Below are 114,515 nucleotides of genomic sequence, written 5' to 3'. Positions count from 1 at the left end.
CGAGAGGGTTCGGTCACCCTGCGCCACCGCCTGCTGCGCGCCGACGGTACCGTCGGGCGTGCGGCGTTCGTCGTCACCTACATTCGAGGCACGGGCCGACAACCCGACTATCTCGGAGCCGTCGGTGCCGAAATCACCGAATGGTTCGACCTCGAGGACGATCTGCATCGACAGGCCCGACACGATCCGCTGACCGGTCTGCCCAACCGCCGATACCTTCTCGAACAGATCACCTCCATGAGCACCGCGAACGCGAGCGAAACCGACCGGGTCGGAATATGTTTCGCCGATATCGACCACTTCAAGGACATCAACGACCGCTACGGTCACGACACCGGCGACAAGGTCCTCACCGCTGTCGCCTCCGGCCTGCGTGACCTCGAACGGGAATTCGACTGCTTCATCGCACGACTCGGTGGTGACGAATTCGTCGCGCTCATCGCGCCTCCCGCCGACACCGACCGGGTCGGCCTCATCGCACACCGCCTGTCGTCGGTCGTCTCGATTCCGATCACCGTCAACGATCACCGATTGAACGTCTCGGTCAGCATCGGTGCGGCAGTGACGCCGGTCGCCGGAGTCACCGCCGAAACCTTGCTCCGCACCGCGGATTCCAGTCTGCACGAAGCGAAAGCACGCGGCGGGGGGCGGTGGATCGTCCACACTCCTTCGACCAGTTCCCGATAGCCTCGGACCCGCCTGCACCCTTCCGACCCGACGTGTCAGGCCGGCACGCGGTCGGCGACGATGAACTGCTCCACGAATTCGGCTGCTCGGCGGTCGAATGCGGCGTACTGGGCGGTGCGCTCGGCGCCCGCGCTGGCCTCGTCGAGGAGGAAATTGCCCGCGGCGTCGAGGCGCTGACGGCGTTCCTCGGCGTCGGGGAGTATCCCGACCGAAGAATGGGCGAAGCCGCAGTAGTAGGCCAGGCCCGCGTTGAGCTGGGTTTCGAGGGCGGCCCGCATATCCGGCAGTGCCGGATCGTCGCCCGCGATTCCGCCCAGACCCAGCCACAGGATTCGTTTTCCTGCGAGGCGAGGTTTGCTGCGGCCGTAGGCGAATCCGTAATTCCACACCCGATCGATCCAGCCCTTGAGGATGGCGGGAACGCTCAGCCAGTAGACCGGGAATACGGTGACGATCACATCGGCGGCGAGGATGCGCCGCATATGGTCTTGCACTTCGTCGGAATACGGCTTCTCGCGGTTTCCCCAGTCCGGCTGGTCCTCCACGGTCATGCGCGGATCGAATCCCTCCGCCTGGAGATCGAGGAGGTCGATTCGGTAGCCCGCCGCCTCGAGTTGCGCGGTCGTCCGGCGGGCGGTGTGCGCGGTGAGCGAATCGGAGCGGTGATGGGCGACGACGACCAGAGCGGTACGACCGTGGTTCTCACTACCGTTGTGCTGCAAGGTATTTCTCCTGACTGGCGGTGGCGTCTGACTTTGCGATGTGTCCAGTACACCCTTGTTCGCGTGGACGATCCATAGGAGAAACACTTCAATAGATAGGATTTCGTCTACACTGCGTGGCATGGATCCGGTGAGTTCGCTCCTGAACGGAATTCGAGCGGAAGGCTCGGCCGTCAGTCACGCCGTACTGAAAGCGCCGTGGACCATCCGCTTCGCCGACCGCGCCCCACTGACCATGGTCACGGTGCTGCACGGCGGCGGCGTGCTGGTGTTGGCCAACGGCACCCAGCGGCCGGTCGAGCCCGGTGACACCGCGATCGTGCGCGGCCCGGAACCCTTCCACCTCGCCGATCACCCGGATTCGCTGAACCGCCCCCACATCGAATACGAAATCGCTTGCTTCACAGCCGATCCCGAATGCGTCGCCGAGGAACTCTCCGGAATCCACTGGGGAACGAATTCGGCCGAGGCCACCGCGCTGATCGTGGGCGCCTACCGAACCTCGGGCCGTCGTCCCGATCGCCTACTGCGCGCCCTGCCCCCGGTACTCGTCATCCGCGAGGACGTCGACACCTGCGACTGGCTGGAGAAAGCGGCCGTCGATTCCGCCACCAACGCCGCCGGTTCACAGGCACTCATGGACCGTCTCCTCGACTGGGCGCTGGTCTGCACCCTGCGCACCTGGTTCGCCCACGCGGGCTCCGCCGCCCCGACCTGGTACCGCGGCATGGCCGATCCCGTGGTCGCTCCCGCGCTCGAAGCCATCCACGGCACCCCGTCCCGGAGTTGGACCGTGGCCTCCCTCGCCGCCCAGGCCGGAGTTTCGCGCGCCCTCTTCGCCAAACGCTTCGCCCAACTCATGGGACGCCCGCCGCTGAGCTACCTCACCGAATACCGCATGGACGAGGCCGAAGACCTCCTGACCGCCTCCGACCTCACCGTCGCCCAGGTGGCCAAGGCCGTCGGCTACGCCGACTCCTTCGGCTTCAGTGCCGCTTTCAAGCGCTACAGAGGTATGAGCCCCAGCGCCTTTCGTGCCGCGGCCTGAGTCTCGGCGAGTCGCAACCGGCAGCCTCGATCTGCTCTCAGGGTCGCGAACAGCCTGACCGGATCACCCCTTCACCGAGGCAGTTGACCTACCCGATCACTCGATCAGGGTTCGATGTGTCGGAGGAGCCACCACCTCGCGGCCGGGTGAACGCCGCGACCAATTTCTGCCAGCGTTGCCTTCTCTCACAGCACACACTCGACAACATGACTCCCCGCGCAGACACGACCTTCATTTCGGGCAACGAGCGGTGTGCCGCCTGGTGGTATCCCGCCGACGACACGATCGAGCCCGGCCCCGTGATCGTCATGGCACACGGCCTCTCGGGAACCCGCCGCGACCGGCTCGGAGCGTTCGCCGAACGTTTCGCCGACGCGGGATTCGCCGCGCTGGTGTTCGACCACCGCGGATTCGGCGACAGCGAAGGCGAACCCGACCTGTTCGTGCCCGCCCGCCAGCTCGAAGACTGGCGCGCCGCGATCGCGTACGCCCGTGCACGCCCCGAAGTCGACACGCGCCGAGTCGTCACTTTCGGCTCGTCGATGGGCGGCGGCAACGCACTGGCCGCCGCGGCCGAAGACCTCCGCATCGCCGCCGCGATCAGCCAGGTGCCGTTCCTCGACATCCTCTCGCAGGCCTACCGCGGGCCACTGTCGGTGCGACTGCGCACACTACTGACGGCGGCCCGAGGGGGCTATCTGCCCGCAGTCGGACAACCCGACCAACCCGCGTTCATCAACGCGCCCGACAGCGAACACGGCTGGCGCCACGTCGTCGCGATCGGCGAGGACTCCCGCTGGCGCAACCGCGTCAGCGCCCGCTGGCTACTCGGCCGACCATTCCGACCCGCTCGTGACGCGCGCACCCTGCACTGCCCGTGGCTGGTGTGCGTCGGCGAACAGGACCGAGTCGCCGCACCCGGCCCAGCCATCCGCGCCGCCCGCAGCGCGCCACACGCGGAACTACGCCTCTACCCCGGCGTCGACCACTTCGACATCTACGACGGCCCCGCACACGAAGCGTTCGTCACCGACCAGATCGCCTTCCTCCACCGCCACGTGGGCGCGGCACAACCGGCGAGGCGGTGAAGGTGACTCCACCCTCGATTTCACCGAGCGCGCCCGCTCGACCCATCTCCTGTGTGAACCCTCGATACTCGGGCACCACCTGAGAGACTGCCACCATGTCATCCGTTATCGCGCTACCCCGGCTTCTCCGCATCGGCGGCGGCTGCTCCGCCGACTTGGCAGAGGTCCTCTCGGACGCGGAGCTGTCGCGTCCGTTGATCATCACCGACCCCTACCTCGCCGCACAGTCGTTCCTCGACCGCATAGTGTCCCGACTCGACGAGGCGGGGATCCGAGCAGAGGTCTTCTCCGATGTGCGACCGGACCCCACCACGGACTCCGTCGACAAAGCCGTCCAGGTGTTCCGCGGCGGCGAGTTCGACTGCGTGGTCGGTATCGGCGGCGGCAGCCCGATGGATACCGCCAAGGCCGTGGCATTGCTGGGATCACGCGGCGGCACCATGGGGGACTACAAGGCTCCGATCCTGACCGACACCCCGACGCTCCCGCTCATCGCGATACCGACTACCGCCGGATCGGGCTCGGAATGCACCCGATTCACCATCATCACCGACAGCGCCACCAACGAGAAGATGCTCTGCGCGGGACTGGCATTCCTGCCGACCATCGCCCTGGTCGACTACGAACTGACCATGCAGATGCCCGCACGACTCACCGCCGACACCGGAGTCGACGCACTCGTGCACGCCGTCGAGGCCTTCGTCAGCCGAAAGTCCAATCCGTTCACCGACGACCTCGCGCTGACCGCTATGCGCACACTGTTCACGAATCTGAGAACCGTGTACGAGGACCCGTCGAATGCCTCGGCCCGAGCGCAGATGATGCTCGCCTCCACCCAGGCGGGGATCGCGTTCTCCAACTCCAGCGTCGCACTGGTGCACGGAATGAGCCGTCCCCTCGGCGCGCATTTCACCGTGGCACACGGGCTCTCCAACTCGATGCTGATGCCCGACATCACCGCGTTCTCGGTCGACGCCGCGCCCGCGCGCTACGCCACCTGCGCACGCACGCTCGGAATCGCCACCGATGGCCTGTCCGACTCCGAGGCCGCCGCGCGACTCGTCACAGGTCTGCGAGACCTCAACATCGATCTCGAGGTTCCTGGACCACGGCAATACGGAATCTCCCAGAGTTCGTGGCGGGAGAAGGTCGCCATCATGGCGCGCCAAGCCAAAGCTTCGGGATCACCCGACAACAACCCCCGAATCGCGTCCGTATCCGAGATCGAGGAGCTCTACGAGTCGCTGTGGAGGTAGCTCCCGAGCTCGGCCGCCCCTGCCTGCGGCGGCGGCCAGCGGACCGCTGCGGAGCGGTGATCCAGGGCTCCTCTGCCAAGGCCACCGGCCCTGATATCCATGCCCGCCGGTGCAGCGTTCGGGGACCAGCGACGCCCGACTGCTCGCCACCACCCCAACGGGGCAACACCGTTGTCGGACGCCGCTGGGATCGGACTCGCGTCAGGACTCCGCGACGGTCGCGGTGTCGCTCGACTCGTCCGCGACCACGATGTCGGTCTCGGCCTTCGGTGCCGGACGTGCGGCGAGGAACTCGTCCACGATGCGGACATGGTCGCTGTGGGTGGTTCGGGCGGCACCGACCAGCCGCCCGTACGCCACCGGGCCGACCAGCTGCGCGACCGCGGCGGGGACGTTGTCGTCGCCGAGCACCGCGCGGCCTTCTTCGGTCGCGAACAGTTCCTCGAACGGCTGACGGTAGTAGTGGTTCAATCCCATGCGGAACATGGCGGCCTTGGTCATCGCTTCACTGGCCTCGGCCGGGGCGCCGGCGGCGAACCAGGTCAGGGCGACCTTGCTCAACGGCGCTGTTTGGATGACCACCGCCTGCCTGTCGACGAGCTCGATCAGCTTGTCGCGCAACGTCCCTTCGCCGGGCGCGGTCACGGTCGGCAGGAGCACGCGGTACATCGCGGCTGTCCCCGCCACGACGCCCTTGCCGAGATACTTGTACATGGTGGTCTTCGCGGCCGTCTTCTGCTGGCCGTAGGTGTAGACGGCAAGCGGTTTGAGACCACCCGACTTGATCAGTGTCGCCACCGCGCGCAGTTGCTCCGCCCGAGTCGGCGGCGTCGGCGGCGCCTGCGGCGTGTCCTCGGTGGTCCCAGTCGTCATCGGGGTCCTTCCTCCAGAAAATATGCTGTAACTGCCTCAGCGGGAACGCTTCTGCCGATCTTACTGTCGTCTTCTCCGATGCCACCGGCGCGCCGGTGTGCCGCGGTTGTCAACGGCATCGACGTCAGCGGGCGTGCGGTGGAAAAACGCAAGGTCGGTGCTGCGTGGATGGGCGGCACTGTCTCCTGGTCATGCAGCAGGCCCACTTCTCAAGCGGTCGACTACCCGTTTCGCTGCTCGGAGTCGAGTCGTGGCCAGTGGTCTATCGCGGACAGGGCGCCGGGGGTGTTCTGCGTCTGAACCGTCCCGACGCTCGGCAGCGGGCCGGCACCGCCGAGCTCTGTGTGCGCTTCGTTCGCGAAGGCTTCGGCGAAGTTCACGGAGGGGTTCAATCTGCGGGCTTCAGCGAGCCAGCCGCTGGCTTGGCGCACCACATCGGCACGGATCAGGGATAGCTCGGGCGGTAGCAAGAGGCTGCCGTATTCGGAAGCGACGATCAATGCGGAGCCGAGGTGCTGGAGGCAGCGAGCAGTGCCGTGATCGTCGACGAGAGCCCGGTAGCCGGTCAGTGCCCGGTGCCAGTCGCGCAGTGCTCGGCCCCGCTCGCCACGCGACCACCACAGCGCGCCGAGGATTTCGTGTGTGTGAGCACGACCGCCGAGGTCTCGGCCGGTTCGGGTCAGCGATTCGGCCAGGTTCAGGCGGTCCTCGGCGGCATCGAGGCGGCCTTGGTGCAGATGCACGATCGCGAGATTGTTCAGGGCGCACACCTGGGCCGCGATGTCGGCTCGTGGCAGCAACCACCAGGCCGCCTCGAGTCGGATCTCGCAGGCCGCCAGTTCCGTCGGGCTCGCCGACACCGTGACCAGGCGACGTAGGGCCACGTGGTGCTCCCAACGGGCCGACAGACTCGTCGAGAGTCCCCGGGGTCGATATACCGACGGCGGATCGTCGAGCCCGTCCGCACGCAGTTGGATCAGTTCTTTGTGCAACGGGAGATTTTTCAAGACCCCCATGTCGGCCATACGGGCCGCGAGCTCGAATTCTTCTGGCGACCAGAGTGTTCGGGAGTACCAGACGTCGAGCGCATCGGAGGTCCTGGCCAACTCGGTCGCCGCCGCGATCGAAATGCGTTCTGCCGAAAGTGAGTTCGCGCAACCCAGCAAGAGGGCACGCAGGTAGGGCTCTTCGGCTTCGAACCACAGGCGTGCTCCCGCGGCGGAGTCCGTGGATTCGAGGGCGATCGCCCAACGGGACGCACGGTCGGCGTAGTAGCCGACCAGCGCGGCCAGAGCCGCCTGCCACCCTGGATCGGCTTCCGCAGATCCGGTGAGTGGTGTCCGCGGAACTTTGCGTAGGCAATACCGATCCGCACCCAGATGTTCCATGATCCCCAACAGTTGGAGGTCCACCAGGAGCAGTGACGCGGTGCGGCGCTCCGGTGACGACTGCGTCGGCAACCGATCGGGCGCCTCCAGGATCGCGGTCAGCACGACTGCTGGAACGCCAACTGCGCGAGAACTTTCCGGAACGCGGCCAGCTCCGACCCGCTCCGGGACACTCCGATCCGCACCGCGCCGGGGTTGCCGAGCAGGATATTCGGAGCGCATGCCGCCGCCAGCGGCATGACCAGCCCCGCCCGCAGCACTGATCTTCGCGTCCCCATGTACCCCCAGCCGTCGCCCTGTGACGGTCGGCCCCGATTATTCCATCGATGACCCGGTACCGGCCCGCGATTCCGGAAGAGTTCGGGGCCGGTTCATGTTTGCCGGACGCAGTGATCGCCGAGCGAAAGCGTTCGGCGAGTTCACGTGCGGACCCGTAGTCGCTCGATCGGCCTGCCCCCGTCCTGCCTGATCGGAGCCTTGACGGTGAAGCCACGTCGACCACCCACTTGCGTCTACGTATATGTCTACTTATAGTTAGTACACAGATCGTACGTATACATCTACTTATACTAAGCCCACACCCGATCGATCCACACGGAATGTCCACGTCGACCCGAGGCACGAGATGGGCCACACCCCAGGCTGATTCGACTCGGATCCGAGTTGCGACAACCACGCAGGAGATGCTTGCGCGAGATACTACTCAGTGTAACTATGTACCAGTAGTCATTAATACTTAGTAGCTGGAAGGAGTGCTCATGAGCAAGCAGGAGACGGAGATGCTCAAGGGAACGCTGGAAGGGATCGTGCTGGCGATCCTGTCCGACCGCCCCGCGTACGGCTATGAGATCACCGCATGGCTGCGCGAGCAGGGCTTCTCCGATATCGCCGAGGGCACCATCTACGCCCTGCTGATCAGAGTCGAGAAGCGGGGCCTGGTGGACGTGCAGAAGGTCGCCTCGGAGAAGGGTCCTCCACGAAAGGTGTTCTCCCTCAACGCTGCTGGACGGCAATATCTCGACGAGTTCTGGAGGACCTGGAGCTTCCTCACCGAACGGCTCGAACAGCTCCGCGACAAAGGAGACAAATAACCATGGACATCTCGAAGCTCACCTCGAAAGTGATCGGTGACCTCGGCGAGAAGAAGCGGTGGCGGCAGTACAGGGCGCGCACGAAACAGCTGCCCGAGACCTACCGCACCGCGGTCGACGCGTTCGAGCGGTACCTGATGTTCGCCGGAGCGGGTGGTGGGGTCGCCATGTTCGAAGACCTCGCCGATCTGTTCGAGCAGAGCGCCGCGGACGCGACCCCGATACACGATGTGGTCGGCGAGGATCCGGTGGAATTCATCGAGACGTTCGCGCGCAACTACCGAGAAGAGTCCTGGATGAACCGGGAACGGGCACGGCTCGTCAGAGCCATCGAGCACGTCGGTGACAACGGAAAAGAAGAGCAGGGCCTTCGATGACCACACAGCACGCACCGGCGATTCACGTCCGAGGACTGAAGAAGTCCTTCGACGACCTGGATGTACTGCGCGGGGTGGACTTCGACGTCGCCCGTGGCAGCATCTTCGCACTGCTCGGCTCCAACGGGGCAGGCAAGACCACCATCGTGAAAATCCTGTCCACCCTGGCCAGGGCCGACGCGGGAATCGCCACCGTCAACGAGTTCGACGTCGCCACCCAACCGGGCAACGTACGCGAATCCATCAGCCTCACCGGACAGTTCGCCGCGGTCGACGAAATTCTCAGCGGCCGCGAGAATCTGGTGCTGATCGCGAAACTTCGCCACTTGAAGGGCGCGGACACCATCGCCGACGACCTGCTCGAACGGTTCTCGTTGACCGACGCCGACACACGGAAGGTTTCGACCTATTCCGGAGGCATGCGACGTCGCCTCGACATCGCCATGAGCCTCATCGGCAACCCACCGGTCATCTTCCTCGACGAGCCGACAACCGGGCTCGACCCCCAGGCGCGCATCGAAGTATGGCGGGCGATCAAGGAACTCGCCGAACACGGCACCACGGTACTGCTCACCACCCAATACCTCGACGAGGCCGAACAACTCGCCGACCGGATCGCGATCCTGCACCGGGGCCGGATCATCGTCAACGGCACCCTCACCGAACTCAAAGCACTCCTGCCGCCCGCGAAAATCGAATACGTCGAGAAGCAGCCCAGCCTCGAAGATGTCTTCTTCGCCCTCGTCGGCGACGAAAACGGTGTCCCCTCCCATGACCGCGGTACGGCGGCCACGAGCAAGGAACAACAATGACCACCTACTTCTTCGCCGACACCGGCCTGCTGCTCGGACGATCCCTGCGCCACATCACCCGTAGCGTCGACACCATCATCACGACCACGATCCTGCCGATCGCGTTCATGCTGTTGTTCGTCTACGTCTTCGGTGGCGCGATCGACTCGGGATCGGACTCCTACGTGCAATACCTGCTGCCCGGCATATTGCTCATCACTATCGCCTCGGGCATCTCCTACACCGCGTTCCGGCTCTTCCTCGACATGAAGAGTGGCATCTTCGAACGATTCCAGTCCATGCCGATCGCGCGGTCCTCGGTGCTGTGGGCACACGTGTTGACCTCGCTGGTCGCCAATCTGATCTCGCTCGTGGTCGTCGTGTTGGTCGCCCTGGTCATGGGCTTCCGCTCCGGTGCGGGAATACTCGCCTGGCTCGTGGTTCTGGGCATCCTGCTCCTGTTCACCCTCGCATTGACCTGGGTGGCGGTCATCCCGGGACTGACCGCCAAGACCGTGGACGGGGCAAGCGCATTCTCCTACCCGCTGATCTTCCTGCCTTTCATCAGTTCGGCCTTCGTCCCGACCGACACCATGCCCGGTCCGCTGCGTGCCTTCGCCGAAAACCAGCCGGTCACCTCCATCATCAACGCCATCCGCGACCTGTTCACCCAGCAACCCGTCGGCACCGACATCTGGATCGCATTGGCCTGGTGTGTCGGCATCCTCGTCCTCGCCTACCTCTTCGCCATGGCCACCTACCGCCGCAAGATCTCCTGAAACCTCCGTTCGGGTCGAGTCCCGACTCAGGGCGGCAGACGTCGTACGATCAGACACCGAAGACGTGCTCGCGACCGGGAACCTGCGGTCGCGAGCACGTTCCGGTGTTCGCGGAGGGCTTGTCGCGCCGCACAGGCTCCCGACGTCGCTCTCCGCCGTCACATGGGTAGTCAGTGGCCGATGTCGCGGCGCAGCAGGTCGTCGATGGTTTCGCGGCGCAGCAGTTCGCGGCATCGACCACCGCCGACCGCGATGATCGGTGGCCTGCCGACGCTGTTGTAGGTGGACGCCAGGCTGTGGTGGTAGGCGCCGGTGCACGGGACTGCCAGAACCTCGCCCGGGCGCAGGTCGACCGGAAGGCGTACGTCGGCGGCGACGATGTCACCCGCTTCGCAGAACCGGCCCGCGACCGTCGCGGTCATCTGAGCACAATCCGGGTGCCGATTCGCCACGACCACGCTGTAGCGCGCACCGTAGAGGGCCACGCGCGCGTTGTCGCCCATACCGCCGTCCACGGTGACATACGTCCGGCCGCCCTCGACATGTTTCACCGACAGCACGCGATACAGGGTCACACCGGCGCGGGCCACGATCGCTCGGCCCGGCTCGAGTGCGATCCTCGGGCGCGGAAACCGATGACGGGCGCACGCGGAGTCGAGCGCGTCGTCGATGACATCGGCGAGTTCGGCGAGATTCATCTCCGCGTCCCCGCCCCGGTAGGCGACCGCGTGTCCACCGCCCAGATCGAGTTCGGTCAGGATGACGTCGTGCTCGCGCCGCACCATCGCCATCTCGGCGATCATCCGCCGCACCGCCTCGCCGTAGTGGTCGGGATCGTGGATCTGCGAGCCGAGATGGCAGTGGAAGCCGATCAGATCCAGTTCGGGCCTGCGCAGCACCCGCTCGACAGCCTCGGTGGCGGCGTCGCTTGCGATCGGGAACCCGAATTTCTGATCCGTGACACCGGTTCTCACCGCGGGATGCCCGTGCACGTCGATTCCGGGCGACAGGCGGATCAGCACCTTCTGCGTACCGTTCACCATGGCCGAGAGCATGGTGATCTCGGCGAGCGAGTCGAGCACGATCCGCCCGACGCCCGCCCGTACCGCAACCTCGAGTTCGTCGAAGGACTTTCCGTTGCCGTGCAGCACGATCCGTCCCGGCTCGATTCCCGCGGCGAGCGCGATGGCCAGTTCGCCCGCCGAGCACACCTCGACCGAAAGTCCTTCCTGACCGACCCATTTCGCGACGGCACGGATCATCATGGCCTTACCCGCGTAGATGATCTCGGCGTCGGGGAACACCCTGCGGTAGGCGCGGCAGCGTTGTCTGACCTCGTCTTCGTCGATGACATAGGTCGGTGTCGCGTACTGATCGGCGATATCGGCCAGCGCGACCCCGCCCACGGTGACGCGGCCCGCGTCGTCGTAGTGCGTCTCACGCGGCCACACCGCCGAGTCCAGGCGCGAGGGCATTCCCGACCGCAGCGACGGGAAGATTTCGAGCAACGTCACGGTGTCTCCTGATAGCGTCCCCACTGTTCGTCAGGCGGGGTCGATATCAGGCATACGCCGGGTGGTACAGGCCGGGACGGTCGCTGACACATCCCTGACCGGTACGGATCCGTTCTTGACGGAATATTGGCGTCGTGGCGCACGCATTCGTTCAGCGTCACGCGGAGTCCGTTCGTTCGATGCGAGTCCACACGCAGGTCCGGACCAGCCATCCGAGTGCGGGCGGTCAGTTCGCCGACAATGCCTCGCGCAGAACCGTGTCGAAGCCGATGGTCTCGCGGCCGATCAACGTCGCCAATGTCGGGTCGGCGGCGGCGAATTCACCGGCTCGACCGGCGGCGAAGATGTCCACCATCATGTCGGCCTGCTCGGCCGGGACGCCGTAGCTCACCATCTGCTGACGGAACTCCTCGTCGGAGACGGTCACGCGTCGGATGGTTCGGCCTGTGAGCTCACCGGCGATCGCGGCGATCTCCTCGAAGTCGATGGCCCGCGCGGCTGTCAGCGGCGGTGTGGGGCCGTCGAATCGGCCTTCGTCGGCGAGGATGGCGGCGGCCGCGGCGGCGAGGTCTGCGTGTGCGGTCCAGCTCACCGCGCCGTCGGCGGGGAGCACGAGTTGTCCGGTCTCGGCGGCCTGTCCGAAGAACCGCATCGCGCTGTCGGCGTAGAACCCGTTGCGCAGCGAGGTGAACGGCACGCCGCAGGTCCGCAGCATGTGTTCGTCGGCGGCGTGATCGCGGCAGGCTTCGAAGCGCGAGGCCGGGGCGGCACCCATATGGCTGGTGTAGAGGATGCGGTGTGTGCCTGCCGCGACGGCACCGTCGATGGCGGCCCGGTGCTGCCGCATGGCTTCTGCGCCGAGCCTGTCGACCGAGACGATGAGCACTTGCGTGGCGCCTTCGAAAGCGTGGGCCAGGCTGTCGGGGTCGGCGAAGTTCCCCTGTCGCACCCGCACGCCGCGGTCGGCCAGATCCTGGGCTTTACGTACGTCGCGGACGCTGATGCCCACCTGGTCGGCCGGTACCCGCGTCAGCAGGTTCTCGACAATTCGACGGCCGAGTAGCCCGGTGGCTCCGGTCACGATGATCATGCAGCCCTCGCTTGATTCCATTGGAAACGAATTTTCGATAACAACGATACCACCGATGGAAACAGTCAGGCGTTATCGTTGATTCATGAGATCGCCCACGCCGAGAGGCAAGCCCACGACCGCCGTCGAACCCGACGGCGTCGCTTCGGGGCGCGAACAGCATCGGCAGCGCGTCATCGAAGCTGCCGCCGAGCTGTTGGAACGCGGGGGTCGTGACGCGGTGACCACCCGTGCGGTGGCAGAAGCGGCGGGGTTGCAACCACCGGCGATCTACCGGCTCTTCGGCGACAAGGACGGGTTACTGGAAGCGGTGGCGCAGTTCGGTTTCGCGAAGTTCGTCGCGAGCAAAAAGGTCGATCCCGACCCGGCCGACCCCATCGACGACCTGCGGGCCGGTTGGGACCTGGCGGTGGAGTTCGGACTGTCCAACCCCGCGCTCTACACCCTCATGTACAGCGAACCCGCCGGACGCGAGTCGTCCGCGTTCCGGGCCGGATTGGAGATCCTGCGCGGACGGGTCCGCCGGCTCGCCGCGGGTGGCTGGTTACGTGTCGACGAGCAACTCGCGGCCGGGATCATTCACGCCACCGGTCGGGGCGCGGTCCTCACGTGGTTGTCCCTGCCGGAGCCCGAGCGGATTCCGGCTCTGCTCACGGCTCTGCGCGAGGCCATGGTCACGGCCGTCACCAACGAGCGCCCGGCCGTGCGGGACACCGGACCGGCGGGCGCGGCCCGCGCCCTGCGCGCCACCCTCCCCGAGGAAACGACACTCACCGGCGCCGAGCAGCAACTTCTCCGGGAGTGGCTGGACCGGCTCGCAGCCGACCACGTCACATAGCCCCACATCGCACCGGCCAACCGACCTCCCCCGACGGCGCCATCTCGCCGGACCACAAGACACCCGAAATGATCCGAGCGGCAACATATCCCGACGGCCGGTGACGGCGGAGCTCAGGATTCATCGATTTCGAGCGCCCCTGCCGGGCACGCCGCCACGGCCTCACGCACCGCCGCGTGATCGCGTTCCGCTCGCGCGGCGAGCACACGCACCCTGCCGTCGTCCTCGTCCTGATCGAAGACCTCCGGCGCGATGAGCGCGCACATGCCCGCCCCGATACAGCGGTCCCGATTCGCGGCGATACGCATCGGTGTCAACTCCTCGTCCAGGTGACCGGCAGTTCGTGGACGCCGTAGATATTCATGTCGGTCCTGAGCTTGACCTGGTCGGCGGGGATGGCGAGTTCGAGGGTCGGGAAGCGGGCCTAACGATCCACAACCCGAACACTTTAACCGTCGAAGGGCTAGCGATCCCGATCGTCCCTGTAGGTGCCCGGCAGGTGTCCACCCGGCGGCTAGCTGACGGATAGCAGCCGAAGCTGGATGTCGAACGCCGTGCCCCGGACTGCGGTCCGGGGGCACGGCGTGTGTTCGCAGTCCGTAGCCTTGGAACATGGACCTTGGGGAACGGCTCCAAGCCGTTCGGAAGCGGCGCGGACTGACACAGCGAGAGCTTGCTGAGTCCTCGGGTGTGTCCCTTTCCCTGATTCGCAAGATCGAGCAGGGCGAACGCGATGACACCCGCGTGGACACCTTGCGCCGGTTCGCTGTCGCGCTCGGTTGCCCGGTAACGGCCCTACTTGGTCCCGGCCCCTATTCAACGCCGTCCAGTGAGAACGGCGGAGGCGAACTCTGGACGCCGACTCACGACGCCCTGGCGTCGATGCTGGACGCCCCAGCCGCCGAGCCGGTAGCAGTGCGCAGCATGGAAGCGGCGCTGGCGCACGCCACGAAGCTGTACCACGACAACGAATACGAACGCCTGGCCCGCATCCTGCCACGACTCATTCGTGACGCCGGTTCATCCCCGCCTCTATTGCGTTCGCGCACATTGCAATTGGTCGGATCGCTGATGGTTCAGACCCGCCAGCCGGAGCCAGCGCGGATCGCGCTGAACCAGTCCCTGACCGACGCCGAATCGACCGGCAACGTCCTGGATGCAGCGTCGGCCGTGATCACGCTGTGCTGGTTATTGATCGTGGAACGGCAATTCGAGACGGTACGCACTCTCGTCTCCGAGTGGGCCGACCGGGTGGAACCTCGGCTGTCCCAGGCGACGACGCGCGAACTGTCGACATGGGGGTGGTTGTTGCTTCGCGGGTCGGCGGCGGCGGTGCGCGACAACCGGCCCGACGAAGCAGACGAGATGATGAGACTGGCTGCCGCAGGGGCCGTGGCGCTTCGGCCCGAATCTGGCCCCTATCACCAGTATTGGACGACATTCGACCCGGCCACTGTGGCTATGAAGCGGGTCGAGAACGCCGTGGTGGACGACCGGCCCGACGTCGCGCTACGCCTGGCTCGCGATATCCCCCAGGACCAGCGCCCGACGTCGGACAACCGGAACCGGCACCTGATCGACGTGGCGTCGGCTCACGTCGCCCTACGTCGGTATGACGCCGCTTTCGACGTACTGGCGGGCCTGTCACGTGATGCGCGGCCGTGGCTGGTCGAACAGCGCTCGGTCCGTGATCTGCTGGGCCTTATCATCTCCAAGCGCCGCACGCTCACCCTGGAAATGCGCGAACTGGCCGACTTGGTACAGCTCGAATACTAACGGCCACAGCCGGTATCGGTTGTGGCACTTCCCCGGCCCCGCCCGGAAAGTGCCATTGTCGGCAGCCGGTTCCCGCTGTGACGCTGGGAACCGGCACCCCCGCCGGGTTTATCCCCATTCGGCCCCGGCGCGGGGTTGCCTTCCAAGCAATCGAACCGCGTAGGGGTGTGAAGATGGTGGGGTTTTCCTGGCTCAATCCAGAAACGGACGGTAGCGGCGCCTCATCGCCCGCTGTCGCGGAGCGAACGGTCGCCGGGGCGCGGGCCGCACTTCGCATAGGGTCGGAGCGAACGACGCAGGATGACGATTACACCCACCTCGCGTGCCTGCGCGGCAACCCGGACGACGAACGGTTGATAGGTTCGGCGGCCAGCCTCAAGCAGGAAGAGCCGCCACCGCCGACGTGGGGCGACGAGGCGCGCAGGTGGTTGGACTGGTACACCCGCCACGTCCCCACGGCCGAAGAGTTTGCGCAACTGCTGGGCCGTCTGACCTCGGAAGGGTTGTTGACCAGCATCGAATCCGCCTCCTACGTCAGGAGGTCGCCCGCGGATTCGGTCGCCGAGCTCACCGCCCGTGTCCACGCTATCGATGACATCGCCCACGCCCAGCAGCAATCGGACCGCTCGTGAGCGTCGATACTCCGAGTACACGCTGTGAGTACTACCGGCGTGTCTGTCACCTACCCGCGCACGTCGATCCCACCACCGGATGTATCAGAGTCCGCGCCGGACTTGTCTGGGCGGTCCAGCTACCCGCCGAACTCGCGCAGATAGTGAAGATGGATCTCGATCGCTGCCAGCACGGAGGCGGGCCGGTCATCTCTCACCCTCGCCAAGCGCAGTGGACATTCCTTACCCGTTCCGACATCCCTGCCCGGATCGCCGTCCGTGACCTGCCACTATGGCGCGACCAGGTCAAGATCCTCCGCGACGGTGCGGACATCATGTTGCCCTCGCCATCGGATCGAGGACCTTTCTACCGGGCATGGATCACTCCCGCACACAGCGCGTTCCGGCCCTCCGGGTTGGCGGTACTCGACTCCATACGGGTATGCCTGACCGCCCGTGAACGCACCGACACCAACGCCCATACTCGCCTCTACGCCTGACACCCCCCGGCAGACTCCCGCACCCCGACCGCTCGGTGACACCGCGCCGCTCACCGACCCATTGTCAATGGCGTGCGGGCAGGAGAACCCCGGGGCTGGCAAACCCGCATTCCGGTGTCGTCGCAGTGCCCGCGCAGGCACCGGAGACCACCCCGGGGTTCCCACCCTCAATACTCGAAGTAAGGAGCGAACACTATTGCCTAGCAACGCAATCGGATTGATCAATCTGGAGCACAGCCCCGCCGATCCTGCCGCCCACCTACTCATCACCACGTTGGTGCGCCACCACGGATTCACCCTCACCCACACTCTCACCGTCGACGCCCACACCTACATGCCCACCGCGTTGATCGTGGCAACCGCTCACAAGCACCACGCGGCCATCATCGTGGCCCCCACCCTCGCCCACTTCGGCCCCAGCCCCAAAGCCCTCGCCCTGACCTGCACCCTGATCGTCCCCACCCTCACCATCCCCGCCGCAGGCAGCTGGAACCCCCACCACTGACAACGCCTCCGCGCCGGAATTCCCCGTCCGCAGCGGCACTGCCCCTACGCTGTGCATCGCGTACACGACCGGACAGGACGGAGCACCAGATGACCGACGAACAACTCGACCTGGGATTCGAGGTCGAACAGACCGCGTGGGGCAAATGGGTCGACCCCGACCGCCACGCCGCACAAGTCCAAAAGTTCATGGAACACACAGGGCTGCAACAGCTTCCATTGCAACCCTGGCCCGAGGACTCGCCGGAGGTGAAACGACTGGATCCTGTCATCGCCGAACTGTTCCCCGATCTGGCGACCGCGATGGCACCCGAGAACGCCGACATCGCAGACGCGTTCATCTGCTTCATGGGCGAATGCTTCATCCGATATGCCGGAGCCGAATGGATCGAATTCGAATGGTTCGGCCGCGAGAAGTCTTTTTACGACCACGTGAACCCGGCTCTGCGTTTCGATACCGACGACGAGGACGAGGAGACCGTTTGGGGTTTGATGCGAAGCATGATCGACTACCACCCCGAAGTATATGACGGCATGTTCTCCAAAATGGCCGCGATATTTCGAGAGTATGCCACCTATCACGAGGACAAGCGCCGAGAGGACGCTTCCATGTGATATAAGCCTCCAGATTTGCAACGGGGGGAATTCTTGCCGGATGGATACGACAGAGACCGCGACAAATTCGACAGCAACCAGCGGGGAAGGATTTTCGAGAACGGAACCGCGCGCTTCTTTCGCGACAGCGAAAACGGCTACGCTCAAGAATCCAGCACATACAGGTCAGATATCGGAAAGATCAAGTTCGACAAAGTAAAGCAACGCGACGGCCTCACCTACACCATCGAAGAAAAGTCGGGAAGGATCGAGGGACAAAAGGACCGGAGGCAACTGGAAGTCGTCAGAGAACTAATCGAGTCCGGTAAAGTTCACAAACACATCCTGCGCTCCGTCGAAGGTGAGTCGATATCGCCTGATATTCGAGAATTGGTCATCGGTCTAGTGGGCCGTATTTGAAGTTCTTCGGCGGTCAGCCTTCGCCAGGATCTGCTCGGCGGTCTTGGTCCAGACGAAGGGCTTCGCTCGCGGGTTCCAGCCGTTGATGAACTCGCGGATCTTGGTAGTCAGCTCGCGGACGTTGCGGAAGGTCCCGCGGTGGATGGCTTGGCGTTCGATGATGCCGAACCAGACTTCGACCAGGTTCATCCACGACGCCGAGGTCGGGGTGAAATGCACTCGGATACGCGGGTTCTCGGCGAGCCAGGCCCGGACCTCAGCCTTCTTGTGGGCGGCGTAGTTGTCCATCACCAGGTGCAGCTCACCGGCCGGATAGGCGCGGGCCACGTGACGCAGGAAAGCAAGAAACTCCTGGTGGCGGTGCCTGGGTTTACACACCCCGGTGACCTTGCCTGTAGCGATCTCCAGCGCCGCGAACAGGGTCGTGGTGCCGTTGCGGACGTAGTCGTGGGTTTGCCGTTGCGGGATCCCGATCTGCATCGGCAACGTCGGCGCAGTCCGGTCCAGGGCTTGGATCTGGGATTTCTCGTCGACGCAGAGCACGATCGCGTTCTCTGGCGGGTTCATGTAGAGCCCGACGATGTCGGTGACCTTGCCGGCGAGTTCTGGATCGGTGGAGAACTTGAACGTCTCGGCTCGCCACGGTTGGACCCCGTACTCGCTCCACACCTTCGACACGGTCCCGTGCGCGATACCCAGATGGTCGGCCAGAAGACGCGAACTCCAGTGCGTGACACCGTATTTGCGCGGAGGTGGGGTCAACGTGGTGGTGATCAGTTTGTCCCGGTCCAGAGTCCGTGGCCGTCCTGACCGGTGCTCGTCGTGCAACCCGTCGATCCCATGGGTCTGGTAGCGGGACCGCCAGTTGATCACGGTCTGGCGCGAGATATCGAACCGGCGAGCGATCTCGGCATGGGCCACACCATCGGCGGCCAGAGTGATGATCCGGGCTCGTAGGACGAGTCCGGACTTCATCGTCGTCGACCGGATCCAGGCTTGCAGGATCTCTCGGTCACCATCACGCAACACCAGCGGGGCAGCTCGCACCAGCCGATTCAACCAGATCGAGTACTGCCCAACAACTTCGAAATCGACCCACTAGCCCGCGATTTCCCCGACCGGTTCACCCACCACGTGATCTCCCGCGCCGACGCCCGCGAAATCTGGGCACAGGGACTGCAATCGGAGCGCGGGCAGCAACTCGAGCTACCCCAGGTTCGACAGCTCGCACGCGAACACAAGACCCAGCAGCAGGCCCGCACCAACGCCCCCGAACGTGGACCCGAGACCGGCCGTGACACCAGAGCCCACGTCAACGAACCACGCGCCCCGGAACGAGCACCGGAAACTGTTAGTACACAGTCTATTCCGAGTGTCGAGCGGGAACGTGTCGAACAACTGCGCACGCTGGCAATGGCCGCAGCGCTCGAACGCGGCAGAGACCTCGACACCGCCCGCCAGGCCGTTCGCGACGCCATCACCGCCCAGGCACTCGAAGTCGCTGCCTCCCGCGCGCAGGGCCGCGAACTCGACCCCGAACAGTTACGCGAGGCCCACACCGCGTTGAGCGCGGGACTCGAACAGATCCGCGAACGCGAACGCCAGAACACACGCAACATGTTGACCGCCGCAGGAACCAGCCCCGAACAGATCGCAAGTCTTGCCCCCATCCTCGAGCACAACCGCGAGGCCCGCCGCGAGGAAACCGTCCGCCAACTCGACAACATCGGCAAAGAAGTCCAACGCCACGAATGGATACAAGAACTCACCCCCCACAACGAACGCGCCCAGCAACGCGGACTCGAGCACGTGCGAGAAGTCCAAGCCAAAGCCGCCGTCCGCACCCCCGAACACGACGCACGCGTCCAATCCGCCGAACGCGAAGCCCGGCAACTGATGATCGACCCCGACCAGGCAGCCCAACTCGACCTCGAGAAATACCGGGCCGTCCGATACGGACGTTCACTCGGATACGACCACGAAGCCAGAGCGCACGTCTACCAACGCGCTGGTAGGCCACCGGTCGAGGTCGAGCACGACGCCCGCGAAAGGGATCTGGCGATCCTGACCAACAACGTTCTACGAGGACTCACCGTCGAACAGATCACCGTCGCACGCCTCGCCGAACTCGGGCACGCGTTCCCCGTCGAGGAAGCCGCCCGAGCACGATCCATCGAACCCCCGTCGGAAATCCTTGCCAGGGACCACGAACGCGGCCAGGAACGCGGCCTCTACCGCGACCGATGAACCCGCGTCCGATCGCCTCGACGCCCGCCAGCCCTCTGGCAACAGGGTCAGGGAAATCGGCGGGACACGCTCGAAGGACCGGGTGTCGGCCATCACGGCGCGGATCGCGTCGTAGCCGGTGACGAGCCAGCCCTGGTGACCGTCGGGAAACAGCAGGGAGCTGACCGGGTACGCCTCGCGCAGTCGGGTGATCGCGCTGGGCGGGTCGAAGGGGCCCGCGTCGCGGTCCATGGGCAGGCTCTGCGGGACGGGAACCGTTCGGCTCATCGTATTTTCCTTTCGTGGCGGTTGTGGTGGCAACACTCGCCGACGGCGCTGACACGGGACTGTCAGCGTGCTGACACCGACCGAGTCCGGTGGCCGCGACGTGTGCGCCCCGGTCAGCGGCGCAGGCCCGTTGATCGCCCGTGGCAAGATCGGCCGAGTGCAGATCGGGATTCTTGGACCATTCGAGGTACGCACGGACGACGGCGCTCTCGCCGACGTGCCGGGCGCGCGGCTGCGAGGGCTGTTGGTCGCCCTCGCGCTCGAACCGGGTCACGCGGTCCCGAGAACGACGCTGATCGACTGGATCTGGGGTGAGAGCCCGCCCGCCGAGGCGGCGAACGCCCTGCACCGTCTGGTGTCCCGGCTGCGTAAGGTGCTCCCGGAGGGTTCGGTGGAGGGTCGGACCGACGGCTATCGACTGCGGGTGGAGCCGGACGCGGTCGACGCCGTGCGGTTCGAACGCCTTGTCGCCCAAGTCCGCACCGCCGAAGGCACCCACGGGGTAGGACGGCTGCGCGAGGCGCTCGCGCTCTGGCGCGGGGCAGCGATGCAGGATGTCGGTCTCCAGGACAGTGCGGCGTTCGACGCGGTCGTCACCCGCCTCGAGGGGCTGCGGTTGACGGCGATGGAGGATCGGTTCGACATCGAGATCGGCCTCGGTCACGGCGGAGATCTGGTCACCGAACTGACCGACGTGGTGGCGGCGAATCCGGTGCGGGAACGGCTGGTCGCCGCGTTGATGCGCGCTCTCGTCGCGACCGGACGCGATACCGACGCGCTGCTGGTCTACGAGCGCACGCGCGAAACCCTGTCCGAGGAGCTGGGTGTCGACCCGGCGCCGGAGCTCGCCGCACTGCACCTCGCGCTGCTGCGAGGTGAGCTGGGACGGCGTGAGGAGAACCGCGAGACCAACCTACGGGCCGAGCTGACCAGTTTCGTCGGCAAGGACGCCGATATCGCCGCGGTCCGCGAACTCGTCGCCGAACATCGGCTCACCACCCTGATCGGGCCGGGCGGATCGGGAAAGACCAGACTGTCCACCGAAACCGCCCGCACGCTGGTCGGTGACCTGCCCGACGGGGTCTGGCTGGTCGAACTGGCGGCCCTGGGCCCCGGCGGTGACGTAGCCCAGGCGACGCTGGCCGCGCTCAAACTGCGCGACGCGCTGCTCGGCGAGGCGCCGGACGCGGAGCCGACCGATCGGGTGATCGCCGCGCTGCGAGAGCGGACGATGGTGCTGATCCTGGACAATTGCGAGCACGTCATCGAGTCGGCGGCGACGTTCGCCCATCGGGTGCTCGGCGAGTGCAGGCGGCTGCGGATCCTCGCGACGAGCCGGGAACCGCTCGGCATCACCGGCGAGGCACTGTGGCCGGTCGCACCGTTGGTCCTGCCCGCGGACGGCGCCGACCTCGCCGAGATCGAAGCCGCTCCGGCCATCCGGCTGCTCCTCGACCGTGCTCGCGCGGTGCGCAAGGACCTCACGACCGATGCCGACACCCTGTCGATGCTGGCGCGGGTCTGCCGGGCACTGGACGGGATGCCGCTGGCGATCGAACTCGCCGCGGCCAGGTTGCGCACGATGTCCCTCGACCAGCTCGCCCACCGGCTCGACGACCGGTTCCGCCTGCTCACCGGCGGCAGTCGGGCCGCGCTGCCACGGCACCGCACATTGCGCGCGGTGGTCGACTGGAGCTGGGAGCTGCTGTCCGACGCCGAACGGACGGTACTGCGCAGACTTTCGGTCTTCGCGGGTGGCGCGAGTCTGGAAGCCGCCGAGTCGGTCTGCGCGGACGACGGCGTCGACTCCGCCGACGTGCTCGAGTTGCTGACCGCGTTGACCGAGAAGTCACTGGTGCTCACCGAAGGTGATCGGGCACCGCGCTACCGGATGCTCGGCACCATCAAGGAGTACGCCGAACAGCGACTGGCGGAGGCGGCGGAATCGGACCGGACGCGCCGCGCGCATCTGGCGTATTTCACCGAACTCGCCGAGATCGCGGAACCACGACTACGCCGCGCCGAGCAGCTGGAATGGCTCGCGACACTCGAGGCCGAGCACGACAATATCGCCACCGCCATGCGCGGTGCGCTCGCGGCGGGCGAGGCGGACGGCGCCATGCGGCTCGCCGCCGCCGCGGGCTGGTACTGGTGGCTCGGCGGACACAAGGCCGAAGGCAACGAGCTGATCATGGCGGCGGTCGACCTGCCCGGCGATGTCGCCGACGAGATCCGGGCCGTGGTGTACGGGCTCGTCGTGCAGTTCGTGGCCTCCGGTCGGGAGAGTGACCAGTACCGGGCACAGGACTGGATTCGCAAGGCCCACGAACTCAGCCAGCGGGTCGAGAGTCGCCATCCGGCACCGAGATTCGCCGTCCCACTCGAACGCATGTTGCACGGGCCCGACGCGTTCGTGCCCGCGTGGGAGTCGATGCTGGGCGACGAGGATCCCTGGGTGCGGGCGGTCGCGCGGCTGCAACTGGGCAAGGTGCGGATCGAACTCGGCCACGGCAGCCGCGACGCCGACGCCTGTCTCGAGACGGCGTTGGCCGAATTCCGCGCGATCGGCGACCGGTGGGGTATTTCGTTCGCCCTCACCGAGCTGGCGAATCGGATCGCCGTGCGGGGCGACTTCGCCGGTGCGTGCGCGTACTACGAACAAGCGGTCGCGGTCGTCACCGAAGTCGGGGCCATCGAGGATGTCGTGGTCATCCGGTCGCGGCAGGCCCAATTATATTGGCTGACAGGCGATGTGAAGGCGAGCGCGGCGGCGATGGCCGAGGCGCAGCGTCACGCCGAACGCGTCGCATGGCCGACCGTGCTGGCCGAACTCGCGCTGGCGAAGGCCGAACTCGCGCGCTGGAGCGGTCACGCCGAGCAGGCACGCGGACAACTCGATATCGCCACCGCGATGCTCGGCGACGACGCCGAGCGGGCGATCATCCGCGCGGTGACCCGGGATCTGCTCGGCTACCTCGCCGAGGATCTCGACGCCGCCCGCGCACACCGGGTCGCGGCCTTCCAGGCGGCGTCCGAGGCGGGCCACGCACCGCTGATCGCTCAGATACTGGTCGGGATCGCCGATCTGGCGCTGCGCGAACAGCACCACGAGCAGGCCGCACGACTGCTCGTGGCCGCCGCGGGTGTGCGCGGGCTGGCGGATCGTTCGCAACCGGATCTGGCCAGAATCGAACAGCAGACGCGAGATCGCCTCGGTGAAACACGGTTCACCGAGGCGACTGCCGAAGGAGCACGGGCGAGCTGGCACGACCTGGCCGCGGTCACGCTCGCTTCGTGAATGTGGAACGCGCCCAGAAGTATCCGACGATCGCGATACCCAGGCACCAGGCGATGGCGGTGATCGCGTCGCCGGTGTCGGGCGCGCCGTCCAGCAATCCGCGCAGGGTTTCGATGATCGGCGTGAAGGGCTGGTATTCCGCGAACTGCCGCAGGCCGGGCCCCATCTTGTCGGCCGGGACGATCGCGCTGCTGAAGAACGGCAACATGACCAGCGGCACGGAGGCGAGTCCCGCCGTCTCCGGCGATTTCGCCGCCAAACCCAAAGCGACCGTGAGCCATCCGGTCGCGAAACCGAGCAGCACGACCAGGCCGACGACGCCGAGCCAGTCGAGTACACTCGCCGAGGGACCGAACCCCAGGAGGAAGGCCACTCCGAGGAGGGCTGCGATGGCGACGATGTTGGTCAGCACGCTGGCGACGACATGGCCGGTCAACACCGCGCCGCGCGAGACGTCCATGACCTTGAACCGGTTGATGATGCCGGTCGTCATATCGGAGTTCACCGCCGTGGCCGTGGCTCCGAGCCCGTAGCAGACGGCCAACAGGATCAATCCCGGTGTCGCGTAGTCGATGTAGTCGACGCCGACGTCGAACGCGTCGCCGAACATGTACACGAACATCAGCATGATGATGATCGGCATGAGGACCGCGTTGAACACCGACGTCGGGTTCCTGGCGATATGGGTGAAGTTGCGGCGCAACATGACGATCGAAGGGGATTTGGCGTTCATTTCGCGACTACCTCCGCGGCTTTGCCCGTCAGGGCGAGGAAGACGTCATCGAGGTCGGGTGTGTGCACGGAGAACTCTTCGGCGGCGAGTCCGTATTCGTCGAGCCGGTCCAGCAGCGCGCGCAGCGATGCGGTCCCGCCGTCGCTGGGAATCCGCAGGGTCAGTACCTCGTCGTCCCGCGTGGCGCCGGGGAACAGTCGCGCGGCACCGTCGAGCCGGGAGGTGTCGGTGAACCGGAGCCGGACATGGGTTCCCGGGATCTGTCGTTTGAGTTCGGCCGGGGTGCCCTGGGCGACCAGGCGGCCCTGGTCGAGTACCGCGATCCGGTCGGCGAGCTGATCGGCTTCCTCGAGGTATTGGGTGGTGAGGAAGATGGTGACGCCGCCGGCGACCAGGTCACCGACGATCGACCACATGGTGCGCCTGCTGCGCGGGTCGAGTCCCGTCGTCGGCTCGTCCAGGAAGACGATCCGCGGGTTCCCGACGAGTGTCATCGCCAGGTCGAGTTTGCGGCGCATACCCCCGGAATAGGTCGACGTAGGTTTGGTCGCCGCCTCTGTCAGGTCGAAACGTTCCAGCAGCTCGGTGACGGTCTGCTTGCCCACCTTGGTGGAAAGCCCGTGGAGGTCAACCATCAATCGCAGGTTCTCCTGCCCCGTCAACAGTTCGTCCACGGCCGCGAACTGACCGGTGACTCCGATCGCCGCGCGCACCGCCCTCGCCTCGGTGGCGATGTCGTGGCCCGCGACGCGTAACGACCCGCCGTCTGCCTTCGTCAAGGTGCTCAACACGTTCACCGTAGTCGTCTTCCCCGCGCCGTTCGGACCCAGCAGGGAGAAGATCGTGCCCTCGGGAACAGCCAGATCGATGCCGTCGAGCACGACCTTGTCCCCGTATTTCTTCCGCAGTCCGGAAACCGCGATCGCTGAATCACTCATGACACAAACCATCGGCGCACGCCCTGACACCGGCCTGTCACAGCGCTGACCGGGTGACATACCGGCTCGGATGTCGTGTCAGACCGCTGTCAGGGTCGTGACAGGGCCGGCGCCGAAAGTAGTTGCCATGACGAAGAACAACACGTCCTCCAGCGACTCGGGATGGACCGGCATGGTCCAGGTCGACGACACCGCCCTGGCGGTCACCGACACCGGCGGTCCCGGTATCCCCGTCGTCTACCTCAACGGCCAGTTCGCCACCCAGGGATACTGGCGCAAAGTCATCGCCGACCTCGGCCCCGATTTCCGCCACATCACCTTCGACGAGCGGGCCCGCGGCAAATCGCGCACATCCGCCGACTACTCCTTCGCCACCTGCCTGCGCGACATCGACACCGTCCTCGCCGCCCGGGGAGTGGAACGACCGCTGTTGGTCGGCTGGTCCTACGGGGCGTACCTCGCCGCCCACTGGACCAGCCGCAATCCCGATCGCACCCGTGGCGCGGTCCTGGTCGACGGCGCGTTCCCCTACGACTGGCTCGACGACGCCATGGAGAAACGCATCCGCACACTGTTCCGCAGGATGGGCTGGTTCCTTCCGCTACTGCGCCCCACCGGCCTGACCCCGCATGACCGCCGCGCAACAGGCCGACAGCAATATCGAGATCGGCGTCATCTCCCGCGAACGCGAACTCGGCCCCGTCCTGAACAACATCACCGTCCCGACCCGCTACGTGGTCGCTTCGGGCACCTCGTTCGGTAGCCGCGGCGACGAACAGGAGAAGATCCGCACCAGCCTCGACGCCGTCACCGCCCGCAACCCCCACATCCGCGTCAGCGCCAAGGTCGCCAGCAACCACGGCGCACTGCTGCGCAAGGACTTCCGCGCCATCACCGACGCCGTCCGCGAAACCGTCACCGCCGGGGCCCCGCAGGACGCGCAGCACCGATAACCGCTCACCTCCCCACCGTCCGAACATCTTCCAGCACCACCGATTACAAGGAGCACCCACCATGTCCATCACCCTCACCGACCAGGACAAGACCACCCTGCGTACCGCCGCCTACGGCGCCGTCTCCCTGCTCGCCGCCGCAGGTGCGAAACCGCACAGGATCGCCACCAACGGCACCGTCGCCCTGACCTCGGCGACCGGACCGATCGGGCACGTGCTCGCCGAGAAGTCGGGCAGGATCGAACTCGGTGGCAAGACCGTGGCCGAACTCGCCGACCACGTACTGCCCGCCCTCACCGCGGCCATGAACCTGCTCCGCGAACAGGCCCCCGCCGAAGCCGACAACTTCCGCAGCACCGTCCTCGTCGCCATCGAAGCCGCCGCAGTCCATCAGACCCAACCCAGCCCGACCATGACCGAGATGACCCGCAAGATCACCGCGGCCCTCGAAGCCGCGTGATCGAACGGGCCCACCGTACGACCACAGCCGTGTCACGGGTTCCGGACCCGTGACACGGCTTGTGGTGGGTCGGGCCCGACTTGCTCGCGCCCCGGAAGACAGGGGATTCAGGACGGCGGCGTGAATTGGCTCGCTGTGAATGTCGCGCCCTGCGGGTCACGGATGAAGGCGTCCCCGGTCCATTCGCTGTCGCTGGTAGCGAGCACGGTTCCGCCCAGTCGGTCTGCGGCGGCGGCGGTTTCGTCGCGGTCGGCCACGGTGAACGCGACATGCCAATGCGGCGTCTGGTCGGGTGGGAGCGGCACCACCCAGCCGATCGCGTCGGCGAAGCCCGGCGGCACCATGTCGCCGGTTTGGCGTTCGTAGATATTCGGATCGACGGTCGCTGCCAGATGATCTCCGTACCCGGGGCGACGGATCATCGTCGAGAAGCCGAGATCATCGATGGACCAGCCGAAAACCTCGGTGTAGAAGGCATGCGACGCGGCTGTGTCGGCCGTGTGGAGGTTGCTGAAATTCCACGCGCCGGGAGTGTTGGTGATCTGCGCTCCCAGCCGACGTGCGGCCTGCCACAGTCGAAACTCGACGCCGACCGGATCCACGCACACGACGGAAATTCCACCCTCACCCGCCGGAGTCGGCGGCACGCGGATACTCCCACCGGCGTCCACCACGCGCCCGGCAACCGCCTGCGCGTCGTCGACGGCGACATAGGTGTTCCACGTCGCCGGGGCAGGCCGTTCTGCCCCCGGATCAGCCGGACCTCCGATCCCGGCGACGTCCTTGCCATCCAACTGTGCGATGACATATCGCCACGGCGCCGTCGGCGGGGTCGCGTCGGCGAAGGTCCAGCCGAACAGTCCGCCGTAGAACCCTTTCACGACCTCGACATCGCCGCAGTCCACATCGATCCACGACGTCACACCCGCGGGATAGGTCCGCGCCTCAACCATCTGTGACTCCCTTCGGTCTCGGCTCACGACCCTAGACCCGGGCACCGACACGGTAGGCCGATCCACGCCGTGGGCTACGTGCGATCACCCGGCCAGGCCGTGGTCGCGCAGGATTTCCTCGAGCGCGAGTTTGTCGTGGCTCCCGCCCTCGGGCAGACGCTTCAGAACGAGCATGCACGGCATCCCGAACTCTCCTCCGGGAAATTTCTTGATCCTGGTCGAGCCGACACACACCGACCAGGCGGGGGCCTCGCCGCGCGGCAACTCGTCGCCGGTCTCGGCGTCGAAGACTCGTGTCGATCTGGTCAGGATCACTCCGGCACCGAGTTTGGCGCCGGTGCGGACACGGGCGCTCTCGACGACCATCGACCGCGAGCCGATGAACGCGTCGTCCTCGATGATCACCGGGGCGGCATTGGGTGGTTCCAGCACTCCCCCGATGCCCGCGCCGCCTGCCAGGTGGACATTGCGCCCGATCTGCGCGCCGGACCCGACGGTCGCCCACGTATCGACCATCGAGCCTGCCGCCACATACCCGCCGACATTGACGAACGACGGCATCAGCACCACCCCCGGAGCCAGATAGCTGCCCCATCGGGCGATCGCGCCCGGCACCACCCGCACGCCGTCGAACCGCTGCTTCAACGGCATCCGGTCCCGATACCTGAACTCGCCGACACTGGCCTCGACAATGTCGAATACCTTGAACGACAACAGGATCGCCCGCTTGGCGCGCACGTCGACGAGCACGTCGTCGGTATCGGGGTCGACCTGCGCGACACGGGCTTCTCCTCGATCCAACAGCTCGAGCGCCGCGACGACGGTGGCGTGGGCGTCCTGATCGGCCGGGCCGAGTTGTACGCGGCGCTCCCACAAGCGGTCGATGTCGGTCGGCAGGGGGCTGTTCACCAAGGTCATGACCGCAGCTTATCGATCCGGAGACCCCGGCACGCGCTTCCACCGGCGGGCCGGCTCCTCCCACCCTGAGCTGCTTCACCACACGATTGCGTCCAAATATCCGACGCCACAACGTATTCGTTCCATCTTTCGCGAGACGGTGCCACCGATGCAACCGGACGCTACCGTCGGTCGGTGATGAACCGATCGAGCGAATCCGCGGTACGACCGTGGCCACCACTTCGCCCGGGTGACACCGTTCGCCTCGTTTCCCCCGCCGGCTTCCCCGAAGAACCCGGCGCGATCGACGCGCTGCCGGAACACTGCACGGGGCGTCGCGGTGCCTCTGGGACCGTTCGAAATGCCGCTACCGACTCGGCCGGTAGGGTACCGGGCTCGCACGCACCCCAACGACCCCGGAGAACATTTTCCTGAGAATCCCCTCGCGGACCGGTCGAAACGGAATCCGCTTCGACCCGAGTTTCGGAACGGAATGACGAATGAAACTACTCACCCTCGGCCCTGCGCTGTCTACGCGCGTCGTTGTCTTCGCCGCTGGAGCCGGTGGCGATCCCGGCCGGCACCTGCCATTACTGGAGGCGCTGGCGGACAACGGATGTCGTGTCGTCGCGCCATGTTTCCGACGGTTCGACACCCCGCGACCGTCCACCGTCGAGTTGGTCTCCCGCCTGCGTGATCTCATCGAGGCCCTCGAGCGTGAGGCGTCCCCCGAGGCCGAGGTCACGGCGATCGGTCACTCGATCGGAGGATGGGCTGCGCTGTGTCTGGCAGGGGCGACACCCTACGGGCCGATCGTCACCATCGACGCCGGACTGAAGGCATTCGCCACCGACGGCCCCGCCCCACGACCGGCAACCGCCCCCTTCAGCGATTCGACGTACGCCTTCTTCGGCGACGAGCACGGCGCGATCACCCGACCACCCGGCACCGAGGTGCGCTTGGCAGATCGGATCGAACTGGTGACGCCGCACTGCGACCCCACCGTCGACCGATACGACGACTACCACGTCGTGCACGGCGACACGGTCGTGGCGATCATCCCGATCGACGCCGCGCGAGCGAGCCGATAACTCGGACGATCCAGGTCTCGAACTCGACGTCTCGCCGTGCGGCACGAATAATGTTGGCGGCGAACATATGTGGGCTCTCCAACGGGATGAAATGCCCCGCATTCTCGAGGTGGTGAATCCGCAGGTCGGCGAAATATTCGGTCAGCCGATCGGCCCAACTGCCAGGGAACAACACATCGTCGGACGGCCAGAGCACGGTGGCGGGTACGGCCAGACGCTCGTCCGTGGTGGGCGCGCGTTCGGCGGCGAGACGGGCCACTCCCCCCGCACCGACCCGGTACCACGCCACCGAGGCACTGAACGCGCCCGGCGGGGAGTACATCGAGACAAGGTGGTCGAGGTGGTGATCGGTGAGGGCGAAGTCGGGGCCGGACCACTGCGACCAGAAGTGCCGCAGAAAGGCACGCACGGCATCGGGTTTGCCGTCGATGAGTTCGTCGGCGAGTGCGAGTTGGTTGAACGACACGTACCAGAACTGCTGTTGGGCTTCGGGTGACAGGATCCGTGCGCCGATACCGGGCAATGGCGGCGTCAACACAAGTTCCCGGATCAGATCCGGACGCAGGCGCGCCACCGCGACCGCGATCCGGCTGCCGATGTCGTGTCCGCCCAGCACCGGCCGGTCCAAGCGCAGTTCCTCGATGAGTCCGATCACGCTGCGTGCTTGCGCCTCGGCGCTGTAATTGGTCGAAGGGTCCCCGGGGTGCTTGTCGGATTCACCGAAACCACGGAGGTCCGGCACGACGACATCCAGCGTGTTCAACAGCGGGACCACGTCGCGGTATTCGGTCCTGTCGCTGGGCCAACCGTGCAGCAGAACCACCGGCACACCGGTCCCGAACCGGTCATATGCCAGGCGGAACCCATCGACCGCGCCCGACCGCTCGACACGCTGACCACGTGGGCGCAACGACACCCCGACCCCCATATCCGCGAGCGGAAGCTACGACGCCCGGAGAACGACGATAACACCAGCAAGATCGGGAAAAAGACCAGGCTCAGAACCCTTTGGCCTGGCACCAGAGCGACGACGTGATCGAGGTCCCCGGGCCGAAATTCCACGACCACGCGCTCACCGGCCCGCCGACGACCGTACACCCGATCGGGCAAGGAAACGACCCGGCGTTCTCCGTCGCGCGACGAACTCCACGGTCAGGCAGTACACCGGTTTGCTGTCGGAATCCCTTTTCTCGTCGACCGACACGATGACACCACGCGCCCGGTGCCCCCGCATCCACAGCGACACCCGCTCCCACGTCTCACGAACGCCGTGGAACGCGATGTAGATCATCGCCATCCCGAACCCGAACATGAACACCACGCTCAGGCCCTTCCAAAACAGTTGCACGTCAACAGACTACGTATGCCAGATCGCATCTCCCGCCGATAGACAGCACCGATCACCGGGCGGTGGTCGGCGGATCGTCTGCTACGGCGACGGCGTCGTGAATGCGACACCGAGTCCAGCGCGCACTCTGCGGATCGGTCGTGTCCGCCATTGGTCACGCGGTCATTCTTCCACATTTCAGTTGACAAGCCGTCCGACCAAAGTCACTCTTTCATAAGTCGCCCTGTCTTATGAAATGGAGCCCCTCTATGAGCCACCTGACCACTCGGCGAGCCGTGTACGGCTTGCACGCGCTGTGGCCGACCGGGCTGGTCCTCGCGCTGATCAATGCCCAGGTTCCGCAGGTGACCACGCCCGTATTCGCGGTGCTCGCCGGGACCTATGTCGCACTCGCCACGACGGCGATCAAGTGTGTCGCCGTCTCCGGCCGGATCGCGGCGGTGAACTGGGTGGCGGCCTCCGTCACCCTTTTCGCGATCGCGGGCTTCACCGGTGAACCCACGGCGCAGCAGCCTTCATCGATGCTGATCAACACCGCGATGTTGTCCGCCGTATCGCTCGCTGTCCTGGTCGGGGCGGTCGGGCCGCTCGGGCGATTCCGTCGATCCGACCGGATGACGGTGGCGGTACCCGCCGTGTTCGTGCTGGGAATCGCGACGGGCGGATTCCTCGCACCGTCGAGCGTCGTGCCCACGATCGGAGCGGGGTCATGACCACCGTCGACCATCGAGACCCGGATATGTCGAGCCGCACGGTGTTGCGCGGTCCGGCCACGGATCCGGTGGTGCGGGCGAAGATCCTCGGCGTGCTGGCGGTCTCCCTGCTCGACCACGGGACCATCGACGACTTCGCGACGATCATCGCGCCCCAGGCCGTCAACCGGCCGGGCGACTACGCACCCCCGGCGTGCCGGGCCACCGGCCCGGGCGCGGTGTATGCGACCTCGATGTGGTTGCGTCGCACCTTCAGTGATCTGAAGTGGACGATCCGGGCATTGTCGGCCGACGAATCCAGGGTCGTGGTGCGCGCCGACATGACCGGGCGGCACACCAGCGACCTCGTTCTGCACGGAGACGACGGCCTGCCCTGTCGGACATTGCGCGCCAGTAATCTGCGGTTCACCGTCACACGAACGTATCGACTTCGGATCTCGGACGCCCGAATCATCGAGCGCAGTGTCGATTTCGGCGAGCTCGGCCCCGAGTAACAAGACGACACCGCCGATCGAACAGCGCGCAGCGGAAAGATCCGGAAGTCATCCGAGGTCGGCGAGCACGGTGCGGGCATCGCGGGTGTCGGCGATGAAGGCACCGAGTACGCCACGGGTGCGGGCGAGCGTCGCGATTCGGGCGAGCGCGGCGGCGTTGTCGGCCCACAGCCACCAGTAGGTGGCGCCGACGATCCAGATCGCGGCATCGTCGTCGATGAATTGTTCGAGGGCCGAGTCGTCGTACGGCCGGACGTCGTGTTCGGAGAACTCGGCGACGAGGGCCGCGCGAGCCTCGTCGGTGAGCGGGCCGCGGGCACGCAGCCACAGGCCGGATTTGAACAGTTGGAGCGGCGCCTTCACTTCGGAGCGCGCGAGGTCGGCATTCGGGCCCCAGAACGAGCCCGGGGCCCAGTCGTGGAAGACGTACCCGTCGGCGAACAGGGTGAACAACCAGGCGGAGAACGGGCGCGGCGGGGCGTCCCATCCGGTCGAGGCGAAATGTTCGTGCACCGGAGGGTCGTCGCTGCCGTCGAACTCGACGAAAGCGCGACCGTCGCGGGTCTCGTTGGTGAACAGCAGACGCAACGGGCCACGCAACGGTCCCGGAGGAAGCTCGGTGATCGATTCTGTATCAACATCATTAGCGGCAGCGGGGTCGGTGTGCACGCCCGACTCGAGGAACGTAGCGAGCGAGGTGACGTCGGCGGCCCAGTAGTCGGCGAGGAGATCGGGCAGGCCGACGATCCAGTAATCATCGGTCACCTCGCCGATCACGTGACTTCCGCCGCCCTCGTTCCACACGGTGCGGGGGAAACCGTCCTGGCCGAGCGGGATCTCCCCCACGATCGAGAAGAACTCCGCGAGGCAGTGCGGCAGTGCGGCGGCGGCAGCGCGCAGCGGTGCCGGACGCTCGGGCTCCATCAGGAGCAGAAACAGCGTGTCTTGCAACGGTGACGGCACAACCCGTGAGAGTACGGGCCTACTGGCTCGCCGCCTCGACCGTCACAAGTCCTCGCGCCCTCTCGAGACGTCAAGGGACCGACCGCGCTAGCGTTTCGGAGCGTGATCGAAGTCTCAACGAAGCCCTCATCACCGTCTTGGCGGGCATACCCGTCATTTCCCTGTTCTGTAGCGAGCGCCTGACGGACTTCTACAGCGGCTCCGGATTCCACTTCACACGCCAGCGCGTCGGACATCGCAGGTCAGCCGTCGGCGAATAGTCCGGACCGAACACTCGGACGCTCGGCATGTCACCCGAGAGCGCGACCCTGGGGCGCGGCTCGGTGCTGGAAGCAGTGGTCAGTGCTCGTGATCCGAGAGTTCTTCCAACCAGGGATGGCCGGGGTGCACTCGCGACAGCCACCCGAACAGTCGGGATCGCCGTGCTCGGTCCAGCACCGGAAGCGCGCGCAGGAAGTCCGACTCGTCCTTCGCGCGCCGAGCTTTCGCCTTGAACAGCAGCACGACCTCGGGGATGACGTAAGGGATGCCGTCTGCGGTGCGCAGGATCAGCTCGTCGTAGGGCACGGTGATCGAGGCGTCGCGGCGACACACCCATCGATCGCCGTGGTGCGGCTCGCGGAACACGTCGAGACGATAGAGCCCGGTCGCCGGTTCACGCAGCCAGGTCTGATGCTGGTTGTCGGCTTGCTCGGGAAATGGCCAGGCGTGCCCGTCACCGACGACATCCCATTCGTAGCCGGGCAACGTGTCTATGATCTCGGCGAATCGTGCACGTGGAACGCCTATTTCGAGATCGGAATGCTCGCGTTCGAGACCTCCGACGAACAGATCCAGCGCCCACCCTGCTGCCACGTACCAGCACTGCGGCGCGTCCGAGAGCCGCTCGGCGGCCTCGGTGGGACTCCATGCTCGCCAGAGCCGGTCGCATTCGTCATCCGACAGCGGGCGCCCGACCACTCAGGCGACCTCCTTCCGTTACCCCTCGTCCGGATTTGCCGTAGTACCGGCGGGCCCAGCAATTCGAACCACTACGAATTCCGCGAGAACGTACCTATTGCCGTCAAAGGGGCCACGCCGGTCCCGACCTGGGGTTCCAGTCCGACCAATGCCAGCATGTGCCGACCGTCCGAGCTTCGGTAACCGCGCACCCACGCTTCGCCGGCGGGGTCGGGATACGGTGCCAGCCGCCATCCCCGCCCCTCGATCATCTGCTCGTCGAACTCCCGTTGCAAGACTTCGACGCTGATCTCGGCGGACACCGTGAGATGAACGACAGTGATCCGCTCGTTCCCCAGCCCCGACGCCATCGAATCGAAAACAGGGCCCCATGCCCGTTGGTCGCGCACCATGACCACATCTCCGAACGGATATTCCGACGGTTGTTCGACGCCCGACGGCCATACGGGCAAGTCGGATTCGGGCGGCGAGGAGCATCCCGACGCTGCCGAACCGATTACCACGCCTGCCAGCAACGACAGCGTCCGGGCCGTGAGCACTCGCAGAGTAGGCATCCACACCGAACCTTCTCGAAATGAAGCAACCACCAGCCAGTCAACACCGGAGACCACTCTGCCCGCACCACCATTTCCTACTGTTCACCGACCCGGCACTTGTCACACGGTCGAACCGGCCCGAAGACGCCCTATTCCATTGCCCGCATTGCCGACTGCTTACGATCGTCCGTGCAGCGCCGCTCGACGGTGATAACTGCCAGCCCGCTCGACGCCCGCCCCGAGTAACGCCATTGGCCGGAGAGCATCATCGCGGATCTCGTTTGCCGCACGTCGGCCTCTACGGAGCTGATTGCAGGGGTAGGGGTGTTCAGCTTCGTCGGAGGGAGCGTCGTACCACCCCGGGGTGGCGGGCTAGTTTGGGTCCCAGCATCGCTGCCAACAGGGTCGAACCCAGCCAAGGCCGGATATGCGGGGTCAGCCGCCGGATTCGGCCGTCGATGTCCTGCTCGATCAACATCGCGTCCCCGATACGCACACCCACCACGCGAGCCTCCGCCACAGCGACCGCCGTGCCTGCACCGCCGACCTGGTGACGCCAGGTCAACCCGGACAGGGTGGGCAACAACGCCGCGAACAACACACGCAGATCGTCGTGACCGCGAAAGACCGCGCGACCGGCCAGAGGTGAGACCAGTTCCGCGTCCGCCGCCAGAGTCTCGATCACGGCGTCGATGTCGCCCGCCTCGGTTGCGGCACAGAACCGAGCGATCACGTCGACGTCGTCCAACTCGGGTCTCCCTGCTTGCCGATTACTACACAGCGTAGTCCAACCTGCGGCACGGCGGGGACCTCCGTGCGGGGTAAAATCCAGCAACTATCGGGCGTTTGCCGCTCAGGTATTACCGGCACCGCATCGACGGCCCGCGTTCATCATGCGAGATACCGTCCGCCGTTGACGCTGAGCGTCTGTCCGGTGACGAATCCGGCCTGTTCGGACGCCAAATACGCTACCGCGTAGGCGATATCGTCGGGCTGACCGGTTCGCTTCATCGGGACGAGCGCGGCGACTTCGTCCGGGTCGAGGCCGTCGCGTAGCAGTGGGGTGTCGATCGAGCTGGGCGGGACGTGATTGACGGTGATGCCGGTCTCCGCGTATTCGATCGCCAGCGCTTTGGTCAGTCCGATCAGACCGCCCTTCGACGCGGCATAGTGCGCGATCAGCGGTCCTCCACTCTGCGCGGACGAGGACGAGATATTGATGATCCGACCCCAACCGGCGGCGAGCATATCGGGCACCACCGCCTTGGTGACCAGGAACGGACCCTTGAGGTTCACTCCGATCATTCTGTCCCAGGCGTCGTCGGTGATATCCACGAAAGGCACGTATTCGCTGACAGCGGCATTGTTGACGAGAATCGAGATCGGACCGAGTTCGGAACGAGTGCGTTTCACGGAATCGGCTACCTCGGCCGAATCCGCCACGTCACCGATAACGGCCACCGCCGTACCGCCCGCTGCGCGAATCGACGCGACGGTCTCTTCCGCGTCGGCGACGGTCCGGTCCCACACCGCGACAGCGGCGCCGCGCGCGGCGAGCACCGTGGCGATGGCGCGGCCGATTCCGCGACCACCACCGGTCACCACGGCGTTTCTGATCTCGGTATTCACCGGTATCCCTTCCCACGTCAACGGAAATTGTTCTTGATCTTCTTACACCGGCCTATCGCGCACCGGTGGAAGCCGCGCGTTCGATGCCTGTGTTCTTCGGCGTCGAACAGATGGATACGGGTGCGGCGCGGATCGATGTCGATGCGCCCCGAGGTGAATCATGCTGCGCGTGTGAATCCGTGCGACGCGGTCACTTGTGCCTTGCCGGCCGACCTGGAATGGCGACGTCCGGCGACTGGCTGGTACCGGCACTGGGGCGATCGCATCGTCAGCCTGTCCGCCGGTATAGCGGAATAGCTGACGGGAGGTGCTGTCCGCCAGGGCAATTCACCCGACCGGAGTCCAACTCCAGTTTCGGTCGCGTGACGCGGTTCGGACGGATCAGCCCCATTCCGATCGTGATAATGGCCGGAATCGGCCATGACACGGCGAGCACTCGCGAACAACACTTCTCGCCGTGACCGCCGCAGCGCTTCGCCGACACTGTCGCGCGGTCTGTGTTTGCGGACCACACCCCGTCCCGAATGAGTTCGCGTGTGCGAACGAGAGCCGAAGGGTCGGTCGACAGCGACCGGCTCGGTGAGGAAGACAGCGTGAAGATCAAAAGCCTGCTCCTGCTGGTCGCGTGCCTGGCCGCCGCCGCGTGCGGAACCGACAGTCATGCGGCGGACAAACCCACCGCCACCACGACCGCGGCATCCTCGGGTAAGGATTGCCCGTATCGGGCCGCGAGCGGGTTCTGCTTCTCGCCGCCTGCGGGCACGACCGCCACCGAATCCGACAGCAAGGTCGTCTTCGCGCGCGGGGGCGAACCGAAAGCGGCCCAGGACCTCGTGGTGCGCACCGAGATGTTCCCGACGTCACCGGAATTCGTGTCGAGTCGTCGCGAATTCGCGCGTGGCGGTACCGGCGCGCCCGACATCGTCGTACTCGAGGATGTCGATATCGCGGGCGGTAAGGGGTTCTACGTGGCGACGCAGTCGTCGTCGAATGTGCTGGTGACCGCGATGGTTGCCGATGGCGACAGGTTCCATCAGTGCACGGTGAATGTGTACACCAGCGACAAGGACGCGCTCGCGAACGAGATCCAGGCCTGCAAATCACTGAAGTCGGCGCGTTGAGCACCGACGGGTTCCGCGACGAGCACGACAGCCATCGCTGCGGGAGTACCCGCCGACAGTATCGTCGGCCTCGAGTTCGGGTGAAATCGGTTGTCGGATCCGGGCCGAACGAATGTACTGCGGGTATGACGAATTCATCTGCGACGGTGCGAGCTGCCACCTCGCTCGATCTGGTAGCGGTGGCGACTTTGGCCGATGCGTTCTACACCGGGGACGGTGTCGCCATCGATGAACAGGAGTTGGGTGACAACGTGGCGACGTTGCTCGCCTGGCCCTCGGCGCGTGTCGCCGTCGTGGATTCGGGGACCGGGTTGCTCGGCTATGCGGTCACCACCACCGGCTTCGGTCTGGAGAACGGGCACATCGCCGTGCTCGACGATCTGTTCGTGACACCGACGGCACGCGGGCGTGGGCTGGCGGGTCGGCTCATCGAGGACAGCGCCGGATGGGCAGCCCAACGAGGATGCGCGTCGCTGGAGTTGGTCGTAGCGCCCAACGGCCGCGATGTCGGGCATCTGTTGCGCTACTACCTCGCGCGCGGTTTCCACGACGACGGCCGTCGTCTCCTCAGCCGGCAACTCTGACCCGCACCGGTCGGCTCGACGAGAAGATCGCCGTAAATGCTCGACGGCTGGAACACCGCGTCACGCCGACGCCGAGTCGGCCGACAGGTTACCGTGGGCCACGGCGACCGCCTCGCACAATGCTTCGAGTCGCCGGTGACCCCGGCATTCTGGAGAGCGCACAGCCCCCTGCTGAGCCGCCCTGCGGTGCAACCGATCCCGGTCCGGTCCCGTGGCCGATGATCCGGTCATCAGGCACCGAGGGCGCGCAGCGCGGCCGCACGGATCTCGTCGCGGACCTCGACGTCGAGCAGGCCCCCGTTCTCCTGGAGCGCGGACACCACGGTTTGGGCGACGGCGAAGGCCGCTCGGGCGCGCACACGATCGGCGGGAGTCGGTGCGGGGCCAGCGAGCAGTTCGATGATCTGGCGACACGCGGCGTCGGCGTCGTGTTGCGGAATGAGGTCCGCCACCGACGGGTCGGTCGCGAAAGCGATGAAGAGAGCGCCTGTTTCGGCCGCGCCCTCGATGTAGTCGGTGAGGATCTGCGCCGGACTCAACTGCCGCTCCCGGGCGCGCTCGATCAGTCGGGTCACCGCGTGCGACGGCGATTCCAGAAGTTCGGCGGCGATACTGTCCTTGGTCTTGAAGTGGTAGAACACCGCCGCCTTGCTGGCCCCGACCGCCGCGGCGATATCGGCGATCGAGGTCGCGGCATAGCCCCTGCGGAGGAACAATTCCCGGGCGGCGGCAAGGATTTCGTCACGGCGTCGAGCGGTCACCGCCCGCCCGCCACCATCTCCAGAACGATCTTGCCTCGGACGTGCCCGCGTTCCCCGCGTTCGTGCGCGCCACGTGCATCCTCGAACGGAAAGACGCTGTCGATGGCGACGACCAGCCTGCCGTCGTCGAACAGTTCGTTCAGCTCACACAGATCGGCGCCGCTGGACCGCACCTGCGCGCCGACTCGCTCGATACCGCGCCGCGAAAGCTCTTCGGGCGGATAGAACCCCAGCGTGATGGGCACCAAACGGCCGCCGTCGGCGATGACCGACAGCCAACGTCCGGCATCGACCCCGCCGACACAATCGATCACCACATCCACGGTGCCCACGGCGCCGATCGGGTCCCCGACGGTGTAGTCCACGAAATTCTCGACCCCCAACTCCCGCAGGAACTCCTCGTGCCGACCCGAGGCGACCGCGACGACCTCTGCGCCCCGCAACCGAGCCAGTTGCACGGCGAAATGTCCCACCCCACCGGCCGCACCGACGACCAGTACCCGCTCACCCGGCGCGACCGCGCCGTATCGGTGGATCTGCTGCCACGCCGTCAGCGCGGCCATCGGCACCGCCGCCGCCTCGATATGGTTGAGCCGCTTCGGTTTCGGAGCGAGATCGGCGACCGGCACGTTCACGTACTCGGCATGCGTGCGGCCGTAGCCCCGACCGCCGAACGGCGGGAACCGTACGAGACCATAGACCTGATCCCCCACCGCCATATCGGTAACCTCCGCGCCCACGGCGACGACCTCGCCCGCGACGTCCGCGCCGGGCACCGAGGGCCGCGCGATCGAGGGCCGGTACTGCGCGGGCAGATCCGCGAACCCGCTGCGCCCGCGCAGATCCGCGGGATTCACCCCGGCGGCGTGCACCCTGACCAATACCTCGCCGGTTCCCGGAGTCGGTCGGTCGATCTCCTCCACCCGCAACACCTCGGGACCACCCGAGGTGAAGACCATTACCGCTCGCATCGTGGACATGCCGAACCACCCTCTCGATCCACCGTCCTGACCGATCGGTCAGGAATGCCCCACCACTATGACGGCAGAGCTGACCGATCGTCAAGGAGACCCGGGTCCGAGCACTTCCCGGAATCACCGGGAGGGTGTCCGTCGAGTGAACCAGCGCAACACTTTTCGCGCCCCTTCCCGAGCAATGTCAGGGTTCGAAGGCGACCTCGGTGAGTCGTTCACTGTCGGCCCACAGTCGCGCGCCCAGCCCGGCATCGTCCGCGCCTTTCGGGAGTTTCGCGGACCCTGGGGGTGCCGGAGGTCTGGTCACGTCCGGCCGAACCGAGGAACTCACTGGGTGTCCAATGCGCCATGCGGGCCACGCCTCGCTTGTTGAATGAACGTTCATTAACTACGCTGACGGCGTGCGCACCAGGAACCCCGAAGCGAAACGGCAACTGTTGTTCGACGCCGCGCTGGCCGAGTTCGCCGAATTCGGTTTGGCCGGAGCACGTATCGATCGGCTGGCCAAGCGCGCGGGATTCAGTGCGGGACTGGTGTATTCGTTCTACAGGGGCAAAGACGAACTCTTCGACGCGGTCTTCGACATGATCGTGGAGATGACGATGGCGACCGTGCCGCTGGACGCGGACCGACTGCCGGAGTACGCCGGTCAACTCTACGACGCCGGGCTGGCTCATCCCGAGGTCGTGCGGTTCCTGATGTGGTATCACCTGCTGCGTGGCGAGTCCGCTCAACGCGCGGCGGTGGCCGAGTCGATGCGCGCGAAGGTCGAGGCGATCGAAGCGGCTCAGCGACGCGGGACGGTGACCACCGCCCAGCCTGCCGCGCATATCCTCGCCCTGGTGCTGACGGTCGCGAACATGTGGCACCAACCGGCCGAAGATGTCGTGCGATTGGTGCCCGAACACCAACGCCGCACCGTCGTGCTGAACGCGGTCGCCACCCTGATCGCGCCTGCCGATGCCTGACATGACACGCGGCCCGAACCTCGCCGCACAACCTGGGCAGATCCCCACACCATGGAGGCACGATGTCTGACCGGAAAGTGATCCTCTTCGGCGCGACCGGCATGATCGGCCGAGGGGTCCTCAACGAGTGCCTCGCGGACGAGCGAGTAGGGCAGGTCCTCGCCGTCGGCCGCAGCACGCTGGGCATCAAGCACGAAAGCCTGCGCGAACTGGTCCAGCCCGATCCCGCCGATCTCTCGGCGATCGCCGACGACCTGCCGGAGTTCGATGCCTGCTTCTTCTGCCTCGGCGTCTCGGCCGTCGGCATGAAAGAAGAGGACTACCGCCGGATCACCTACGACCTGACCATGAGAATCGGTCGCACGCTGGCAGCTGCGAACCCGGAACTGACTTTCATCTACGTCTCCGGGCACGGCACCAACAGCACCGAGAAGGGCCGCTCGATGTGGGCGCGTGTCAAAGGGAAGACCGAAAACGATCTGCTCGCACTTCCGTTCCGCGCGTATATGTTCCGGCCCGGATTCGTCTACCCGACCGACGGCGCGGTCTCCAAAACGCGACTGTACCGCGTCGGGTACGCGATCATCGGACCGTTCATCCCGCTGCTCAGGCGGGTGGCACCGAACATGATCAACAACAATCGTGAAATCGGTCGCGCCATGATCGCCGTCGCGGTCTCCGGGGCGGACAGTCACGTCCTCGGTCCTCGCGAGATCACCGCTCGAGCCACGCCGTGATCTGAACCGTCGACCAGTCGGCAGGTGATCTCCCAACCTGCCGCTCCTCGTACGGATCGCCGCGGGTCGCCTACCGCACGAAATTGTGGCGGTTCAGAATCGTTCTCGTAGTGGGCGGTCGGCGGGAGTACCGCGATAGATGCCGCGGTCGACGAGGCGGGGCACGACCGACCTCGTCGATGAATTCCCGAATGGCCGCCGACCCCGCCGAGAACATCAGGTTGAAGCCACCGACATTACCGTCCTCGTGCCAGGCCGCGAAGTCGTCGACGAGGTCGTCGTAGGTGCCGACGAACTTGCGGTGCGTCGCGCCGCCGCGGCCGACCGCCTGCGCCACGACCTCGCGCACGGTCACGCCCGGACGCTCCTCGATCCAGTTGTAGAGTCCCACGTAGTTGCCGAACGTGCTCTTGATCGTGGCCTCGACGTCTTCCGGGCGCGGCAGCAGATGCGTGGGGAATGGTTCGGCGAGGTCGCCGAGCGGAACTTCGATGCCGAACTGTCCCAACGCGAAAGGCGCGAGGGGTTCCCAATCGACGTAGCTGTCCAGTTCCCGCAGTTTCTCCTCCGCCTCCGCCGTCGTCTGTCCGAGATAGGGAATGAGACCGGGAATCGGTGGAACGGAGCCGGGCGCTCGCCCCTGTTCGACCAGCGCCTTGTCCAACGTCTCGCGGTAGATCGCGGCGCTCGCGCGGGTGGAGGAGTTCGTGAACACCATATCGGCATGTTTGGCGGCGACCCGGATGCCCGATCCCGACCCACCGGCCTGGGCGATCAGCGGCCTGCCCTGTCGGCTGGGCGCGATGTTGAGCGGTCCGCTGACCTGGAACAGGGCGCCCCGGTGATCGATCGGTTCGGCGTAGAAACGGGTGAGGCCGTCGGGATCACGGCGCACCGATCTGTTGTCCCACAACCCACGGAGGACCTGTAGGAACTCGTCGGCGCGGTGATAGCGCGCCTCGCGGTCGAGGTGATTCTCCAGGCTGTAGTTCAGCGCGAACCGGTCGATCACCGAGGTGACCGCGTTGTATCCGGCGCGGCCGTCGGACGCCTGGTCGAGCGAGGCCAGCAACCGAGCAAGGTTGTAGGGGTCGTAGAACGTCGTCGAGGCCGTCGCGATCAGACCGACGTGTTCGGTGTGCTGTGAGATCGCGGTCAGCGCGGTGATCGGCTCCGCCGGTCCCCCGTCGAACGCCGGGGAACCCTGCATGCCGGGAATGTCGCCGACGAACAACGCGGTGAACAGGCCCTCGTCCCCGAATCTGCCGTACTCGAGCAGACGCTCGAACGTGCCACGCTCGGCAATCCCCTGGGCTCGTTCGTATTTGTGGGCGCCCTGGTGCAAGTTGATGTCGTTGGCTACCAGGTTCAAATGCAGATAACGTCGCTCTGCCATCGGGAGGCTCCTGTCCTAGAGATCATCCCAGGGTAAGGGGGCGCTCCCGGCGTGAGATCCCCTCGCTGTCGAATTCGATTGCTGTGGTCGACGGTTTCTGCTGTCCTGTGATCATGGCCTTCCGATACCCGGACGATGTCCCGGTCCTCGCCTCGGGCGAGGTCACGCTGCGCGCGCATCGACAGCAGGATCTCGACGCGATCGTCGAGCAGGCCCGCGACGTCGAGATGGTGCGCTACACGACGGTCCCGCGGCCGTACGGTCGCGATGACGCGCACGACTTCTTACAGCGCGCTGCCAGCGAGTGGGAAAAAGGTACGCCGACCTCGCGCCGCGGATGGGCGATCACCACGTCCGCAGCGGGGGAACAACCGCGATTCCGCGGCACCGTCGACTACCGACCGACCGGGGTGGGCACCGCCACGATCGGATTCGGACTGCATCCGGCCGCACGGGGTGCGGGGCTCATGGGCCGAGCGGTGAGCCTGGTCCTGGATTATGCGTTCACGCACGACGACATCGAGGTAATGCATTGGCAGGCCGTCGTGGGCAATTGGGCCAGTCGCAAGACAGTGTGGAAGTTGGGTTTCCGCCTCGAGGGCACGGTACGCAAACTCCTCGTCCAACCAGGAAGCGCACACGACGGATGGATCGCCACACTGCACCGCGACGATCCTCGCCGCCCGTGCGAACCGTGGCCGACGTGACCAACTGCCACAACAGTTCGACGGCAACGGAGTTCATCGGTACCCCCTCGTATCGTCACGGGTTCGATCACCTGTCACCGCATCTGCCTCGCCCGACGACGACGCCGCGAAACGTTCCCGGATCGCTCAGCCCTGCTCCGGCGCCCGAACCAGCAACGCCGTCGCACGTCGAACCACCGGCAAGACCAGCAGCAGGGTGGGGAAGGCCACCGGCCAGGAAACAGCCCAGGATCGCAACCACAGCATCGGATCGATACCGTCGCTCATCATTGTGCTGATCGCCGACACGATGCAGGTCATCAGAATCGACAGCAGCATCGGCAAAATCACGGTTGCGTACCGGGCGGGAAATTTCGGGAAGGTCATCGCACACTCCGTACAACGTCGAACGAGCCGCCCACCTGATGGCGGACCGGCGCGTTGATTGACGTTGAACGCTTACGGCGACGAATCGCGAAACCGAGCATAGGTCGATCGTTGTCAGCGGGCAAGCGCAAACTCCGACACGCAACGAACCGGTCAGTGAAATACGCTCCGCCACAGCCCACTACGGCACACAGGTGCCGACGGACCCGGTCGCCCACGGCAGGACCCGGCGCTCGGCTCGGCGGCCCGCAGGCGCGCTGCCACGGCCGAACCTGTCCGATGTCGACGGCGACATCGGCGGCACTGCTCCATGGAGATGGGTTCGTGCCGGTGGGTCGTGCAACGTTCACGAGCACTCCGGATTCCCGGAGGCACCGCTACGGTGGCGCCCAGGTGGGTCACGGCGTTGATGGCCTCGAGCGACGCGGAGTGCGCGATTGGAGCCAGATCTGTTGCGGCGCAACAATATTAGGTCGGCACTTCGGCAATCAGGTCTTTGTCCGGCGTTGTCGGCATCCACGCCGGAGCCATCACATCGGAAGCCGAATCGACCCTGCGCCGAGAGGGCTTCCACCACGCTACCCCGTCCCATCGAGAACTCTCCACGGCCGATCGGCGCAGGCCCCCGACGGTGGGGTCGATGGTCATCGACCGCGAATGTCAACGCTGGTTCAGGCGGACCGGGATGGCGCGGTGGCCGTTGACGACGATGCTCGGGATGTGTTCGAGATCGCCGGGATCGGTGGCGAGTTCGATGTCGGGGAATCGCGCGAACAGCGCCGGCAGGGCGATCGCGGCTTCCAGGCGGGCCAACGGTGCGCCGAGGCAGTGGTGCGAGCCGTAGCCGAATGCGAGGTGGTCGCTGTGTGGACGATCGAGATCGATCGCATCCGGATCGGTGTGGACACTCGGGTCACGTCCGGCCCCCGCGAGCGAGGCGAGAATGACTTCGCCCTGAGCGATGCGGACGCCGTCGCCGAGGTCGATATCGGTGACGGCGAAACGAAACGGCATGTGCACGATCGGCGGCTGGACCCTGAGGATCTCCTCCACCAGGTTCGTCCACGGCACCCGCGCGCCCGTCAGGTCCGCACGCAGTCGACAGTCGCCGAGCACGGCGACGATCGCCTGATCCAGCAGGTGGGTGGTGGTTTCGTAGCCGGCGGTGATGATCAGCATCAAGGTGTCGCCGAGTTCGCGCGCGCTGAGCGCTGTCTCGTCCTTCTCGTGCGCGGCCAGCAGTGCGCTGGTGACATCGTCGCCCGGATTCGCTCGTTTGTCGGCGATGAGTTCGTCGAGTACCCGATACAGCGTGACGAAGTTGGCTCCCGCCTGTTCGGGGGTGAGCGTGGTGTCGAGGATGGCCGTGGTGCAGGCGCACAATTCCGCGGCGGGTCCCGGCGCTACGCCCATCAGTTCGCAGATCACCCGGATCGGCACTTCGTCGGCGAAACCCGCACGCAGATCGACGATTTCGTCGACCTGCGGCACGGCGAGCCGGTCGAGCAGATCGGTCGTGATCGCTTCGATGCTCGGGCCCAAAGTCTCGAGGCGACGGCGGGTGAACACCGGCGTCACGATCGCGCGCAGACGCTTGTGGTCGGCGCCGTAGGTGGTCAGCATGCTGCGTACCGCCACCCACGGATACATCACCCAATCGGGGGCGATGTCGCCGTTGACCAGTGCGGGCCAATGCTGTTGGGCGTCCTTGGAGACTCGCGGATCGGTCAGCAGTTTCTTGAGCGTGGCCGCGTCGTTGACCGCCCATGCCTCCACATCGCCCGGTAGCCGGACACGAGCGATCGGGCCTCGGGCGCGCAGGCACGCCAGTTCCTCGGTCCACGCGGAGCCGGTGAGGACGAACGGGTCGTGGGCACGCGCGATCATGAAACCTCCTGTGAGCCGATCACGGCGACGCCGGGAACACGGCGGGAGCGGGTGGGAAGACGACGGGCAACGCGACCACGGCGCGGTGGAACGGCCCCGACCTCCATCGGGGCACTTCGTCGGGCGGCAGCCGAAGATCGGGAAGGACGTCGAAAAGCTGGTCGATGGCGCGCTGGACGATGATTCCGGCGATGTCCTGCGCCGGGCACGCGTGCGGTCCCGCACCCCACGACAGGTGGGAGCGGTTGCCCCACCGGTCGATCACGTCGAACCCCCTGGTGGGTTCGAGGGCGGGATCGGAGTTGCAGGCGGCCATGCTGATCACCACCGGCTCGTCGGCCGGAAGCCAGACGTCATCGATCAGTTGGGGTTGACGCGGGTAGGTGATGCAGAAATTCGGCAGCGGGGTGTCGGTGAACAGAACCTCGTCGATCGCGTCCCTGGTCACCAGGGAACCACCGTGCAGCCCGCCGGCGAATCGTTCGTCGGTCAGCGCGATGAGTACCGCGTTGGTGATGAGATTGCAGGTGGTCTCGGTACCCGGCCCCAGCAGCAACGCCGTCTGCTCGACGACCTCGATATCGTCGAGGCCGTGCTCGTGCTGGATCAGCCTCGACATCATGTCCTGGGCGGGATGGGCGCGTTTGCTCGTGACGGCTTCGTACAGGGCCGCCCCGAACCGTTCGCCCGCTTCGGGGACACCGTCCATCATGGCGGCCATCTCGGCCCATACCTGGTGGGCTTGGCGGGTGGTGAGGCCGAGTAGTTCGCACATCACCCGAACGGTGAGCGGCAGCGCGTACTGCGCACGCAGATCCGCGCTGCCCGCCGCGTGAAACTCGCCGATGAGACTTTCCGCGGCCCGCTCGACGGCTTGCTCCACCTTGAACCGGTCCGTCTCGGCGAGAGCCGCCTTGATCGTCGCGCGATAGCGGCTGTGCTCCACTCCAGCGCATCGCAAGGCGTTGCGGCGCCCCCGCAAGACCTCGAAAACCGGGCTGTCCGCACGAGCGGTCTTTTCCCACCTGGTCGGATCGGCGGGAAAATGTTCGGGGTCGTTGAGAATTCGCACCGCGGCCTGCCATTCGACCACCAAGGTGGCCGCCACACCCGGGGCAAGCCATACCGGCGCGATGGAACCGTACGTCTCCCGCATGTATCGGTAGCCTTCATGCGGCGCGGAGGCGAACCGCTCCGAGAACAGCGACACCCGCGACTGCGCGGTCCCCGTGGGCCCCGCGTCGCTACGCCGCGATACCGGCAGCACGGCCACCCACCTCTGCCGATGCGGATCTGTTGGGCGACAACAGTTCCAGACGTGTCATATTCGAATGCCCAAGTTCTCGAACCGGATCGATGACAGACGACATCCACCCGTCCGGATCCGCCCGCCACGGTAGTTCGTGTGCCACCCCCACATCTACCCCCGAGAGGGTCGACGGCGGTGACGGAAATCGGGCGATCAGAGCCAAAACACGACCTCGTTCGAGTGTTGATCTGCACGTGGTATCGGCAAACACAGTACGGCACAGATCATTTCCAGCGCACCGACTTCGGCGATCGCACCGGTCACTACCCGGCGGGGGCGTGCCACGAGATCGCCGCCCGAGTTCCGTGGTGTCGCCGTCGACACTCCGATCGGCACCGCGGGTTTCGTTCGGCCCGCATCTATCCGGGGCGAGGTAGCGGCAAGGGCGGTATCGTTCCCGACATGTCCGCTGCGTCCGTCCTGGCTGCGCGTCTGCGCGGCGCGATGACGGGCGCGGTGTCGGGCGGGGCGGCCCTCGCCGCACACGGCATCGGCGGCGGGATGGTCCCGACCGACAGCGCCCTGGTACTGCTGGTGGCAGGATGCACGGCGGTCGGTGTCACGGGGGCCCGGCCGGCGGGACGTCGGATGCCGGTACTGGTCGCCCAACTCGGTGCGGGCCAAATGCTCGGTCATCTCGTGTTGGCCATGACCTCACAGCACACCCACCCGATCGCGTTGACACCGGCGATGTTGTTCAGCCACCTCGTGTTCGCCGTCACCGTCGGTATCACCTTGGGCGTCGCCGAACACTTGGCACGGGCGGCGCTGTTGTCGGTGCGCCGGTGGCTGGTGCTGCTCGCCCACGACATCGGAACCCTCCCCGAGCCCGTACGTTTCGCCGTGTCAGCACGCAATCCGGCCGCGCCCGGCGGACTTCTGCTGAGTTCGGGATCGGGTAACCGCGGACCGCCGGTGACCACGGCCGTCCTGTGAGACGGTCCGGGTAGGTCGGAAGTTCCCGCGCCGGAAGGTAGTGCTGCTTTCTACCGGAGGACGCGGTGCGGCCGACGTTCTCGCACGCGTTCGACGGCCGCCTTCGGCTGCCGAACGGCTTATCCATCGCGCGCCGATATTCGCGCCGATCATGATCAACCGATCGGTCCCGGAGCGTGGCGTGGACGTGTTCGTGGTGGCGGCCACGTGATGCCGCCGATGTCGACTCCGGCCAAGCGCCGGAGGGACTGCCAGTTCCCTGTGCCGTGAGAGAGCTATATCTTCATGTCTTCCACAACCGCCGGTGTCGGCGACTCGCCGCAACCATCCGTCGACGGCGCCGATCGCGCCCGGTCGGTGACAACCGTGCCAACCACCACCGATACAGCGGCAGCCGATCCATCCGAGGCGCCTGCCCCCGCATCCTCGACGAGGAACTCCACGGCCGCGCGTAGCTGGCGGCCTCTGATCCTGCGACTGCATTTCTACGCGGTGTGCTGGTCGCACCGTTCATCCTGATCGCGGCGGTCACAGGCGGGCTGTACGCGCTGTCGCCGGTCATCGAGAAGCTGATCTATGCCGATCTGCTCACCGTCGAATCCGCCGGTGCCGCACCGCTGCCGCTTTCGCAGCAGGTGGCCGCGGCTCGAGCTGCCAACCCGGACCTGCACGTCAGCGCGGTTCTTCCCGCCGCGTCCTCGACAGCGACGACGCGGGTGCATTTCACCGACCCCACCCTGGGTGCGGAGGAACTGAAGGCGGTGTTCGTCGACCCCTACACCGGCACGGTGTTGGGTAGTGAGACCTCGTGGTTCGGGTCGCTGCCGTTCAGCACCTGGGTCGATGTCCTGCACCGCGATCTGCACCTGGGAGAGTTCGGCAACCTCTACAGCGAACTCGCCGCGTCCTGGCTGTGGGTCGTGGTCCTGGGCGGATTGTTGCTGTGGTGGGTGAAATTCCGCACCGACCGTGTCCGTGGCCGACGTGCCCGTCTGATCGGCGTCGACCGGTCGGTGCAGGGCCGCGCACGCACGCTGAACTGGCACGGCGCGACCGGTGTGTGGATCGCGGCGGCGCTGCTGTTCCTGTCGGCAACCGGTATCACCTGGTCGCCGTACGCGGGTGAACACGTCACCGACCTGCGCGCGGCGATGTCCTGGCAGCGCCCCCAACTCGACACCGACCTGACCGGTGCCGCCGCCGCGACCGACGGCGCGCACGATGGACACGGTGGAATGCACACGGAGCCGGTCGATATCGCCGGTGTCGACCTCGACCACGTCGTCTCCGTCGCGGACCGGGCCGGAGTCGCGGCTCCGGTCGAGATCACCGTGCCCACCGAGCCCGGTCAGGCCATCGGCGTGGCCGAAGCCGCGAAAGCCTATCGGCTGACCACTGATTCGGCCGCGATCGATCCGGCCACGATGCAGGTCACCAGCGCCGTCGACTACCACCGCGACTACTCGCTGATCGCCGAACTCGCCGACTGGGGCATCCGCGGGCACATGGGGATCCTGTTCGGCCTGCTCAACCAACTCCTGCTCTTGGCGGTGGCGCTCGTATCGATCACGGTGATCGTGCGCGGCTACCGCATGTGGTGGCAACGCCGCCCCACCCGGGGTGCCGCGTGGGCCCTGGGACGGCCACCACTGCGCGGCGGCATCGCCCAGGCCCCGCTCGCAGGCATTCTCGTGCCGGCCGTACTCGCGGTCGCGGTCGGGTGGTTCCTGCCGCTGCTCGGGGTGACATTGCTCGGGTTCCTGGCGATCGACCTGATCATCGGCGCTCTCGGACGCCGCTCCGCGCGACGACGGCCGTCACCGCCACAACACTGACACTGATCGGCGGGGCAGGTCGGCGGCACAGTCGGCCTGTGGAGGTCCACACCATCGAGTCGGGTACCGACTATCACCGACACGGTGGTGTGAACCAGCACCCCGATCGGCGCTCAACCAGCTGCCGCCGCCGATACCCGCTGGTCCGGGAATCCCGATGGAGCCCGGTGAGCCGCTCGATCTGCGCTTCGAATTCCTGCTGCCCACCGCGCTCATCAACTCCGGGCGCGTCTTCTCGGTCGCGATGGCATCGCCGAGTTGGTCTGCCGCAGGGTCCGGTCAGCGGAAGATCGCCAACGCCCACATCAACAGGAACGTCGAGCTTTGCCGAGCTTCACCTCACCGACCGTATCGATGGCAAAAGTCCTGTGTGCCTTCAGTTCACCCGTGTAGAAGTTCGCGTACACGATGGCGTCGGCTTTCTCCACCTGCTCGACGACCTTGCGCACCGAGGTGATCAGCTGCTCCTGGACCATTCCGCTCACCGGGTGAGGTTTTCGACGTCGACCGGCTCGATGCCCTCCTCCGGCGGCAGGGCGAAACCGAAAACCTGGCTGTAGAAACTCAATTCGGCATCGAGGGCGCGGCGGATGTTCTCTGCTCGACGGAAGCCGTGTTGTTCGCCGTCGAAGACCAGGTAGGCCACCGGGATCCGCTGGGTTCGAAGCGCGTCGACGATCATCTGCGACTGGTTCGGCGGCACCACCGGATCTTCGCTGCCTTGCAGGACGATCAGGGGACTGCGGAAGCGGTCGACGTGGTGGATCGGCGATCGGTCACGATAGACGTCGCGTTCGGCCGGATATTCGCCGATCAGACCGTCGAGGTAGCGGCTCTCGAACTTGTGTGTCTCGGCCGCGAGCGCCTCGAGATCCGCGACGCCGTAATGATCGGCACCCGCGGTGAAGGGACTATCGGTCCTGGTCAGGGCTGCCAAGGTCGTGAAGCCTCCGGCCGAACCGCCGCGGATCGCCAGCCGGTGCGGGTCCACGCGACCGTGTTCGCCCAGCCAGCGGGCCGCGGCGATGCAGTCGGCGACATCCACGACGCCCCACGCGCCTTTGAGTAGATCACGGTAGGCCCGGCCGTATCCGGTTGATCCGCCGTAGTTGACATCCACTACCGCGAATCCCCGGCTGGTCCAGTACTGGATGCTCGGCGACAGAACGGGCAGCGCGTGGGAGGTCGGGCCGCCGTGAATCACGACAAGCAGCGGCGGCAACTCTCCACTCGGCCCGCCGTAACCACTGCGCACGGGCGGGTAGAACAGCGCGTGCGCGGTCCGCCGCACACCGGAACCGTCCTCCGAGGGGAAGGCGATCGGCTCCGGGACGGAGATCTCCGCGACGCCGAGAGCGATCTCACGCGGCGCACGCAGCGTTTCGACTCGTGGTGCGGAGACACCGAATTCGATGCGGTAGACGCCGAATTCGGCGGTGGGCGTACCCGCCACCACGACTATGGAATCCGAACCGGCACGCTCGACCGCCGTGATCACGGAGAAGGGGAGGTCGAGATCGATCACCGACCCGTCCGCGCGGCGCATCCCGAGGCCGTCGTAGCCGTCGCGCCACCGCGCGAACACGATGTCGCCGTCATCGAGTACCGCGTAACGTGCCGAGCCCAGTTGCCAAGCGGGAATGCCGATCTCGGCGTCCAGTTCGCTCACCGGAGCGACCGCGCCGCCGCGAGTCCAGCGGTAGAGATTCCACCACCCGCTGCGATCGGACAGGAACAGCAGCGAGCCGTCGGACTGCCAGCGCGGTTCCAGCACCGACTCCCCCGGGCCACCCGCGACGACAGTGTCGGTCGAGGTCGCGAGATCACGCACCCGCAGGAGGGTGTCGTCCCACGGCATGGAGGGGTGATCCCACGACAAGAACGCCAGCGAAGCACCGTCCGGGCTCAGTCGAGGCGCGGCGACGAAATCCGGGCCGCTCACCAGGACCTCCGGCTCCGAGGAGGGGTCGGCGCGCAGACGCACGATCTCGTTGCGGACATCGACAGCCCCGCGACCGTCGGCAGGGTGGCGTTCGCGGACCGCCACGACGCCGTCGCGGGCGAATACCCCGTCCGCGTACCGGTCACCGCGCGGCACGGCGGGAATCGGAGTCCAGGCAACGGGCACTCCCCCTGGCTCGAGCCGGTACACCCGCTGGTCGTCCCAGTTGGTGAACCAGACCACGCCGTCGGCGACCCACCAGGCCGCACCGCCGTATTCGTGGACCGCGGTCCGCGCGTCCATTCCCTCCGGAAGCAGATCGGTACCGGTGCCGTCGGCACCGCGGCGCACGATCTGGGTACGGCCGCCCTCGGTGGGACGCCCCTCCGACCAGTAGACGTCGGCCCCGTCCACCCGCACCTCCGACAACCGCACCGCGACGGAGACGACGGATTCGGACGTGACGGGAGTCGGCCAGGATCCGAACGGCAACTCGGTAATGGTCACCGGACAAGGCTAGTCGTCGGCGCGGCGACCCTGGAGGAGCCCAGCTGGATTCCCGAGTTCGATCTGTCGGGCGGATCGGTTCGCTCGTGGGCCGTTCAGGCCGGACCGCCACGGGGTGAGCGGCGCACGTGCGCGGTATACCGGGCTTTGATGTCGGCGGAGGCCTCGGCCTGCGATGACGCCTCACGGCTGTCGGATTCACGCCAGGGCCGGGCACCGAGAACCTCGTGCGCGGCCCGGACCCGCAGTAGCGCGGGGCGCGTCGCCGTCTCGAGCACGGCTTGCCGGGAAGCCGCTCGTATCGCCGGGCTGATCCGGCGTAGCTGGAGCGGGTCGAAGATGGCCAGTACCGGGATCGGGCTGGCCGGAGGGTTGGCTCCGACCGCGACGTGACCGGCATTGCTCAACAGGAACATGACGTCCTCAGCGGGCGCGTCCATCGCAGCCTGTTCCCACCGCTGCTCCCGATGCCACGCCGACAACGCGCGCGCCACCTCTTCCTGATCGGCCGCACCCACGCTCCGCACATACGGCACCACCACATCCCAGTACTGGTCCTCGGCCTCGAGGATCGCTCGGTCGACGGTATCGAGCAGCCCGGGCACCGATTCGCCCGGAACGACGATGCCGACCGGATCACCCTCGACATCACCGACCCGGACGGTTACGCATCCTTGCGAACTGCCCACCTCGACACGATCGACGACCAGCATCGTCCGGAACAGGCCCCGACCTGCCCGATTGCCCGCCCTGTCACGCTTCCCACCATCGCCCACCACCCGCGCATCCCTTCGGACAACCAGCACTGAACGACGAAGCGCCGAAGCACTGTCGACAGCACCAACGATACTCCCGCTTCGACCGCGATCAGGCTCAGCCGATCTGCCGTGGTTGAAACCTCTTTGGCGACAGTCTCATTCGAACCGGAGTGCGGCGCGGAGGCGAACAGCGTCGGTATGACGCTGTTCGCCCCGTTCGGTACGCCGTCCGGTCCCTATCCGACAGGAACCTCGAACTGCATGGCCCGATAGGGCCACCCCTCGTCGGTCTTCCACTGGGACACCAGCAATTGCAGTCCGTCATCGAGCGTGGATCCCGGAACGATGCTCGGCCCGTACAGTTGCGCGACCTTCCCGTCACCTTCCTCGCCCCATGCCGAACCTCGCAACGGGCGCACGCACATCTCGCCGAACTTCTCGGCAGACGGCTCGTGTTCGAGGGCCGGTGTGGGCGGATTCCCCCAATTCCATTGTCCATCACGTGAACCCCAACCGATATAGGCATCGGGTTCGGTGATCCGGTCCTCGCGGACGCGGCGCAGGATGATGCCCTTGTCGCGCTGGAATCCGGTGGAGAAGACGTAGACCCACGCCCTCGACCACATCGACAGGGTGCCGCCGTCGCTTGTTCGCGACACCTGCCTGGCCGGAACTCCGTCGGAGATCCTCGATCAGTTGAGTGAATGGCGCGACCACGGTGTTCGATATGCCGTCATTCTGAATCTCAGCCCGGTCCACCCCGAACTCCGTGTCGGCCTCAGTTCTTCACTCCCCCTCGTGCAACTTCTCCGCGGCATGCGACGGCTCTGACAGCCGTCGGGGCGCGTGCGCGGACGTTGCTCAGATGCCGTCGACGGCGACGATTCGGAAGCTCGTGGGCGTGCCCGACCCCATAGGCCCGCCGCGGTCGAATTGGGAGGCGACGACCAGTGTGCGGTCGGCGAGCCGGACAAGGGTGGTCGGGATGTTCAAAGCGGGGTCGGTGAGCGCGTCGGTGCGGGTCGCGGTTGCGCCGTTGTCCGTGATCGACCATCGGCTGATCGTGTTGAGCGTGTTCTGGGCCGCCCATAGCGTGTTGTCTTGTAGTTCCAGGCCGTCGCCGTGGGTGAGGTCGCCGCCACGCAGCACGACCTTGTGGATCGGAATGACGGCGTCGGGCGTCAGGGTGATGCGGTACAGCTCACCGGGGATCATGTCGACGACGAGTAGGTAGTCCCCGGCGGGGTCGACCACGATCCCGTTGAGGTTGAACGCGCCGGGATCACGGGGCGTCAGCATTCCACTCAGGTCGAATCCCACCGGCAGATCGGTTCGGGTGCCGTGTGTGATGGTCTCGTCCAGTTGTCGCGGGGTGACCCGGTAGACGACACCGCGGACCGAGTCGGTCAGATAGGCGGTGCCGTCGGTAGCGATGGCGAGATCGTTCACGAAACGTGGGGCCGATCCCGGAACGTCGAAGCGGGCGAGCAGGGCGTGGCTGGTGATGTCGTAGACGGTGACGCCCGCGGTCGAGTCGGTCACCCACAGCCGACCGGCGCGATCGACCTCCAGCCCGTTGGCGGTGTGACGGCCGTCGGCGCCTTCGGGCAAGAAGACTTCGGCCGTGGTTGCCGCAGAGGTCGCACGGTAGATCGCGCCGGTGCTGTAGGAACCGACGTAGGTGTCCCCGGTCCGGGGATCGGCGGCGATGCCCTCGGGATACACGCGATCGCCGGGTAGCTCGTAGGCGGTTTCGATCGGCTCGTGGGCAGCGTCCGAGCCGCAGGCGGCGGCCAGGACCGTGAAAGTCGTTGCGGCGGAGAGGGCGAAGCGATGACGGAAGCGCGTGTGGAACATGGTCCTGCCTCGGTTGGCTCGAGTACATATGAGGTCATCTCTAAAATAGAGCTCTAAGTTATATTAGAGCTCTAATGCACGTCAAGAGTCGAATGACAGGGCGGGCAGATACGATGCGTTCATGACGTCCATGCCACCCTCGGAGCGCCTCGGGTCCTACATCAAACGCGCTGAACAGGCACTCACGGTGGCCAAGAACGCGGCGTTGAAGCCGGCGGGCGTCACCGTGCCGCAGTATTCGGCCCTACTGTTTCTCACCGGGAATCCGGGTATCTCGGCCGCCGCGTTGGCCCGGCTGTGCGGTGTCACCCCGCCGACCATGAACACGATCCTGAACAATCTGCAAGAGCGGGGTCTCATCGAACGCAGCCAGCACGAGTGGCACCGCAATGTACTCGAGACCCGCCTCACCGAACGCGGCGCGGAGGTCATGCGGGACGCGGATGTGCGTGCGATCCGCGTGGAGCGTGCCGTGGGTGCGGCCTTCACCGACGAGGAGCGTGCCACCCTTCAGGACCTACTGACTCGTTGCGCCGATGCTTTCGACGGTATTCGCGCCGAGACGGCCGCAGACCCGAAACCTGGTTAGGCCGGCGGGATTTCAGCAAGGCCGCGATCGTGATGAACCCGCCGGAGCGTGCGTGAGCGAGAAACCCGAGCGGTACGCGGTGTACGACGTACTCGTCGGCAATACGACCGGACTCGGGATATCCCGAAGGGGGACCCGCCAACCGACTCGAGGTATTCACGACGGATCCGATACCGCGAACGACCGCGGTATCGACCTGATAGAGATCAGTTCCCGGCGGGGCACGGCGACGGCCGAATCACCCTGAACCGATCGGAGAGCATTCCCCGCCGACTTGCTCGGCCCGCGTGTGAGTCGGCTGGAACGTGCACCGTGAGCTGGTTCCATATCCGCGGCGCGGCGGTGACGCGGGGGTTGTTGGACGACCGGACCGCACGGCGACCCGATGATGTGGGCCGTTTCGGCGGAACGGCAGCGGTTTCGTGTTTCAAGCGAAGTCGAAAATCGGTGGCAGCACGACGATCACGGCGACGGCCCACGCACCGTAGACCGGCACGTACCGGGTCTGCCAACGTTCGACGTCGACGAACCCGCGCCGACCACGGACGAACCCGAAGCCCAGCCGCGCCGACCACACCAGATTCACCAGCAGCACCAGGTTCATGCCGAGTGCCACCGTCTTGTTCGGGGTGAAGCCGAATTCCGCGATACGTGAGAGCATCGCGGCCAGCATCACCACGTCGACGGCGAGGGCGCTGAGGATCAGGACCAGTTGCAGCCGGTCGAAGGTGTCGGGTGAGGCCAGCGGATCGCGCGCGGAGATCGCGTACAACAGCAATCCGAGCACCACCACGAGGATCAGGTCCATCAGGATCAGCAGATTGCGGTCGATGTCGATCACGCTGCGGTTGGTCGCGAACGCCACCAGCAGCGCCGACAACATCACGATGGTGAGCGGAGTGAACACCCGCGTGAGTACCGGGGCGATGTTCTCCACCACGTTCTGCTTGGCCTCGACCAGCCACGCCGCGACGATCACCGCACCCGCGACACCGAAGGGCACCACCCAGTCTTCGATGACCCATTCGATGTCGACGTCGAGCGTGTCGAACGCGCCCACCGTCAGCCCCGTCAGGACGCCGCCGCCGAAGGCCAGCAGGGTGAGGTAGACGATCCATTCGCCGGTGAATCGGACGAAATCCATTCGGCGACGGTCGGATCGCCACTGCCCGCCGACGTAGGCGAGACCGACCACGAACCACAACGCGATCGGCGCGTGGATCGCGGCGATGACCTCGGTCGAGCCATCCGGGTCGAAGGGAAAAACGTTCAGTACGACGGCCGCGAGCGCGAACGGCACCAGCAACCCAGCGGCGACACGCGGCGACACCTGCCGCTTCCACGCGAAATATCCAGCGACAAAAGGTAATACGAACAGGCTGACATTGCGCGCTACCGCGGCACCATCGAGTACCGCGAGGCCGACCTTCAACGTCAGCGCCGCGACGACGGCCAGGGCGAGCACGACGATCAACTCACGCTTGGGACGGTCGGCCTCACCTTCGGGTTCGGTCGGCAGCAGTACCAGTTGTTTCCACAGCCGATCGGAATGTTCGCGCGCGAACTCGCGCGAGATCGAGTCCACGCTGCCCATCCGTTTGACCGCGACCAGGAACGCCTCGTCGGATGCCAGCCCCACGCCGGTGAGGTCGGAAACCCGCTCGCGCAGATGGTCTTCCATCTCCTCGATGTCGGCGGCCGATATCGCACGATGCCGCTGGACATATCCCCGCCACTGCCCGATCTGCGCTTCCAGCTCGGCATCGGTACCCATCACGCCCACCCCTTCGCCACTGCCGACGGCTGCTCGACACTGCGCCAGACCTGCCCGAGCGCGTCGGCCACGACCGCCCATTGCGTGCGGCGTTCGGCGAACGCGGCCCGGCCCGAATCGGTGATCGCATAGTGTTTGCGCCGCCGCCCACTGTCGGCGGACTGCCAACTGGACGTCACATAGCCCAGCCGTTCCAGCCGGTGCAGCAGTGGATAGAGCATTCCGTCGGTCCATTGCATACGCCCGCCGGACAACTCGTTGACGCGTTTGAGAATGGCGTACCCGTAGGAATCGCCGTCGGCGAGTATCCCGAGCACCAGCGGCGTCGCCGATGCCGCTACCAAGTCTTTGTCGATATGCACCGGACTCCGATACCTAGATCTACTATGTATCGACGTTAGCAGACACGACCACGCGGACCACAGAACCGGTTCCAGTACGAGGTCACCGGTTTCGACGCCAAGGCCTGCACTGGCCGTCGCGGCACTGCTGGACTGCCTGATCACCGATTCCGGTCGCTCGAAGCCGGGTTTGGACCGCTCAAACGCGGCGTTCAGGTGCTGTTGATGCCGAGCGGCGCATTGACGGCGATGACAACACGATCAGCCGACCGCTGCGCGGTTCGGAATTGCGAGCATCGTGAAGATGACTTCCACGAAGCCCGCCGGGGTGACGTCACCGAGAGAGAGTCTCGCTCGGGACCGGGAATTGCCCCTCGGAAGTCACGCCGACGCTGCGATACACGGTCCGGCGGTCACGATGTCACCGAGGACTGGCCTTCGAGCGAATCCCCTTGTGCGGTGCTGATTTCGGGCCAGACTGTGGGGCAACACCAGCGTGGCCGGTATGCGGGCCGGCCGCACCGCGGGGGTGCATTGCTCTATTCTGAGCCGAACGCGCGCCGGGACGGGCAGCGCCGGAGGGGGAGAACAGTGGCGTATCAGCAGTATCCGGGGGCCTACGGTCCGAATCCCGGTGGCAATTCGGCCCCGGCGCCCAGCGGTGCCACCGCGATCATCGCGGGCGTGTCGGCGTGTCTCGGGGTGCTGGGCAATCTCGGCGGCGCGGTGGTTCTTCTCGTGATCGGCGTCGCCCGTGGCGGTGTGGAATTCGCGGGAATCGATCTGCTCGACCTACTCCGCTATCGCGGCTACTACACCTTCCCCTCCGTGGTCGCCGTGGCTGTCGGGGTCGGCCACATCATCACCGCGATCGTTCTCGCCGTCGGCGCGATCATGTTGTTCAATCGCAAGGCGTCGGGCCGCGCGCTGGCCGTCGCGGGCTGCGCGGGGACGATCCTGTGGAGGATCGTCGGCGTGATCGGAATAGTGCGCATTATCGGCCCCGAAGAGGTCGGCCCCGTACTCGGCGGAGAAGGCGCACTGGTGTCGGTGATCTTCCCGATCGCGACGATGATTCTGGCCCTGGTGCCCGCGACGTCCAAATGGTTGGCCTACCGACCGTCGTCTGCGCGCCCCGGCTATCCGCCGCCCGGTCGACCCCAGCCCGGATTCGCGCCACCGTACAACCCGCATTTCGGTACGCCGCAGTTCGGTACGCCGCAGCCCGGCTATCCGCAGCAGCCCTACAGCGGCCAGGCCGCTCCCGTCTATGGCCCGCCGTCCGGCGTGCCGCAACCCGCCCCGGCCTATCCGTCGGCGCCAGATCCGCTGGCCGAATCCCCGGAAAGCTGGCGACAACAGGGTGGTTGGTGATTTCGCAATCGCGTCGCGAGGAATTTCCGGTCGGACGGAACAGGTGACCTGCGCCTAACCAAGCCGGAGTAGTGGCCACCGATGCCGACGGCAGATTTAGGCAGTTCCTGCTCCACGATCAGTTCGACCTCTTCATCGGTCGGATTCGACAACAGATGCGTGGTCGGTGTCGACAGGCCGTGTCCGGAGGTTCCGGGGAGCGTTCAGCCCTCGCCGTCGAGGGTCAGCACGACCAGTGGAATCGGCCGGTCGACCTTGGACTGGAAGTCCGCCAGCAGCGGGTTGTCGGCCAGCACCCACGCCGCGAACTCGATGTAGTCCTCGGCTTCGAGCACCGTGCCGGTCGCCCGGTAGGTCTTGTCACGGAGTTCGATGGTGACCTGCGGATTCGCCTTGATGTTGTACCACCAGGCGGGGTACTTGTCCTCGATGAACGAGCTCACGTACATGGTGTCGTCCCGGTACAGGGGGCCCAGCGGAGTCGTGTGCCGCTTGCCGCTCTTGGCTCCGATGGTGGTGAGCAGGATGAGGTCCCCGCCCGCGTAAGCGCCACCCACCTTGCCCGAGTTCTCCCGGAACTCCTTGATCACATCATCATTCCAATCGGCGATGCCGCCGTCCTGGTCCCACGCCTGGTTCCACGGCGCGTCCGGATCGTTGTAGTCGGTGATGTCGGCCTGATCCAGCTGTCCCGCAGTCGATTCCGTTTGGCTCATGATTCGAGTATGCGGAGGAGATAGGACAGTTGACGTCCTAACTGCACCGAGATCTCGAGACAATTCGCAAGCCAACCCCCCGTCGCGTCAGCCGGCCCAAAGCCGGCGAGATCGATGATGTCGTCGAGCTCTGCCGCTTCGGCGCTGACCAGGACTTTCGCCGCTGACCGCCGATGTATTCGGTTGTCCCGGGCAAGACGGGCGTATTACGTTCGCATGTATGCCTGCCGACGCACCGACCATTCTGGCCACCAGCGGAGGAATTGGTGCCGGACAACGCACCCGATTCACGTTCACCCCTTTGACGGACTTCGCCGTGGAACTGTCGGGAGTTTCGGGTCGGGCGCCGCGGATATGTCTGCTCGCAACGGCGATGGGTGACGACAAGGCTGCGCTGCATTACCTGACCGAGGCGGCGCAGAGCCGTGGATTCGTGGCGTCGCACGTGTCGTTGTTCCCGATGCCCTCGGTCGAAGACATCACCGCTCACCTGTTGGAACAAGACGTGGTGTGGGTGTTCGGTGGCAGCGTCGCGGGCCTGCTGGCGATGTGGCGTTTGCACGGGGTCGACCGCGCGCTGCGGACGGTGTGGCAGGCCGGCGTGGTGTTGACGGGAATCTCCGCCGGGTCGATCTGTTGGCACGCGGGCGGAACCACCGATTCGTTCGGTCCTCGACTGGAACCGGTCACCAACGGACTGGCTTTCGTGCCGTACGCCAACGGCGTGCATTACGACTCCGAAGCCCAGCGCCGCCCCTTGCTGCACGAACTCGTCGGCGCTGGCGTGATACCAGCGGCGTACGCCACCGATGACAGTGCCGGATTGCTGTATCGCGGAACCGACTTCATCGAAGCGGTCGCCGAAAACGCAGATGCCGGGGCATATTTCGTCGAGGCCCATGACCGCACCGCGATGGAGACGGCTCTCGACGTTCGACGGCTCTGACAACGACAGCGATCTGCTCGTCGATATCGTGGCGGATTTCCCGCACTGTCCCGGGGAACCCGGATAGACATCGACGAATCCATTCATAGGTCGATGTATAAATTCCCACGCGATTTCATCAGTGAATCTCGAAAGTCAACCACCGACTCGTCCGCTTATCCAACCGTCGATGTACGGCGATAGCCCGCCGATGCGTTCAGCACGGCGAAGTCCGCAGTGGTTCGCCGTCAGGGGGCTTTCGCGCGGAACGTAGCAGTACCACGTAATACGCTGGCGGGGTGTACGTTCCATGCTCGGTCTTCCGGCGGACTCCACTGGAACGCGCCGATCAGCAGCTCGCGTGGGATCGGGCCGATCAGTGGTTCTTCGCGGCCGGCGCCTGCCACATCCTGGCGTACGCGTTTCTCGAGGCCCATCCCGAGGGGTGGACCGCAGTAGGTCTGTGGCCCGAGGACCGGCCCGACCCGTCTCACGTGTACGTGACCGACGGCACCTGGGCGTTCGATTCTTGCGGTTGGACACTCGAAGCCGAACTGATCGAGGTGTCGCGGGCAGCCGAGCCCCACGCCGACTATCGGCCGCGGCCGCTGCACATGGATCTCGACGAGCTCTGCGCCCGCCACTGGCACAGAACCCGCGCCGAGTTCGCCCACGACCCATGGCCCCGAGCCCACCACTACCTGACACGCTTCGCCGATCCACGCCCGACGCCGCCGGTTCGGCTGTGTGAGTTCGGCCGGGGTGGTGGCCCGTTCCGATCGCCGAGAGCGCGATGACGCCGCACGCGGTCGGACCGACTGTGGAGGCGTTCACGCCGACCGCGTAGACGGCCGCTCGCCGGGACAGGGTTGGGACACGACCGCGAGATCGCGTGCGCCGATTTGCTCGTGCCCCGCGTCCGGCTGGTGTGCTCCGCCTGGATCAGTCTTACCGAGATGCGAGGCCGTGTCGCCTCGCGCGGTACAGCTGCACGAACATGGACACGCCGGTGATCAGGAGCACAGCCAGGGGAATCAGTGGCAGGTAGGAGACCCAGACGATGGGGTCGGCGGGGGCGAGGGCAACGAAGGTGGCCAGGATCGTGAGAACGAAGACGATCCCCGACCAGCGGTGCACCTGTCCGAGAAGCGAAACGGGTTGGTCTTCGGCGCCCTCGCTCTTTCGGCGGCGCACGGTCGAATAGGTGATCGCGAGCAGGACGATCCCGGAGAACAGAAGCAAGGCCAGCGGGGCCAGCGGCAGGTAGGAGAACCACTCCGGCCCTCCCGCCGCCAACGCGACGACGGTGACGGCGATACTCGCCACGAAGACGACAGCGATCCAGCGGTGGATCTGCCGGGTCGGCTTGCTCCAGGTCATCGAGATCTCCTCTGTGTGTTTTGTGCGGCCCGTGCGCGGTGGGACACCGGATGAGCCTCGGTGTCGATGACGCTAGTGACGACCTGGCGACCAGCGCTTCTCGATTCCTGACCGTTGCGGTAACCGGAGACCACAAGGTCGGATGGCAAGTATCGAACGCGTCGCGGCCCACGGCCGCCCCGGCTCGGCCGTACAGAACTCGATGCCCTAGCCTCGCCCAGTCATGGAAATAGCTTCTGACCTGCGGCAGGAATGGCGAAAGGTGCTCTGACCTGCGATAATTCGACTTGCGACAGTTGAATTTCTCGAGGGTCTGGAGCACCTTTCTGGTGAGTGAGTCTATATCGCCGTATCCGCGGCTGGGTATCGATGGTGAAGGTTCGGGCGTGGTGTCACACGCAGGTGCGACGCTACTGCTGCGCACTGCCGAGAAGATCGGGTTGACCGGCGGTTTATCGGAAAAGTTGAGGCCGTGGCGCAAGTCGATGACTATCCACGATCCCGGCAAGATCGTGCTCGATCTGGCGGTCTGCCTCGCGATCGGTGGTGATTGCGCCGCGGATCTGGCGTTGTTGAGGGCCGAACCGGGGGTGTTCGGTTCGGTGGCCTCGGACCCGACCGTGTCGCGCACGATCTCCACTCTGGCGGCCGAGGCGCCGAAAGTGTTGGCTGCTATCGCTTCGGCCCGTGCCGACGCTCGCGCCCGAGCCTGGACCCTGGCCGGATCCGACGCCCCCGATCACCGGATCGGCATCGATACTCCGTTGATCATCGATCTCGATGCCACCCTGACCGACTCGCACTCGGAGAAGCAGGGTGCGGCACCGACATTCAAACGTGGCTTCGGGTTCCATTCACTGTGGTCGTTCATCGACCACGGCCCGGACGGGACCGGGGAACCCGCCGCGGTAATGCTGCGCCCGGGCAACGCCGGTTCCAATACCGCCGCAGACCACAAGCGAGTCCTGTCCGACGCCCTCGCCCAAATGCCATGGCAGCCTTCATGGCGGGTCGGACGGAAGGTATTGGTGCGCACCGATTCCGGTGGTGGAACCCATGAGTTCCTCGACTACTGCCACCGCCGCCGACTGCAATACTCGATCGGGTTCACCCTCACCGACGACATCGTCGAAGCCATGGACACCCACCTCACCGACCGTGACTGGACCCCGGCCTACGATGCCGACGGCCAGGTCCGGCCCGGCGCCTGGGTCGTGGAAGTCACCGGCCTCACCGACCTGTCCGGATGGCCACCGGGCATGCGGCTGATCGTGCGGAAGGAACGCCCCCATCCCGGTGCCCAACTGCGGTTCACCGACCGTGACGGACTCAGGTTGACCGCGTTCGTGACCAATACCCGCCGAGGTCAACTCCCCGATCTGGAACTGCGCCACCGCCGCCGCGCCCGCTGCGAGGACCGCATACGCGCCGCCAAGGACACCGGACTACGGAATCTGCCGTTCCACTCCTTCGACGCCAACCGCATCTGGCTCGCACTCATCGCGCTCGCCCTTGACCTGACCACATGGATGCAAACCCTTGCCCTCCACGACCACCACGCACGCCGCTGGGAACCCAAAACCCTACGGCTACGCGTGTTCTCCGCCGCCGGACGCATCGCCCGTCACGCCCGCAGAACCCGACTCCACCTCGCCCGCCACGCACCCTTCACCGAACTACTCACCACCGCCGCGGCACGCCTGCAACCAGGATGACCAGCCATTCCACCGTCCCGACAACCAAGGAAACCAACCCTCCCGAGGTCCGTGGAACCCGGCAGTCAGCCCGCTGCGCGGGCTGACTGCCGCACCCACAATCGGGAAACTACGATCGAAATACCAATCCGAACCCGCTCAGGCCAGCACGTCAGCCCCACGAAAGATTGAGGCTAGCGATCAGGGTGTCGTCCGACGACCCGGAACGCTTGATCGTCACCAACCGCATCGGCGGCATCATGAACTCGCGCAACGTCAACCGGCGATGGAGCCGAAGGAGAAACTGTGTCCCTTCGAGGAGCGGCCGATCGCGCCACCGCCGCCGCCGAGGCAGGTCGTGCCGCCATAGCTGATAGTGCCGACGTAGCCGTTGGCATCCGACGGCAGGCGTGGCTACCCGGCCGTCCAAAGGCGCGGCCATCATCCGCACCCACGACGTGGCGCCCACTCGCCAGGCGGTCCGGATCGCCGAAGCGGTCAACGCGCCCTTACTCGCGCAACGGTGATCTCGAACGCTCCACCGCGGCCCGCGAATGCCCGGCCGGCAGTCCGCCGCTGCGGTGGGCCAGCAGGTCTGTCCCGGTTGGTTACGCCAGCGGCGTGGTGGGAGTCGATGCTGTCGGTTGAACAGGCGGGCGAAATACGCCGGGTCGGAAAAGCCGGTACACCGGGCGAAAGTTGTTTTGCTGCAGTAGGAGTTGCCGCAGAACAGCCTGCGGACCCGCAACACGATCACCACTTCCCGACCGGAGATCGAGGTATCCGACAATTGACGTCGATACCGGCTGTGGACCCGCCCCGACAGCGTCCCGCAGCCAGAACAGGCGACCGGCTCCTCACCGGCGACGGCCTCGATCCGCACCACCGAGCCCGCCGCACGGATCTCCTCGATCTGCAGACCTTCCAAATGCGGGAACAGAACCCTCATCAGACCAAGATCAGAACACCTGCGACATTATGAACCATCGACCGCCCCTATGCATCCCGAGTCAGGCAATCACCAAGTCTGTGCCAGATCCAACATTGGCTCAGCATTGACAGCCACGCTCAAGCAAACGGCGACAGGAACCGAACTCGGCATCCCTACGTTCAGGTCCATCTCCGGACGAGCCTCTGCCTTGTGACATCCCGACCATTGCCGAGTAGAACTCGGCCTGGTTCGGTATACCTCGACGGGCCTTGAAAGAGACTGTGGCCGTTTCGAACCGCGCGATATGCGGCATTTGCGGATATGTCGAAGAAGGGCCAGTACCTCACCACGATCTCGGCCTGCACCCATGCCGAACTTGTCGGCGGCTGGTCGTAGCGTTCATGGAATGAACTGGAGACCGTGGTTGGAGCTGTGGAGCGAGGAATGGATCGCCAGCAGAGATCCTGATGAGTTGGATCCCGAGGTGGTGCAGCAGCGCTGGCTCGGGTACACCCCGGCCACCGAGGCCGACATCGCCGCGGTCGAGCAGCGCCTCGGCCTGCGGTTGCCACCCTCCTATCGCAGCTTCCTGCTGACCACCGATGGATGGCGCCATGCCGGGGAATTCGTGCAGAAGATGCGCGACACCACCAATCTGGGATGGCTACGTGACCTCGAACCAACCTGGGAGTCCTGGGCCGACCTGATCACTGAGCCACCAGTCGACGCGCCGGGTAACCCGTTCAGCCGCGGACTACTGATCTCGCTGCACGCCGACGTCGGAGTCCTGTTCCTCGACCCGGCCGACCGCGACGAGAACGGCGAATGGGCCGCCTACAGCGTGTTTTCCTGGGGGTCGTTCCCGCAGCGGTATCCCACGTTCACCGCCCTCATGGAATCGAACTACCAAAGCCTTCATCAAATACGTCAGCCGGCGGGCAAAACCCGTGACAACTGGGATCTGGTGGCCGAACAGGCACGAGGCGAAGCCCTTTCCGGGGACATCGACACAGCCATGGCGGCCCTGGAGAAGGCCCAGCATTTCGGCCAGTCACGCGCCACGGTCTTACAAACCCAGCTCCAGATGTTCCTCAGCACCTCTTCCCCCTACGATGCCTGCCGGATCCTTTCACGGGTGCTACCGCTGGCACCCGTTCCGGAGGGATTCTTCACCGGTCCACTGTTCACCGAAGAGTTCGTGCCATGCATGTTCCTGCAACACGCACACAAAGAACCCTGGTATGCCTCCGCGCTCGACCGTGCCCAGATGGTCGACGACCCCGGGGGCGAGATCAAACGTGCCATCGACGGGCACCGGGCACGGGTAGAGCGGCCCGGCTACCAGCTCTCCTACGGCAACCAAGCATTCGACGCCGCGGTACGAAAGGCGCTCGCGCAATACCACTCCGACCCGGCGGCGCTGTGGCATGCGCTCGAGGCCGCGATGGCGCATTGGCAGCCCCGTACGCCAGATCACATCACCCCGGTCGCATTGCTCGCCGACCCGGTGCTGGCGTACAGCCTCACCCCGGAACGCGGGCGCGCGCTGTTGAGCCAACCGCGCAGCGGCCGCTGACCCGGCGAGGCTGACCGAATCGGTTCCTTCATCGGTTGCGTGCGACCGGGCGACAACTCGGTCCTCACGGTGCAGCGCTACGCTCGTGCCGCGACCTGGCAGGAGTTGGTCGACGGCAAATGGAAAGGCCCGCGTCCCAGCAAGCTCGACCCGTTCAAGCCCTACATGCGTCAGCGTTGGGATGTGGGCTGTCGCAACGCTTTGGATCTGCATCGGGGACAACGGCTACCCCGGCAGCTATTCGCTGGTGCGCCGCTACCTGGAACGACACCGCGACAGCCCTGCCCCCATCGGAGCGAGGCCGCCGACGGTCCGACAGGTCACCGGATGGCTCACCCGCCACCCCGACACGCTCGGTGAGGATGATCGTCCACGACTGAAAGCCGTGCTGGAACAGTGCTCCCAGCTACGAGTTGCCGCGAAACACGTCCGTGCTTTCGGTGAAATCGTCACGACGTTGCAGGGGCAACGCCTACCGGACTGGATCACCGCAGTCCGCGCCGACTCCTTGCCCAGCCTGACCTCTTTCGCCAACGGGCTCGAGTCCGACTTCGATGCTGTCGTCGCCGGCCTGACCACGCCCTGGAACTCCGGTCCCGTCGAGGGGCGGGTCAATCAAACATCAAGATGATCAAGAGACAGATGTTCGGCCGGGCGGGACTTCCACTGCTACGCAAACGGGTGCTCCTCACAGCTGCTCAACGATGACATCGCAGCTTTCGGGGGCACGCCCATCACGAAAAGTGGGCCAGATCCGGTACACCGGGATATCTCGCCGATGGACAGGTCGGTGTCGAGCAGCAGTCGACGTGCTTGGGACATACGTCGTTCGGTGATCCATTCCCCGACGGTTCGTCCGGTGCGCCGGCCGACGATGGTGGTCAGGTGGCCGGGAAGTCATGCCGACCGCTTCGGCGACCTCGCGGGTGGAAAGCGCACCGGTGCAGCGCTTGTCGATGATGTCGAAGACCTCCGCGAGCAGCGGCTCGTCGTTGCGTCGCGTCACCTCGCCGTCGCAGCGAGAATGCTGATCAAAGCACACCAACCACAACCACTTTGAGGATAGCCCCTAGTAGTACTTTGTTAGGTTGGGAAGGTGTGGTGGCATAGTGGGCAGGTACCGATCCAGATAGCAAGTGCGCGTTGGATTTCGCGGATGATGCCGTAGAGGGTCAGTTCTGCCCATCGGCTTTTGGGGCGGTCAGCCGCAGCGTGGTGATGAACAGGTGGGCGGCGGTGACGAGGGTGGCGTGGTGGTGCCAGCCGAGCCAGGAGCGGCCTTCGAAGTGGTCGAGTCCGAGGCCGGTTTTGAGTTCGCGGTAGTCGTGTTCGATGCGCCAGCGGATCTTGGCCAGGCGCACGAGTTCGGTGATGGGGGTGTCGATGGGCAGGGTGGAGAGCCAGTAGTCGGTGGGTTCGCCGGCTCCGGTGGGCCATTCGGCCAGCAGCCAGGTTTCGGGCAGGCTGCCGTCGTTGTCGCGGGTGACGTTGCGGTTGGCCGGACGCACCCGCAGCGCCAGGAATCGTGATCGCATCGACGCGGTGGGGTTGTCGGCGTCGCGGCGGGTGCCGTGGCGCCAGACCACTTCTGTGAATGCCTCGGCACCGGCGGCGATGGCGAGGTTCTTGCAGGTCGTAGCAGGTAGACGGTAGCGAGGTTTGCCGCTGGGTGGGCGCCCGAGCCCGGAATACTCGACGGTTTCGCAGACCGCGTCGACGGACTGGGCGGCGGTGACCGGTTTGACCGCGACGATGTAGTGCAGACCGCGTCGGGTCAACTCCTCCCGGAAGGCAGTGACCCCGCCGTATCCGGCGTCGGCGACCAGCACCGGCGGTCTCCGACCCCAGGAGATGAGTTCGTCGATCATCTCCAATGCCATCTGCCACTTCGGCCGGTAGCGTTCGGCGGCGGGTATCGCGGCGCGGGCGCGCCGCGAGGTGATCGCCGCGGCATCGCCACCTTCTTCGGCGGTGTGCTCGTCCCAACTCGAAGGCAGGAACAACCGCCAATCCAACGGGCACGAGGCGGTGTCGGAGGCGGCGTGCACGCTGACCGCGATCTGGCAGTTGCCGACTTTGCCGAGGGTGCCCGAGTACTGGCGGGCCACCCCCGGTGACGAGTCGCCGTCCTTGGCGAACCCGGTATCGTCGACCACCCACGCATCCGGCCCGATCAGATCAGATGCTTTGCGGGACAACCCTTTCCGTACCGAATCGACGTCCCAGGGAGAATTGGTGAGGAACTGCTGAAACCGCTGATGATCGACGCCGAGCCGCTGTGCCATCGGCTGCATCGACTTGCGGCGCCCATCCAACATCAATCCCTGCACATACAACCCCGCCGTGGCGCGTTGATCCTTACGCGTGAGCGAGGAAAACACCTCACCCACAAACGAATCCAACTGCTCACCCACACGAGCCACGATCGCGACGTCCACAAGGGCATCGTCTCGAGAATCGCCACAGAACTCGAGCCGACACGCCAACCTAACAAAGTACTACTAGAGGACGGACAGTACAGGGTCATCGACATCTCAGGTGGAGTTCGTCGTGGTCGAAAGGTCCCTACGTTGACCGGCTTGGCCGCGGAGGCTTTCGCCATTTTTGCCGACGATCACGATTTTCAAGCCCTGACGGGTGTCCGAATGCAGCGGCGCGTCGGCACCGAGCTGACCGATCCCCGGTCGACGACGTCATGGTTCCGCGAAGTTCATCTCGAGAAGGTCCCCGACCAGACGGCGTGCGACCTGTTCGACGTTGCGAGTCCGGTCAGTGGTGTTTCGGATCGACCGCCTGCCACCGCGCCTCCACCTCGCAATCGAACAGGTGTTCGTATTGCGGCATACAACCGTGCGGCCGGATAGCGCCCAGCATCGATTGCCAAAAATAAGCTGACTGGATGGTTGGCGACCCGGCACTGATGCTGGCCGTCGCGTCGGCCATTGGAGCATGTCGGGTGGGCCGTGGAGATGAAGTGGGATGGAACCAGACAGATACTTGAATTATTGCAGCTCGGAGGGAATCAACAGGTCTGTCCGGGCGGGTGCAATCCACCTCACGGCAACAGGTTCGGCCTTCGAACGGTGTGGTGATCTCGGACCTCGCGAAGTGAGAGCTGGGTCTTAGCTTCTCGGCAGAGCGTGGTTCGATCCTCGGCTTCTCCTGCGACTGCGCGCGGAGATTCCATCGGAGGCGTCCGACGACCCGGAACGCTTGATCGTCACCAACCGCATCGGCGGCATCATGGACTCGCGCAACTTCAACCGGCGGTGGTCGCAGGCCCGTGGCCCGGAGTTCGACTGGGTGACGGTACAGACCTTCCGCAAAACGGTGGCAACCATGATCGCGCACGAGCACGGACCCGATCTGGCCGCGGCCCAGCTCGGTCACGCGAGCAACGCGGTGACCCGCGCGCACTACATCGACCAGCCGACGTTGGCGCCGGACTTCACGGCCGTCCTGGACCGGTCCGTGACCGAAAGCGTTCCGTAAACGTTCCTCGGGGTGGAAAAGCCGGGGGCGAGGACCTAACCTACTCGGGAGTAGTGTGGGCGTTGTCACTGGTGAGATGATCGAGGAGTGCCATATGGACCAGCGTGCGACGGATTTCGACGTGTTGATCGTCGGGTCCGGATTCGGTGGCAGCGTCACCGCGTTGCGACTGGTGGAGAAGGGGTACCGGGTCGGGGTGTTGGAGGCGGGGCAGCGTTTTGCCGACGACGAGTTGCCGAAAACCAGCTGGGACCTGCGTAAATTCCTGTGGGCGCCGGCGCTGGGTTGTTTCGGCATCCAGCGGATCCATCTGCTGCGTGATGTGCTGATCCTCGGTGGCGCCGGTGTCGGCGGGGGCTCGCTGAATTACGCGAATACACTCTATGTGCCGCCGGAGCCGTTTTTCCAGGACGCGCAGTGGCGCGATATCACCGATTGGCGCGCCGAGCTCACCCCGTACTACGAGCAGGCGCAGAAGATGCTCGGTGTGGTGCGCAATCCGCATATGACCCCGGCCGACGAGGTGTTCAAGAAGGTCGCCGACGATATGGGCGTCGGCGACACCTTCGTGCAGACCCCGGTCGGTGTGTTCTTCGGAGAGCCGGGTGAAACGGTGGCCGACCCGTATTTCGGTGGGGTCGGGCCGGATCGCACCGGGTGTGTCGAATGCGGCGATTGCATGGTCGGCTGCAAGTTCGGGGCCAAGAACACGCTCGTCAAGAATTACCTCTATCTCGCGGAAAAGGCGGGGGCACAGGTTGTTCCGATGACGACGGTGACGGATCTGCGGCCGCTGCCGGACGGCACGTGGAATGTGTCGACCGCGCGTACCGGTGCCTGGGTTCGTAAGCGGCCCCAGACCTTTACCGCCGCCAACGTCGTTTTGGCCGCGGGTACCCGTGGCACCCAGAAATTGCTGTTCGAGATGCGTGACAAGGGCGTATTGCCCGGGCTGTCGGATCGGCTCGGCATGCTGACCCGCACCAATTCCGAATCGATCGTGGGTGCGGCGACGAAGACGGTGACACCCGGCGTCGATTTCACCAAGGGTGTCGCCATCACGTCCTCGATCCATCCGACCCCCGACACCCATATCGAACCGGTCCGGTACGGCAAGGGGTCCAACGCGATGGGCCTGTTGCAGACCCTCATGGTCGACGGTGGCGGTCGTATTCCGCGCTGGCTGCGGTTCGTGCTGCTCGTGTTGCGGCACCCGATGCACCTGATCAGTTTCCTCAGCACCAAGAACTGGAGTGAGCGCACCATCATCTCGCTGGTCATGCAGCATTTGGACAACTCCATCACCACCTACACCAAACGGGGTGTGTTCGGGCGCAAACTCACCAGCAAACAGGGGCACGGGGAACCCAATCCCACGTGGATCCCGGTCGGCAACGACGTGACACGTCGGGTCGCCGACCAGATCGGCGGCATCGCGGGCGGTAGCTGGGGCGAGATCTTCAATATCCCGCTCACCGCCCACTTCCTCGGCGGGGCCGCGATCGGCGCCGACCCGGAACACGGCGTGATCGACGGCTATCACCGGGTCTACGGCTATCCGACGCTGAGCGTGGTGGACGGTGCGGCTGTTTCGGCGAATCTCGGTGTGAATCCGTCGCTCACGATCACCGCGCAGGCCGAGCGTGCGGCGGCCTACTGGCCGAACAAGGGCGAATTGGACAACCGCCCGTCGCAAGAGGCGGGGTACCAGCGGATTTCACCGATCGCCCCCGCGCGACCGGTAGTGCCGGCGAGCGCCCCTGCTGCGCTGAGGTTGCCGATCGTGGAGATCCGCGGTGCCGACAAGGGTGCCAGCGCCTGACATTTCGCGCGATTCGAACCGACGTACCGAAACTGCGGTCGGCCGCCGTCGTTGAAGACCGGGCCGTTGCCGCCATCAGATTGCGGACGGTGCGCAGCACGATAGATTGCGGACGGGGGTGCGCAGCACGATCAGGCCGGCGTCAGCGATCCAGCGCCGCTGTCGGCCGCCGGAAGGCCCGGAAATTCCAGTCGCGAGTGGCGGATCGGCGGTCCGTGGATCGCCTTCTGCGGATCGCCGTGGGCGGTGTTGTGCTGCGGGCCATGCTGATTCGGCGGCGCGGATCTCGAGAGGTCCGCACCGAACAGCACCGAACAGCACCGAACAGCACCGACGGTATCGGGCGTTTGTCGTCCACCCGTCAGGAATCGACGCGCAGCGCCAGGACCTGTCCCTCGGCGGTGTGCTCGCGTGTGATCGACAGGGCGCAGGGCCCGATGACCACGTCGAGATGTTCACCTTCTCCGTGGGTGACGCCCGCGTGATCGCCCTCGGTCGTCATATTGAGCGGCGGATACGCCAACGCGATGACCAGGGTTCCGCTGGGCACATCGACGGTCCCCACCGGGACGGTTTCGGTTCTGGGGTCGCGCTCCAGACCGTCCGGTGGGATCGGCCGCACCCCGGGCTCGACCGGTGGCGTGATCCACAGGGTTCCGTCATCGCCGCGATAGACCGCGTGGTGTCCGTCGCCGTGGGCCTCCTCGACGTAGGCGCGCGCGCCATCGAGCACCAGGGACTTACTGCCCTCGTCGGCGAGTTCGTCGCCGTAGACGTCCCAGCCGCCGAATCGTGCGTGCGCGTCACACAGGATCAGGAACAGACCGTTGTGGACGGGATTTCCGATCGAGCCGAGGCCTTTCACGGTGGGTGAGCCCAATCCGCGGCAGGTGGATGCCGCACGACGTGCACCGTGGCGCTGTCGATCGCGGTGAGCCCGTACGGATCACAGTCGGTCGACCGGATCCGACCGGAAGACCGGATGCCGCTCGTAGTACGTGGGAATCGTCGTGATCGGTTCGTCGAGCACCACCTCGGGGCGACGGCGTGCGACCGCCCGAACGTAACCGAGGTGACGGCCCGCGTCGGCAATGATCGCATCGATCTCCACGGCGTTGTCCGGAGAGACCTCGAGTTGCCAGTCCCGCCAGAACGTCCAACCCTCGGGCATGGTGTCGGCGAGTTCGATGTCGACGACTCCGCCGCGCGCCCAGTGCTCACGCCACCAGGCGGCGGTGTGCAGGCACGCCATGCTCGGTTCCCACCACGGTGCGAGGTGATCGGGCACCGTGGTGAAGTCGGCGGACAGGCCCGCGCCCGCGATGCCGATCTGACCGCCGGGTGCGACGAAGCGCGCCAGGTAGCCGAGATACAGGTCGTCGGTTCCGTAGTAGGGGAACGAGTCGACGCTGACGACGGCATCGAAGAAGTCGGCGGCGAACGGGAGTGCGCGAGCGTCGGCGTGGACGGGGAAGACCGCGTCGGCGGCACCGGCGTCGACGATGCGGCGGCGCCGATCGTCGGCGCCGAACCACAGGTCCGTGGACCAGACCTCGACGTCGAACTCGTTGTGCAGGAAGACCGACGAGGCGCCCCGTCCGCACCCGAGGTCGAGGATCCGCATACCCGGCCTCAGGTCCATCGCGCTGGTCAGCCATTCGGTGAGCCACAGCGAATTGGCTCCTCCGCTCACACTCGATCGGATCCAATCGGGGTGGTACCGCGACGATTTCGGAAACCGGGTGGATCGCAGTCGATCGGTGGACACTCGTTCTCCTTTCGCGGCCGGGGTCATGCGGTCGCGTAGACGGACAGGACCAGCGTCGCACCGGACAGTGCCAGGAACAGGATCGGTCCGGCGAGGTCGTACCGCCGGGCGCGCAGGTGCATCCATACCGCGGCGCAGAAGTACGCGACCAGGCCGACGGCGGCGGCGATGCCGAGTGGTCGGTAGGCGAGCCCGGCGAGCAGGCCGACCGCGGCGGCGAGTTTGAGCACGCCGAGTAACCACATCCGATGTTCCGGGAATCCGACACCGGCGATGACGGCGACGAGTGCCGGAGTGCGGGCCAGGGTGGCCGCGGCCGACCCGGTCAGCGCGACGGCCGAGGTGATCGAGAGCGCGGTGAGCGCGATATCCATGGGATTCCTCTGGGTGAAGGTGTCCGGCGCCGTCATCGACTGTCGGTGGCGATCCCGCTCGAATTCATCGAACAGGTCGTCTTCTCGAATATACGACTTCTGCCGGACAGGTTGTCAAGTGAAATATGCGAAGATGGCGTCATGGGTACACGCAGATACGAGCAGGTCGTGCGGGCCGATGCCGCGGAGCAGACGCGACGACGCATCCTCGCCGCCGTCGGCGAGCAACTCCGCGCGGCACCGACCGAACCGGTCAGCCTGGAGAAGGTCGCTCGGGCCGCGAAGGTGTCACGCTCCACCATCTACGTCGACTTCGGCTCGCGCGCAGGACTTTTCGACGCCTTCGTGATGGACCTCTACGAGCGCACCGGCCTGCGTGAACTCTCCGCGGCCGTCGCGGCCGACGATCCGCGCGAGCATCTGCGGGAGGCTCTCGCCGCGGCGGGCCGGATGAAATCCCGCGATCTCGACATCTACCGGGTGCTGCACGCGATGGACCGCATCGACCCGTCCTCGGCCGCCGAAGCGGTGCGGGCGATGGAGGAGGACCGGCGCGGCGGCGTCACACACCTGGCGAACCGGCTGGCCTCGGCGGGGCTGCTCCGCGACGACGTCTCGGTGGACTGGGCCGTCGACGTTCTGTGGACCCTGAGCAGTTTCGAGAGCCTGGACCTGCTCGTCACCGGGCGCGGTCTCACCGTCGCGGAGGCGACCGAACGCCTGGTCACCACCGCGGAGCGCACGCTCTACCGACCGCAGCCGGTGCGGGGGTGAGCACAGTCCATCGCGACGCCGTGTGATGCCATGGACGCATGTCGTCGCTACCGGAACAGTCGAGCACCCCGTGGTCTAAAGCGTGGGGCCTGCGCGTCGCCGTGGTCAACGCCCCGATGGGCGGGGTCGCGGGCGGCCGACTCGCCGCCGCGGTCACCGCGGCGGGCGGACTGGGTTTGATCGGCATGGGTAGTGCGGGGTCGGTCGCGGCGTTGCGCCGCGAACTCCCGTTCACCGCCGCACTCGGTGGAAAATTCGGCATCGGGCTCGTCGGCTGGGTCCTCGAGGCCGAACCGGAACTGCTCGATGTCGCCATCGAGGCGGGGCCCGCGCTGATCACGGTCGGCTTCGCCGACGACTGCGCGTGGGTGGACCGCGTCGCGAGCACGGGAATCCGCACCGCCGCCCAAGTCTACAACACGGACGACGCGCGGCGGGCCGAGGACGCCGGAATCGACGTCGTGGTGGCGCGTGGCTCGGAGGGCGGCGGGCACGGAGCTCCCGAGATGACAACATTGCCGCTGCTCGACACCGTCCTGAAGGCCGTGTCGGTTCCGGTGCTGGCCGCGGGCGGGATCGGCTCCCCCGCGAGCCTCGCGGCGGTGCTCGCGGCGGGCGCGAGCGGCGCGTGGCTCGGCACCCGACTCGCCGCCTGCTCCGAATCGCTGCTCCACGACACGGGCAGGCGGGCGATGATCGCCGCCGACGGGAGCGACACCGTCCTCACCTCCGTCTTCGATATCGCCATGGAACTTCCCTGGCCGACGCGCTTCCCCGCCCGGGTGCTGCGCAACGAGTTCACCGACCGCTGGGCCGGTGACGAGGACGCTCTGCGCACGGACGGGGACGCGCGGGGTTCGGTTCGAGCGGCGGCCGAATCCGTCGACCTGCGAATCGCGCCGATCGACGCCGGGCAGGGCGTCGGCATGATCACCTCGGTCGAATCGGCGCGGGATGTGGTCACCGAAATGTGTTCCGGTGCGGCGAAGTTGCTTACGGGACCGTCGCCGACCTGATCATTCCCTTCGTTCGCATCAGATGCTCGGCGAGATACCCGTCGTGCGGCACGCCCGGCCGCAGCCAGGTCGTCGGGTTGTCACCGAGGTACAGGTTGGTGATGGACGGCTCGTCCAGCAAGGCGTCGATCAGATCGACGCGGGACGTCATCGCGGTGAGCACCAGGGAATCGCGCAGCGGCGCGACGCCGTCGCGCGCGTTCCACGGGCCGACCCATACGCACGGGAATCCGAGTTCGATATTCAACTGCGGTGCGGTGCTGCTGGTGACCAGATGCACCGCCGGGCGCAGAACGGCTCCACCGGAAGGTAATTCGTCGACGATCGTATCGCCACCGAGGATCGCGGTCGCGTCACCGGCGACCGCGTGCAGATACCTGTCGACCTCGCGCGCGGAGGCCGTGGTGCCCACCGTGAGCAGCGCGTCGGGGTGGTCGGCGGGCAGACTCGGGATCGCGCGCAAACGCTCCGCGAGCGCCACGGCGACGGGTTCGGGATCGCCCTCGACGAGTATCGCCGTCGCGCACGTGCACGCGGTGCCGCCGAGGTGGCTCACCGATGCCGCCAGGATGTCGATCTCGGCTCGCCAGTCCACCTCGTCGGTGATCAGGATCTTGGAGCGGCCCGGTCCCTGGGTGAGCACCCGTGAACTGGTCGCGTATTTGTCCACGACGTCCTGTCCGCCGTAGACGATCGCGAAATCGGATTCGGCGATGATCACGTCGGCGGCGTCGTAGTCGGTGGGCAACAGGGTGAGGACGTCGTCGGGGAAGCCGGCCTCACGTAAGGCGCTCACCAGACGGAACGCGGTGAACGGCTCGCGGGTCGAAGGACGAACGGCCACTTTGTATCCCATGGCGAGCGCTTCGGGCCACAGTCCGTGCACGGCCGGTGTGTTACCCGCCGCGTGCACCGCGAAGATATCGCCCTTGCGGGTCCAGACGGCGGCGCCGTCGAGTGTCTGCGGTGCGTGCCATTCGTCCACGGCTCCGCGTGGCATGGCCAGTTCGCGGGTCGCGCGCTGCGAACGCAGCACATCGGCGACCCATGCGACCGACTGACGGACCACGACCAGCGGAACGCCGGACGCGGTCGAGACCAGTCGCTCGAAGGCGTCGGGGTCGAGCCCGCCGACTGTGCCGTGCAGGAAGATCTCGGCGGCCTTCTCCAGTGCCGCGAGCCGGTCGGCGGTCGGCAGCACCGGGGCCGCGCGCATGGCGGTGAGGGTGCGTCGCACATACAGCGGAGGCACCTGGCTGATCTCGCCGATGAGGGTTCCCGCGAGCGAGGTCAGCGGTTTGCGTTCACGGGAGCGGAACGGTCCGGCGGGACCGAGCGCGTCGATGTGGATGAGCATCAGTACACGCCCTCGATCACGGAGTGGTCCTTGAAGGTTCGAACCGGGCCGACATCGGCGACGGCACAGCCCAGCGCACCGGGCAACGCCTCGACCGCGGTCGCCATATCCCGCTCCAGATTGTTGGGCAGCAGCGCGTATTTGGTGAGGTGGTTCATGACGACCTGCCCGCGTTCGCCGACGGCGACATCGTCTCCGGTCTCCGGATCGACGACGCGGAAGGCGATATACGGACTGGGTGTGTCGAATACGGCCAACCCGTCGGGGTGTTCCTCGGGGCGCTCGCGTGACATGCCCAGAATGGTCGTGCTGCCGTACAGACCCTTGAGCGGAATCCCCGGGAAGATCTCGTTCCGGAAGATGTCGCGCGAATCGGCGTCCATATGCGCTCCGCTCCAGCAGATGAATTTCACCTGCTTGCGGATGGCGTCGACAAGTTCTTCACGCCGGGAGAGCCGTTCGAGCAGGGGCGGGGTGGTGATGAGGATTCCCACCGACTGGGACTTCAGGATGTCGGCCGCCTGGTCGACGAGATGTTCGGCATAGCGTTCCACTTCGTCGGTGGCCCCGCGGGCGATCAGCTGTTTGATCCAGCGGGGGTCGAGATCGATCGTGAACTTGACCCCGTCGTGTCTGCGGGCCCGGCGGGTCGCGAACTCGCCGAACATATGCGGGCCGCTCGGCGCGATGGCCAGGGTGTTCACGACACCGAGGTCCGCGTAGTGGAATTCGTCCCAGCCCAGCGCGAATTCCATCCACCGCTCGAACATCACGAAACGTTTGGGGGCCCCGGTTGTCCCGCCGCTCTCGAATATTCCGGCGATCTCCGCGTCGGCCCCGGTCAGCCCGCGGGGAATCAGATCCTCGACCGCCACGTCACGGAACTCGTCGATGACGTTCGGGAAACGGGTCAGGTCGGCGAAGGTGCGGATATCGGTGACGGGATCGAAATCGAGGGTGCGCGCGCGGCGCAGCCAGTAGGGACTACCGGTGTCGGCGGAGAAATGCCACGCCATCAGCTCCCTGAGATATTCGTCCGGATCGACCGTGGCCGTGGAGATGTCGAGAATGGCAGAACACATGCGCCCTCCAGCTGCGTGTACGTCACGCACACCATCGCGCACGCGGATGGGCCGGTAAACCGGTGAGCCGCGATATCAATGACGCGATAGCCGTCAGGGTGTTCGGGCCTTGAACAACTCCACGTTGCGCATGGTCACCAACGCGGTGGCACACAGGGTTTCGCCGTCGACGCCGATCGAGAACACTTCGGCCGCCGCGATCGTGATCAACGCGCCGGGCTTGATCACCCTCCCCCGGGCCGTCACCGTCGGGCCTTTCGCCGGTGCGAGGATCTTGACCGTGTAGTCGATGGTCATATTCACCCAGCCGGGTTCCAGCAGGGTGCCCGCCGCGGACCCGGCGGCGAAATCGGCCAGTGAACCGAGTACGCCGCCCTGGAAATATCCGTCGTGCTGGGTGAGTTCGACCCGATGCGCCTGGATGATCTCCGCTTCGCCCGGCGCGATGCGGCCGAATTCGAAACCCAGGTGGCGCGCGGCGGGCATGCTGAGCACCGCTCCCGTCACCGCCGCCGCGAAATCCGGATTCGAGGCTTCCCACGCCCGCACGCTCATCAGCTCCTCGGAGACGGTGGACGGGATCGACTGCCCCGCCCCCCGGTGACGCTACTCCCCCGCGCGGCCGAAAATCCGTTCACGCTCGGGGCAGCGTCACCGCGACGCATCTGGTCGATCAGTGGCGCAGTCGCACCGGAAGGTCGTGCAGACCACGGATCAGTGTGCTCGCCTGCCAACGCGGAGTCGCGCCCTCGGCGAGGGTCAGGTCAGGAAAGCGCCGCAGCAGTTCGGTGAACGCGATCGATGCCTCCATCCTGGCCAGGGGCGCGCCCACGCAGAAGTGGATGCCGTGCCCGAACGCGAGATGACCGCCGGTGTCGCCGTCGATGTCGAGACGATCGGGTTCACGGAATCTGTCGGGATCGCGGTTCGCCGCCGCCAGGGCGACGTAGACGAGTTCTCCCGCGGGAATCTCGGTGTCCCCCACCGGTACCGGTTCCTCGGTGTATCGGATCGTGGCCATATCCACCGGGCCGTCGAACCGCAGGAACTCCTCGACGGCCGCGGGGACCGAAGACGGGTCGGCGCGCAGGGCGGCGAGCTGGGATGGGTCGCGCAACAACGCGTGCACGCCGTTGCCGATCAGATTGACGGTGGTCTCGTGACCGGCGACCAACAGCAGGAACGCCATGGAGACGAGTTCGGCGTCGGTGAGCCGGTCGCCGTCCTCGCGGGCGTGCGCCAGCGCCGACAGCAGATCCTCGGCGGAATCCTCGCGCTTGGCCCGCACCAGGTCGCGCAGGTAGGCGACCATCGCCGAGGCGGCGCGGGCACGTTCCTCGTCGCGGCCGAGGACGCCGACCAGCGCCTTGGTCCACTCCTGGAAGTCGGCGCGATCGGCGAACGGCACGCCGAGCAGTTCGCAGATCACGGTGACCGGGAGCGGTGTCGCGAACTCCGCCATGAGGTCGACCTCGTCGTGTGCGGACATGTCGTCGAGCAGCGCGGTGGTGATCTCCTCGATGCGCGGCCGCAGTTCGGCGACCTTGCGGGCGGTGAACGCCTTGTTGACCAGTTTGCGCAGCCGATTGTGTTCCGGCGGATCGGCATTGAGCATGTGGGTGGTCAGCGCGAGCCACTGCGGGCTCATCGCGGCGGTGCGCCGTTTCGCGCTCAGCAACTCCTCCACGCGCAGCGCGTCCTTGCGCAGACGCGGATCGGACAGCGCGGCCCGCGCCTCGGCGTACCCGACGATCACCCAGCGCAGCGCGCCGTCGGGGAATCGGACGCGGTGCACCGGACCCTGTTCGCGCCATTGCCGGTACTGGGCGTGCGGATCTGCGAAGAAATCGTCGTCGAGCGTGACGATCCGGTCGGTTGCCTCGATATCGACCATGACGTCCTCCCTGCGGTTGTCGGTCCGGGGCGGTGACGACGCCCCGATGCGGGTCAGAGATCGAGCACGAGCCGATCGGAACCGGCCCGCGAGACGCACAACATGATCGTTTCCCCGCGCGCCCGCTCCTCGTCGGTCAGTATCGAATCGCGGTGTTCGATCTCCCCCGCCACTACCAGTGTCTCGCAACTTCCGCAGGTGCCTTCGCGGCAGGAGGTGACGACGGAGACTCCCGCGGATTCCAGAACGTCGACGATGCTCTGACGTGCACCGACCCGGAGGGTGCGCCCGTCACGCGCGAGCTCGATGTCGAAGGCCCGGTCGGCGGTCGTGTCGACCGCACGCGGTACGAACCGCTCGGTCCGCACGGTGATACCGCGTTGCGCCCCTGTGGTTTCCACGGCGTCGAGCAGGGGTTCCGGACCGCAGCAGTAGACGGTCGCGTCGGCGCGTTCGTCGAGAATCGCGGTCAACGGCAGCAGTCCGTCGACGTCCTGGGCCACGAGTTTCGCTTTCGGGTAACACTTCCCGATTTCGTCCGCGAAGGCCATATGCTGCCGGGTGCGCGCGCCGTAGTACAACTCCCACGGCGTGCCGGAGCGCGCCGCTGCCGCCACCATCGGCAGGATCGGGGTGATCCCGATGCCGCCCGCGACGAAGAGATAGCGATCCTCGGCCTTCAACTCGAAATTGTTGCGGGGCAGTGATACCCGTAGTTCGCTGTCGGGGTGCGCGGTGTGGTGGAGCAGATCCGAGCCGCCGCGGCCGTCGGGTTCGCGCAGGATCGCGATACGCCACCGCCGTCGGTCGGCGGGGTCTCCGCACAGGGAGTACTGGCGCACGCCCAGGTCCCCCACCGCGACATCGATATGGGCTCCCGGCGACCAGGAGGGTAACTCGCCCCCGTCCACGGCGGCGAGTTCCAGTGCGAACACTGCGGTGGCCTCGTCGCGACGGGCGGTGATCCGTACCGGCAAGTCGGTCATAGGGCCACTGTCGCCGAGGGCCGCGAACGGCAGCCACCTGGTTCGCGCAGTCGATTCACGCGATCGACGTTGACTATCGCGCGGCGCACCCCGTGCGGGCGCGACCGACACTGGCCGCATGACCTCAGTGGCGCACCTGGTCGAAAAGACCACAGAATTCGTCCGTGACCACGTCTTTCCGGTCGAGCGAGAGGTTGTCGCCGACGGCCGGGTAATGGATGACGCACTGCGTCTGGAATTGCAGAAGAAGGCCAAGGAGGCGGGCGTGTTCGGCCCGCTGTCGGACCCGCGCTACGGCGGACTCGGTCTCGATACCCGCGCCCAGGCCCGCGTGCTGGAGGCGGCCGGCGCCAGCCTCATCGGCCCGCTGGCGGTCAACGCGTGGGCCCCCGACGACGGCAATATCCACCTGCTCGCCCACGTGGCCGACCCGGAACAGCAGCAGCGCTACCTGGCGCCGCTGGCGGCGGGCGAGGTGCGCTCGGCGATCGCGATGACCGAACCGGCGCCGGGCGCGGGCTCGGATCCGAGCATGCTGCGCACCTTCGCCGAGGAGACCGACGGCGGCTGGGTCATCAACGGCGCGAAACATTTCACCACCGGCGCGCAGGGCGCGGCCTTCACCATCTGCGTCGCGCGCACCAACGACGGACCGACCATGTTCCTGGTCGACGCCGACAATCCCGGTATGCGGGTCGGCAGGCGGATGCAGACGCTGGATCACAGCAGCGCGCCCGGCGGGCACTGCGAGGTCGTCTTCGAGGACTGTGAGGTACCCGATTCGGCGGTGCTCGGCGAGGTCGGGCAGGGACTGGCGCTCGCGCAGGTGCGGCTGGCTCCGTCGCGGCTGGTGTTCTGCATGAACTGGCTCGGTCTCGCGGTGCGCGGACATCGGCTCGCCATCGAACATATCGGCACGCGCACCGGTTTCGGTGTGCCCATCGCCGAACACGGGCTGGCCCAAGGGCTGATCGCGGACAGCGAGATCGATATCGCGGCGGCGCGCGGGCTGATCCGTCAGGCCGCCGAGACCATCGACGAACAGGGTCCGGCGTCCTCGCAGGCCAAGCACGAGACCTCGATCGCGAAAACCTTTGTGTCCGAGGCCGTGTGGCGAGTGCTCGACCGGTCGGTGCAGTTGCACGGCGGGCTCGGTGTCTGCGAGGACCATCTGGTCGCCCGGTTCCTGGTCGAGGCACGTGCCTTCCGGATCTACGAAGGGCCCTCCGAAGTGCTGCGGTGGTCGATCGCCCGCCGCGCATTGCGTCCAGCGCGCTGAACCCGGACCACCGAGGAAAGGCAACAGAGATGACCACACGAGAAATCGCCGGATTCGCGGCGGCCTACCCCGAACTCGACTACGACGCCGTCGATTACGAATACCTGCGCGCGGTCTCGCAGGATATGGTGCCCTTCGCCGAACGGGTCGGCACCCTCGTCACCGAGATCGGCCCCGACCGCGCGGTGGTGCAGATCCCGGCCGTCGACTCCGTCCGCAACCACATGGGCACGGTGCACGCGGGCGCGCTGTTCACCGCCGCCGACATCGCGGGCGCCGCGGCCTTCGTCGGCGCGGCCGCCACCCGGCTGTTCACCATCGAACGACTGGTACTTCGTGCGGGAACGGCCTCCTACCGCAAGCCCGCGGTGGGCCGCATCCGCGCCGTCGCGACCGTGGATCAGCGCGATTGCGCCGACGTCCTCGGCGCGGTCGGCGGCGGGCGGTTCGAGTTGGCGGGCAAGGCGATACTGCTCGACGACAACGATGTCGTGGTCGCGAAATTCACCTTCGACTACGTCTGCGATGTGACGGCGACGGAGGCACTGCGGTGACCTCGGGGGCTCGCACCGCGAAATCCGAATTCACCGCGCTGGAGTCGGTGTCGGTGCCGACCTCGGACGGCGTGAACTTCACCGTTCGATTCCTGCCCGGTCCGAAAGCCGACGCTCCGGTGGTGCTGATCATTCCCGCGATGGCGATGAAGGCACGCAACTATCTCGCGTTGGCGAAGTCGTTGCACGCCCAAGGCCTTTCGGTCGCCACCTGCGATCTGCGGGCGCACGGAGAGGCCGTGCCCACGCTGGGTGAGCACACCGATTTCGGCTATCGCGAAATGCTGGAAATCGATATGCCCGCACTGGTCGCCGCGGTGCGAGAACGGTTTCCGCCGGCACCGCTGCACCTGTTCGGCCACAGCCTCGGCGGACAGCTGGCCCTGCTGTTCGCCGCGGCCGAACCCGAGAAGGTCGCCGGGGTCGTGACGATCGGCACAGGCACCGTGTTCTGGTGGGCTTTCGGCCCGCGTCGTTGGTACGAGGCGTTGAGCCAGATCCAGTGGATCGGCCTGGTGTCGCGGTGGAAGGGCCACTGGCCCGGCGGGGTTCTCATCCCGGCGCCGATGCCGGGCGGGGTCATGGTCGACTGGTCGGTGCATTCGCTGACCAGCTACTACCGTCCCAAGGGCACCAAGCGCCGCTACAATCGTCTGCTGTCGCGGATGACGCTCCCGGTACTGCCGATCTCGCTGTCCGACGATGTGCTCGGCCCGAAATCCAATGTCGATTTCCTGGTGTCGCGTATGCCCGCCGCCCGGATCTCGCGATGGCATATCGACGAGGATTCCGACATCGGCCATCGCGACCATTTCCGGTGGGTGGAGGATTCGGCGACCATCGCGCCGATCGTCGCGGGGTGGATCACGGCGGGTGATCTGCCGGGATAGGCGAGGTGACACCTTAGGCCGTGCAGACTTCGCGGCCTACGGGATCAAGCCGTCGTTCCTGTGGATGATGGACCGCTGCGGTTGGGGCACGAAGACCGACCAGGAGACTCCGGATGAAACGCTGGCGCATCTGCTTCTGTGAGCGTACGGGCTCGAGGAATGGGCCGACGACGAAAACGGCCGCCGAAACATCTCGCGAGGAAGCGTGACAGACCGCACACGACGAGCGCGTGGCGGACCGCAACGGCTACACCCGTTAGATCACGGCGCAGCCGCGGTCGGAACCGGTGGCGATCGGACGGGACGGGTCGGAGGTCCACTGTGACCACGAACCGGGGTACAGGGCCGCCGGGATGCCGAGCTTGCTCAGCACCAGCACGTCCGGGGTCGCGGCGACACCGCCGCCGCAGTAGGAACCGATCGGCGCACCGGTCAGGTAGGGCGCGTACAGGGTTTTCAAGGTGTCGTCGTCGGCGAGGTAGCCGTCGCGCAGATTGTCGGTCCCGGGCGGGTATCGGTGAGTTCTCGGCCCGATGCCTGCCACGCGTGGACGCCGCCGTCGAGGTAGCTCACATCGGCCAATCCGGCCCAGCGGAGCACCCACCAGGCACGGGAAGCGCTCGACGGGGTGTCCGCGCTGTAGACCACGACGAGGCTGGAATCGCTGATCCCCCAACGCTGTACGAGTTCTCGTACCTGTTCTTCCTCGGGCAGTGGACCGTTGCCCGAGGTCTCGGTGCGCGGCCCGATCAGTTCGGCGAAATCGACGGCGTGTGCGCCGGGAATGTGCCCGGCGACCGGGGCGTCGGCCAGGGGAAGATTCGCCGCGCGGGGGATCGCGGCGGGGTCGCGACGGACCTCGAGAACGAAGACGTCGGAGCCCGCGTCGAGCGCGGCCCCCAGGTCCGCGGCGGTGATCACCGAGGTAACAGAGCTCATCACAATCCTGCCGATAGTCGGTTGCCCAACCGAGCCGACGCTAATGCGGGATGTCCGCCGCGGGGACGGTTGCACTCGCGCTGATCGCAAGAGGTACCGGCGGCGGTTGTCACGGTGTCGGGTCGGGCCCCTGTAAGCCGGTCAGGTATTCGTCGAGCAGGGCGAGTACGTCGGCGTGACCGTCGTCGATACCGAGCAGGTCGTCCATGGCGAGGATGCGCGACAGTCCGGCCATCAGGACACCGAGCGCGGCGGGGGTGGGCTCGATGTCGGAGTCGCGTCGGGTCTTGGTGTCGAGTACGCGTGCGAATACCGCTTCCTGGAGTTGCCGGAATTGACGCGTGTAGGAGGCGAGTTCGGTGCGGATGACCTCGCGATGGTTGGCCAGGGCGATGAATTCGATGTTCAGGGTGCCCTGACGGGGTTCGCTGGTGATCTCCCACAGCGCGCGCAGCGGGTTCTCGGCCTCCGCGGCGCGTTGCAGTCGTGCCAGGTTCGCCTCGGCTCCGCGCCGGAACACCGCGAGGAACAGTTCGTCCATCGTTACAGAAATAGGCCCCCGGTTCAGAACTTGCCGGTGTGGTGTTCGATCCGGTGCCCGAGCCGGGTGGCGAATTCGGTGACGAAATCCTCGGTGAGGGGCGGCCAGCCCCAGAAATCGAAGGCGAGGGCGCCCAGGGCGAAACCGTCGGCCCACCGCCAGGTGGTGATGGGGCTCGGTGTGGCGCAGGAAGGGCAGGTCGCCGATCCGGTGCCTGTTCGCTTCCAGTCGTCGATCGCGTCGGAGAACGGCTGCCACACGGCGGGATCGGCTTTCCACTGTTGGGGGTAGTCGATGATCACGGTGGCGGCCCGGCAGCGTGGGCATACGGCGGAGGCCGGTTCGGTGGCACCCTGGCCGGGGTAGTGGTCGTGGCGGCCGACGATGACGGCGACCGGGCCGGGAATCCAGTCGCCGCCCCATTCCTGGGTCAGCTGCGGCCAATCCGGTCCCGGCACATAGCCTTCGTCGACCTGGAGGCTGTACATCGCGTCACGCGAGGTCTCCCGAAGCAGCCAACCGCGCGACACCATCCAGTCCACCATGTGCTCGGCCAGTGCGCTCGCGTCGGCCGAGGTCACGTCCAGGTCGACGATTCGTTCGAAGAAGTCACCCACACCCGCATACTGCCACCACGGGCCGACACCGGTACCCGGGTCGGCGGGACATCGAGGAGGCGACGATCGCGTGCACGATGTTCGTGCTCCTGAGGTTCGCCGACCCGGAGTAAGCGGTGCAGCGGACTCGTATCGACTCGTATCAGGAGCCGATGCGGGCGGGTTCGGTGATCGCGCCGATGAGGGCGGTGTCGTGGTCGGCGGCGACGAAGCGGGGGTGGTCGAGGACGTCGTGGAGGAATTCGGCCGTGGTGGCGATATTCGCGCCGGAGATTCTGGTTTCGGTGAGGGCGCGGCGCATACGGGCGATGGCGGCGGGGCGGTCGGGGGCCCAGACAATGATCTTGGCCAGGAGTGAATCGTAGTGCGGGGGGATGGTGTAGCCGGGGGCTACGTGGGTGTCCACGCGGACGAAAGGGCCGCCGGGGAAGACGCACTCGGTGAGAGTGCCGGGGGCGGGCGCGAATTCGCGGGTGGGATCTTCGGCGTTGATGCGGCATTCGATGGCGACGCCGCGCGGGGTGAGGACGTCGGGTGACAGGGTCAGGGGTAGGCCCGCCGCGATGCGGAGTTGTTCGGCGACGAGGTCTGTTCCGGTGACCATCTCGGTGACGGGATGTTCCACCTGGAGGCGGCAGTTCACTTCCATGAAGTAGAAGCGGCCGAGCGGATCGAGGAGGAATTCGAAGGTGCCCGCACCGACGTAGCCGACCGCCGCGGCTCCGCGTACGGCCGCGGCGCAGATCGCGTCACGCACCTCGTCGGACAGGCCGGGGGCGGGTGATTCCTCCACCAGTTTCTGGTGACGACGCTGTAGTGAGCAGTCGCGTGCGCCGAGATGGAGAACAGTGCCGTGGTGGTCTGCGAGGATCTGCACTTCGACGTGGCGGGCGGAATCCAGATAGCGCTCGACGTAGAGGCGGTCGTCGCCGAAGACTGCGGCGGCGTTGGCGCGCGTCTCACGCCAGGCCGCCGCGAAATCTCCGGATTCGCGCACGACCCGCATACCGCGTCCGCCGCCGCCCGCGACAGCTTTGATGATCACGGGGTAGCCGATGTCGTCGGCGAGCGCGGCGGCTTCGTCGGCGGAATCGAGGGGGTCGCGGCTGCCCGGAAGCAAGGGCAGGCCCGCCGCAGCCATCAGTGTGCGTGCGGTCGATTTGTCGCCGAGGTCGGCCATCACCGTGGCGGGCGCGCCGACGAAGACGAAACCTTCCGCTTCGCACACTTCGGCGAAATCCGGGTTCTCGGAGAGGAATCCGTAACCGGGGTGGATGGCGTCGGCGCCGGTGGCGCGCGCCGCCTCGATGATCGCCGGAATGTGCAGGTAGCTGCGTTTGGCGGGGCCGGGACCGATGCGGAATGCCTGATCGGCCATGCGGACGGCCGCCGAATCCGCGTCGGCCGAGGAGTACACGGCGACCGTCCCGATACCGAGTTCGGCGCAGGTGCGCAGGACACGCACGGCGATCTCGCCGCGGTTGGCGACGAGTACCTTCCTGATCGCGCCGACGCTCACCCGGTCACCTCGAGCCGCATCAGCGGCGCGCCGTGTTCCACCGCTGCGCCGTTGTCGACGAGGAATTCCACGACCCGGCCGGAGGTGGTCGCGGTGATCGGGATCATGAGTTTCATCGCTTCGACGATGCCGACCTGCTGGCCGGATCGCACGATGTCTCCTTCGGTGACGAAGGGTGCTGCGCCGGGTTCGGGAAGTCGGTAGAACACTCCGACGGTGTCGGAGGCGATCACGAAAGTCTCATTGTCCGAGTCGCTTTCCGCGGCAGACGGTCGCCCGTCGGCGGCCGCGCCGTTCACCGGGGCACCGCCGTTGACCGACGCACCGTTCGCAGGCCCGACGCCGTTCACGCGGGCGGTGCCGTTCACCGACGCACCGTTGGCAGGTCCGACGCCGTTGCCAGGAGCGGTGCCGTTCGCCGACGCGGCGACCCTCTCCTGGGACGACGGATGCGCTTCCCAGCTGATACGCAGCGAGATCGGACCGTTGGCGACGGTCACCGTGGTGGGGGCGGTGGCGTCACGCACGGTCAGCGCGTGACGCGACAGAATGGTGAGAGCCTGGTCGGCGTCGGCCGCGTTGAGCGCCCGGCCGAGCGGTTCGGTAGCCACGGACTCGGTCATTGGAACTCCTCGATCGTCGGTCGGATGGTGCCGTAGGCACGGAATCGGTGGTGGCGGCGCGCGAGCAGTTCGGTGACCGGGAGCGAACCGCAGCCGATCAGCACGTGACGCAGCGCTTGGCGGAGGTTGGCGGCCGCGGTGGCGGGGTCGCGGTGCGCGCCGCCCTCGGGTTCGGGGATGACCGCGTCGGCGACACCGAGCCGGACCAGGGAGGTCGAGTCGACGCGCAGCGCCTTCGCCGCCCTGGGGGCCGCCGCCGCGTCCTTCCAGAGGATCGACGCGCAGCCTTCCGGGCTGATGACCGAGTACACCGCGTTCTCCAGCGCCAGCACCCGATCCGCCACGGCCAGCGCCAGTGCGCCGCCGCTGCCGCCCTCGCCGGTGATCACGGTGATCACCGGAACGGGCAGTCCCGCCGACAGTTTCAAGGATTCCGCGATGGCGACGGCCTGACCCTGTTCCTCGGCGGTCACTCCTGGATACGCGCCCGCGGTGTCGACGAGGGAGATCACCGGGAGGCCCAGTTTCGCCGCGAGGCGCAGCAGGCGCGCCGATTTGCGGTAGCCCGACGGTGTCGGCATGCCGAAGTTGCGACGGGTGAGTTCGGCGGCGGTGTGGCCCTTCTGGGTACCGACGACCGCGACCGGGACACCGTCGAGGCGGGCGAGGCCGGTGATCATGGCCGGGCAGTCGGCCGACATCCGGTCACCGTGCAGTTCGACGAATTCGTCGAAGGCGGCGGCGAAATAGTCCAGCGTGGTCGGTCTGCCCAATTCCCTTGCCGCGCGCACCGATTCCCAGGGATCGCGTTCGGGCAGCGACGCCGGATCGCTGATGATCGGTGGCTGGAGTTCGGTGGCGGGGATGCGTCGACCGCGATCGGCGGCCATTCTCAGCAGCCGGACGAGTCGGTCGCGCAGCGCCGAACGATGGCAGATCATATCGACGATGCCGTGCTCGACCAGGAATTCGGCGGTCTGGAAGCCCGGCGGCAGAGTTTCGCCGATGGTCTGGCTGATCACCCGTGGGCCCGCGAAGCCCAGGCGTGCCTTCGGTTCGGCGATGATGATGTCGGTGCTGGTGGCGAACGACGCGGCGACACCCCCGTAGGTAGGGTCCGCGATCACCGAGATGGTCAGGATGCCCGCGTCGTCGAGTGCGCGCAGCGCCTGGCTGGTCTTGGCCATCTGCATCAGGGCGAGGATGCCCTCCTGCATACGCGCGCCGCCGGAAGCGGTGACCAGGACCAGCGGGATGCGCGACTCGAGCGCGGTCTCGGCGGCGGTGGTGACGGCCTCACCGACCGCCGCGCCCAGGCTGCCGCCGAGGAAACGGAAATCCATGACGGCGAGAACCACCGGCGCGCCGTCGATGGTGCCGCGTGCGCAACGGATTCCGTCGGGGAGGCCGGTGGCCGCGCGGGCTCGAGCGTGCCGGTCGACGTAACTGAGGGAATCGGTGAATTCCAGTGGATCGGTGACGGTTTCGGCATAGTCGATCCGTTCGACCGACGCGGGGTCGAGCAGTGAGTCGATACGCTGGTCGGCGGTGAGCGCGCCGTGCCCGTCGCATTCCGGGCAGACGTGGCCTGCGCGTTCGTAGCGTTTGGCGTAGACGATGGCTCCGCAACGCGGGCACAGCATCCAGGACGGTTCCGTGGCAGTGTCGATCTCGGTATCCGTGACGGTCATCGTTCCTCGCTCGGTCGTGGCGCGAATCGGGCGATGTCGGCGGGCAAACGCACACCGGCGGTGCGTAATTGCGCGATCCGGGTGAGATAGGCGGCGCCGGTGATCATCTGGTCGGCGACATCGGCGACGGTGCGGTTGTTCGGTGAGGCCAGGTAGGTGCCCGCCGTCCAGCTGTTGAACGCGCCCATCGCGGGCCCGCACCAGATCTGATAGTCGGCGGCGCGTTCGGCCTCACCCCGGATACTCCACCCGGACGAGAGCCCGAGATACCACCGGAAGATCAGTGCCATACGGCGTTTCGGATCCTCCGCCGCGCCGACGAGCTGGGCGGGGTCACGATCGGTGAAGAAGGTGACACAGTCCTGCCAGACGGCCTCGAGCGGTCGCCGCAGGATCGTGGTCTCGAGTTCGCTACGCAGCGCGCCGGGCAGGGCGTCCACGCCCGCGTACTCGCGGTAGGTCTCGTAGAGCCGGTGCGCACGAGCGGCGAACATGGTGCCGCGCCGCAGCACCTGCACCTGCACGCCGAGTTCGAACATATCCGAGGACGGCGCCATGGTGCAGTCGGCGAAATCCGCTGTGGCGAGCAGCTTCTTGGTGGTCTCGGACTGGTCCGCCTCGACGGCGGCCTGGTTGATCGACCCGGTGACCACGTAGGCCGCGCCGAGCGCGAAGGCGGCGGCCGCGGCGGCGGGTGTTCCGATTCCGCCTGCCGCGCCGATCCGCACGGCCGCCGCGGACGGTAGGTCCCGGGCGAGGCGATCCCGAGCCGCGATCAACTCGGGTAGCAGGACGGTGAGCGGACGGCGGTCGGTATGCCCGCCCGAATCGGCTTCGGCGGTGATGTCGTCGGCCATCGGCACGCGCTCGGCCAGGCGCGCCTGGTCGGGGTCGAGATCGCCGCGTTCGACCAGTTCCCGGAGCAGGTGCGCGGGCGCCGGACGCAGGAACAGGTCGGCGACCTCCACCCGGGAAACCTTGGCGATCACGCGATTGCGGGCCACGACGCGACCGTCCCGGTCGGTGGTCAGCCCGGCGGCCCGGTAGCGGACCACCTCGCGGGTGAGCGACATGAATGCCGACGCCTCGACGCAGCGCACCGCGTGGCGCAGGCAGGAATCCACGATCGCCCGCTCCAACGCCGGTTCGGACGGACTGTGGATCAGGTTGCAGGCGAACGGCCGGTCGGTGAGTTCGGCGGCGAGCCGCGACAGCGCCGCGTCCACGATCCCGGGTGACACACCCGCCGCGCCGTAGGACGCGAGGTACCCGGCCCGCGACATCGCCGACACCAGCGCGGGTGAGGCGATACCGTTCGCCATGGCCCCCGCAGCGTAGGCGTTGCGGACACCGTGCGCGGCACGGAATCCACTGTCGCCCAGCTGTTCCGGTGGAAGTGGTCCGACCGCGGCGAGAATTCGGGCGCCCGCGGCGACGGTCTCGTCGGCCGTGGCCACGACGCGGTCGCCGTGCCGGATGATCCAGCACGGGCGCCGCAGGTCCAGCAGGAGCGCGCCGATATCGGCGGCCGTCGCGGCGACAGCGGCCGTCCGTGTCGCGGTCATCGCGTCACCTTCCGATCGGTCAATTCGACGGCGAGATCGAGGAGTTCGTAGATGCGGAGGCCCGGCTTCCACAGCGATCCGTCGGCGACGACCACGACACCGTCGCGGGTCCGGGTGACGGATTTGATGTGGGCCTCGAGTTCGACCGTGCCATCGGTCGGCAGGAACTGTCCGCGATAGCGCCAGCTGAAGGCGATGTCGCGGGGGATGCGGAAGACGGGGTCGGTCATGGTGTCGGCGTAGCCCGCGTCGAGCATCCATTCCTGGATCGCGTGGATCACCGACTCCACGCCGAGCGAACCCGGGATGACCGGGTCCAAGTGGAAATGCCGGGCGAAATACCAGTCCGACGGGTCGATGACACGCAGCGAATGCAGGTAGCCCTCGCCGAATTCGCCGCCGCCGTCGACCACGTCGACACTGTCGATCAGGGTCAGGTTGCGGCGCGCGCACAGCGGCGCGGACGGATCCGCCCGACGCGCCGCCACGTCGACGGAACGCACGGCAGCCGAAGGATTCTCGGACAGCCACGCGGGTTTGGTCTTCCCGGCGTCGAGTCCGGTCTGATTGGCCAGTGCCTGATCGCTGAAATACCCGAACATGGTCTCGCCCCGGTAGAACGGTTCGCCGTCGACGCTCAGCGTGTAGTCGAAGGTCTGTAGCGAGGAGCCGGGCAGGATGGTGGTGCTCAGCAGGCGCGAGGACTGTTCGACGGTGGCGTCGCGCAGGTCGACCTGGCGCAGCACGGTCGCCGTGCCGCCCAGATTCCGCAGGCTCAGGGTGGTGCCCGCCTGGGTCAGCGTCGGGCCCGCGTAGTAACCCATCAGCAGTGCCGCCTGCAATGAGGTCTCCATGTAGACGAAATGCGGCACGGAGTCGTTGGCGGTGTCGGCGTAGTACCAGGAATCGGCGGGCGAATCGTATTCGGTGGTGTAGGAGGCGGAGTCCAATCTGCCGCGCTCGCCGTCGAATTCGATGACGCGGTCGACGAGCAGCAGTCCGCCGGTGGGCAGCCGGGTCGCCCGTACGCCGGTGTACTCCGCGAATTCGGGGCCCATCGCGATGGCCTGGTCGCCGCGCGAGAGATGGGTCATGTGGAATTCGTTGAGCAGCAGGCCGGTGGCCGCGGCTCCCGGGCCGACCGATGCTCCCGCGGGTTCGACCACGGCGACCGTCACCTCGACGGGATCGGCGACACCGGATACCCGAGCGGACCCGGTCACGTGCGGGCGCGGGACGAGATCGATACGGGTGACGACGAATTCGACGGTGCCCGAGATGTTCTCGCCCGTGGCGTCCATACCGACCGCCGAGACGAGGTCACCGTGTGAAAGGCACAACCACATCCCGGTGTAGAGGGCGAATACTTCGGCCGCCTGGACGACCGCGGCGCGCGGGTCGCCGTCGAAGGTCGCGACCACGAGACCTTTGCCGCCACCGCCGCGCAGTTCGATTCGTTCCACTCCCGTCAGTACCAACGGGGATGTGGCAGCCAGACGTGCTGTCACCTCGGCGGCACCGCGCCGGTAGCCGGGGCCGAGTACCCCGGCGATATCGGCGGCGGCGAGTCGACGCAAGCCGGACAGGTCGAGGTGGGTGACCGCCGAGCGAGCGGGTGGTTTGAAGGCGTCTTCCGGTGCACTCGAGGTACCGGGGTGTGACGCGGCCCGCGACAGGGAGAGGGATGATGCTACCTCGTGAGCGCCGGGTGTAGGGAGGTGACGGTCGAACGCCCCAGCTGCCGTAGTGCCGGATGTTCCGAACGCCTCAGCTGCCGAAGTGCCGGGTACGCCTGCCCGTTCAGCGCCGATCGCACCGGCCGTCGCGATCCCGAACCCTTGAGCTGCTACGGCGGCCTGAGGAGCGAACGGCCGCGTGCCGGGTGCCGACGGCGGCCCAGATCGTTGCCAGATGGCGCGTTGGAGGGCCACCTGGGCGGCGAGTGCGGCGCGGTGGGCTTCCACGACACCCGCGCGAAGCTCGCCGACCGCTCTGCGTACGACATCGCGGTCGGGTCCGCCGACTGCGTTGTGCACGACGTTCCCACCGGACCCGCTGACCACGTTGCGCGCCACGACTCCGTCGGGTGTGCCGATTGCGCTGTGCGCTGCGTCGCCGACGCCTGTGGGCGATGGGTTGCGCTCCGTGCCACCGCGGAGACCGGCAGAGTAGACCGAATCACCGCCGATGACGCCGTCGCCGTTTGTGCCGGTGCCGGTGCCGGTGACCGACCTGCACTCCCCGTCCGTACCTGGTCCCGGCTCCCGCCCGCCGCGCGCGGACTGCACTCCAGCGTTCGCACCTGCCGGTGCGCCCGGCGCGGGGACCGGATCGAAGGGGATTCCGTCGAAGTCGAGAACTGTCATGACATCCACTGCCTCACCGAGGTTCGAAACTTCTCCGTCAGATCGGGTGTCGTCACCACGGTGACGTCCGAGAAGCGTTGCAGTACTGTGCCGTCCGTCCCTACGGCGGTCGCGTCGATACGGGCGTCCACCTTTCCGGCGCGGGGGTTGTCCACGACCAGCAGGAACGGCTCGTGCGACGGGAGCGGGCGGTAGTAGTCGATTCGTCCGACTCCGAGTGGTAAGCAGGCCGAACCGAGCAGGCGGTGGCCGAGTACCGGTGGTCCCTGGAGGATGAGGTCGGCCAATACCGGGTCGTGCAGTCTGCCCGCGTACGCGCCCGCGGCGACCGTGGTGGCGGGCAGTGAGCATTCGAGCACGATCGTCTCGTCGGAGGCGGTCAGGATCGAGCGCATGCCCTGGAGGGCGGGGGCGTGGAATTGCACTCCGTCGCGGTAGATCTCGTCGGCCGGGGCTCGGACGCCGTCGGGGACCGAGACTCGGGGCGGGGTGTCGGGGTGCTCGGCGAGGGTGAGTAAGGCACGGAAATGTGTTGCGGTGGTGCCGAGTACGCTCGCGCGCACCGTGACGCCGTTGTCATCGGCCGGTTCGAGTTCGAGGTGGAGTTCGTCGATCGGGTGGTCGAACACGATCCCCTTGAGCACCTGGAAGTCCCGGACGCCGATCACCGTCCGGTCGGGCAGGTGACGTTCGGCGAGGTTGATCATCGCGCCGAGACCGAAGGTCGCGGGCAGGACGATGTGGTCACCGATGCGGTGTGCGGCGATCACGGGTTCCTCGGTCAGCCCGGTCACTCCGCGCCGTGCGCGAATTCTCTCGCGCACGGCCGATTCCGCGCGTGACAGCGGTGTGGCCGGTCCGATCAGGACCACGGTGTCGGCGGCCCGTTCCTCGGTGAACTGCTCGGTGAACGCGGCGGCGCCCGAGGCGGGCGCGAGCAGTTCGATACCGCGATCGACGAAGAAATCACGCAGTTCGGGGGTGACCATTCCACCGTCCCACGCACCCCAGTCGACAGCGGTGACGTGACAGTCGGGATGAGCGTGCCGATAACTCACCGCGAATCGACTGAGGGCTTCGTTGACGGCGGCGTAGTCGGACTGGCCCGCGTTGCCGAACAGACCCGCCACCGAGGTGAACAGGATCAGGTGGCGCAACTCGCCCACGGCGGCGAGCACAGCGGCCAGTCCGCCGATCTTGGGTCGCACGACGCGGTCGATCGACTCCTCGGACTTGGCGGTGATCATCGAATCGGCGAGCACACCGGCACCGTGCACGACGCCGGTGATCGAGTCTCTCCACGGCGCGAGCGCGGTGCGCACGGCCTCGGGGTCGGTGACGTCGACCGCGATGTATTCGGCTCGACCGTCCAGATCCCGCAGGGTGGAACGGATTTCGCGGGTCGCGCGGATCACCGAGCAGTGCCGCTCGATATCGCGCGGGGTGACGCCGGTGCCGCCCAACGCGCGCAGTGCCGCCTGTTTGAGATCCGGATCGTCCACCTCGACGGCCCATTGCGGCTCCGGCGCGAGTTCGGATCGCCCGAGCAGGACGAAACGTGCGGGACCGCGGTCGGCGAGCGCGCGAACGCAGGTGGCGGTCACGCCGCGCGCTCCCCCGGTGACCACGAGTACATCGTCGGCGGACAGCACGCTCGGCGGCTGTTCGTCGACCGGGCGCACCGCCGTCACCGTGCGCGCCCCGGCGTATCCGCTCGGAACCAGGGTCCGACGGTTTCCGGCGGCGTCGATGCCGACCTCGAACGTGTCGCGCGCGCTGTCGGACAGTTCCGTCAGGATCGTCGCGGCGAACTGCTCGCCGGTCACGCCGGGTGCCAGGTCGAGCGCGCGCGTGAAGATCGCCGACTGTTCGGCGGCCAGTGTTTTCACCACGCCGCCCGCGCCGCCGAGGAGTGCGGTGAACGGGTCGGCGGTGCCGAGGAAACCCAGTGCGCCGTCGAGTCGGGTGACCGTCGCGAACGCCACCGGGCCGGTGGCGGCGAGCAGGCCGGGGAGCACGTGTTTCGCGGTGAGGATGACATCGGTCAACCGACGTCCGGCCTGTTCCGCGTCGGCCCGCCCGCCCACGAGAACCACGCAGATATCCACCGCATCGGTGTGATCCGAGGTGGACGAGCCGACGGTGCTGACGCGCCAGCCTCGTGCGGCACAGGCCTTTTCGATCGCTGTTCGATCGGATTCGTTGTCGGCGAGATCGACCACGAGGACCTCGGCCCGCGCGGGGTACCGGTCCACCGCCACGTCCACGGGCGGCAGGGCGACGGACTCGACGAGATGCCGCGGCGTCGAGGCCGCGGCTTCAGCTTTTGGGTGGACATCACCGCCGGTCGACGCCGCGAACTCGGCCACGATCTGATCCAGCGTGCGCAGGGTTCCCAGTTGCTCCGGCCCCAGGCTCGGCAATCGCGGAAACCGTTCTTGCAGAGCACCGATCACCTGGACCCGCTTGATCGAATCCACGCCGAGATCGGCTTCCAGATCGCGGCCGGGATCCACCATGTCCACGGGATATCCGGTCTTGTCCGCGACCACTTCGCGCAGGGCGCGGCGCAGTTCCTCCTCCGACGGGTTCGCATTGCCGTCCACGGTGCTCGGGTCCTCGCCCACCACGGGGACGCTCTGCGGCTCGGTCGAGGACACACCGAGCAGATCCACGATCTGATCCAGGGTGCGCAAGGTGCCCAGCTGTTCGGGACCGAGATTCGGCAGGTGCGGGAAGCGTTCTTGCAGCGCGCCGATCACCTGGACGCGCTTGATCGAATCCACGCCGAGATCCGCTTCGAGGTCGCGGCCCGGATCCACCATCTCGACCGGATAGCCGGTCTTGTCCGCGACGACCTCCTGGAGTGCGCGACGGAGTTCGTCGGCGGACACACCGGTGTCCTTCGCCGGGGCGGTCGGTACGACTTCCGGTGCTGGTGCCGGTGCGGACCCGTTCGATTCGACCGACGGAACGACCATCGGCACACCGATGTTCACGTCGGCAGGCGTGGCGGCGGGCGTGTGCGCGGCGGGCGCGAAACTCTCCCGGGCGGTCACGGCGGCCGGTTGCGACACCTGCGGGGCGGGCGGAGCGACCCGGCGCGACGGCGTCCGGACGGACGCCGGGCCACCACCTTCCAGCTCCGCCAGTTGCACCAGGACATCGACCGCGTGGGTGTGACTGGCGCTGATCGTGACGCCGTGGTCCTTGACGGCCTCGATCGCCCGGACCGTGTACTCGTCCAGCGCGCCGCTGCTCAACGCGCCCGCCAGGCCGCGCGCGATATCGAGCTGACCGTCCAGATACTGGTTGTGGGTCCGCAGATGCTGCACCAGCGCGGTGTCGAGCGCGTCGACCGCCGGGACGGGCGCGTAGACATCGCCTGCGAACGGCTCACGCGGCTGCGGGGACGGATGCACGGCGGTCTGCGGTGCACCGTTGGACTGTGCTGGCACGACTGGCCTTTCGATTTCTCGACGGTGTTCGGGGACGGCGGCGGCGTGGGCGAGAACCGGTTCGGGCGCGGTCACGCCGACGCGATAGCCGTCACCGAGGGCTTCGGCATAGGCTTGTTTGCGGCTCGACGGGACGTACTCCGGCGCCGAGAGCGGCACCGTCATACCGGCTTTCGCGGTGACGGCGGGTCGCGGGAGCGCGCCGTGACGGTTCAGACCGCGCAGATCGACACCGAGCACGGCCAGCCGGACCGCGGCGCGGGCGAGCGCGAGACTGCCGTCGCCGACCGGTCCGGAATCGGTGGCGATGGCGATCACCTTGTCGCCGAGGGTGCGCCGGACCAGTGAGGTGAGTACCTGTTTAGGACCGAATTCCACGAAGATCGCGCAGCCGTCGTCGTACATGGCGTTCAGCGCCGCGGCGAATTCGACCGGTTTGCTGAGCTGTTCGGTGAGGATCGCACCGTTGTGCGCGCTGTCGGCGCCGTATCGCACGCCGGGAGTATCGGCGTAGACCGTCGCGTCCGGCTCGCCGATCCGCACCGCGGCGACGGCTTCGGCGAAGGCCGTGACGGCGTGACCGACGTAGGGCGTGTGGAACGCACCCGACACCGGTAGTTCGCGCGTGACGATCTCGCGTTCGGCGCTGCGTGCCGCGACGGCGGCGATACCGGCCGCTCCCCCGCCGACCACGACCTGATCGGGGGCGTTGTGGTTGCAGATCCACACGTCGTCGATATCGGCGATGAGTTCCTCGGCGGTCTCGCGGGTCGCGCCCACCGCCATCATGGTGCCCGCGTCGACACCGTCCGCCGGGGTCATCGCCACACCGCGAGCACGGGCCAGACGATGGAATTCCTCGGTCTCGAGCGCGCCGGACGCCCACAGCGCGGTCAGTTCGCCGAAGCTGTGGCCGAGGTAACCGTCCGCGCGCATGCCGAATTCGGTCAGTACCTGGAACTGTCCCGCCGATATCGCGCCGATCGCGGGCTGGGCGAATTCGGTGCGGCGCAGGGTCAGTTCCTGCTCCGATCGGGTCTGCTCGTCGAACGCGGGCGGAGGGAACACCACCGACGACAGTCGACGCGCCGCACCCGCGAATGCCGCGTTCGCGGTGTCGAAGGCCGTGCCTACCGGCGGATTGTCCAGTGCCGCCGCGGCTCCCATGTCGACGTATTGACTGCCCTGACCGGCGAACAGCGCGGCGATCTTGCGGTTCGGCAGTGCGGCGGCGCGGAAGTACACGCCTTCGGGATGGTCCCAGTGGCTCGCTTCCGGGTCGCGGATCAACTCATCGACGGCCAGTTCGCGCAGATGGTCGGCGCCGTCGTCGTCCACCGAGACGAAGCCGACGCGGGCGTGATCCTCGGGAATGTCACCGCCGTCGTGCGGTTCGACGCTGCGCACCGCGTCGATCAGTCCGGCCACATCGGGCGCGTGCCACAGGTGCGCGCGGGGGGTGCGGTGCAGGACCTGCCCGCGTGCCTGGTCGGCTTCCTCGAGCACGAGGTGGAAGTTGGTGCCGCCGAATCCCATGGCGGAGGCCGCGGCCCGGCGCACCGGCCGCTGCGGATCGAGAATCCACGGGCGGGTCGCGGTGTTCACGTAGTACGGGGTCTCGGTCGCGCTGATCTCGGCGTTGGGCGCGTCGACATTGATCGTGCCCGGCAGCACCTTCTGGTGCAGGGCGAGCGCGAGTTTCATGACGCTCGCGGTGCCCGCGGCGCCCTTGGTGTGCCCGATCTGGGATTTGACGCTGCCGAGCGCGGCGAAGCCGGTTTCGGAGCTCGCGTCCGACAGCACGCCCTTGAGGGCGGTGAGTTCGGTCTTGTCGCCGACGGCGGTGCCGGTGGCGTGCGCTTCGATGAGTTCGATATCGGCGGGCGAGCATTCGGCGTCGGCGTAGGCGCGTTGCAGGGCGAGCCGCTGTCCCTCCGCGCGCGGGGCGTAGATGCTCTTGGCGCGTCCGTCGCTGGACGAGCCGAGTCCGCGGATGACCGCGTAGATCCGATTGCCGTCGCGGCGCGCGTCGGCAAGGCGACGCAGCGCGAGCATGGTGATGCCCTCGCCGAGCAGGGTGCCGTTGGCCTCGTCGGAGAACGGGCTGATCCGCCCGGTCGGCGAGAGCGCGCCGACCTTGCTGAAGCACATGTAGATGAAGATGGTGTTCTCGGTGTCGACACCGCCGGTCAGCACCATATCGGCGCGGCCGTCCTGCAATTCGGCGATGGCGGTGCGGATCGCGGCCATCGACGCGGCGCAGGCGGCGTCGACGGTGCAGTTGATGCCGCCCAGGCCGAGCCGGTTGGCGACCCGGCCCGCGACGACATTGGCGAGCAGACCGGGGAAGGAATTCTCCTCCCACGGCGCGAACGCGGCGACGAATTTGTCGGCGATCGCGTCGGCGTCGTCGTCGGACAGGCCGACCGAACGCGCCGCCTCCTTCAGGACCGGCGTCGAGAGCCGGGCTGCCAGCGGATGCATCAGCGGCACCGGGCCGGTGGTGCCGAGGACGACGCCGGTCCGGCTCGGGTCGTACCAGGCCGAATCCACCGCGCCCGCGTCGATGAGCAGGTCACGCGCGACACCGAGGCTCAGCGTCTGCATGGTGCTCGTCACTTCGAGTTGGTTGGGCGGGAGCCCGAATTCCAGTGGGTCGAAATCGATATCGGGCAGGAAGGCGCCGCGCCGGGAGTAGGTCTTGTCGGCGGCCGTCGGATCCGGGTCGTAGTAGTCGTCCAGGCTCCATCGCGACGTGGGCACTTCCTCGGTGCAGTCCACGCCGTCGACGATGTTCTGCCAGTACTCGCGATGGTCGCGGGCCCGCGGCAGCAGGCCCGACATCCCGACGATGGCGATCGGGTTGCGTGCCAGTCGTCTGTCGTCCGTCACAGGAAATTCCTCTCGAGCAGCGATGCGGGTCAGGCGGCGACGTTGGTCGCCGTGGCCGAGGCGATGACCTCGGCCGCCCCCGCGGCGAATAGTCGGTGGCCGAGCGGGCTCGGATGCAGGCCGTCCTCGGTCCACATCTCGGCCCGTTCCCATTCGGGGCGGGCCGCGATGTCGAGCAGTTCGGCGCCGGTGTTCGCGGTGACCTCGGCCAGGGTGGTGTTGGCGTAGTCGAACCGCTCGCGCAGCAGTCCGCGGAAACCGTCCGGCACCGGGAGGCGTGCGGGGATGTCGGGGTAGCTGGCGGTGAAAACCGTTGCGCCCGAATCGCACAGCGTGCCGAAAATGGTGCGCAGATTCTCCGCGAATCGGTCGGGTTCGAAATCGCTGACCAGATCGTTGACGCCGACGACGACGCCGTAGACGTTCGAACGCGCCGCGAGAGCCGAAGGCAGCTGGGCGGCGACCACCGCGGTGGTCGTCGCGCCGTGCACGCCGAGATTGCGCACGGCGGCGGGGCGCATACCGAGTTGGCCGCCCAGGCGCGCCACCCAGCCCCGGTAGCCGCCGCCCGTGGCCGGGTCGCCCCGGCCTTCCACGAAACTGTCGCCGAGTGCGACCAGACCGGCCGCACTCATGCCAGCGCCTCGGTATTGGTCACGTGCCGGTCGGCCTCGGGAAATCCGACCTCTTCGTACAGGTCGGCCAGCTGCTGCTCACCGAAGAACTTGTCCGGCGGGTACAGGCCCGCGATCAGACCGAAGAACTTCTTCGAGTAGTCGGGGCTCATGCTGGTGGCCCGGAAGACCGAGTCGTAGTACGGCGTCAGCGTGAGTTCGGAGATGCTGCGGGTCAGCTCGTAGGTGCTCGCGCTCTGCGCGTCGCGTTCGCGTTCGTACTCGGCGAGGGTCTCGTCCATCGGGCGCGCGCCCGACAGGCCCTCGTGGGCGAGGTCGGCGAGCAGTTGGCCGTACTTGAAGGCATCGGTGATGCCCCAGCCGGTGAACGGGTCCTTGTGGTAGCCGGCGTCGCCGACCAGTGCCCAGCCGGGTCCGAAGGAACGCCGCCGGTAGTTGTCGGGGTAGAGCATCGGCCGGAACTGTTCGACGCGCTCGGCGGTGTCGCGGAAGCGCGCGCCGATGGCCGGGTCGATCTGGTCGATGATCTCCTGCACGCTGGCGTCGGGATCGGCACGGAACTCGCGGAAACGGTCGCGCTTGCGCATCACCGCGACCAGGTACTGGTCGTCGTTGGTCGGCCAGGCGGCGAACTGCTGCTCCCCGAAACCGGTGCGGTGCTGCATCCCCCAGTCGACGCCCTCGTAGTACGAGTAGTAGATGAAGCACGCGGCGGCGGAGCCGTCGTACTCCTGCGCGCCGACCTGCTTGGCCACCGTCGAATTCGACCCGTCGGCGCCGATCACCAGCCGCGCGCGGAACTCTTGCTCGGCGCCCTCGCCGACCCGGCCGCGGATACCGGCCACCCGATCGCCGTCGAAGACCAACTCGGTGACGCCGAAACCTTCGATGACCTCGGCGCCGGACTCACCGGCCGCCTCGACCAGGATCTTGTCCAGGACGGTGCGGCGCGGGCAGTACACCGCGTCGATGCCGTCGGCGGACGGGTCGGCCATGCCGTTGATGACGATATCGGTGTAGGTGAAGTTCAGGTTGCGCACCGGCGGGCATCCGGTGGCCACCACCCGGTCGAGCAGGCCCCACGAGTTCAGCAGGCTGAGGCCGGCCTGGTGGATGTAGTGGGTGGAGGGGGTGTCGCTGGGGAAGGTGGCCCGGTCGACGGCGAGCACCCGGTAGCCGCGCCTGGCCAGCAGCATCGCCAGCGGTGCGCCCGCGACGCGAGTTCCGACAACAATGACGTCGTACATGGTGGCATCACTTTCGGTAGTCGAATGACGATTCGAGTCTGTCGGCGCGAATGGCCGGGAACCAGTGGGCCGAGTCGTAATTCATCGGCCGATCGGTCCCGGCTATCACGCGGATGATTTCCCGCGAATTCACCCGCGGGAAAGGTAGAGCTGATCGATATCGTCCGAATAGGCCGATTCGATCGCGGCGCGGCGCAACTTCCGCGACGAGGTGAGCAGACCGTTCTCGACGGTGAAATCGCCATCGACGATCCGGAATTCGCGAATGGATTCCGGACGTGAGACGAGCGAATTCGCCTCGTCCACCGCGGCCCGGACCGCCGCGGACGGATCGCCCGCCGGATTCGCCGCGCGCCAGCGCTGGGCCTGCGGCTCGTCGAGGGTGACCAGCGCGGTGACGTAGGCGCGGCCGTCACCGATCACCATGCAATTGCTGACCAGCGGATGCAGCCGGACCCGATCCTCGAGCGGGGCGGGCGCGACGTTCTTACCGGTCGAGGTCACCAGGATTTCCTTCTTGCGTCCGGTGATCCGCAGGAAACCGTCGTCGTCGAGCTCGCCCAGGTCGCCGGTGTGCAGCCAGCCCTCGTCGTCGACGGGCCGCTGGTCGGCGGCCGCGCCCCAGTACCCCGGCGACACATGGGGACCGCGCACCAGCACCTCGCCGTCGGCGCCGATGCCGACCGAGGTCCCCGGGATCGGGCGACCGGTGGTGGCCAGGCGATTGGTCTCGGGGGCGTTGACCGTCACGGCGGTCGCCGCCTCGGTCAGGCCGTAGCAGTTCAGGATCACCACACCGAAACCCGCGTAGAAACCGGCGGTGGAATCGTCGAGGGACGCACCGCCGGAGATGACGTGACGCAGCCGGCCGCCCAGTGCCGCGCCGACCGGATTGTCGGTGGATTCCGGCGCCGCGCCGGCGCCGAGGATATCGAGTCCGCGTGCGACCGCCTCCTGTTCGGCCTCTTCGGTGATCAGGGTGCGACAGAACTTTCGGATCTTCTCCAGCCCGTAGGGAATCATGGCGAGGAAGGTGGGGCGCAGCCGCGGCAATGCGGGTACGAGGTCGGGGATGCCGGGCAGCAGGTAGGTCTGCGAACCGCCGACCAGGCACGCGAACAGGATGGTCTGACCGAAGACATGTGCCAGCGGCAGTGCGTGCACGGTGGTTCCGTCGAACATCGCGCCGGTCTGGCGGACGGTGTTGGCCGAGGAGACGTACATGTTGCGGTGGGTGATCATGCAGCCCTTGGCAACTCCGGTGGTGCCGCTGGTGTACACGATCATGGCGAGGTCGTCGGCGCGGACCGCGGCGATGCGGGCGTCGAGTTCGGGGGCGACCGCCGTGGTCGTCCAGGTGGCTATCTCGGGGAAGGTCCAGGCAGCCGTCGCGCCCGCCGCCGTCAGCCGTTCGGCGTCGGTCGCGTCCTCGGCGGCGAAATGCGCGCTGCCGCTGTCGGAGAGGATGTGTTTGATCTGCACCGGCGACGAGGTCGGGTACACGGGAACGAGGACGGCGCCGACGGCCAGGATCGCGCAGTCCAGCAGCGCCCACTCCAGTGTGGTCCGCCCCAGTACCGCGACCCGGTCACCCGCCGCGACACCGCGGGCGAGCAGCGCCGAGGCGACCGCGCGCACCGCCGTGTCGAGTTCGGCACAGGTGAGCACGGTTCCGTCCGCGGTGGACAGGGAATTCCGCTCCGGATTCCCCGCCGCCGCCGCGGATATCACCGAGTACAAACCGGTGTGGTCCGCCAGATCTGATCCGTTTTCGGTGATCGAGACACTATTCACAACGCCAATTCTTCTCGGCGATGTCGAATGATGTCTCCGCTATACCTCCTTGGCGACCGCGCGAATGTCAAATTCTATCGACGTGGTCATGCGGTTGCCGCGCGCGCAATATCGATTCGTGGGGTTTCGGCTGATTCTATGCATTCGAGAAACAGGGATACCGCCGGATTCGCCTCGGCCGCCAGCCATACCGCGTAGAGATCGAGTGTGGGAACCGGATCGAATAATTTCACCGCCACCGTGCTGCTGTCGGGAGCGCCCATGCCCATCGACACCGCGCGCGGCAGCGACGCGAAACCGACGACCGGGCGCACCGAGACCATATGCGCCGTCGCCCCCGGGTCGTCGGCGGTGTGGACCACCTCCAGCGAGATCCGTTTGTCCGCCGCCGCCTGGAAGATCGCGTCGTACATCGCCGGACACTGCTCGCGGGCGAACAGGACACATTCCTGCGCGTCCAATTCGGCGAACGGCACACCGGGCCGGTCCGCCCACCGGTGCCTGCGGCCCACGACCGCGACGAGCGGAACCCGGTGCAGCAGTCGCCGATACCGGAATTCGGTAGTACTCGGATGCCCGTAGACCAGGGCGACATCCAGCGAGCCGTCCGCCAGGGCCGCCAGCTGCGGTCCGGTGCGCTTCTCGAAAAGTGACACCACGATATCGGGATGTCTGCGGGTCATCCGCTCCAATGCGTCCGGCACCACGTGTCGACTGGCAGGCAGGTTGTACCCGACATTGAGTGAACCCGCCCGCCCGGCTGCCGTAGCCTTCGTCAACTTCGTGGCCCGTTCCATCTGCGCCACGATCAATCGTGCCTGGCTTTCGAACTCGAAACCGGCGGGGGTCAGCTTCACCTCGTGCGAATTGCGTGAAACGAGCTGTACCCCCAGCGATTTCTCCAACTTCTGCAACTGTGTGCTGAGGCTGGGCTGCGTCAGATGCAAGCGCTGCGCTGCGCGGCCGAAGTGCAGCTCTTCGGCGATCGCGATGAACGAGACCAGATGTCGGAACTCCATGCCGACTCCTTCCGGGTACCCGATACGCTAGCTTCGCCAAGTAACCGAGAATGAACCGAGCCCGCACAGCACCTGCCCAAACAGTTGCGGATGGGTGAACCGAATCCGCTGTCCATCGGCACGATGGTGACGGCGCGGCTAATCGGCTGTGAACGCGGTGGGCAGCGCTTCGAGGCCGCGAATGACGACATTCGGCTTGAACGGCGGCGTGTCGGAAAGCAATTCGATGCCGCGCACCTTGCGCAGCAATACGTCGAGCAGTACCTCCATCTCCAGCAGCGCCAGCGGCGCACCCAGGCAGTAGTGGATGCCGAGACTGAAACCGAGATGCCTGTTGGCCGGTTTCATCCGGTCGGCGTAGCGCGAGACATCGGTGCGGTCGGGGTCGGTGAAGGCCGCGTCGTCGCGGTTGGCCGAGTTGATCAGGACGACGACACCCTCCCCCTTCTCGAATTCGTGCCCGGCCACGGTGATCGGGCGCGTCGCGGCGCGCGTGGTGATCTGCACCGACGGCTCGAGCCGCAGCAGTTCGTCCGGGGCGTAGGCGGCCAGGCCGGGGTTCGCGCGCATGGCGGCGATCTGGTCCGGATTGCGCATCAGCCGCAACATGCCGGTGCCGATCAGGTTCGCCGTGGTCTCGTGACCGGCGACGAAGGTGGTGATGCAGGTGGCGAGCAGTTCCTGTTCGGTCAGCACGTCACCGCGGTCCTCGACCTGGGACAGCACACTGAGCAGATCGTCGGTGGGACGGGCCCTGCGCTCGTTCAGCAATTCGCGGAAGTAGGACATGAAACCGCGCGAGGCCGCGCTGCGGGCCCGCAGCGCTTCCTCGGGCAGCGTGTAGTCGTGGTCGAAACCGCGCGCCAGGTCCAGCGACCATCGGTGTACCTGGGCGTAGGCCTCCTCGGGGACGCCGATCAGCTCGCAGGCGATGACCAGCGGCAGCGGGTAGGCGATCATCTCGACGAGATCGAATTCCCCCGCCTCGAGGGCGTTGTCGACCAACTGTTCGGTGAGCTGTTCGATCCGTGGCCGCAGCCGGGTGACCATACGCGGGGTGAAACCCTTGGTCACCAGATTGCGCAGCCGGGTGTGGTCCGGCGGTTCCATCCACAGGAACGAGGTCGGCAGTTCCTCGGGTGCGTCTTCGGGCGACACCGTCGGATGCATCATCCCCGCTTCCTCCGCGTGGCTCCACGCGGTGGTCGAGAGCACCGCGGCGCAATCCTCGTAGCGGGTCAGGACACGGTGGCCCAGTGGGGTCTGATGCACCGGGCCAGCCTCGCGCAGCACGCGGCCGGGGGTATAGGGGTCGGATCGGCCTTCGGGGCCGAACAGTTTCACGAGTGCGTCCTGGATCGCGGCGTCGCGTTCCGCGACGACCGTTGTCTCGGAAGTCATAGCGGGTGGTGCCTCCTGTTCGAACGATCGGTCAACGATGGTTTCGACTGCCACGCAGCAGTATTCGGCCCGCCATCGCGGGATGGAGCAGCGCGGCCGGTGGCTCGACGAGGTTGGCGACGCGCAGGAAGGTCCGCGCCACCTTCGGGTCGGTATGCGCGGCGCGATGGGCCGCGCCGACGTAGGCGTTGGTGACACGGATCCGTGCCGTGCGGTCGCCGACGACACCCGGGTAGCGCAGATCCGAGCCGGTCGACATCTGCCACGCGACGTCGATGATCCGGCCCGCGGCGGCGTAGAAACGCGAGGGCAGATCCGTCGTGCCCGAGGCGGTGAGGCAGTCGCGCAACGCGAGTGCCTGCTGCGCGGCGACCGACATCCCCTGCGCGTAGAGGGGATTGAAACTGCATACCGCGTCACCGAGGGCGAGGAATCCGTCGATGGGCGCGCCGCAGCGTTCGTACCGGCGTCGTATCGAATGCCGGAACCGGTGGGGCACGATGTCGCCGAGCGGTTCGGCGGCGGTGATGATGCCGTGGATGTCGGGTGCGGCGAGCGTGGCCGCGAAGGCGGCGAAGGCGGCCGGATCGGTCGGCGGATGATCGCCGAGCATTCCGGCGAGTGTCACGTGCCAGCGGTCGTCCTCGACGCGGATCGCGCCCCCGCCGCGCCCGTTCGGTCCGGTCGAGATGATGACCGAGCTGTGATCGTCGAGCTGGCCGGGACTGCGCCGGTAGAACCGCGACGCGTAGCCGAGATCGACCTCGACCTGATCCTGCGGCGGGACCGGCGCCGCGAGAGCTCGCAACCACTCCGGTGCGCGCGAGGCCCGTCCGGTCGCGTCGACCACCAGATCTGCGGCGAGCGTGCGCGGGTCGTCGTCGCGGGAGACGACGACCCCGGTCACTTCACGCGCGGTGCCCGCGAGGGCCTTCGCCGTGGTCCGATCACGCAGTGTGACGCCGGGAATCGCCAGCGTGCGGTCCCTGATGACCGATTCGAGCAGCGGTCTCGTCGCCATCAGCGAGGTCAGCCCGGTGGACGTCGGGGTGACCCGAAGGCCCCCGAGATACCAGCGGGTGCCGAGCAATGCCTCGGCGGTGGGCGCGCCGAGTCCGGCCACCCGCGCGGTGAACCCGGGGTAGAGCTCCTCCATGATGGTGCGGCCACGGTCGAGCAGGCCGTGCAGATGCCTCGCCTGCGGGACGCCCCGGCGCGAGCCCTCCTCGTCGAGCGGGTCGCGCTCGATCAGGGTGACCCGCGCGAAATGGTCGGAAAGCACACGGGCGGTGAGCATTCCGGCGATTCCCGCGCCGAGTACGACCGCGTGCCCGGAGCCATCGGCACTCATCGTGTCAGCGTCACCGGGAGGGCGGCGATCCCACGGTGGATCAGGCTGGGCCGGTAATCGATCCGTTCGGTGGCCAGGTCCACCGACGAGGTCCGTTCGAACAGGGTCCGCACGGCGGTGTCGGCTTCGATCCGGGCCAGCGGCGCGCCGACGCAGAAGTGTATGCCGAGACTGAAGCCGAGATGTTTGCGGGCGGGCCGGTTTCCGGCGTAACGGGTGACGTCGAAGCTGTCGGCGTCGGAGAACACCCGGTCGTCGCGACCCGCCGACGCCGTGAGCACCACGACCCCGTCACCACGGCGGAACGTACGCCCGCCCACCACGGTGTCGGCCAGCGCGACCCGGATGGTGAATTGCGTGGGCGGGTCGTAGCGCATCATCTCGTCCAGGGCGGGCGCGATCAGGTCCGGATTCTCGCGCAGGATCGCCACCTGGTCGGGGTTGCGCAGCAGCGCGAGCATGCCGTTGCCGATGAGATTGATCGAGGTCTCCATGCCCGCGACCAGCGTCAACAGCGCGATGCCGATGACCTCGGGTTCGGTCAGCACGCCCGCGGCCGAGGCCGCGACGAGTTCGCCGAGCAGATCCGAACTCGGCTGCTCCTTCTTCCGCGCGACCACCCGCGCGAAATAGCCCATACATTCCATCGCCGCCGTGCCCCGGGCCGCGACGTCCTGCTCGCCGAGCAGCCAATCGGGGTCGCTGCCGCGCGCGATCGCCAGCTGCCATTCGCGGAACAGCGCGCCGTCGGCGGGGTCGGCGCCGAGCAGGCGTACCGGAACCATCGCCACGGCCAGCGGCACGGCGAGATCGTTGAGGATGTCGAGTTCGCCGCGTTCGAGCGCGCGATCGACCAGTTCGCCGACGACCCGGCCCGCCAACGGCGACATCTCGGCCATGGTCTTCGGCGTGAACGCCTTCGCGACCACCTTGCGATAGCGGCCGTGTTCGGGCGGGTCCATGCGGACGAACGACCCCGGGATGGCCGCGGTGGTGTCGCGGAACGGGCTGATACCCGCGCTGTACCCGTGCCCCCAATCCGAGCCGGTGAGGATCTGCGCGCACTCCTCGTAGCGGGTGACCATCGTGACCGGCACGTCGCCGAATTCGAACGGGAACAACGCCGCCGCGTCGCGCACCCGGCGGTAGGCGGGATAGGGATCGGCGTGCTGATCGGGTTGCCAGGCGTCGAAGGTGACGCCGGTGGGGAGTGCGGTGCTCATCGGGGCTCCATTCGGACACGAAGTTGCGACATGCCGCGCACGACCACATTCGGTCGGTACGGCGGTTCCTCGAGCAGCGTCATCGACTCGACCCGGCTCGCGAGAGCTCGCAGGACCACCGACATCTCGAGCCGAGCCAGCGGTGCCCCGAGGCAGTAGTGCAGGCCGAGGCCGAAGGACAGGTGCCGTTCGGGGCGAGCACCGCGCGCGTAGCGGGCGATATCGAAGCGATCGGCGTCGGGGAAGGCGAGCGGATCGCGGTTGGCCGAGGCCAGGAGGACGATCACCGCGTCACCGGGGGCGAATGTCCTTCCGCCCACGGCGATTTCGTCGTGGGCGGTGCGGGTGGTCAGGTGCACGGGTGCGTCGTAGCGCAGCACTTCGTCGACCGCCGGTTCCGCGAGTTCCGGGAACGAACGCAGTCGCTGGAATTCCTCCGGGTGGCGGATGAGGGCCAGTACGCCGTTGCCGATGAGGTTCACCGTGGTCTCGTGGCCCGCGACGACCAGGATCAACAGGGTGCCGAGCAGTTCGGTGCGGGTCAGTCCGGCGCCCGCGTCGTCGGCCTGGACCAGGGCGGTGATCAGATCCGCTCGTGGCTCCGCGCGCCGCCGGTCGACCAGGTCGCCGAAGAATTCCAGGAAGGCGTGTACGGCCGCGGTCCGCGCGGCCAATTCGTCCGGGGAGAGCAGCACATCCGGATCGAGCCCACGAGCGATACCCGTCGACATGGTCCTGACGTGCTCGTGCGCCTCCTCGGGGACGCCCAACAGTTCGCACACCATGGTCAACGGAAGGGGGTATGCCAGCGCGTCGAGTAGGTCGACCTCACCCTGCGCGAGGATCTTGTCCAGCAGATCCCCGGTCAATTGCTCGGCGCGCTCACGCATGCCGGAGATGGTGCGAGCGGTGAACGCCTTGCCGACCAGGCCGCGCAATCGGGTGTGCTCCGGGGGTTCCATCCACAGGAACGACCCCGGCAGTTCGACATCGCTGTCGCCGTGCAGGAGTTCGGGTTCCTCGGCATGGCTCCACCTGGCGTCCTGCATGATCGCCTGCGCCTCCCGATGCCGGGTGACCAGATGCGTGTCGTGCGGTCCCGGGACGAACGGGCCGTCGGCGCGTAATATCTCGTAGCTGCCGTACGGATTGTGCCGCATATGTGGCGCGATACTCTCGAGGACCGCGATTTGCACGGGGGTCGGCGCCGCACTCGCGGAATGGTCGGAAATCACCGGCAACTCCTGGATACAGAAATAGGTGAAAATCGCACCGCACCCCGGCCGTTCGGAACGGCTTGCAGCCCAGCGCATTCGAGACCAATCGTGCCATCGACCGGCGGGGACGCCTCGGCAATCGACTGTTTCGATCGCGCCATAGCGGAATTACTCGATCACCCGGAACAATGGCGTGATCGCGGATTCATATCGAACCGTTCAATTCATGATGCGTTCAAAGAGTTGTCACAATTCGCTGTTGTCGTGGAAAACATGAATTCTGCGGATTCGGCCGAAACGTTGCACGGCCTGCTGGCCCGCGTCGCCGCCGACCACCCCCTGGTGCACGCCCGGTTCTGGTCGGTCTCCGAATCGCTGAGCTATCGCGAACTCGATCGGGCGGCGCGTTCGATGGCCGCCGCGCTGGTCCGGCGCGGGATCCGGCGCGGTGAACCGATCGGCATCCTGTGCCCCAACGCACCGGAATTCCTGATCTGCCTGTTCGCCGTCGCCGCGGCGGGCGGTGCGGCGACGCCCCTTCCGCTGCCCGCGGGCGCGAAACAGACCGGCGGCTATCCCAAGAAACTGGCCGCCATCGCCGAGGCGGCGGGAATGAACACCCTCCTCGTCTCACATCGCTTCGCCGATCTCACGCCCCTCGTCGCCGACGTGGTCGAGGCCGAACTGCTCGACGCGGGTGCGCTCGCCCGCCTCGCCGACGAGACCGAGGACACCGACACCGCACTGCCGAGGATGCGGGGCGACGAACCCGCCATCGTGCAGTTCACCTCCGGCAGCACGGCGATGCCGAAAGGTGTTCGCCTGACCCATCGCAACGTGCTGAGCGGACTGGCCGCCATCCGTTCCGGCATCGACCTGAGCCTCGACGATAAGGGTGGATTCTGGCTGCCGCTGTTCCACGACATGGGTCTGTTCGGCACGCTGTCGGCGGTCCTTCGCGGTATCCCGGCGCACGTGTGGTCGCCGATGTCGTTCGTCAAGGATCCGACGCGCTGGCTGGCCGAATTCGCCGAGAGCGGATCGACCATCACCGCGATGCCGAATTTCGGCTACGAATCGCTGCTGGCCGCGATCTCGCCGGAAGAGGTCGCCGAATTCGATCTGCGGCGCTGGCGGATCGCGTTCAACGGAGCCGAACCGATCTCGCACGACGTGGTTTCCGCGTTCTGCGAACGTTTCGCACCGGCGGGGTTCGCGCGGTCGAGCATGTTCGGCGTGTACGGCATGGCCGAGGCGACGCTCGCCGTCGCCTTCCCGCCGCTGGGCCGCGCACCGGTCTTCGAATGGGTCGACCGCGCCCGGCTCTGCGACGACAGTCGCGCCGAGACCGTCCCCTCCGACGCCGCGGGCGCACGCGCGGTCGCGAGCGTCGGTTCGGCCGTGGCCGGACTCACCCTGCGCGTCGTGGCGCCCGATACCGGAACCGAACTGCGCGACGGCGCGGTCGGCGAGATCCTGATCCGCGGTGACGCGGTGACCGCGGGGTATCTGTCCGCCGATCCGGCCGCGACCGCGGGCCTCATCACCGACGACGGCTGGTTGCGCACCGGCGATCTCGGGTACCTGCGCGCGGGTGAACTCTTCGTCACCGGCCGCAGCAAGGACATGATCACCGTGCGCGGCGCGAACTACTACGCCCAGGACGTGGAGGCCGCGATCGGCGATCTCGCCGGCATCTACAAAGGTCGGTGCACCGCGGCCGCCGATCCGGGCGGAGCCGACATCATCGCGCTGATCGCCGAATCCGAACGCACCGGCGCCGAGGCCGAGCTGCTCGCCCGCGATATCCGCGACCGGATCGCGGCCGAACTCGGCCTGGCCGCCGTCGAAGTCCACATCGTCGCCCCGCGCAGCATTCCCCGCACCAGCAGCGGCAAACTCCGCCGTCTCGCCGCACGTGACCTGCTCACCGCCGGCCACTGAACCCCTCCGGCGACTTCCGCACCGCCCCTACCGATCTGGAGCCACGATGCACAGCTACGACGTGTTCCGCCATTACGAGCGGCTGCACTGGCGCCTCGCCGACCTGGATCTCGACGCGATCGACCGCAGTCTGGTCCGCCCCGAGTACATCACCCTGGCCAAGAGCGCCACCATGGGCGAATCCAATGTGATCGCCGCCGTCCACGGATTCATGAACGAATTCGTCGACGACTACGACTTCTCCACTTTCGCCGTGGTCTGGGGCTATCAGGAAGTGCAGCACCACTACGCCTTCCGGTCGTGGCTCGGCGCGGTGGGCGAGGCCGTCGACGAGAAGGCGGTCGATTCCATGCGCGAGCCCTACGCCCCCGGCACCACCCCCTCGGCCACCCTGGCCACCAACATCATCTCCGAGCTGACGGTCAACCACATCTACCGCGCGGTGTCGAACTGGGTGCGCGAGCCCGTGCTGAAGAATCTGCTGCTCGACGCCAGCCGCGACGAAGCGGGCCATGCCCGCGAATTCATCCACTACGCCACCGAACGGTTGAAGCGGCGACCCGAAGAGCTGCCCTCCGTATTGGAAACGCTCTACGTCTACAGCTCCGAGGCCAAGATCAAACATCCGGTGAGCACCTTCAAATCCGGGATCACCGAACTCGGCGATCACGAGACCATCGATACCGGATTCGAGCTGTTCCTCGAACAGGTCGCAGCCGTTGGCGAACTGGATGTGTTGCACGACAAGGTCCGCCGCACCTTCGCCAATATGACCGGCCTCGATCTGTCGAGTAACGCCCGGGTGCGCCGCGCGCTCGCGGACGCGCTGGTCTGAGCCGGTCTACGCCATGGATCAGGAAACCATCGCCGTACCGTGGTCGGTCATCCCCGACTACCGGTGCTTCGGGTGTTCCCCACACAACGAAGGCGGCCTGCGGCTGGTCTTCACCGCCCATCCCGACGGGTTGCAGGCCCGGTTCCGGCTCGGTCGATCCTTCGAGTCCTACCCGGGTGTCGTGCACGGCGGTCTGACCGGCGTGATCTGCGACGAGGTGATGGGGAATCTGATCGTGCTCGCACGGCACACGCCCGCGTTCACCGTCTCGCAGCGCACCCGGTTCGTCACACCGCTGCTCGTGGATCACGAATACACCTGCGTGGCAAGTCTTTCCGGTAGCGCCTCGGATGCCTTGATCCAGGGCAACGCCGAAATCCTCGACGCGTCTGGAGCGCTGTGCGCCGGATCGACCGCCACCTACCAGCCCTTCGACTTCCGCGACGTGCGCCATCAGCTGACGCTCGACGACGACGAGGTCGCCCTGCTCTCACACGCTCTCGACCCCGAATCGCACGACCGTCCCGCAATGAACCGCCCCGCAACGAACGGAGTCCTGCCATGACCGCGAACACCCCCGACGAGATCCTGCGCACCATCACCGCCATCGCCGTGGCCGAAACCGGTATCGCCGAGACCGAACTGCGTCCCGATGTCGACCTGCGCGCGATGGCGGGCGTCGACTCGGTGCGGGTGCTGCGCATGGTCGCCAAGATCGAGCGCGCCTACGACATCGAACTCGAGGACGAGGCCGTCTTCGGCATGGCCACACTCGACGATGTCGTCGCCGTGGTGGACAGCGAACTGCGCCAGGCCGCCGCGTGAGCGTCGACAGCGTCACGGCCGACAGCGTCAGCGCGCCCGGCGCGATCGCCGACACCAATCAGCACTACGACCTCGACCCGGATATCTTCGGCCAGTTCCTCGACCCGCTGCGCAAGTACAGCGCGGGCCGCTACCTGTCCGAGCACGACACCCTCGAACAGGCCCAGCGCAACAAGTTGCGCTTCGTCGCCGACCGGCTCGGCCTGCGCGGCGGGGAACGGCTGCTCGATATCGGCTGCGGCTGGGGTTCGCTGATCCTGTACATGGCGGCCGAACTCCGGTGCGAGACGCTGGGTGTCAGCCCCGCGCCGCGCCAGCACGGCTACATCGCCGAACAGGCCGCCGCCCGCGGCGTCGCGGATCTGGTCCGCACCAGGGTCGGCCACTTCGAACGTCTCGACCTGCCCGCGCGCGGTTTCGACGCGGTGACCATGCTCGGGTCGATCGTGCACATGCCCGACCTGGACGAGGTGTTCCGGCGCGCGCGGGCGGTGCTGCGCCGCGACGGCAGGCTCTACGTCTCGGAGAGTTGCTTCCGCAACGCCGCGATCCGGGCCCGATTCGACGACAGGGCCGGTACCGATTTCGTCCGCGAGGACATCTTCGGCTGGGGCGATCTGCGACCGCTGTCGGATCTGGTCACCGCTGCGGAGAGCGCGGGCTTCTCGATCATCTCGGTGGACGATCTGACCGAGGACTACCACCGCACCATCGAGGACTGGATCGCCAACGTCGAGGCGAACGCGGCCACGATCGACACGCACGGGGCGGGCATGGCCCAGCGGCTGCGGCACTACCTGGAGATCGCCAACGCGGGCTGGGGGTACACCACCAAGCATTACGCGCTGGTGTGCCGCAACGGCCGCTGACACCGGAGGACGACGACCATGGACATCGAGTCCGGATTGATCCCCGTCGGCGATATCGCCGATGCCGTCGACGGGTTCCTCGCCGCCTCCCCCGCTGCCCGTGGCTGGGATGTGGAGACCGCCGTCGACTGGAGCCGCGCCGACGCGGGGCTGCTCAGCGAGGGGCAACGCTCGGCGGTCGAGTTCATCACGCTCATCGAGGATCACCTGCCCGGCTATTTCGAGGTGTACCACCGGTATTTCCCGGTCGACGACACCGTCGACGCGCCGACCTTCGTCCACAA

General features: G+C 66.8%; 114 protein-coding genes and 3 pseudogenes (2 of these 117 only partly in view). 53 read left to right on the top strand and 64 right to left on the bottom strand.

Annotated elements, in window-relative coordinates; all coding sequences use genetic code 11:
* Positions 1-687 carry the 3' portion of a diguanylate cyclase domain-containing protein gene (locus tag OG225_RS10915; RefSeq protein WP_405181559.1) on the top strand. Its footprint begins 603 nt before the window's first position, so 687 of the gene's 1,290 nt are visible here — the last part of the coding sequence; its start codon lies beyond the left edge, outside the window; it ends in the stop codon at positions 685-687.
* Between the two features lie 35 nt (positions 688-722).
* Here the strand turns inward: OG225_RS10915 and OG225_RS10910 are convergent, their stop codons facing one another.
* A complete protein-coding gene (locus OG225_RS10910) occupies positions 723-1,409 on the bottom strand; it encodes an NAD(P)H oxidoreductase (protein WP_405181558.1) in 687 nt (228 codons plus the stop codon).
* 121 nt (positions 1,410-1,530) lie between these two features.
* Here OG225_RS10910 and OG225_RS10905 point away from each other — a divergent pair, with 121 nt between their 5' ends.
* The 3 genes from OG225_RS10905 to OG225_RS10895 all read left to right on the top strand — a co-directional run bounded on the left by OG225_RS10905 (position 1,531) and on the right by OG225_RS10895 (position 4,801).
* Complete coding sequence (locus OG225_RS10905; protein WP_405181557.1) at positions 1,531-2,457, top strand: AraC family transcriptional regulator; 927 nt, start codon at positions 1,531-1,533, stop codon at positions 2,455-2,457.
* A 206-nt stretch (positions 2,458-2,663) separates the two neighbouring features.
* Complete coding sequence (locus OG225_RS10900; RefSeq protein WP_405181556.1) at positions 2,664-3,545, top strand: alpha/beta hydrolase; 882 nt, start codon at positions 2,664-2,666, stop codon at positions 3,543-3,545.
* Positions 3,546-3,640: 95 nt separating this feature from the next.
* Positions 3,641-4,801: an iron-containing alcohol dehydrogenase gene (locus OG225_RS10895; RefSeq protein ID WP_405181555.1), complete on the top strand. Its 1,161-nt coding sequence runs from the start codon at positions 3,641-3,643 to the stop codon at positions 4,799-4,801.
* A 201-nt stretch (positions 4,802-5,002) separates the two neighbouring features.
* Here the strand turns inward: OG225_RS10895 and OG225_RS10890 are convergent, their stop codons facing one another.
* The 3 genes from OG225_RS10890 to OG225_RS10880 all read right to left on the bottom strand — a co-directional run bounded on the left by OG225_RS10890 (position 5,003) and on the right by OG225_RS10880 (position 7,340).
* On the bottom strand, positions 5,003-5,674 hold the full coding sequence (locus tag OG225_RS10890; protein WP_405181554.1) for a hypothetical protein: 672 nt from the start codon (positions 5,672-5,674) through the stop codon (positions 5,003-5,005).
* Between the two features lie 221 nt (positions 5,675-5,895).
* Complete coding sequence (locus tag OG225_RS10885) at positions 5,896-7,167, bottom strand: hypothetical protein (RefSeq protein ID WP_405181553.1); 1,272 nt, start codon at positions 7,165-7,167, stop codon at positions 5,896-5,898.
* Positions 7,161-7,340, bottom strand: coding sequence for a hypothetical protein (locus OG225_RS10880; protein WP_405181552.1), 180 nt, complete (start codon positions 7,338-7,340; stop codon positions 7,161-7,163). Before OG225_RS10880 ends, OG225_RS10885 begins: the two co-directional genes overlap by 7 nt.
* A gap of 480 nt (positions 7,341-7,820) precedes the next feature.
* Between OG225_RS10880 and OG225_RS10875 the strand changes: the two genes are divergently transcribed.
* The 4 genes from OG225_RS10875 to OG225_RS10860 are packed head-to-tail and all read left to right on the top strand — an operon-like array spanning position 7,821 to position 10,100.
* Positions 7,821-8,153 (top strand): PadR family transcriptional regulator, encoded by a 333-nt coding sequence (locus OG225_RS10875; RefSeq protein WP_405181551.1) that lies wholly within the window; start codon positions 7,821-7,823, stop codon positions 8,151-8,153.
* Positions 8,154-8,155: 2 nt separating this feature from the next.
* Positions 8,156-8,530: a DUF1048 domain-containing protein gene (locus OG225_RS10870; RefSeq protein ID WP_405181550.1), complete on the top strand. Its 375-nt coding sequence runs from the start codon at positions 8,156-8,158 to the stop codon at positions 8,528-8,530.
* Positions 8,527-9,342, top strand: a complete 816-nt coding sequence (locus OG225_RS10865) for an ABC transporter ATP-binding protein (RefSeq protein ID WP_405181549.1) — start codon at positions 8,527-8,529, stop codon at positions 9,340-9,342. The genes OG225_RS10870 and OG225_RS10865 overlap by 4 nt, the downstream gene beginning before the upstream one ends.
* Positions 9,339-10,100, top strand: a complete 762-nt coding sequence (locus tag OG225_RS10860) for an ABC transporter permease (RefSeq protein ID WP_405181548.1) — start codon at positions 9,339-9,341, stop codon at positions 10,098-10,100. Before OG225_RS10865 ends, OG225_RS10860 begins: the two co-directional genes overlap by 4 nt.
* Before the next feature lie 170 nt (positions 10,101-10,270).
* Here the strand turns inward: OG225_RS10860 and lysA are convergent, their stop codons facing one another.
* Positions 10,271-11,614, bottom strand: coding sequence for a diaminopimelate decarboxylase (gene lysA / locus OG225_RS10855; protein WP_405181547.1), 1,344 nt, complete (start codon positions 11,612-11,614; stop codon positions 10,271-10,273).
* A gap of 226 nt (positions 11,615-11,840) precedes the next feature.
* A complete protein-coding gene (locus tag OG225_RS10850; protein ID WP_405181546.1) occupies positions 11,841-12,704 on the bottom strand; it encodes an SDR family oxidoreductase in 864 nt (287 codons plus the stop codon).
* Positions 12,705-12,789: 85 nt separating this feature from the next.
* Between OG225_RS10850 and OG225_RS10845 the strand changes: the two genes are divergently transcribed.
* Complete coding sequence (locus tag OG225_RS10845; protein WP_405181545.1) at positions 12,790-13,542, top strand: TetR/AcrR family transcriptional regulator; 753 nt, start codon at positions 12,790-12,792, stop codon at positions 13,540-13,542.
* Between the two features lie 113 nt (positions 13,543-13,655).
* Here the strand turns inward: OG225_RS10845 and OG225_RS10840 are convergent, their stop codons facing one another.
* Positions 13,656-13,850, bottom strand: coding sequence for a ferredoxin (locus OG225_RS10840; RefSeq protein WP_405181544.1), 195 nt, complete (start codon positions 13,848-13,850; stop codon positions 13,656-13,658).
* Positions 13,851-14,154: 304 nt separating this feature from the next.
* Between OG225_RS10840 and OG225_RS10835 the strand changes: the two genes are divergently transcribed.
* From OG225_RS10835 to OG225_RS10810, 6 genes are all read left to right on the top strand, one after another.
* Positions 14,155-15,318 (top strand): helix-turn-helix domain-containing protein, encoded by a 1,164-nt coding sequence (locus OG225_RS10835; protein ID WP_405181543.1) that lies wholly within the window; start codon positions 14,155-14,157, stop codon positions 15,316-15,318.
* Positions 15,319-15,491: 173 nt separating this feature from the next.
* Complete coding sequence (locus tag OG225_RS10830; RefSeq protein WP_405181542.1) at positions 15,492-15,950, top strand: hypothetical protein; 459 nt, start codon at positions 15,492-15,494, stop codon at positions 15,948-15,950.
* The gene (locus tag OG225_RS10825) at positions 15,947-16,429 is read left to right on the top strand and encodes a DNA-directed RNA polymerase subunit beta (protein ID WP_405181541.1); all 483 of its coding nucleotides are present in this window, start codon (positions 15,947-15,949) and stop codon (positions 16,427-16,429) included. Before OG225_RS10830 ends, OG225_RS10825 begins: the two co-directional genes overlap by 4 nt.
* A 196-nt stretch (positions 16,430-16,625) precedes the next feature.
* A complete protein-coding gene (locus OG225_RS10820) occupies positions 16,626-16,934 on the top strand; it encodes a hypothetical protein (RefSeq protein ID WP_405181540.1) in 309 nt (102 codons plus the stop codon).
* An 89-nt stretch (positions 16,935-17,023) separates the two neighbouring features.
* Positions 17,024-17,548: a hypothetical protein gene (locus OG225_RS10815; protein ID WP_405181539.1), complete on the top strand. Its 525-nt coding sequence runs from the start codon at positions 17,024-17,026 to the stop codon at positions 17,546-17,548.
* Positions 17,549-17,581: 33 nt separating this feature from the next.
* The gene (locus OG225_RS10810; protein ID WP_405181538.1) at positions 17,582-17,947 is read left to right on the top strand and encodes a hypothetical protein; all 366 of its coding nucleotides are present in this window, start codon (positions 17,582-17,584) and stop codon (positions 17,945-17,947) included.
* On the opposite strand, the gene OG225_RS10805 is transcribed toward OG225_RS10810, so the two are convergent.
* Positions 17,930-18,994 (bottom strand): IS630 family transposase, encoded by a 1,065-nt coding sequence (locus OG225_RS10805; protein WP_405180616.1) that lies wholly within the window; start codon positions 18,992-18,994, stop codon positions 17,930-17,932. The genes OG225_RS10810 and OG225_RS10805 overlap by 18 nt on opposite strands.
* On the opposite strand from OG225_RS10805, the gene OG225_RS10800 reads away from it, so the two are divergent.
* Positions 18,944-20,194 (top strand): hypothetical protein, encoded by a 1,251-nt coding sequence (locus OG225_RS10800; protein ID WP_405181537.1) that lies wholly within the window; start codon positions 18,944-18,946, stop codon positions 20,192-20,194. The genes OG225_RS10805 and OG225_RS10800 overlap by 51 nt on opposite strands.
* A gap of 66 nt (positions 20,195-20,260) precedes the next feature.
* On the opposite strand, the pseudogene OG225_RS10795 reads toward OG225_RS10800, so the two are convergent.
* Positions 20,261-20,461: pseudogene (locus tag OG225_RS10795) on the bottom strand (cytochrome P450); the annotation flags it as partial.
* A 67-nt stretch (positions 20,462-20,528) separates the two neighbouring features.
* Between OG225_RS10795 and OG225_RS10790 the strand changes: the two are divergent.
* Positions 20,529-23,759 (top strand): BTAD domain-containing putative transcriptional regulator, encoded by a 3,231-nt coding sequence (locus OG225_RS10790; RefSeq protein WP_405181536.1) that lies wholly within the window; start codon positions 20,529-20,531, stop codon positions 23,757-23,759.
* Here OG225_RS10790 and OG225_RS10785 read toward each other — a convergent pair.
* Together OG225_RS10785 and OG225_RS10780 are read right to left on the bottom strand one after the other, a co-directional pair.
* Positions 23,743-24,492, bottom strand: coding sequence for an ABC transporter permease (locus tag OG225_RS10785; RefSeq protein ID WP_254189075.1), 750 nt, complete (start codon positions 24,490-24,492; stop codon positions 23,743-23,745). The genes OG225_RS10790 and OG225_RS10785 overlap by 17 nt on opposite strands.
* Positions 24,489-25,442 (bottom strand): ATP-binding cassette domain-containing protein, encoded by a 954-nt coding sequence (locus tag OG225_RS10780; RefSeq protein ID WP_405181535.1) that lies wholly within the window; start codon positions 25,440-25,442, stop codon positions 24,489-24,491. Before OG225_RS10780 ends, OG225_RS10785 begins: the two co-directional genes overlap by 4 nt.
* Positions 25,443-25,557: 115 nt before the next feature.
* On the opposite strand from OG225_RS10780, the gene OG225_RS10775 reads away from it, so the two are divergent.
* The 3 genes from OG225_RS10775 to OG225_RS10765 all read left to right on the top strand — a co-directional run bounded on the left by OG225_RS10775 (position 25,558) and on the right by OG225_RS10765 (position 26,843).
* Positions 25,558-26,193, top strand: a complete 636-nt coding sequence (locus tag OG225_RS10775; RefSeq protein WP_405181534.1) for an alpha/beta fold hydrolase — start codon at positions 25,558-25,560, stop codon at positions 26,191-26,193.
* The gene (locus tag OG225_RS10770; protein WP_405181533.1) at positions 26,165-26,383 is read left to right on the top strand and encodes a hypothetical protein; all 219 of its coding nucleotides are present in this window, start codon (positions 26,165-26,167) and stop codon (positions 26,381-26,383) included. Before OG225_RS10775 ends, OG225_RS10770 begins: the two co-directional genes overlap by 29 nt.
* Positions 26,384-26,444: 61 nt before the next feature.
* A complete protein-coding gene (locus OG225_RS10765) occupies positions 26,445-26,843 on the top strand; it encodes a hypothetical protein (protein ID WP_405181532.1) in 399 nt (132 codons plus the stop codon).
* 107 nt (positions 26,844-26,950) lie between these two features.
* On the opposite strand, the gene OG225_RS10760 is transcribed toward OG225_RS10765, so the two are convergent.
* Together OG225_RS10760 and OG225_RS10755 are read right to left on the bottom strand one after the other, a co-directional pair.
* Positions 26,951-27,796, bottom strand: a complete 846-nt coding sequence (locus tag OG225_RS10760) for a VOC family protein (RefSeq protein WP_405181531.1) — start codon at positions 27,794-27,796, stop codon at positions 26,951-26,953.
* 84 nt (positions 27,797-27,880) lie between these two features.
* Positions 27,881-28,714 carry a 2,3,4,5-tetrahydropyridine-2,6-dicarboxylate N-succinyltransferase gene (locus OG225_RS10755; protein ID WP_405181530.1) on the bottom strand — a complete coding sequence of 278 codons (834 nt, stop codon included), beginning with the start codon at positions 28,712-28,714 and terminating at the stop codon, positions 27,881-27,883.
* Between the two features lie 479 nt (positions 28,715-29,193).
* Here OG225_RS10755 and OG225_RS10750 point away from each other — a divergent pair, with 479 nt between their 5' ends.
* The gene (locus OG225_RS10750) at positions 29,194-29,784 is read left to right on the top strand and encodes an alpha/beta fold hydrolase (protein WP_405181529.1); all 591 of its coding nucleotides are present in this window, start codon (positions 29,194-29,196) and stop codon (positions 29,782-29,784) included.
* Here the strand turns inward: OG225_RS10750 and OG225_RS10745 are convergent.
* Together OG225_RS10745 and OG225_RS10740 are read right to left on the bottom strand one after the other, a co-directional pair.
* Positions 29,750-30,712, bottom strand: coding sequence for an alpha/beta fold hydrolase (locus OG225_RS10745; RefSeq protein WP_405181528.1), 963 nt, complete (start codon positions 30,710-30,712; stop codon positions 29,750-29,752). The two genes, OG225_RS10750 and OG225_RS10745, sit on opposite strands and share 35 nt — an antisense overlap.
* 144 nt (positions 30,713-30,856) lie before the next feature.
* Complete coding sequence (locus tag OG225_RS10740) at positions 30,857-31,132, bottom strand: hypothetical protein (protein WP_405181527.1); 276 nt, start codon at positions 31,130-31,132, stop codon at positions 30,857-30,859.
* A 248-nt stretch (positions 31,133-31,380) separates the two neighbouring features.
* Here OG225_RS10740 and OG225_RS10735 point away from each other — a divergent pair, with 248 nt between their 5' ends.
* Both OG225_RS10735 and OG225_RS10730 read left to right on the top strand, forming a co-directional pair.
* The gene (locus OG225_RS10735) at positions 31,381-31,845 is read left to right on the top strand and encodes a hypothetical protein (protein ID WP_405181526.1); all 465 of its coding nucleotides are present in this window, start codon (positions 31,381-31,383) and stop codon (positions 31,843-31,845) included.
* Positions 31,842-32,339, top strand: coding sequence for an ester cyclase (locus tag OG225_RS10730; RefSeq protein WP_405181525.1), 498 nt, complete (start codon positions 31,842-31,844; stop codon positions 32,337-32,339). The genes OG225_RS10735 and OG225_RS10730 overlap by 4 nt, the downstream gene beginning before the upstream one ends.
* A gap of 48 nt (positions 32,340-32,387) precedes the next feature.
* Here the strand turns inward: OG225_RS10730 and OG225_RS10725 are convergent, their stop codons facing one another.
* The 5 genes from OG225_RS10725 to OG225_RS10705 form a co-directional block, all read right to left on the bottom strand.
* Positions 32,388-33,302 carry a hypothetical protein gene (locus OG225_RS10725; RefSeq protein WP_405181524.1) on the bottom strand — a complete coding sequence of 305 codons (915 nt, stop codon included), beginning with the start codon at positions 33,300-33,302 and terminating at the stop codon, positions 32,388-32,390.
* A gap of 339 nt (positions 33,303-33,641) precedes the next feature.
* On the bottom strand, positions 33,642-34,262 hold the full coding sequence (locus tag OG225_RS10720) for a nucleotidyltransferase domain-containing protein (protein ID WP_405181523.1): 621 nt from the start codon (positions 34,260-34,262) through the stop codon (positions 33,642-33,644).
* A gap of 71 nt (positions 34,263-34,333) precedes the next feature.
* Positions 34,334-34,816, bottom strand: coding sequence for a hypothetical protein (locus tag OG225_RS10715; protein WP_405181522.1), 483 nt, complete (start codon positions 34,814-34,816; stop codon positions 34,334-34,336).
* A 310-nt stretch (positions 34,817-35,126) separates the two neighbouring features.
* Positions 35,127-35,546 (bottom strand): nuclear transport factor 2 family protein, encoded by a 420-nt coding sequence (locus tag OG225_RS10710; RefSeq protein WP_405181521.1) that lies wholly within the window; start codon positions 35,544-35,546, stop codon positions 35,127-35,129.
* A 143-nt stretch (positions 35,547-35,689) separates the two neighbouring features.
* Complete coding sequence (locus OG225_RS10705) at positions 35,690-36,427, bottom strand: SDR family NAD(P)-dependent oxidoreductase (RefSeq protein WP_405181520.1); 738 nt, start codon at positions 36,425-36,427, stop codon at positions 35,690-35,692.
* A 593-nt stretch (positions 36,428-37,020) separates the two neighbouring features.
* On the opposite strand from OG225_RS10705, the gene OG225_RS10700 reads away from it, so the two are divergent.
* Both OG225_RS10700 and OG225_RS10695 read left to right on the top strand, forming a co-directional pair.
* Complete coding sequence (locus tag OG225_RS10700; protein ID WP_405181519.1) at positions 37,021-37,548, top strand: hypothetical protein; 528 nt, start codon at positions 37,021-37,023, stop codon at positions 37,546-37,548.
* Positions 37,549-37,673: 125 nt separating this feature from the next.
* Positions 37,674-38,132, top strand: a complete 459-nt coding sequence (locus tag OG225_RS10695) for a GNAT family N-acetyltransferase (RefSeq protein ID WP_405181518.1) — start codon at positions 37,674-37,676, stop codon at positions 38,130-38,132.
* Between the two features lie 230 nt (positions 38,133-38,362).
* Here OG225_RS10695 and OG225_RS10690 read toward each other — a convergent pair whose 3' ends face one another.
* Together OG225_RS10690 and OG225_RS10685 are read right to left on the bottom strand one after the other, a co-directional pair.
* The gene (locus tag OG225_RS10690) at positions 38,363-38,893 is read right to left on the bottom strand and encodes a TetR family transcriptional regulator (RefSeq protein ID WP_405181517.1); all 531 of its coding nucleotides are present in this window, start codon (positions 38,891-38,893) and stop codon (positions 38,363-38,365) included.
* Positions 38,890-39,873 (bottom strand): NADP-dependent oxidoreductase, encoded by a 984-nt coding sequence (locus OG225_RS10685; RefSeq protein ID WP_405181516.1) that lies wholly within the window; start codon positions 39,871-39,873, stop codon positions 38,890-38,892. The genes OG225_RS10690 and OG225_RS10685 overlap by 4 nt, the downstream gene beginning before the upstream one ends.
* 395 nt (positions 39,874-40,268) lie before the next feature.
* Between OG225_RS10685 and OG225_RS10680 the strand changes: the two genes are divergently transcribed.
* A complete protein-coding gene (locus tag OG225_RS10680; RefSeq protein WP_405181515.1) occupies positions 40,269-40,835 on the top strand; it encodes a TetR family transcriptional regulator in 567 nt (188 codons plus the stop codon).
* 62 nt (positions 40,836-40,897) lie between these two features.
* Positions 40,898-41,572 (top strand): epimerase, encoded by a 675-nt coding sequence (locus tag OG225_RS10675; protein WP_405181514.1) that lies wholly within the window; start codon positions 40,898-40,900, stop codon positions 41,570-41,572.
* 70 nt (positions 41,573-41,642) lie between these two features.
* Here the strand turns inward: OG225_RS10675 and OG225_RS10670 are convergent, their stop codons facing one another.
* A complete protein-coding gene (locus OG225_RS10670) occupies positions 41,643-42,968 on the bottom strand; it encodes an NtaA/DmoA family FMN-dependent monooxygenase (RefSeq protein ID WP_405181513.1) in 1,326 nt (441 codons plus the stop codon).
* Positions 42,969-43,081: 113 nt separating this feature from the next.
* On the opposite strand from OG225_RS10670, the gene OG225_RS10665 reads away from it, so the two are divergent.
* Positions 43,082-43,675 (top strand): GNAT family N-acetyltransferase, encoded by a 594-nt coding sequence (locus OG225_RS10665; protein ID WP_405181512.1) that lies wholly within the window; start codon positions 43,082-43,084, stop codon positions 43,673-43,675.
* Positions 43,676-43,801: 126 nt separating this feature from the next.
* Here OG225_RS10665 and OG225_RS10660 read toward each other — a convergent pair whose 3' ends face one another.
* From OG225_RS10660 to OG225_RS10650, 3 genes are all read right to left on the bottom strand, one after another.
* Positions 43,802-44,041 carry a DUF2798 domain-containing protein gene (locus OG225_RS10660; RefSeq protein ID WP_405181511.1) on the bottom strand — a complete coding sequence of 80 codons (240 nt, stop codon included), beginning with the start codon at positions 44,039-44,041 and terminating at the stop codon, positions 43,802-43,804.
* A gap of 660 nt (positions 44,042-44,701) precedes the next feature.
* A complete protein-coding gene (locus OG225_RS10655) occupies positions 44,702-45,928 on the bottom strand; it encodes a cytochrome P450 (protein WP_405181510.1) in 1,227 nt (408 codons plus the stop codon).
* 19 nt (positions 45,929-45,947) lie between these two features.
* Positions 45,948-47,084 (bottom strand): cytochrome P450, encoded by a 1,137-nt coding sequence (locus OG225_RS10650; protein ID WP_405181509.1) that lies wholly within the window; start codon positions 47,082-47,084, stop codon positions 45,948-45,950.
* Between the two features lie 555 nt (positions 47,085-47,639).
* Between OG225_RS10650 and OG225_RS10645 the strand changes: the two genes are divergently transcribed.
* Complete coding sequence (locus OG225_RS10645) at positions 47,640-48,173, top strand: hypothetical protein (RefSeq protein WP_405181508.1); 534 nt, start codon at positions 47,640-47,642, stop codon at positions 48,171-48,173.
* A gap of 494 nt (positions 48,174-48,667) precedes the next feature.
* Positions 48,668-50,008, top strand: a complete 1,341-nt coding sequence (locus OG225_RS10640; RefSeq protein ID WP_405181507.1) for a PepSY-associated TM helix domain-containing protein — start codon at positions 48,668-48,670, stop codon at positions 50,006-50,008.
* 305 nt (positions 50,009-50,313) lie between these two features.
* Here the strand turns inward: OG225_RS10640 and OG225_RS10635 are convergent, their stop codons facing one another.
* The 5 genes from OG225_RS10635 to OG225_RS10615 form a co-directional block, all read right to left on the bottom strand.
* Positions 50,314-50,493 (bottom strand): hypothetical protein, encoded by a 180-nt coding sequence (locus OG225_RS10635; protein WP_405181506.1) that lies wholly within the window; start codon positions 50,491-50,493, stop codon positions 50,314-50,316.
* Entirely contained in the window at positions 50,490-52,457 is a 1,968-nt protein-coding gene (locus tag OG225_RS10630; RefSeq protein ID WP_405181505.1) for a S9 family peptidase, read from the bottom strand. Before OG225_RS10630 ends, OG225_RS10635 begins: the two co-directional genes overlap by 4 nt.
* A gap of 95 nt (positions 52,458-52,552) precedes the next feature.
* Positions 52,553-53,146, bottom strand: coding sequence for a hypothetical protein (locus OG225_RS10625; RefSeq protein ID WP_216905509.1), 594 nt, complete (start codon positions 53,144-53,146; stop codon positions 52,553-52,555).
* 305 nt (positions 53,147-53,451) lie between these two features.
* Positions 53,452-53,874 (bottom strand): DUF4185 domain-containing protein, encoded by a 423-nt coding sequence (locus tag OG225_RS10620; protein WP_405181504.1) that lies wholly within the window; start codon positions 53,872-53,874, stop codon positions 53,452-53,454.
* Positions 53,875-54,076: 202 nt separating this feature from the next.
* The gene (locus OG225_RS10615; RefSeq protein WP_405181503.1) at positions 54,077-55,072 is read right to left on the bottom strand and encodes an SMP-30/gluconolactonase/LRE family protein; all 996 of its coding nucleotides are present in this window, start codon (positions 55,070-55,072) and stop codon (positions 54,077-54,079) included.
* Positions 55,073-55,193: 121 nt separating this feature from the next.
* On the opposite strand from OG225_RS10615, the gene OG225_RS10610 reads away from it, so the two are divergent.
* Positions 55,194-55,661 carry a MarR family winged helix-turn-helix transcriptional regulator gene (locus OG225_RS10610; protein ID WP_254189070.1) on the top strand — a complete coding sequence of 156 codons (468 nt, stop codon included), beginning with the start codon at positions 55,194-55,196 and terminating at the stop codon, positions 55,659-55,661.
* A gap of 427 nt (positions 55,662-56,088) precedes the next feature.
* Here OG225_RS10610 and OG225_RS10605 read toward each other — a convergent pair whose 3' ends face one another.
* Together OG225_RS10605 and OG225_RS10600 are read right to left on the bottom strand one after the other, a co-directional pair.
* Entirely contained in the window at positions 56,089-57,435 is a 1,347-nt protein-coding gene (locus OG225_RS10605; RefSeq protein ID WP_405181502.1) for a permease prefix domain 1-containing protein, read from the bottom strand.
* Complete coding sequence (locus OG225_RS10600; RefSeq protein WP_405181501.1) at positions 57,435-57,797, bottom strand: PadR family transcriptional regulator; 363 nt, start codon at positions 57,795-57,797, stop codon at positions 57,435-57,437. The genes OG225_RS10605 and OG225_RS10600 overlap by 1 nt, the downstream gene beginning before the upstream one ends.
* Positions 57,798-58,367: 570 nt before the next feature.
* On the opposite strand from OG225_RS10600, the gene OG225_RS10595 reads away from it, so the two are divergent.
* Entirely contained in the window at positions 58,368-59,150 is a 783-nt protein-coding gene (locus tag OG225_RS10595) for a hypothetical protein (protein ID WP_405181500.1), read from the top strand.
* 203 nt (positions 59,151-59,353) lie between these two features.
* On the opposite strand, the gene OG225_RS10590 is transcribed toward OG225_RS10595, so the two are convergent.
* On the bottom strand, positions 59,354-59,866 hold the full coding sequence (locus OG225_RS10590) for a nitroreductase/quinone reductase family protein (RefSeq protein ID WP_405181499.1): 513 nt from the start codon (positions 59,864-59,866) through the stop codon (positions 59,354-59,356).
* A 220-nt stretch (positions 59,867-60,086) separates the two neighbouring features.
* On the opposite strand from OG225_RS10590, the gene OG225_RS10585 reads away from it, so the two are divergent.
* Both OG225_RS10585 and OG225_RS10580 read left to right on the top strand, forming a co-directional pair.
* Positions 60,087-60,812 carry a Type 1 glutamine amidotransferase-like domain-containing protein gene (locus tag OG225_RS10585; protein ID WP_405181498.1) on the top strand — a complete coding sequence of 242 codons (726 nt, stop codon included), beginning with the start codon at positions 60,087-60,089 and terminating at the stop codon, positions 60,810-60,812.
* A 278-nt stretch (positions 60,813-61,090) separates the two neighbouring features.
* A complete protein-coding gene (locus tag OG225_RS10580; protein ID WP_405181497.1) occupies positions 61,091-61,588 on the top strand; it encodes a hypothetical protein in 498 nt (165 codons plus the stop codon).
* A 151-nt stretch (positions 61,589-61,739) separates the two neighbouring features.
* Here OG225_RS10580 and OG225_RS10575 read toward each other — a convergent pair whose 3' ends face one another.
* Positions 61,740-62,171: a hypothetical protein gene (locus OG225_RS10575; RefSeq protein WP_405181496.1), complete on the bottom strand. Its 432-nt coding sequence runs from the start codon at positions 62,169-62,171 to the stop codon at positions 61,740-61,742.
* Positions 62,172-62,500: 329 nt separating this feature from the next.
* On the opposite strand from OG225_RS10575, the gene OG225_RS10570 reads away from it, so the two are divergent.
* Positions 62,501-63,886, top strand: coding sequence for an IS1380 family transposase (locus OG225_RS10570; RefSeq protein WP_405181495.1), 1,386 nt, complete (start codon positions 62,501-62,503; stop codon positions 63,884-63,886).
* A 715-nt stretch (positions 63,887-64,601) separates the two neighbouring features.
* On the opposite strand, the pseudogene OG225_RS10565 reads toward OG225_RS10570, so the two are convergent.
* Positions 64,602-64,814, bottom strand: a pseudogene (locus tag OG225_RS10565) (transposase family protein); the annotation flags it as partial.
* Positions 64,815-65,202: 388 nt separating this feature from the next.
* Here OG225_RS10565 and OG225_RS10560 point away from each other — a divergent pair.
* Both OG225_RS10560 and OG225_RS10555 read left to right on the top strand, forming a co-directional pair.
* Positions 65,203-66,372 carry an SMI1/KNR4 family protein gene (locus OG225_RS10560; protein WP_405181494.1) on the top strand — a complete coding sequence of 390 codons (1,170 nt, stop codon included), beginning with the start codon at positions 65,203-65,205 and terminating at the stop codon, positions 66,370-66,372.
* Between the two features lie 181 nt (positions 66,373-66,553).
* Positions 66,554-67,003 carry a hypothetical protein gene (locus tag OG225_RS10555; RefSeq protein ID WP_405181493.1) on the top strand — a complete coding sequence of 150 codons (450 nt, stop codon included), beginning with the start codon at positions 66,554-66,556 and terminating at the stop codon, positions 67,001-67,003.
* A 38-nt stretch (positions 67,004-67,041) separates the two neighbouring features.
* On the opposite strand, the gene OG225_RS10550 is transcribed toward OG225_RS10555, so the two are convergent.
* The gene (locus OG225_RS10550; RefSeq protein WP_405183233.1) at positions 67,042-67,209 is read right to left on the bottom strand and encodes a hypothetical protein; all 168 of its coding nucleotides are present in this window, start codon (positions 67,207-67,209) and stop codon (positions 67,042-67,044) included.
* 62 nt (positions 67,210-67,271) lie between these two features.
* Between OG225_RS10550 and OG225_RS10545 the strand changes: the two genes are divergently transcribed.
* Positions 67,272-67,403 (top strand): hypothetical protein, encoded by a 132-nt coding sequence (locus OG225_RS10545; RefSeq protein WP_405181492.1) that lies wholly within the window; start codon positions 67,272-67,274, stop codon positions 67,401-67,403.
* Between the two features lie 38 nt (positions 67,404-67,441).
* Here the strand turns inward: OG225_RS10545 and OG225_RS10540 are convergent.
* Positions 67,442-68,753 (bottom strand): annotated as a pseudogene (locus OG225_RS10540) (IS701 family transposase).
* Positions 68,754-68,951: 198 nt separating this feature from the next.
* On the opposite strand from OG225_RS10540, the gene OG225_RS10535 reads away from it, so the two are divergent.
* The 3 genes from OG225_RS10535 to OG225_RS10525 all read left to right on the top strand — a co-directional run bounded on the left by OG225_RS10535 (position 68,952) and on the right by OG225_RS10525 (position 71,686).
* Positions 68,952-69,236 carry a hypothetical protein gene (locus OG225_RS10535; RefSeq protein WP_405181491.1) on the top strand — a complete coding sequence of 95 codons (285 nt, stop codon included), beginning with the start codon at positions 68,952-68,954 and terminating at the stop codon, positions 69,234-69,236.
* Positions 69,237-69,585: 349 nt separating this feature from the next.
* The gene (locus OG225_RS10530) at positions 69,586-69,864 is read left to right on the top strand and encodes a hypothetical protein (protein WP_405181490.1); all 279 of its coding nucleotides are present in this window, start codon (positions 69,586-69,588) and stop codon (positions 69,862-69,864) included.
* Positions 69,865-69,958: 94 nt separating this feature from the next.
* Positions 69,959-71,686: a GMC oxidoreductase gene (locus tag OG225_RS10525; RefSeq protein WP_405181489.1), complete on the top strand. Its 1,728-nt coding sequence runs from the start codon at positions 69,959-69,961 to the stop codon at positions 71,684-71,686.
* A gap of 361 nt (positions 71,687-72,047) precedes the next feature.
* On the opposite strand, the gene OG225_RS10520 is transcribed toward OG225_RS10525, so the two are convergent.
* The 3 genes from OG225_RS10520 to OG225_RS10510 form a co-directional block, all read right to left on the bottom strand.
* Positions 72,048-72,551: a hypothetical protein gene (locus tag OG225_RS10520; protein ID WP_405181488.1), complete on the bottom strand. Its 504-nt coding sequence runs from the start codon at positions 72,549-72,551 to the stop codon at positions 72,048-72,050.
* Positions 72,552-72,632: 81 nt separating this feature from the next.
* Positions 72,633-73,379 carry an SAM-dependent methyltransferase gene (locus tag OG225_RS10515; protein ID WP_405181487.1) on the bottom strand — a complete coding sequence of 249 codons (747 nt, stop codon included), beginning with the start codon at positions 73,377-73,379 and terminating at the stop codon, positions 72,633-72,635.
* 98 nt (positions 73,380-73,477) lie between these two features.
* Positions 73,478-73,864 carry a DoxX family protein gene (locus OG225_RS10510; RefSeq protein ID WP_405181486.1) on the bottom strand — a complete coding sequence of 129 codons (387 nt, stop codon included), beginning with the start codon at positions 73,862-73,864 and terminating at the stop codon, positions 73,478-73,480.
* Between the two features lie 105 nt (positions 73,865-73,969).
* On the opposite strand from OG225_RS10510, the gene OG225_RS10505 reads away from it, so the two are divergent.
* Together OG225_RS10505 and OG225_RS10500 are read left to right on the top strand one after the other, a co-directional pair.
* On the top strand, positions 73,970-74,602 hold the full coding sequence (locus tag OG225_RS10505) for a TetR/AcrR family transcriptional regulator (protein ID WP_405181485.1): 633 nt from the start codon (positions 73,970-73,972) through the stop codon (positions 74,600-74,602).
* A gap of 38 nt (positions 74,603-74,640) precedes the next feature.
* On the top strand, positions 74,641-75,618 hold the full coding sequence (locus OG225_RS10500; RefSeq protein ID WP_405181484.1) for an NAD(P)H-dependent flavin oxidoreductase: 978 nt from the start codon (positions 74,641-74,643) through the stop codon (positions 75,616-75,618).
* Here OG225_RS10500 and OG225_RS10495 read toward each other — a convergent pair.
* The 5 genes from OG225_RS10495 to OG225_RS10475 form a co-directional block, all read right to left on the bottom strand.
* Positions 75,596-76,975: an aldehyde dehydrogenase family protein gene (locus tag OG225_RS10495; protein WP_405181483.1), complete on the bottom strand. Its 1,380-nt coding sequence runs from the start codon at positions 76,973-76,975 to the stop codon at positions 75,596-75,598. The two genes, OG225_RS10500 and OG225_RS10495, sit on opposite strands and share 23 nt — an antisense overlap.
* On the bottom strand, positions 76,975-78,057 hold the full coding sequence (locus tag OG225_RS10490; RefSeq protein WP_405181482.1) for an AMP-binding protein: 1,083 nt from the start codon (positions 78,055-78,057) through the stop codon (positions 76,975-76,977). Before OG225_RS10490 ends, OG225_RS10495 begins: the two co-directional genes overlap by 1 nt.
* Positions 78,058-78,150: 93 nt before the next feature.
* The gene (locus tag OG225_RS10485) at positions 78,151-78,612 is read right to left on the bottom strand and encodes a PaaI family thioesterase (RefSeq protein ID WP_405181481.1); all 462 of its coding nucleotides are present in this window, start codon (positions 78,610-78,612) and stop codon (positions 78,151-78,153) included.
* A gap of 118 nt (positions 78,613-78,730) precedes the next feature.
* Positions 78,731-79,951: a cytochrome P450 gene (locus OG225_RS10480; protein ID WP_405181480.1), complete on the bottom strand. Its 1,221-nt coding sequence runs from the start codon at positions 79,949-79,951 to the stop codon at positions 78,731-78,733.
* 53 nt (positions 79,952-80,004) lie between these two features.
* Positions 80,005-80,937 (bottom strand): PDR/VanB family oxidoreductase, encoded by a 933-nt coding sequence (locus OG225_RS10475; RefSeq protein WP_405181479.1) that lies wholly within the window; start codon positions 80,935-80,937, stop codon positions 80,005-80,007.
* 118 nt (positions 80,938-81,055) lie between these two features.
* On the opposite strand from OG225_RS10475, the gene OG225_RS10470 reads away from it, so the two are divergent.
* The 4 genes from OG225_RS10470 to OG225_RS10455 are packed head-to-tail and all read left to right on the top strand — an operon-like array spanning position 81,056 to position 83,802.
* Positions 81,056-82,216, top strand: coding sequence for an acyl-CoA dehydrogenase family protein (locus tag OG225_RS10470; RefSeq protein ID WP_405181478.1), 1,161 nt, complete (start codon positions 81,056-81,058; stop codon positions 82,214-82,216).
* Between the two features lie 29 nt (positions 82,217-82,245).
* A complete protein-coding gene (locus tag OG225_RS10465) occupies positions 82,246-82,770 on the top strand; it encodes a YiiD C-terminal domain-containing protein (protein ID WP_216915411.1) in 525 nt (174 codons plus the stop codon).
* Positions 82,767-83,660 (top strand): alpha/beta fold hydrolase, encoded by an 894-nt coding sequence (locus tag OG225_RS10460; RefSeq protein WP_405181477.1) that lies wholly within the window; start codon positions 82,767-82,769, stop codon positions 83,658-83,660. Before OG225_RS10465 ends, OG225_RS10460 begins: the two co-directional genes overlap by 4 nt.
* On the top strand, positions 83,644-83,802 hold the full coding sequence (locus OG225_RS10455; RefSeq protein ID WP_405181476.1) for a DUF4291 family protein: 159 nt from the start codon (positions 83,644-83,646) through the stop codon (positions 83,800-83,802). Before OG225_RS10460 ends, OG225_RS10455 begins: the two co-directional genes overlap by 17 nt.
* 114 nt (positions 83,803-83,916) lie before the next feature.
* Here the strand turns inward: OG225_RS10455 and OG225_RS10450 are convergent, their stop codons facing one another.
* From OG225_RS10450 to OG225_RS10365, 18 genes are all read right to left on the bottom strand, one after another.
* Complete coding sequence (locus tag OG225_RS10450; RefSeq protein ID WP_405181475.1) at positions 83,917-84,120, bottom strand: hypothetical protein; 204 nt, start codon at positions 84,118-84,120, stop codon at positions 83,917-83,919.
* The gene (locus tag OG225_RS10445; protein WP_405181474.1) at positions 84,117-84,599 is read right to left on the bottom strand and encodes a sulfurtransferase; all 483 of its coding nucleotides are present in this window, start codon (positions 84,597-84,599) and stop codon (positions 84,117-84,119) included. The genes OG225_RS10450 and OG225_RS10445 overlap by 4 nt, the downstream gene beginning before the upstream one ends.
* A gap of 109 nt (positions 84,600-84,708) precedes the next feature.
* Positions 84,709-85,140, bottom strand: a complete 432-nt coding sequence (locus tag OG225_RS10440) for a TetR/AcrR family transcriptional regulator (RefSeq protein ID WP_405181473.1) — start codon at positions 85,138-85,140, stop codon at positions 84,709-84,711.
* Positions 85,141-85,163: 23 nt separating this feature from the next.
* Positions 85,164-85,757 (bottom strand): hypothetical protein, encoded by a 594-nt coding sequence (locus OG225_RS10435; RefSeq protein WP_405181472.1) that lies wholly within the window; start codon positions 85,755-85,757, stop codon positions 85,164-85,166.
* A 142-nt stretch (positions 85,758-85,899) separates the two neighbouring features.
* Positions 85,900-87,276 carry an acetyl/propionyl/methylcrotonyl-CoA carboxylase subunit alpha gene (locus OG225_RS10430; RefSeq protein WP_405181471.1) on the bottom strand — a complete coding sequence of 459 codons (1,377 nt, stop codon included), beginning with the start codon at positions 87,274-87,276 and terminating at the stop codon, positions 85,900-85,902.
* Positions 87,273-87,899 (bottom strand): acetyl-CoA carboxylase biotin carboxyl carrier protein, encoded by a 627-nt coding sequence (locus tag OG225_RS10425; RefSeq protein ID WP_405181470.1) that lies wholly within the window; start codon positions 87,897-87,899, stop codon positions 87,273-87,275. Before OG225_RS10425 ends, OG225_RS10430 begins: the two co-directional genes overlap by 4 nt.
* Positions 87,896-89,590: an acetyl-CoA carboxylase, carboxyltransferase subunit beta gene (gene accD / locus OG225_RS10420; protein WP_405181469.1), complete on the bottom strand. Its 1,695-nt coding sequence runs from the start codon at positions 89,588-89,590 to the stop codon at positions 87,896-87,898. Before accD ends, OG225_RS10425 begins: the two co-directional genes overlap by 4 nt.
* Positions 89,587-91,155, bottom strand: a complete 1,569-nt coding sequence (locus OG225_RS10415; RefSeq protein WP_405181468.1) for a PfaD family polyunsaturated fatty acid/polyketide biosynthesis protein — start codon at positions 91,153-91,155, stop codon at positions 89,587-89,589. Before OG225_RS10415 ends, accD begins: the two co-directional genes overlap by 4 nt.
* Positions 91,152-93,521 carry a beta-ketoacyl synthase gene (locus OG225_RS10410; RefSeq protein WP_405181467.1) on the bottom strand — a complete coding sequence of 790 codons (2,370 nt, stop codon included), beginning with the start codon at positions 93,519-93,521 and terminating at the stop codon, positions 91,152-91,154. The genes OG225_RS10415 and OG225_RS10410 overlap by 4 nt, the downstream gene beginning before the upstream one ends.
* Entirely contained in the window at positions 93,518-99,871 is a 6,354-nt protein-coding gene (locus OG225_RS10405; protein WP_405181466.1) for a beta-ketoacyl synthase N-terminal-like domain-containing protein, read from the bottom strand. Before OG225_RS10405 ends, OG225_RS10410 begins: the two co-directional genes overlap by 4 nt.
* Positions 99,872-99,900: 29 nt before the next feature.
* Positions 99,901-100,506 (bottom strand): SGNH/GDSL hydrolase family protein, encoded by a 606-nt coding sequence (locus tag OG225_RS10400; protein ID WP_405181465.1) that lies wholly within the window; start codon positions 100,504-100,506, stop codon positions 99,901-99,903.
* Complete coding sequence (locus OG225_RS10395; protein ID WP_405181464.1) at positions 100,503-101,753, bottom strand: NAD(P)/FAD-dependent oxidoreductase; 1,251 nt, start codon at positions 101,751-101,753, stop codon at positions 100,503-100,505. The genes OG225_RS10400 and OG225_RS10395 overlap by 4 nt, the downstream gene beginning before the upstream one ends.
* A gap of 129 nt (positions 101,754-101,882) precedes the next feature.
* Entirely contained in the window at positions 101,883-103,547 is a 1,665-nt protein-coding gene (locus OG225_RS10390; RefSeq protein ID WP_405181463.1) for an AMP-dependent synthetase/ligase, read from the bottom strand.
* An 86-nt stretch (positions 103,548-103,633) separates the two neighbouring features.
* The gene (locus tag OG225_RS10385) at positions 103,634-104,566 is read right to left on the bottom strand and encodes a LysR family transcriptional regulator (RefSeq protein ID WP_405181462.1); all 933 of its coding nucleotides are present in this window, start codon (positions 104,564-104,566) and stop codon (positions 103,634-103,636) included.
* A gap of 138 nt (positions 104,567-104,704) precedes the next feature.
* Positions 104,705-105,967, bottom strand: a complete 1,263-nt coding sequence (locus OG225_RS10380) for a cytochrome P450 (RefSeq protein WP_405181461.1) — start codon at positions 105,965-105,967, stop codon at positions 104,705-104,707.
* Positions 105,968-105,998: 31 nt separating this feature from the next.
* A complete protein-coding gene (locus tag OG225_RS10375; RefSeq protein WP_405181460.1) occupies positions 105,999-107,318 on the bottom strand; it encodes an NAD(P)/FAD-dependent oxidoreductase in 1,320 nt (439 codons plus the stop codon).
* Positions 107,315-108,541 (bottom strand): cytochrome P450, encoded by a 1,227-nt coding sequence (locus tag OG225_RS10370; protein WP_405181459.1) that lies wholly within the window; start codon positions 108,539-108,541, stop codon positions 107,315-107,317. The genes OG225_RS10375 and OG225_RS10370 overlap by 4 nt, the downstream gene beginning before the upstream one ends.
* Positions 108,538-109,776, bottom strand: a complete 1,239-nt coding sequence (locus OG225_RS10365) for a cytochrome P450 (protein ID WP_405181458.1) — start codon at positions 109,774-109,776, stop codon at positions 108,538-108,540. The genes OG225_RS10370 and OG225_RS10365 overlap by 4 nt, the downstream gene beginning before the upstream one ends.
* 255 nt (positions 109,777-110,031) lie before the next feature.
* Here OG225_RS10365 and OG225_RS10360 point away from each other — a divergent pair, with 255 nt between their 5' ends.
* The 6 genes in view from OG225_RS10360 to OG225_RS10335 are tightly spaced (at most 46 nt apart) and all read left to right on the top strand, a layout consistent with a single transcriptional unit that may run on beyond the window.
* Positions 110,032-111,702, top strand: a complete 1,671-nt coding sequence (locus OG225_RS10360) for an AMP-binding protein (protein WP_405181457.1) — start codon at positions 110,032-110,034, stop codon at positions 111,700-111,702.
* Between the two features lie 46 nt (positions 111,703-111,748).
* Positions 111,749-112,537, top strand: coding sequence for a ferritin-like domain-containing protein (locus OG225_RS10355; protein ID WP_355085132.1), 789 nt, complete (start codon positions 111,749-111,751; stop codon positions 112,535-112,537).
* Positions 112,538-112,550: 13 nt separating this feature from the next.
* A complete protein-coding gene (locus OG225_RS10350; RefSeq protein ID WP_405181456.1) occupies positions 112,551-113,102 on the top strand; it encodes a PaaI family thioesterase in 552 nt (183 codons plus the stop codon).
* Complete coding sequence (locus tag OG225_RS10345) at positions 113,099-113,362, top strand: acyl carrier protein (RefSeq protein ID WP_216906925.1); 264 nt, start codon at positions 113,099-113,101, stop codon at positions 113,360-113,362. The genes OG225_RS10350 and OG225_RS10345 overlap by 4 nt, the downstream gene beginning before the upstream one ends.
* Entirely contained in the window at positions 113,359-114,231 is an 873-nt protein-coding gene (locus OG225_RS10340) for an SAM-dependent methyltransferase (RefSeq protein ID WP_405181455.1), read from the top strand. Before OG225_RS10345 ends, OG225_RS10340 begins: the two co-directional genes overlap by 4 nt.
* An 18-nt stretch (positions 114,232-114,249) precedes the next feature.
* Positions 114,250-114,515 carry the beginning of an acyl-ACP desaturase gene (locus OG225_RS10335; protein ID WP_405181454.1) on the top strand. It continues 577 nt past the right edge of the window, so only the first 266 of its 843 coding nucleotides appear in the window; it begins with the start codon at positions 114,250-114,252; the stop codon falls past the right edge of the window.

The sequence above is a fragment of the Nocardia sp. NBC_01377 genome (assembly GCF_045040005.1).
Lineage (GTDB): Bacteria > Actinomycetota > Actinomycetes > Mycobacteriales > Mycobacteriaceae > Nocardia > Nocardia noduli.
Note: the sequence above shows the minus strand (reverse complement) of the source record. Positions and strands in the feature narration are given on the sequence as shown.

Coding starts and splice junctions, on each gene's coding strand:
- OG225_RS10675 (WP_405181514.1), top strand. CDS start 40,898: ATGTCTGACCGGAAAGTGATCCTCTTCGGCGCGACCGGCATGATCGGC.
- OG225_RS10610 (WP_254189070.1), top strand. CDS start 55,194: ATGACGTCCATGCCACCCTCGGAGCGCCTCGGGTCCTACATCAAACGC.
- OG225_RS10780 (WP_405181535.1), bottom strand. CDS start 25,442: ATGGTTTGTGTCATGAGTGATTCAGCGATCGCGGTTTCCGGACTGCGG.
- OG225_RS10845 (WP_405181545.1), top strand. CDS start 12,790: ATGAGATCGCCCACGCCGAGAGGCAAGCCCACGACCGCCGTCGAACCC.
- OG225_RS10650 (WP_405181509.1), bottom strand. CDS start 47,084: ATGCGGGAGACGTACGGTTCCATCGCGCCGGTATGGCTTGCCCCGGGT.
- OG225_RS10360 (WP_405181457.1), top strand. CDS start 110,032: ATGAATTCTGCGGATTCGGCCGAAACGTTGCACGGCCTGCTGGCCCGC.
- OG225_RS10665 (WP_405181512.1), top strand. CDS start 43,082: ATGGCCTTCCGATACCCGGACGATGTCCCGGTCCTCGCCTCGGGCGAG.
- OG225_RS10785 (WP_254189075.1), bottom strand. CDS start 24,492: ATGAACGCCAAATCCCCTTCGATCGTCATGTTGCGCCGCAACTTCACC.
- OG225_RS10410 (WP_405181467.1), bottom strand. CDS start 93,521: ATGACAGTTCTCGACTTCGACGGAATCCCCTTCGATCCGGTCCCCGCG.
- OG225_RS10445 (WP_405181474.1), bottom strand. CDS start 84,599: ATGAGCTCTGTTACCTCGGTGATCACCGCCGCGGACCTGGGGGCCGCG.
- OG225_RS10735 (WP_405181526.1), top strand. CDS start 31,381: ATGAGCCACCTGACCACTCGGCGAGCCGTGTACGGCTTGCACGCGCTG.
- OG225_RS10750 (WP_405181529.1), top strand. CDS start 29,194: ATGAAACTACTCACCCTCGGCCCTGCGCTGTCTACGCGCGTCGTTGTC.
- OG225_RS10505 (WP_405181485.1), top strand. CDS start 73,970: ATGGGTACACGCAGATACGAGCAGGTCGTGCGGGCCGATGCCGCGGAG.
- OG225_RS10475 (WP_405181479.1), bottom strand. CDS start 80,937: ATGACCGACTTGCCGGTACGGATCACCGCCCGTCGCGACGAGGCCACC.
- OG225_RS10495 (WP_405181483.1), bottom strand. CDS start 76,975: ATGCTCATCCACATCGACGCGCTCGGTCCCGCCGGACCGTTCCGCTCC.
- OG225_RS10585 (WP_405181498.1), top strand. CDS start 60,087: ATGCCTGCCGACGCACCGACCATTCTGGCCACCAGCGGAGGAATTGGT.
- OG225_RS10510 (WP_405181486.1), bottom strand. CDS start 73,864: ATGACGGCGCCGGACACCTTCACCCAGAGGAATCCCATGGATATCGCG.
- OG225_RS10775 (WP_405181534.1), top strand. CDS start 25,558: ATGACGAAGAACAACACGTCCTCCAGCGACTCGGGATGGACCGGCATG.
- OG225_RS10415 (WP_405181468.1), bottom strand. CDS start 91,155: ATGACCGCGACACGGACGGCCGCTGTCGCCGCGACGGCCGCCGATATC.
- OG225_RS10755 (WP_405181530.1), bottom strand. CDS start 28,714: ATGACCTTGGTGAACAGCCCCCTGCCGACCGACATCGACCGCTTGTGG.
- OG225_RS10850 (WP_405181546.1), bottom strand. CDS start 12,704: ATGATCATCGTGACCGGAGCCACCGGGCTACTCGGCCGTCGAATTGTC.
- OG225_RS10400 (WP_405181465.1), bottom strand. CDS start 100,506: ATGAGTGCGGCCGGTCTGGTCGCACTCGGCGACAGTTTCGTGGAAGGC.
- OG225_RS10645 (WP_405181508.1), top strand. CDS start 47,640: ATGTCCGCTGCGTCCGTCCTGGCTGCGCGTCTGCGCGGCGCGATGACG.
- OG225_RS10695 (WP_405181518.1), top strand. CDS start 37,674: ATGACGAATTCATCTGCGACGGTGCGAGCTGCCACCTCGCTCGATCTG.
- OG225_RS10830 (WP_405181542.1), top strand. CDS start 15,492: ATGGTGGGGTTTTCCTGGCTCAATCCAGAAACGGACGGTAGCGGCGCC.
- OG225_RS10385 (WP_405181462.1), bottom strand. CDS start 104,566: ATGGAGTTCCGACATCTGGTCTCGTTCATCGCGATCGCCGAAGAGCTG.
- OG225_RS10590 (WP_405181499.1), bottom strand. CDS start 59,866: ATGAGCCAAACGGAATCGACTGCGGGACAGCTGGATCAGGCCGACATC.
- OG225_RS10685 (WP_405181516.1), bottom strand. CDS start 39,873: ATGTCCACGATGCGAGCGGTAATGGTCTTCACCTCGGGTGGTCCCGAG.
- OG225_RS10425 (WP_405181470.1), bottom strand. CDS start 87,899: ATGACCGAGTCCGTGGCTACCGAACCGCTCGGCCGGGCGCTCAACGCG.
- OG225_RS10860 (WP_405181548.1), top strand. CDS start 9,339: ATGACCACCTACTTCTTCGCCGACACCGGCCTGCTGCTCGGACGATCC.
- OG225_RS10835 (WP_405181543.1), top strand. CDS start 14,155: ATGGACCTTGGGGAACGGCTCCAAGCCGTTCGGAAGCGGCGCGGACTG.
- OG225_RS10470 (WP_405181478.1), top strand. CDS start 81,056: ATGACCTCAGTGGCGCACCTGGTCGAAAAGACCACAGAATTCGTCCGT.
- OG225_RS10440 (WP_405181473.1), bottom strand. CDS start 85,140: ATGGACGAACTGTTCCTCGCGGTGTTCCGGCGCGGAGCCGAGGCGAAC.
- OG225_RS10875 (WP_405181551.1), top strand. CDS start 7,821: ATGAGCAAGCAGGAGACGGAGATGCTCAAGGGAACGCTGGAAGGGATC.
- OG225_RS10560 (WP_405181494.1), top strand. CDS start 65,203: ATGAACTGGAGACCGTGGTTGGAGCTGTGGAGCGAGGAATGGATCGCC.
- OG225_RS10905 (WP_405181557.1), top strand. CDS start 1,531: ATGGATCCGGTGAGTTCGCTCCTGAACGGAATTCGAGCGGAAGGCTCG.
- OG225_RS10730 (WP_405181525.1), top strand. CDS start 31,842: ATGACCACCGTCGACCATCGAGACCCGGATATGTCGAGCCGCACGGTG.
- OG225_RS10615 (WP_405181503.1), bottom strand. CDS start 55,072: ATGTTCCACACGCGCTTCCGTCATCGCTTCGCCCTCTCCGCCGCAACG.
- OG225_RS10745 (WP_405181528.1), bottom strand. CDS start 30,712: ATGGGGGTCGGGGTGTCGTTGCGCCCACGTGGTCAGCGTGTCGAGCGG.
- OG225_RS10715 (WP_405181522.1), bottom strand. CDS start 34,816: ATGCCTACTCTGCGAGTGCTCACGGCCCGGACGCTGTCGTTGCTGGCA.
- OG225_RS10525 (WP_405181489.1), top strand. CDS start 69,959: ATGGACCAGCGTGCGACGGATTTCGACGTGTTGATCGTCGGGTCCGGA.
- OG225_RS10555 (WP_405181493.1), top strand. CDS start 66,554: ATGTGGGCTGTCGCAACGCTTTGGATCTGCATCGGGGACAACGGCTAC.
- OG225_RS10870 (WP_405181550.1), top strand. CDS start 8,156: ATGGACATCTCGAAGCTCACCTCGAAAGTGATCGGTGACCTCGGCGAG.
- OG225_RS10890 (WP_405181554.1), bottom strand. CDS start 5,674: ATGACGACTGGGACCACCGAGGACACGCCGCAGGCGCCGCCGACGCCG.
- OG225_RS10375 (WP_405181460.1), bottom strand. CDS start 107,318: ATGAGTGCCGATGGCTCCGGGCACGCGGTCGTACTCGGCGCGGGAATC.
- OG225_RS10840 (WP_405181544.1), bottom strand. CDS start 13,850: ATGCGTATCGCCGCGAATCGGGACCGCTGTATCGGGGCGGGCATGTGC.
- OG225_RS10480 (WP_405181480.1), bottom strand. CDS start 79,951: ATGGTCGATATCGAGGCAACCGACCGGATCGTCACGCTCGACGACGAT.
- OG225_RS10900 (WP_405181556.1), top strand. CDS start 2,664: ATGACTCCCCGCGCAGACACGACCTTCATTTCGGGCAACGAGCGGTGT.
- OG225_RS10350 (WP_405181456.1), top strand. CDS start 112,551: ATGGATCAGGAAACCATCGCCGTACCGTGGTCGGTCATCCCCGACTAC.
- OG225_RS10760 (WP_405181531.1), bottom strand. CDS start 27,796: ATGGTTGAGGCGCGGACCTATCCCGCGGGTGTGACGTCGTGGATCGAT.
- OG225_RS10655 (WP_405181510.1), bottom strand. CDS start 45,928: ATGATCGCGCGTGCCCACGACCCGTTCGTCCTCACCGGCTCCGCGTGG.
- accD (WP_405181469.1), bottom strand. CDS start 89,590: ATGACCGTCACGGATACCGAGATCGACACTGCCACGGAACCGTCCTGG.
- OG225_RS10370 (WP_405181459.1), bottom strand. CDS start 108,541: ATGAGCACCGCACTCCCCACCGGCGTCACCTTCGACGCCTGGCAACCC.
- OG225_RS10500 (WP_405181484.1), top strand. CDS start 74,641: ATGTCGTCGCTACCGGAACAGTCGAGCACCCCGTGGTCTAAAGCGTGG.
- OG225_RS10865 (WP_405181549.1), top strand. CDS start 8,527: ATGACCACACAGCACGCACCGGCGATTCACGTCCGAGGACTGAAGAAG.
- OG225_RS10490 (WP_405181482.1), bottom strand. CDS start 78,057: ATGTGTTCTGCCATTCTCGACATCTCCACGGCCACGGTCGATCCGGAC.
- OG225_RS10575 (WP_405181496.1), bottom strand. CDS start 62,171: ATGACCTGGAGCAAGCCGACCCGGCAGATCCACCGCTGGATCGCTGTC.
- OG225_RS10485 (WP_405181481.1), bottom strand. CDS start 78,612: ATGAGCGTGCGGGCGTGGGAAGCCTCGAATCCGGATTTCGCGGCGGCG.
- OG225_RS10765 (WP_405181532.1), top strand. CDS start 26,445: ATGTCCATCACCCTCACCGACCAGGACAAGACCACCCTGCGTACCGCC.
- OG225_RS10895 (WP_405181555.1), top strand. CDS start 3,641: ATGTCATCCGTTATCGCGCTACCCCGGCTTCTCCGCATCGGCGGCGGC.
- OG225_RS10345 (WP_216906925.1), top strand. CDS start 113,099: ATGACCGCGAACACCCCCGACGAGATCCTGCGCACCATCACCGCCATC.
- OG225_RS10395 (WP_405181464.1), bottom strand. CDS start 101,753: ATGTACGACGTCATTGTTGTCGGAACTCGCGTCGCGGGCGCACCGCTG.
- OG225_RS10605 (WP_405181502.1), bottom strand. CDS start 57,435: ATGGGTACCGATGCCGAGCTGGAAGCGCAGATCGGGCAGTGGCGGGGA.
- OG225_RS10880 (WP_405181552.1), bottom strand. CDS start 7,340: ATGGGGACGCGAAGATCAGTGCTGCGGGCGGGGCTGGTCATGCCGCTG.
- OG225_RS10380 (WP_405181461.1), bottom strand. CDS start 105,967: ATGACTTCCGAGACAACGGTCGTCGCGGAACGCGACGCCGCGATCCAG.
- OG225_RS10670 (WP_405181513.1), bottom strand. CDS start 42,968: ATGGCAGAGCGACGTTATCTGCATTTGAACCTGGTAGCCAACGACATC.
- OG225_RS10660 (WP_405181511.1), bottom strand. CDS start 44,041: ATGACCTTCCCGAAATTTCCCGCCCGGTACGCAACCGTGATTTTGCCG.
- OG225_RS10465 (WP_216915411.1), top strand. CDS start 82,246: ATGACCACACGAGAAATCGCCGGATTCGCGGCGGCCTACCCCGAACTC.
- OG225_RS10355 (WP_355085132.1), top strand. CDS start 111,749: ATGCACAGCTACGACGTGTTCCGCCATTACGAGCGGCTGCACTGGCGC.
- OG225_RS10815 (WP_405181539.1), top strand. CDS start 17,024: ATGACCGACGAACAACTCGACCTGGGATTCGAGGTCGAACAGACCGCG.
- OG225_RS10545 (WP_405181492.1), top strand. CDS start 67,272: ATGCCGACCGCTTCGGCGACCTCGCGGGTGGAAAGCGCACCGGTGCAG.